Source organism: Haematobacter genomosp. 1 (assembly GCF_002196855.1).
GTDB lineage: Bacteria > Pseudomonadota > Alphaproteobacteria > Rhodobacterales > Rhodobacteraceae > Haematobacter.
In genome coordinates, this window is record NZ_NIPW01000010.1 from 223,429 (window position 1) to 337,013 (window position 113,585).

102 protein-coding genes, 2 tRNA genes and 2 pseudogenes (2 of these 106 only partly in view) are annotated in these 113,585 nt (G+C 67.1%); 61 read left to right on the top strand and 45 right to left on the bottom strand.

From position 1 onward, the window contains the following. Together CDV49_RS07390 and CDV49_RS07395 are read right to left on the bottom strand one after the other, a co-directional pair. Positions 1 to 623 carry the 5' portion of an enoyl-CoA hydratase/isomerase family protein gene (locus tag CDV49_RS07390; protein WP_088214903.1) on the bottom strand. It extends 421 nt beyond the left edge of the window, so only the first 623 of its 1,044 coding nucleotides appear in the window; it begins with the start codon at positions 621 to 623; its stop codon lies off the left edge, out of view. Further along, positions 623 to 1,768 carry an acyl-CoA dehydrogenase family protein gene (locus tag CDV49_RS07395; protein WP_088214904.1) on the bottom strand — a complete coding sequence of 382 codons (1,146 nt, stop codon included), beginning with the start codon at positions 1,766 to 1,768 and terminating at the stop codon, positions 623 to 625. The genes CDV49_RS07390 and CDV49_RS07395 overlap by 1 nt, the downstream gene beginning before the upstream one ends. Before the next feature lie 335 nt (positions 1,769 to 2,103). On the opposite strand from CDV49_RS07395, the gene CDV49_RS07400 reads away from it, so the two are divergent. Beyond that, complete coding sequence (locus CDV49_RS07400; RefSeq protein ID WP_088214905.1) at positions 2,104 to 2,694, top strand: VPLPA-CTERM sorting domain-containing protein; 591 nt, start codon at positions 2,104 to 2,106, stop codon at positions 2,692 to 2,694. 39 nt (positions 2,695 to 2,733) lie between these two features. On the opposite strand, the gene CDV49_RS07405 is transcribed toward CDV49_RS07400, so the two are convergent. Further along, positions 2,734 to 4,230 (bottom strand): CoA-acylating methylmalonate-semialdehyde dehydrogenase, encoded by a 1,497-nt coding sequence (locus tag CDV49_RS07405; protein WP_088215038.1) that lies wholly within the window; start codon positions 4,228 to 4,230, stop codon positions 2,734 to 2,736. A 98-nt stretch (positions 4,231 to 4,328) separates the two neighbouring features. On the opposite strand from CDV49_RS07405, the gene CDV49_RS07410 reads away from it, so the two are divergent. From CDV49_RS07410 to coaD, 3 genes are all read left to right on the top strand, one after another. Continuing rightward, positions 4,329 to 5,228 carry a LysR family transcriptional regulator gene (locus CDV49_RS07410; RefSeq protein WP_088214906.1) on the top strand — a complete coding sequence of 300 codons (900 nt, stop codon included), beginning with the start codon at positions 4,329 to 4,331 and terminating at the stop codon, positions 5,226 to 5,228. 59 nt (positions 5,229 to 5,287) lie between these two features. Beyond that, positions 5,288 to 5,722 carry a CBS domain-containing protein gene (locus CDV49_RS07415; RefSeq protein WP_088214907.1) on the top strand — a complete coding sequence of 145 codons (435 nt, stop codon included), beginning with the start codon at positions 5,288 to 5,290 and terminating at the stop codon, positions 5,720 to 5,722. Positions 5,723 to 5,821: 99 nt separating this feature from the next. Further along, entirely contained in the window at positions 5,822 to 6,313 is a 492-nt protein-coding gene (coaD, locus tag CDV49_RS07420; RefSeq protein WP_088214908.1) for a pantetheine-phosphate adenylyltransferase, read from the top strand. 571 nt (positions 6,314 to 6,884) lie between these two features. On the opposite strand, the gene CDV49_RS07425 is transcribed toward coaD, so the two are convergent. The 5 genes from CDV49_RS07425 to infA form a co-directional block, all read right to left on the bottom strand. Next, positions 6,885 to 6,960: transfer RNA gene (locus tag CDV49_RS07425), tRNA-Phe, on the bottom strand. A gap of 76 nt (positions 6,961 to 7,036) precedes the next feature. After that, entirely contained in the window at positions 7,037 to 7,228 is a 192-nt protein-coding gene (locus CDV49_RS07430) for a DNA gyrase inhibitor YacG (RefSeq protein WP_088214909.1), read from the bottom strand. A 10-nt stretch (positions 7,229 to 7,238) separates the two neighbouring features. Beyond that, positions 7,239 to 8,285: a ribonuclease E/G gene (locus tag CDV49_RS07435; protein ID WP_088214910.1), complete on the bottom strand. Its 1,047-nt coding sequence runs from the start codon at positions 8,283 to 8,285 to the stop codon at positions 7,239 to 7,241. Beyond that, positions 8,282 to 8,857 (bottom strand): Maf family protein, encoded by a 576-nt coding sequence (locus CDV49_RS07440; protein ID WP_088214911.1) that lies wholly within the window; start codon positions 8,855 to 8,857, stop codon positions 8,282 to 8,284. The genes CDV49_RS07435 and CDV49_RS07440 overlap by 4 nt, the downstream gene beginning before the upstream one ends. Further along, positions 8,857 to 9,075, bottom strand: coding sequence for a translation initiation factor IF-1 (gene infA, locus CDV49_RS07445; protein WP_035712727.1), 219 nt, complete (start codon positions 9,073 to 9,075; stop codon positions 8,857 to 8,859). Before infA ends, CDV49_RS07440 begins: the two co-directional genes overlap by 1 nt. 277 nt (positions 9,076 to 9,352) lie before the next feature. Between infA and CDV49_RS07450 the strand changes: the two genes are divergently transcribed. Together CDV49_RS07450 and CDV49_RS07455 are read left to right on the top strand one after the other, a co-directional pair. Then, entirely contained in the window at positions 9,353 to 11,842 is a 2,490-nt protein-coding gene (locus CDV49_RS07450) for a GcvT family protein (protein WP_088214912.1), read from the top strand. 288 nt (positions 11,843 to 12,130) lie between these two features. Then, a complete protein-coding gene (locus CDV49_RS07455; protein WP_088214913.1) occupies positions 12,131 to 13,372 on the top strand; it encodes a TCR/Tet family MFS transporter in 1,242 nt (413 codons plus the stop codon). A 179-nt stretch (positions 13,373 to 13,551) separates the two neighbouring features. Here CDV49_RS07455 and typA read toward each other — a convergent pair whose 3' ends face one another. From typA to CDV49_RS07510, 11 genes and pseudogenes are all read right to left on the bottom strand, one after another. Beyond that, a complete protein-coding gene (typA, locus tag CDV49_RS07460; RefSeq protein ID WP_088215039.1) occupies positions 13,552 to 15,369 on the bottom strand; it encodes a translational GTPase TypA in 1,818 nt (605 codons plus the stop codon). Positions 15,370 to 15,483: 114 nt separating this feature from the next. After that, positions 15,484 to 15,579, bottom strand: a tRNA-Sec gene (locus CDV49_RS07465). Positions 15,580 to 15,735: 156 nt separating this feature from the next. Then, positions 15,736 to 17,532, bottom strand: a pseudogene (gene selB, locus CDV49_RS07470) (selenocysteine-specific translation elongation factor); the annotation flags it as partial. Then, the gene (gene selA, locus CDV49_RS07475) at positions 17,529 to 18,902 is read right to left on the bottom strand and encodes an L-seryl-tRNA(Sec) selenium transferase (RefSeq protein ID WP_088215040.1); all 1,374 of its coding nucleotides are present in this window, start codon (positions 18,900 to 18,902) and stop codon (positions 17,529 to 17,531) included. The gene selA and the pseudogene selB, both read right to left, overlap by 4 nt. A gap of 9 nt (positions 18,903 to 18,911) precedes the next feature. Continuing rightward, a complete protein-coding gene (gene fdhE, locus CDV49_RS07480) occupies positions 18,912 to 19,838 on the bottom strand; it encodes a formate dehydrogenase accessory protein FdhE (RefSeq protein ID WP_088214914.1) in 927 nt (308 codons plus the stop codon). Between the two features lie 41 nt (positions 19,839 to 19,879). Continuing rightward, a complete protein-coding gene (locus CDV49_RS07485; RefSeq protein ID WP_088214915.1) occupies positions 19,880 to 20,575 on the bottom strand; it encodes a formate dehydrogenase subunit gamma in 696 nt (231 codons plus the stop codon). Between the two features lie 70 nt (positions 20,576 to 20,645). Further along, complete coding sequence (fdxH, locus tag CDV49_RS07490) at positions 20,646 to 21,632, bottom strand: formate dehydrogenase subunit beta (RefSeq protein ID WP_088214916.1); 987 nt, start codon at positions 21,630 to 21,632, stop codon at positions 20,646 to 20,648. Further along, positions 21,629 to 24,724: a formate dehydrogenase-N subunit alpha gene (gene fdnG / locus CDV49_RS07495; protein WP_088214917.1), complete on the bottom strand. Its 3,096-nt coding sequence runs from the start codon at positions 24,722 to 24,724 to the stop codon at positions 21,629 to 21,631. The genes fdxH and fdnG overlap by 4 nt, the downstream gene beginning before the upstream one ends. Before the next feature lie 976 nt (positions 24,725 to 25,700). After that, positions 25,701 to 26,684: an aldo/keto reductase gene (locus tag CDV49_RS07500; protein ID WP_088214918.1), complete on the bottom strand. Its 984-nt coding sequence runs from the start codon at positions 26,682 to 26,684 to the stop codon at positions 25,701 to 25,703. Continuing rightward, positions 26,681 to 27,400, bottom strand: coding sequence for a purine-nucleoside phosphorylase (gene deoD, locus CDV49_RS07505; RefSeq protein ID WP_088214919.1), 720 nt, complete (start codon positions 27,398 to 27,400; stop codon positions 26,681 to 26,683). Before deoD ends, CDV49_RS07500 begins: the two co-directional genes overlap by 4 nt. 272 nt (positions 27,401 to 27,672) lie before the next feature. After that, entirely contained in the window at positions 27,673 to 28,482 is an 810-nt protein-coding gene (locus tag CDV49_RS07510; protein WP_088215041.1) for an adenosylcobinamide amidohydrolase, read from the bottom strand. A gap of 200 nt (positions 28,483 to 28,682) precedes the next feature. On the opposite strand from CDV49_RS07510, the gene CDV49_RS07515 reads away from it, so the two are divergent. Beyond that, on the top strand, positions 28,683 to 30,140 hold the full coding sequence (locus tag CDV49_RS07515) for an amidase (protein WP_088214920.1): 1,458 nt from the start codon (positions 28,683 to 28,685) through the stop codon (positions 30,138 to 30,140). A gap of 2,076 nt (positions 30,141 to 32,216) precedes the next feature. Here the strand turns inward: CDV49_RS07515 and CDV49_RS07520 are convergent. The 4 genes and pseudogenes from CDV49_RS07520 to CDV49_RS07535 form a co-directional block, all read right to left on the bottom strand. Beyond that, a pseudogene (locus CDV49_RS07520) lies at positions 32,217 to 32,996 on the bottom strand (heme ABC transporter ATP-binding protein). Positions 32,997 to 32,998: 2 nt separating this feature from the next. After that, positions 32,999 to 34,045, bottom strand: coding sequence for a FecCD family ABC transporter permease (locus CDV49_RS07525; RefSeq protein ID WP_088215042.1), 1,047 nt, complete (start codon positions 34,043 to 34,045; stop codon positions 32,999 to 33,001). Between the two features lie 28 nt (positions 34,046 to 34,073). Continuing rightward, positions 34,074 to 35,165 carry a heme/hemin ABC transporter substrate-binding protein gene (locus tag CDV49_RS07530; protein ID WP_306424932.1) on the bottom strand — a complete coding sequence of 364 codons (1,092 nt, stop codon included), beginning with the start codon at positions 35,163 to 35,165 and terminating at the stop codon, positions 34,074 to 34,076. Positions 35,166 to 35,611: 446 nt separating this feature from the next. Continuing rightward, positions 35,612 to 36,649 carry a hemin-degrading factor gene (locus tag CDV49_RS07535; protein ID WP_088214921.1) on the bottom strand — a complete coding sequence of 346 codons (1,038 nt, stop codon included), beginning with the start codon at positions 36,647 to 36,649 and terminating at the stop codon, positions 35,612 to 35,614. A gap of 172 nt (positions 36,650 to 36,821) precedes the next feature. Between CDV49_RS07535 and CDV49_RS07540 the strand changes: the two genes are divergently transcribed. The 3 genes from CDV49_RS07540 (at position 36,822) to clpX (ending at position 41,159) form a co-directional block, all read left to right on the top strand. Continuing rightward, a complete protein-coding gene (locus CDV49_RS07540) occupies positions 36,822 to 38,933 on the top strand; it encodes a TonB-dependent receptor domain-containing protein (RefSeq protein WP_256947267.1) in 2,112 nt (703 codons plus the stop codon). Positions 38,934 to 39,125: 192 nt separating this feature from the next. Next, positions 39,126 to 39,755 carry an ATP-dependent Clp protease proteolytic subunit gene (locus CDV49_RS07545; RefSeq protein ID WP_088214922.1) on the top strand — a complete coding sequence of 210 codons (630 nt, stop codon included), beginning with the start codon at positions 39,126 to 39,128 and terminating at the stop codon, positions 39,753 to 39,755. 138 nt (positions 39,756 to 39,893) lie between these two features. Continuing rightward, on the top strand, positions 39,894 to 41,159 hold the full coding sequence (gene clpX / locus CDV49_RS07550) for an ATP-dependent Clp protease ATP-binding subunit ClpX (RefSeq protein WP_088214923.1): 1,266 nt from the start codon (positions 39,894 to 39,896) through the stop codon (positions 41,157 to 41,159). A gap of 818 nt (positions 41,160 to 41,977) precedes the next feature. Here the strand turns inward: clpX and CDV49_RS07555 are convergent. After that, on the bottom strand, positions 41,978 to 42,274 hold the full coding sequence (locus tag CDV49_RS07555) for an ArsR/SmtB family transcription factor (RefSeq protein WP_088214924.1): 297 nt from the start codon (positions 42,272 to 42,274) through the stop codon (positions 41,978 to 41,980). Positions 42,275 to 42,375: 101 nt separating this feature from the next. Between CDV49_RS07555 and CDV49_RS07560 the strand changes: the two genes are divergently transcribed. Then, positions 42,376 to 43,623: a glycerate kinase type-2 family protein gene (locus CDV49_RS07560; RefSeq protein ID WP_088214925.1), complete on the top strand. Its 1,248-nt coding sequence runs from the start codon at positions 42,376 to 42,378 to the stop codon at positions 43,621 to 43,623. A 6-nt stretch (positions 43,624 to 43,629) separates the two neighbouring features. On the opposite strand, the gene CDV49_RS07565 is transcribed toward CDV49_RS07560, so the two are convergent. The 5 genes from CDV49_RS07565 to CDV49_RS07585 all read right to left on the bottom strand — a co-directional run bounded on the left by CDV49_RS07565 (position 43,630) and on the right by CDV49_RS07585 (position 48,080). Continuing rightward, complete coding sequence (locus CDV49_RS07565) at positions 43,630 to 44,115, bottom strand: flavin reductase family protein (protein ID WP_088214926.1); 486 nt, start codon at positions 44,113 to 44,115, stop codon at positions 43,630 to 43,632. Positions 44,116 to 44,179: 64 nt separating this feature from the next. Beyond that, a complete protein-coding gene (locus CDV49_RS07570; protein ID WP_179209140.1) occupies positions 44,180 to 44,881 on the bottom strand; it encodes a DUF1045 domain-containing protein in 702 nt (233 codons plus the stop codon). Positions 44,882 to 45,067: 186 nt separating this feature from the next. Continuing rightward, on the bottom strand, positions 45,068 to 46,147 hold the full coding sequence (locus CDV49_RS07575; protein WP_088214928.1) for a zinc-binding metallopeptidase family protein: 1,080 nt from the start codon (positions 46,145 to 46,147) through the stop codon (positions 45,068 to 45,070). Positions 46,148 to 46,471: 324 nt separating this feature from the next. After that, a complete protein-coding gene (locus CDV49_RS07580; protein WP_088214929.1) occupies positions 46,472 to 47,815 on the bottom strand; it encodes a DNA-packaging protein in 1,344 nt (447 codons plus the stop codon). Then, positions 47,766 to 48,080, bottom strand: a complete 315-nt coding sequence (locus tag CDV49_RS07585; protein ID WP_143413135.1) for a hypothetical protein — start codon at positions 48,078 to 48,080, stop codon at positions 47,766 to 47,768. The genes CDV49_RS07580 and CDV49_RS07585 overlap by 50 nt, the downstream gene beginning before the upstream one ends. A 335-nt stretch (positions 48,081 to 48,415) precedes the next feature. Between CDV49_RS07585 and CDV49_RS07590 the strand changes: the two genes are divergently transcribed. From CDV49_RS07590 to cysE, 21 genes are all read left to right on the top strand, one after another. Continuing rightward, positions 48,416 to 49,516 (top strand): TRAP transporter substrate-binding protein, encoded by a 1,101-nt coding sequence (locus CDV49_RS07590; protein ID WP_088214931.1) that lies wholly within the window; start codon positions 48,416 to 48,418, stop codon positions 49,514 to 49,516. Between the two features lie 78 nt (positions 49,517 to 49,594). Next, complete coding sequence (locus CDV49_RS07595; protein ID WP_088214932.1) at positions 49,595 to 50,134, top strand: TRAP transporter small permease subunit; 540 nt, start codon at positions 49,595 to 49,597, stop codon at positions 50,132 to 50,134. Between the two features lie 18 nt (positions 50,135 to 50,152). Then, a complete protein-coding gene (locus CDV49_RS07600; protein ID WP_088214933.1) occupies positions 50,153 to 51,643 on the top strand; it encodes a TRAP transporter large permease in 1,491 nt (496 codons plus the stop codon). 162 nt (positions 51,644 to 51,805) lie between these two features. Further along, complete coding sequence (locus CDV49_RS07605) at positions 51,806 to 52,150, top strand: DMT family protein (RefSeq protein WP_088215045.1); 345 nt, start codon at positions 51,806 to 51,808, stop codon at positions 52,148 to 52,150. 299 nt (positions 52,151 to 52,449) lie between these two features. Further along, entirely contained in the window at positions 52,450 to 53,634 is a 1,185-nt protein-coding gene (locus CDV49_RS07610; protein ID WP_088215046.1) for a phage portal protein, read from the top strand. A gap of 4 nt (positions 53,635 to 53,638) precedes the next feature. Then, positions 53,639 to 53,878 carry a GTA head formation protein, RCAP_rcc01685 family gene (locus tag CDV49_RS07615; RefSeq protein ID WP_035705421.1) on the top strand — a complete coding sequence of 80 codons (240 nt, stop codon included), beginning with the start codon at positions 53,639 to 53,641 and terminating at the stop codon, positions 53,876 to 53,878. Positions 53,879 to 53,889: 11 nt separating this feature from the next. Then, positions 53,890 to 54,471: an HK97 family phage prohead protease gene (locus tag CDV49_RS07620; protein WP_088214934.1), complete on the top strand. Its 582-nt coding sequence runs from the start codon at positions 53,890 to 53,892 to the stop codon at positions 54,469 to 54,471. Then, positions 54,468 to 55,625, top strand: coding sequence for a phage major capsid protein (locus tag CDV49_RS07625; RefSeq protein ID WP_088214935.1), 1,158 nt, complete (start codon positions 54,468 to 54,470; stop codon positions 55,623 to 55,625). Before CDV49_RS07620 ends, CDV49_RS07625 begins: the two co-directional genes overlap by 4 nt. A gap of 228 nt (positions 55,626 to 55,853) precedes the next feature. Next, positions 55,854 to 56,444 (top strand): head-tail connector protein, encoded by a 591-nt coding sequence (locus tag CDV49_RS07630; RefSeq protein WP_088214936.1) that lies wholly within the window; start codon positions 55,854 to 55,856, stop codon positions 56,442 to 56,444. After that, a complete protein-coding gene (locus CDV49_RS07635) occupies positions 56,441 to 56,773 on the top strand; it encodes a head-tail adaptor protein (protein ID WP_088214937.1) in 333 nt (110 codons plus the stop codon). Before CDV49_RS07630 ends, CDV49_RS07635 begins: the two co-directional genes overlap by 4 nt. After that, a complete protein-coding gene (locus tag CDV49_RS07640; RefSeq protein WP_088214938.1) occupies positions 56,770 to 57,183 on the top strand; it encodes a DUF3168 domain-containing protein in 414 nt (137 codons plus the stop codon). The genes CDV49_RS07635 and CDV49_RS07640 overlap by 4 nt, the downstream gene beginning before the upstream one ends. A 553-nt stretch (positions 57,184 to 57,736) precedes the next feature. Then, complete coding sequence (locus CDV49_RS07645) at positions 57,737 to 58,144, top strand: phage major tail protein, TP901-1 family (protein WP_035743178.1); 408 nt, start codon at positions 57,737 to 57,739, stop codon at positions 58,142 to 58,144. Continuing rightward, a complete protein-coding gene (locus tag CDV49_RS07650; protein ID WP_088214939.1) occupies positions 58,144 to 58,458 on the top strand; it encodes a gene transfer agent family protein in 315 nt (104 codons plus the stop codon). The genes CDV49_RS07645 and CDV49_RS07650 overlap by 1 nt, the downstream gene beginning before the upstream one ends. Further along, positions 58,451 to 58,765 carry a rcc01693 family protein gene (locus tag CDV49_RS20980; RefSeq protein ID WP_088214940.1) on the top strand — a complete coding sequence of 105 codons (315 nt, stop codon included), beginning with the start codon at positions 58,451 to 58,453 and terminating at the stop codon, positions 58,763 to 58,765. The genes CDV49_RS07650 and CDV49_RS20980 overlap by 8 nt, the downstream gene beginning before the upstream one ends. Then, complete coding sequence (locus CDV49_RS07660) at positions 58,752 to 59,405, top strand: phage tail tape measure protein (RefSeq protein WP_088214941.1); 654 nt, start codon at positions 58,752 to 58,754, stop codon at positions 59,403 to 59,405. The genes CDV49_RS20980 and CDV49_RS07660 overlap by 14 nt, the downstream gene beginning before the upstream one ends. A 9-nt stretch (positions 59,406 to 59,414) precedes the next feature. Continuing rightward, positions 59,415 to 60,038: a DUF2460 domain-containing protein gene (locus CDV49_RS07665; RefSeq protein ID WP_088214942.1), complete on the top strand. Its 624-nt coding sequence runs from the start codon at positions 59,415 to 59,417 to the stop codon at positions 60,036 to 60,038. A gap of 271 nt (positions 60,039 to 60,309) precedes the next feature. After that, the gene (locus CDV49_RS07670) at positions 60,310 to 61,164 is read left to right on the top strand and encodes a DUF2163 domain-containing protein (RefSeq protein ID WP_088214943.1); all 855 of its coding nucleotides are present in this window, start codon (positions 60,310 to 60,312) and stop codon (positions 61,162 to 61,164) included. Further along, entirely contained in the window at positions 61,161 to 61,688 is a 528-nt protein-coding gene (locus tag CDV49_RS07675; RefSeq protein WP_088214944.1) for a peptidase, read from the top strand. Before CDV49_RS07670 ends, CDV49_RS07675 begins: the two co-directional genes overlap by 4 nt. Beyond that, positions 61,688 to 65,545 carry a baseplate multidomain protein megatron gene (locus CDV49_RS07680; RefSeq protein ID WP_088214945.1) on the top strand — a complete coding sequence of 1,286 codons (3,858 nt, stop codon included), beginning with the start codon at positions 61,688 to 61,690 and terminating at the stop codon, positions 65,543 to 65,545. The genes CDV49_RS07675 and CDV49_RS07680 overlap by 1 nt, the downstream gene beginning before the upstream one ends. A gap of 50 nt (positions 65,546 to 65,595) precedes the next feature. Next, positions 65,596 to 66,300, top strand: coding sequence for a DUF2793 domain-containing protein (locus tag CDV49_RS07685; RefSeq protein WP_179209141.1), 705 nt, complete (start codon positions 65,596 to 65,598; stop codon positions 66,298 to 66,300). A gap of 63 nt (positions 66,301 to 66,363) precedes the next feature. Then, a complete protein-coding gene (cysE, locus tag CDV49_RS07690) occupies positions 66,364 to 67,170 on the top strand; it encodes a serine O-acetyltransferase (RefSeq protein WP_035743167.1) in 807 nt (268 codons plus the stop codon). A gap of 595 nt (positions 67,171 to 67,765) precedes the next feature. Here cysE and CDV49_RS07695 read toward each other — a convergent pair. The 4 genes from CDV49_RS07695 to gap form a co-directional block, all read right to left on the bottom strand. After that, the gene (locus CDV49_RS07695; RefSeq protein ID WP_088214947.1) at positions 67,766 to 68,737 is read right to left on the bottom strand and encodes a DUF2927 domain-containing protein; all 972 of its coding nucleotides are present in this window, start codon (positions 68,735 to 68,737) and stop codon (positions 67,766 to 67,768) included. 1 nt (position 68,738) lies between these two features. Continuing rightward, a complete protein-coding gene (locus CDV49_RS07700; RefSeq protein WP_088214948.1) occupies positions 68,739 to 69,932 on the bottom strand; it encodes a toxic anion resistance protein in 1,194 nt (397 codons plus the stop codon). Between the two features lie 33 nt (positions 69,933 to 69,965). Then, the gene (locus CDV49_RS07705; RefSeq protein ID WP_088214949.1) at positions 69,966 to 70,868 is read right to left on the bottom strand and encodes a 5-bromo-4-chloroindolyl phosphate hydrolysis family protein; all 903 of its coding nucleotides are present in this window, start codon (positions 70,866 to 70,868) and stop codon (positions 69,966 to 69,968) included. Between the two features lie 285 nt (positions 70,869 to 71,153). Next, positions 71,154 to 72,155, bottom strand: coding sequence for a type I glyceraldehyde-3-phosphate dehydrogenase (gap, locus tag CDV49_RS07710; RefSeq protein WP_088214950.1), 1,002 nt, complete (start codon positions 72,153 to 72,155; stop codon positions 71,154 to 71,156). 219 nt (positions 72,156 to 72,374) lie between these two features. On the opposite strand from gap, the gene CDV49_RS07715 reads away from it, so the two are divergent. Then, positions 72,375 to 73,382 (top strand): DUF808 domain-containing protein, encoded by a 1,008-nt coding sequence (locus CDV49_RS07715; RefSeq protein WP_088214951.1) that lies wholly within the window; start codon positions 72,375 to 72,377, stop codon positions 73,380 to 73,382. A 202-nt stretch (positions 73,383 to 73,584) separates the two neighbouring features. Here the strand turns inward: CDV49_RS07715 and tkt are convergent, their stop codons facing one another. Continuing rightward, positions 73,585 to 75,615, bottom strand: coding sequence for a transketolase (gene tkt, locus CDV49_RS07720; RefSeq protein WP_088214952.1), 2,031 nt, complete (start codon positions 75,613 to 75,615; stop codon positions 73,585 to 73,587). 227 nt (positions 75,616 to 75,842) lie between these two features. Here tkt and CDV49_RS07725 point away from each other — a divergent pair, with 227 nt between their 5' ends. Next, positions 75,843 to 76,304: a hypothetical protein gene (locus CDV49_RS07725; RefSeq protein ID WP_088214953.1), complete on the top strand. Its 462-nt coding sequence runs from the start codon at positions 75,843 to 75,845 to the stop codon at positions 76,302 to 76,304. Then, positions 76,297 to 76,698 carry a cell division protein ZapA gene (locus tag CDV49_RS07730; RefSeq protein ID WP_088214954.1) on the top strand — a complete coding sequence of 134 codons (402 nt, stop codon included), beginning with the start codon at positions 76,297 to 76,299 and terminating at the stop codon, positions 76,696 to 76,698. The genes CDV49_RS07725 and CDV49_RS07730 overlap by 8 nt, the downstream gene beginning before the upstream one ends. Before the next feature lie 29 nt (positions 76,699 to 76,727). On the opposite strand, the gene CDV49_RS07735 is transcribed toward CDV49_RS07730, so the two are convergent. Both CDV49_RS07735 and dksA read right to left on the bottom strand, forming a co-directional pair. Further along, positions 76,728 to 77,906, bottom strand: coding sequence for an FAD-dependent oxidoreductase (locus CDV49_RS07735; RefSeq protein WP_088214955.1), 1,179 nt, complete (start codon positions 77,904 to 77,906; stop codon positions 76,728 to 76,730). Between the two features lie 105 nt (positions 77,907 to 78,011). Further along, entirely contained in the window at positions 78,012 to 78,434 is a 423-nt protein-coding gene (gene dksA / locus CDV49_RS07740) for an RNA polymerase-binding protein DksA (protein ID WP_035706764.1), read from the bottom strand. A 177-nt stretch (positions 78,435 to 78,611) separates the two neighbouring features. Here dksA and CDV49_RS07745 point away from each other — a divergent pair, with 177 nt between their 5' ends. From CDV49_RS07745 to CDV49_RS07810, 14 genes are all read left to right on the top strand, one after another. Then, positions 78,612 to 79,451, top strand: coding sequence for an AAA family ATPase (locus CDV49_RS07745; protein ID WP_088214956.1), 840 nt, complete (start codon positions 78,612 to 78,614; stop codon positions 79,449 to 79,451). Between the two features lie 9 nt (positions 79,452 to 79,460). After that, positions 79,461 to 79,931, top strand: a complete 471-nt coding sequence (locus tag CDV49_RS07750) for a GNAT family N-acetyltransferase (protein WP_256947268.1) — start codon at positions 79,461 to 79,463, stop codon at positions 79,929 to 79,931. A gap of 84 nt (positions 79,932 to 80,015) precedes the next feature. Further along, a complete protein-coding gene (locus CDV49_RS07755; RefSeq protein WP_088214957.1) occupies positions 80,016 to 81,401 on the top strand; it encodes a DUF2927 domain-containing protein in 1,386 nt (461 codons plus the stop codon). 2 nt (positions 81,402 to 81,403) lie between these two features. Next, positions 81,404 to 81,577, top strand: coding sequence for a hypothetical protein (locus CDV49_RS20435; RefSeq protein WP_088214958.1), 174 nt, complete (start codon positions 81,404 to 81,406; stop codon positions 81,575 to 81,577). Then, positions 81,577 to 82,761 (top strand): vWA domain-containing protein, encoded by a 1,185-nt coding sequence (locus tag CDV49_RS07765; RefSeq protein ID WP_088214959.1) that lies wholly within the window; start codon positions 81,577 to 81,579, stop codon positions 82,759 to 82,761. The genes CDV49_RS20435 and CDV49_RS07765 overlap by 1 nt, the downstream gene beginning before the upstream one ends. Positions 82,762 to 82,914: 153 nt before the next feature. After that, positions 82,915 to 83,094 carry a hypothetical protein gene (locus CDV49_RS07770; RefSeq protein ID WP_088214960.1) on the top strand — a complete coding sequence of 60 codons (180 nt, stop codon included), beginning with the start codon at positions 82,915 to 82,917 and terminating at the stop codon, positions 83,092 to 83,094. A 107-nt stretch (positions 83,095 to 83,201) separates the two neighbouring features. Further along, a complete protein-coding gene (locus CDV49_RS07775) occupies positions 83,202 to 83,834 on the top strand; it encodes a paraquat-inducible protein A (protein ID WP_088214961.1) in 633 nt (210 codons plus the stop codon). Continuing rightward, a complete protein-coding gene (locus CDV49_RS07780) occupies positions 83,801 to 84,496 on the top strand; it encodes a paraquat-inducible protein A (protein ID WP_088214962.1) in 696 nt (231 codons plus the stop codon). The genes CDV49_RS07775 and CDV49_RS07780 overlap by 34 nt, the downstream gene beginning before the upstream one ends. After that, positions 84,489 to 86,606, top strand: a complete 2,118-nt coding sequence (locus CDV49_RS07785) for an MlaD family protein (protein ID WP_088214963.1) — start codon at positions 84,489 to 84,491, stop codon at positions 86,604 to 86,606. The genes CDV49_RS07780 and CDV49_RS07785 overlap by 8 nt, the downstream gene beginning before the upstream one ends. A 9-nt stretch (positions 86,607 to 86,615) precedes the next feature. Then, positions 86,616 to 87,176 (top strand): PqiC family protein, encoded by a 561-nt coding sequence (locus CDV49_RS07790; RefSeq protein WP_088214964.1) that lies wholly within the window; start codon positions 86,616 to 86,618, stop codon positions 87,174 to 87,176. 133 nt (positions 87,177 to 87,309) lie between these two features. Next, on the top strand, positions 87,310 to 88,500 hold the full coding sequence (locus CDV49_RS07795; RefSeq protein WP_179209142.1) for an efflux RND transporter periplasmic adaptor subunit: 1,191 nt from the start codon (positions 87,310 to 87,312) through the stop codon (positions 88,498 to 88,500). Next, positions 88,481 to 91,594, top strand: a complete 3,114-nt coding sequence (locus tag CDV49_RS07800) for an efflux RND transporter permease subunit (RefSeq protein WP_088214966.1) — start codon at positions 88,481 to 88,483, stop codon at positions 91,592 to 91,594. Before CDV49_RS07795 ends, CDV49_RS07800 begins: the two co-directional genes overlap by 20 nt. Before the next feature lie 148 nt (positions 91,595 to 91,742). Further along, the gene (gene ctaA / locus CDV49_RS07805; RefSeq protein WP_088214967.1) at positions 91,743 to 92,903 is read left to right on the top strand and encodes a heme A synthase; all 1,161 of its coding nucleotides are present in this window, start codon (positions 91,743 to 91,745) and stop codon (positions 92,901 to 92,903) included. Beyond that, a complete protein-coding gene (locus tag CDV49_RS07810) occupies positions 92,900 to 94,378 on the top strand; it encodes a carboxypeptidase M32 (RefSeq protein WP_088214968.1) in 1,479 nt (492 codons plus the stop codon). The genes ctaA and CDV49_RS07810 overlap by 4 nt, the downstream gene beginning before the upstream one ends. On the opposite strand, the gene CDV49_RS07815 is transcribed toward CDV49_RS07810, so the two are convergent. Then, on the bottom strand, positions 94,366 to 95,073 hold the full coding sequence (locus tag CDV49_RS07815) for a GntR family transcriptional regulator (RefSeq protein ID WP_088214969.1): 708 nt from the start codon (positions 95,071 to 95,073) through the stop codon (positions 94,366 to 94,368). The two genes, CDV49_RS07810 and CDV49_RS07815, sit on opposite strands and share 13 nt — an antisense overlap. 212 nt (positions 95,074 to 95,285) lie before the next feature. Between CDV49_RS07815 and CDV49_RS07820 the strand changes: the two genes are divergently transcribed. From CDV49_RS07820 to CDV49_RS07840, 5 genes are read left to right on the top strand one after another with little or no spacing between them, the layout of a single operon-like run. Continuing rightward, entirely contained in the window at positions 95,286 to 96,260 is a 975-nt protein-coding gene (locus CDV49_RS07820) for an ABC transporter ATP-binding protein (RefSeq protein ID WP_088214970.1), read from the top strand. A 22-nt stretch (positions 96,261 to 96,282) separates the two neighbouring features. Continuing rightward, positions 96,283 to 97,548, top strand: coding sequence for an ABC transporter substrate-binding protein (locus CDV49_RS07825; RefSeq protein WP_088214971.1), 1,266 nt, complete (start codon positions 96,283 to 96,285; stop codon positions 97,546 to 97,548). Beyond that, positions 97,529 to 98,497, top strand: coding sequence for an ABC transporter permease (locus tag CDV49_RS07830; protein ID WP_256947269.1), 969 nt, complete (start codon positions 97,529 to 97,531; stop codon positions 98,495 to 98,497). The genes CDV49_RS07825 and CDV49_RS07830 overlap by 20 nt, the downstream gene beginning before the upstream one ends. Then, positions 98,497 to 99,333, top strand: a complete 837-nt coding sequence (locus tag CDV49_RS07835) for an ABC transporter permease (protein WP_088214973.1) — start codon at positions 98,497 to 98,499, stop codon at positions 99,331 to 99,333. The genes CDV49_RS07830 and CDV49_RS07835 overlap by 1 nt, the downstream gene beginning before the upstream one ends. Before the next feature lie 3 nt (positions 99,334 to 99,336). Next, positions 99,337 to 99,984 (top strand): aspartate/glutamate racemase family protein, encoded by a 648-nt coding sequence (locus CDV49_RS07840; RefSeq protein WP_088214974.1) that lies wholly within the window; start codon positions 99,337 to 99,339, stop codon positions 99,982 to 99,984. Positions 99,985 to 100,122: 138 nt separating this feature from the next. On the opposite strand, the gene CDV49_RS07845 is transcribed toward CDV49_RS07840, so the two are convergent. Then, complete coding sequence (locus tag CDV49_RS07845) at positions 100,123 to 100,911, bottom strand: enoyl-CoA hydratase (protein ID WP_088214975.1); 789 nt, start codon at positions 100,909 to 100,911, stop codon at positions 100,123 to 100,125. Positions 100,912 to 100,978: 67 nt separating this feature from the next. Between CDV49_RS07845 and CDV49_RS07850 the strand changes: the two genes are divergently transcribed. The 3 genes from CDV49_RS07850 to rpsI all read left to right on the top strand — a co-directional run bounded on the left by CDV49_RS07850 (position 100,979) and on the right by rpsI (position 102,527). After that, positions 100,979 to 101,386: a PaaI family thioesterase gene (locus CDV49_RS07850; protein WP_179209144.1), complete on the top strand. Its 408-nt coding sequence runs from the start codon at positions 100,979 to 100,981 to the stop codon at positions 101,384 to 101,386. A gap of 168 nt (positions 101,387 to 101,554) precedes the next feature. Beyond that, positions 101,555 to 102,019 carry a 50S ribosomal protein L13 gene (gene rplM, locus CDV49_RS07855; protein ID WP_035705529.1) on the top strand — a complete coding sequence of 155 codons (465 nt, stop codon included), beginning with the start codon at positions 101,555 to 101,557 and terminating at the stop codon, positions 102,017 to 102,019. A 4-nt stretch (positions 102,020 to 102,023) separates the two neighbouring features. After that, positions 102,024 to 102,527 carry a 30S ribosomal protein S9 gene (gene rpsI, locus CDV49_RS07860; RefSeq protein WP_088214977.1) on the top strand — a complete coding sequence of 168 codons (504 nt, stop codon included), beginning with the start codon at positions 102,024 to 102,026 and terminating at the stop codon, positions 102,525 to 102,527. 84 nt (positions 102,528 to 102,611) lie between these two features. On the opposite strand, the gene CDV49_RS07865 is transcribed toward rpsI, so the two are convergent. Further along, positions 102,612 to 104,615 carry an acyltransferase family protein gene (locus CDV49_RS07865; protein ID WP_088214978.1) on the bottom strand — a complete coding sequence of 668 codons (2,004 nt, stop codon included), beginning with the start codon at positions 104,613 to 104,615 and terminating at the stop codon, positions 102,612 to 102,614. Positions 104,616 to 104,747: 132 nt separating this feature from the next. Between CDV49_RS07865 and CDV49_RS07870 the strand changes: the two genes are divergently transcribed. From CDV49_RS07870 to CDV49_RS07885, 4 genes are all read left to right on the top strand, one after another. Further along, positions 104,748 to 106,202, top strand: coding sequence for an aldehyde dehydrogenase family protein (locus CDV49_RS07870; RefSeq protein WP_256947270.1), 1,455 nt, complete (start codon positions 104,748 to 104,750; stop codon positions 106,200 to 106,202). 502 nt (positions 106,203 to 106,704) lie between these two features. After that, on the top strand, positions 106,705 to 107,586 hold the full coding sequence (locus tag CDV49_RS07875; RefSeq protein WP_088214979.1) for an ABC transporter permease: 882 nt from the start codon (positions 106,705 to 106,707) through the stop codon (positions 107,584 to 107,586). After that, entirely contained in the window at positions 107,583 to 108,389 is an 807-nt protein-coding gene (locus tag CDV49_RS07880) for an ABC transporter permease (RefSeq protein WP_088214980.1), read from the top strand. The genes CDV49_RS07875 and CDV49_RS07880 overlap by 4 nt, the downstream gene beginning before the upstream one ends. Positions 108,390 to 108,457: 68 nt before the next feature. Further along, positions 108,458 to 109,540 carry an ABC transporter ATP-binding protein gene (locus CDV49_RS07885; protein WP_373447790.1) on the top strand — a complete coding sequence of 361 codons (1,083 nt, stop codon included), beginning with the start codon at positions 108,458 to 108,460 and terminating at the stop codon, positions 109,538 to 109,540. Positions 109,541 to 109,542: 2 nt separating this feature from the next. On the opposite strand, the gene CDV49_RS07890 is transcribed toward CDV49_RS07885, so the two are convergent. The 6 genes in view from CDV49_RS07890 to CDV49_RS07915 are tightly spaced (at most 47 nt apart) and all read right to left on the bottom strand, a layout consistent with a single transcriptional unit that may run on beyond the window. After that, complete coding sequence (locus tag CDV49_RS07890) at positions 109,543 to 109,953, bottom strand: GNAT family N-acetyltransferase (protein ID WP_088214981.1); 411 nt, start codon at positions 109,951 to 109,953, stop codon at positions 109,543 to 109,545. A 9-nt stretch (positions 109,954 to 109,962) separates the two neighbouring features. Next, a complete protein-coding gene (locus tag CDV49_RS07895; RefSeq protein ID WP_088214982.1) occupies positions 109,963 to 110,577 on the bottom strand; it encodes a TetR/AcrR family transcriptional regulator in 615 nt (204 codons plus the stop codon). Continuing rightward, complete coding sequence (ppk2, locus tag CDV49_RS07900) at positions 110,570 to 111,451, bottom strand: polyphosphate kinase 2 (protein WP_088214983.1); 882 nt, start codon at positions 111,449 to 111,451, stop codon at positions 110,570 to 110,572. The genes CDV49_RS07895 and ppk2 overlap by 8 nt, the downstream gene beginning before the upstream one ends. 47 nt (positions 111,452 to 111,498) lie before the next feature. Next, positions 111,499 to 112,470, bottom strand: coding sequence for an alpha/beta fold hydrolase (locus CDV49_RS07905; RefSeq protein ID WP_088214984.1), 972 nt, complete (start codon positions 112,468 to 112,470; stop codon positions 111,499 to 111,501). Further along, a complete protein-coding gene (metA, locus tag CDV49_RS07910; RefSeq protein WP_088214985.1) occupies positions 112,457 to 113,383 on the bottom strand; it encodes a homoserine O-acetyltransferase MetA in 927 nt (308 codons plus the stop codon). Before metA ends, CDV49_RS07905 begins: the two co-directional genes overlap by 14 nt. A 26-nt stretch (positions 113,384 to 113,409) precedes the next feature. Continuing rightward, a protein-coding gene (locus CDV49_RS07915) for an ATPase (protein WP_088214986.1) crosses the window boundary here: on the bottom strand, positions 113,410 to 113,585 show its 3' end. 697 nt of this gene lie beyond the right edge of the window; only the last 176 of its 873 coding nucleotides appear in the window; its start codon lies off the right edge, out of view; it ends in the stop codon at positions 113,410 to 113,412.

A 113,585-nucleotide genomic window follows, 5' to 3' on the forward strand; every position in this document is an offset into this window, starting at 1 on the left:
TGGCGGGCGATGAGGTCCACGCCGCCCCCGGCCGCAAGCTCCGCCTTCAGCAGATCCCAATGGGACTGCGGCACGTAGTGATCGGCGAAATTCGCATAGATCGCGTCCCCCGGTCCCATCCGGTGCCCCGTGAGGCCGAGATACTCGCCCATCCGCCCCGCCGCATGGGCAAGGCGGTAGGTGCCGCCCACGTCGGGTATCAGCCCGATACCGCATTCCGGCATGGCCATCTGTGTCGTCTCGCAGACGATCCTGTCGGAGCCGAGACAGCCGATACCCACACCGCCACCCATGACGAAACCGTGCAGGAAGCTGATGATCGGCTTGCGGTATTCGGCGATCTTGGCGTTCAGCCGGTATTCCTCCCGCCAGAACTCCCGGCCAAGCGCATAATCACCCTGTCGGCCCGCATGGTAGATCTCGGCGATGTCGCCACCGGCGCAGAAGGCGCGGTCGCCCTCCGCATCCAGCAGGACGAGCTTGACCTCCGGGTCATGCGCCCAGTCGTCCAGCGCCTTCTCCATCGCCAGCGCCATCGGGTGGGTGAGGGCGTTCAGCGCCTTGGGCCGGGTCAGGGTGATGTGGCCCGCCTGGCCAATCTTGCGGGTAAGAATGTCGGACATCAGGCACGCTCCGTTAGCAGGCTGCGCGAGGTTATCAGGCGCATGATCTCGTTGGTTCCCTCGAGAATCTCGTGCACACGCAGGTCGCGCACGATCTTCTCGATGCCGTAGTCGGCCAGATAACCGTAGCCCCCGTGAAGCTGGAGGCAATCGTTCGCGGTCCGGGACGCGGCCTCCGTCACGAAAGCCTTTGCCATCGCACAGAATTTCGTGGCGTCGGATGCGCCGGTATCCAGCTTCCATGCCGCTTGCCGCAGGAATGTCCGGGCGGCCTGAAGAGCGATCTCGCAATCCGCGAGCCGGAATTGCAGCGCCTGGAAGCTGTCCAGCGTTTTGCCGAAGGCCTTGCGCTCCCCCATGTAGGTCAGCGTGCGGTCCAGCGCGGCCTGTGCCCCGCCGAGCGCGCAGGCGGAGATGTTGAGACGCCCGCCGTCCAGCCCGACCATGGCGTAGGTGAAGCCGCGGCCTTCTTCCCCCATGATGTTGTCGAGCGGGGTGAGGCAATCGTCGAACTGCACCTGCCGCGTCGGCTGTGCGCGCCAGCCCATCTTGTCCTCCAGCTTGCCGAAGGAGAGACCCGGCGCATCGCTTTCCACGACGACGGTGGAGATGCCCTTCGGCCCCTCTCCGCCCGTGCGGACCATGACGACGTAGGCATCCGAATAGCCGCCCCCGGAGATGAACGCCTTGGTGCCGTTGAGCTTCCAGCCCTCGTTCGTGCGTTCCGCGCGGGTGCGGAGCGCCGCCGCGTCGGAGCCGGAACCGGGTTCGGTCAGACAGTAGGAGAGCACCTTCTCCATCGTCACCGCCGGCCGCAGGATGCGCTCCTTGACGTCGTCCGAGGCGAACTTCGCCAGCATTCCGCAGCACATGTTGTGGATGGAGAGAAACGCGGCGACGGAGGGGCAGGCGGTGGAGAGCGCCTCGAACACCAGCGTCGCATCCAGCCGCGATAGGCCGGAGCCGCCCCAGTCTTCCCCGACATACAGCCCGCCGAAGCCCAGTTCCGCAAGTTTCGTCCACAGATCTCGCGGGATCGTGCCCTGCTGCTCCCACTCATGGGCAAAGGGCGCAATATGCTCGGCGGCGAATTCGCGGGCGATGTCGTAGATCGCCTGCTGCTCTTCCGTCAATGCGAAGTCCATGGTTCCTCCTCCGGTCTTCGGGTTCACAGAACCCCGCGCCGCGGGGGACTGCAAGTGGCTTCACAAGGGGGTGATTCGCTTTCAACGCGAAAAGGCACCCGGGTATTCCTCTTGAAATTTATTTAACCGTTGCGGAAGGGGACACAAAACCTCCGGTTGTTCAGGCATCATTCACCAGATACATATTAATATTAGTATTAATAAATAGTTTCTGAGGAGCAGATCAAAAAGTTTTTGATTTTAAACAATTTACGTCCTACCCGTTCTTCAGGGCCAAGGCGAACGGCCCGCTGCCATACAACCTTTAGAAGTTTGTTCTTGTAACAGGTGTGAACATGACCGCATTTTTCAAAGCCGCTACCGTCGCAGCCTCTCTGCTGATCCCGTTTGCCGGGGCCGAGGCCGCGACCTTCGATTTTTCCGGGCCGACCGGCTCCGCCTCTTCCTACAGCTACAATGTGGACGGGATCGGCCTCACCATCACCGCGCAATCCTACCTTGTGGAGGCGCCGCTTACCGTCACCCGCGCAAGCGGTGGGCATGGCGTGAATTCCGGCCGTTTCGACAACAACGAACTGGACGGGTTCGGCGTCAATGAAGTGCTCATCTTCACTTTCGATCAGGAAGTGACGCTGGGCAATGTCGCCTTCTCGAACGTCGGCTGGCTCGACACCTTCTCCTTCTTCTCCGGCCCAAATACGCCTTGGGATTTCTCGGGCGCGGCCCTCGCCTCCAACTTCGACCTGTCGGGTTACACCGGGACCGTGTTCGGCATCGGGACGATCAACCCGCTGTCGTCCTTCCGCATCGCCTCGCTGGAGGCAACGGCGACCGACGCTCCGGCTCCGGTTCCGCTGCCGGCGGCAGGCTTTGTGCTGCTGGGCGGCGTCGCGGCGCTGGCCGCCGTGCGCCGCCGCAAGTCCTGATCTCGCGGAAGGGGGAGGTCTGCCTCCCCCTTTTTGCGTTCAGGTGGTCGGGAAGTTCAGCACGGCGCCTTCCTTGATACCGCTCGGCCAGCGTGCCGTCACGGTCTTGGTCCGCGTGTAGAAGCGGAACGCATCCGGCCCGTGCTGGTTCAGGTCGCCGAAACCGGATTTCTTCCAGCCGCCGAAGGTGAAATAGCCCAGCGGCACCGGGATCGGCACGTTGACACCCACCATACCCACGTTCACACGGCTGGCAAAGTCGCGTGCGGTATCGCCATCGCGGGTGAAGATTGCGGTGCCGTTGCCGTATTCGTTGTCCATGGTGAGCTTCAGCGCCTCCTCATAGGTCTCGCTGCGCACGGTGGACAGGACAGGCCCGAAGATCTCCTGCTTGTAGATCTCCATGTCGGGCGTCACGCGGTCGAACAGGGTCGGACCGACGTAGAAGCCGTTCTCATAGCCTTGCAGATTGAAGCCGCGCCCGTCCACGACCAGTTCCGCGCCCTGCTTCACGCCCGAGTCGATGAGGCCGAAGATCCGCTCCTGCGCAGCCTTCGTCACCACCGGGCCGTAGTCGATGTCGTTGCCCGCCGTATAGGGGCCGACCTTCAGCTTCTCGATACGCGGAACCAGCTTTTCCACCAGCCGGTCGGCGGTTTCCTCGCCTACGGGGATGGCGACGGAAATCGCCATGCAGCGTTCGCCCGCCGCGCCGAAACCGGCGCCGACCAGCGCATCCGCCGCCTGATCCAGATCGGCATCCGGCATGATGATCATGTGGTTCTTCGCGCCGCCGAAGCACTGCACGCGTTTGCCGTTCGCGCAGCCGCGGGAATAGATGTATTCCGCAATCGGGGTCGATCCGACAAAGCCGATCGCCTGGATCGTCGGATTGTCGAGGATGCCGTCAACCGCATCCTTGTCGCCGTTGACGACCTGCAACACGCCCGGGGGAAGCCCCGCTTCGGTCAGGAGTTCGGCCAGCATCAGCGGCACGGAGGGGTCGCGCTCGGACGGTTTCAGGATCATCGCGTTGCCGCAGGCGAGGGCAGGCGCGATCTTCCACAGCGGGATCATCGCGGGGAAGTTGAACGGCGTGATTCCGGCCACGACACCCAGCGGCTGGCGCATGGAGTAGAGGTCGATCCCCGTGCCCGCGCTGTCCATATACTCGCCCTTCAGCAGGTGCGGGGCGCCGATGGAGAATTCCACCACGTCCACGCCGCGCTGAATGTCGCCGCGCGCATCCGGCAGCGTCTTGCCATGTTCGGACGACAGGGCGGTGGCGAGCTTGTCCATGTCGCGGTTGATGAGACGCACGAATTCCATCAGCACGCGGGCGCGGCGCTGCGGGTTGGTCGCGGCCCAGCCCGGCTGGGCCTTGGCGGCGGCTGCGATGGCTTCGTCAAGCTCGGCCTTGGAGGCAAGCGCGACCTTCGCCTGCACCTCACCCGTTGCGGGGTTGTAAACGTCGGCGGTGCGGCCCGAAGTGCCGGGCACATACTTGCCGTTGATCCAGTGACCGAGTTCCTTCACGGTATTCTCCCTCTCCTCAGAGACCGCCGCCACCTTAGTCTTGCAATTTTATCGGCGGAAGGGGCAGTTTCCCAAAAGCGTTTTGCAGGGATGCCGGTATGGAAGTCGCTGATTGGGACGATCTTCGCATCTTCCTCGCCGTTGCGCGGGGGGAGAGCCTTTCGGCCGCCGGGCGCATCCTGCGGCTTGATCCCGCGACGGTGGGGCGGCGCGTCGCGCGGCTGGAGGAGGGGCTGGGTGCCACGCTCTTCGCCAAGTCACCCCAGGGTTACGCGCTGACGGAGGCGGGGCAGGGCCTCCTTGCCCATGCCATCCGCGCCGAGCAGGCGGTGAGCGGCGCGATGGAGGAGGCGCGCGGAACGCCGGGCAAGCTGGTGGGGGCCATCCGCATCGGTGCGCCCGATGGCTGTGCGAACTACCTTCTGCCGCAGGTGACCGCCGCGATCTGTGCCGAGCACCCGGATCTGGAGGTGCAGATCGTCGCCCTGCCGCGGGTGTTCAACCTCTCCAAGCGCGAGGCCGACCTTGCCGTGGGCGTCAGCCGGCCGGAGGCGGGCCGGCTCTCGGTGCAGCGGATCGCGGATTACCAGCTCCACCTCGCCGCGTCGCGCGATTATCTGGACAATGCGCCCCCGATCCACACCCTTGCCGATCTGAAGGGCCATCGGATCATCGGTTATATCCCGGACATGATCTTCGACAAGGAGATCGACTATCTTGCGGAGATCGGGGCGGAGACCGTCTCCTTCGGCTCCAACTCCGTGGCGGTGCAGTTCAACTGGGTCCGGCAGGGGGCGGGGATCGGCGTGGTGCATGACTTCGCCATTCCTTCCGCGCCGAATGTGGTGCGGGTTCTGCCGGAGGCTTTCGGCCTCACCCGCAGCTTCTGGCTCATCCGTCATGCCGATGACCGGCGGGTGGAGCGTCTCAATCGTTTTGCCGACTTGCTTGCGACAGGACTTCGGAGGGAACTTTCAAGATTGGAGGCGATCGCTTGACAGACGGTCGGGACATGTCAGGCTGTTGAGGGGAGCGCCGTGACAGAGGAGGAATGTCCATGCTTGTGCGACAGGTTCTTTCAGCAAAGGGTTCGGGCAACGTCGCGACGATTGACCCGGGCATGACGGTGGCGGAGGCCGCGCGGCAGTTGTCGTCGCGCAAGATCGGCTGCCTCGTGGTATCGGCGGATGGCAGGACGCTGGACGGCATCCTGTCGGAACGCGACATCGTGCGGGAGATCGGCCGTCAGGGCCCCGGTTGCCTTGAGGCGCCCGTCCGCTCGATGATGACGACGAAGGTCGTCATCTGTGCGCCGGGCGATGAGGGTGTCGTCATCCTCTCCCGCATGACGGAGGGCCGCTTCCGCCACATGCCGGTGCTGGAGGATGGCGCGATGGTCGGCCTCATCTCCATCGGCGACATGGTGAAGGCGCGGCTTTCGGAGCTGTCGATGGAGAAAGAGGCGCTCGAAGGCATGATCATGGGCTACTAGGCTGCGGTCTGGGCAGAAAACTTCGGCAAACTTTCGGCGTCCCTCTTGCGTCCGGGCCTGTGATATTGTTGCTTCTGCCCCGAAAGCGGAGGGGACAGCATGCGCATCGGCCTGTATCCGGGGACGTTCGACCCCGTCACCCATGGACATCTGGATATCATAAAGCGCGCGACCGCCCTTGTGGACAGGCTGGTGATCGGCGTTGCGATCAACCGAAACAAGGGGCCGCTCTTCACGTTGGAGGAGCGGGTGGAGATGATCGAATCCCAATGCGCCGACCTGTCGGAGCTGCATGGGGCCGAAATCGTCGTGCATCCTTTCGAAAACCTGCTGATCGACTGCGCGAGGGATGTGGGCGCTTCCATCATCGTGCGGGGTCTCCGTGCCGTTTCCGACTTCGAGTATGAATTCCAGATGGTCGGGATGAACCGGGTGCTCGATCCGTCGGTCGAAACGGTTTTCCTGATGGCGGAGGCGCGTCACCAGTCGATCGCCTCCAAACTGGTGAAAGAGATCGCAAAGCTCGGCGGCGACGTTTCCCGCTTCGTCCCGCCCGCTGTGTCGGACGCGCTGAAGCAACGTTTCGTCTGACAGGACTACATCTGGCGGGGAAGCCGTGTTGCAGCCTCAGGTGTTGCGCTGACTGCGCAGTTCTGACGCATGGCTTCCCGCAAATGCCGCAGGATCACCTTCGGCCGTCATGGTGACCGCGAAGCGCCGCGAGAGTGGTGCGAGGCACAGCCCTCTATCCGACGGGAACATGCCCGCCACGAACAAGCCCGAACAAGATAGCCATGGCTCAATGCCACAGGGCCAGCGCCGGTGGCAGGCTATGCACTTTGCCCTCGCGGCCGCCGCGTCGGGAACAGCTTCCGGGGCGCGGGCCTGACATCCGTTCCCCACGGAATTTCTCTCGCCCATGTGCATTGAACCGGGTCACGGACGGGGCGGAGGCTGTCCGTCTGGAAAGATGACGGAAGGGACATTCCTGCCTAAGGTAAGCTAACGTTCTGCCAAAGCCGGCGCGCCGCCACAGTCAGCCGGACCCGAGGCTCGCAGGGAGCATGTGAGGGGGAATTAGAACAGAACGAGCTCAAAACGGGAATATTGAAACGCGAGTTCCAACCTCGGTAGCATATCGAAGATTTACTAGGAAAATCAATGGTGCCCAGAGCCGGAATCGAACCAGCGACACGCGGATTTTCAATCCGCTGCTCTACCAACTGAGCTATCTGGGCACCGTCCGGTGGGCTCGCCCGCCGGTGGAGCGGTGTTTAAGTGAGCCCGGGGAGACTGTCCAGAGGCAAATGCCGGTCAATGACGGATTTCTTTTGGTTCCGCCATCGACCGTGTTTCGAGATCGTCCTCATCCGGCTCGTCCTCTTCCGCCGCCGGAATCGCATAGGCGCCGGTCAGCCATTTTCCGAGGTCGATGTCGGCGCAGCGGCGCGAACAGAAGGGGCGGTACTTCTCCACCGCCGGTTTTCCGCAGATCGGGCAGGGCATGGCAGCCTCCTCAGGCGAGGCCGGAAACCAGGGGCAGGCGCTCGCGTTTGCGTTGCAGTTCGAAATTGCCCAGCGGCGTCCATCCGGCAAGGCTGGTCTCTCCGCCCTCCGCCCGGAAGGCGGCGCGCAGAACCTGTTCGAGGGCGCTCCGGTCCTTCTTCGGCATGGGCGCGAAATCGACGATAATCTGCCCGCCAAGCCCCTTGAGCCGGAGCAGGCGCGGCAATTCCCGGGCGGCGGCGATATTGGCCTTCAGGCCCGCGGCGGGGCTGGTGTCGCCCCCGGTGTTCACGTCCACGGCGACAAGGGCGCGCGTCGGCTCCACATGCAGGCTGCCGCTTCCCAAAAGAACGGCGGTCGGCAAAAGAACGTCTTCGATCTGCTCCTCCACCCCGAAGCGGACAAAGGCACCGACCGCATCGTCCACCTCATCGGCGGGCGGGTCGGACCAGTCGCGCCACGCGATGTCCCACGCGCCTGCGCCTTCCACCAGAAGCTCGGGGCCGCCGGTGGTATCGGCGATCACAGCTTCGGCGAGGCCACGCATCGCGGCGATATCCTCGACGATCTCCGTCTCCTCCGCGCGGGCGGCGGCGGTGCGGAGCACGAGACCGAAATCCTCCGGAGCTCCGCTCATCGCCGTTTCCGCCATGGCAGTCAGCGCCTCGCGCACATCGGCATCATGGATGGCACGGGAGACGTTGAGGCCCGGCGCGCCGGGGGTGACGATGGCAAGGCGGCTCTTGAACAGCAGGCGGGTGCCGACCGGCACGGCCTTGCCCGGCTCTGCCCAGCCGGTGACCTGAACGATCAGGCTCTGACCGGGGGAGAGACCGCCCGCCTGACGGAGAAAGCCCTTCTGCCCATCGGGCAGGCGCAGGAAGACACCGCCCTGACCCTTCATCTGGCGATCGACGATACCGCGGCAGATCGCGCCCGGCTGCAGGCCTGCATCTTCCGGCGGATCGACGAGGAAATCCTCAAGCCGTCCGTCGACGAGCAGGGCGGCGGCGGGCCGGCCCTGCCAGTGGTCGAGCAGGATCACGCGTCCCTTCATGCCGCCTCCCGTAGCGAACAGCCCGCGGCGGTCAGAAGCTGCGCCGTTTCCGCCACGGGAAGGCCGACGACGCCGGTAAAGGAACCCTGAATCCAGGGGATGAACGCGCCTGCACGGCCCTGGATCGCATAGGCTCCCGCCTTGCCCTCCCACTCGCCGCTAGCGAGGTAGCCGTTCAGTTCGATGTCCGAGAGCCGCTTCATCTGCACGGTCGTTTCCACGACCCGCTCCCACAGCCGTTCGCCACGACGGACGGCGACAGCGGTGATGACCTTGTGCCTGCGTCCGGCGAGGGCGACCAGAAAGGCCGCGGCCTCCGCAGCATCGGCCGGCTTGCCGAGAATCCGCCGCCCCAGCGCCACGGTGGTATCGGCGCAGAGCACGACATCCTCCGGCGCGGCGGTCACGGCAGCGGCCTTTTCCCGCGCCATCCGGGCGCAGTAGGGCCGCGGCAGTTCGCGGGCACGGGGGGTTTCGTCGATGTCGGGGGGCAGGATCGCATCGGGGCAAAGCCCGAGTTGCGCCAGAAGTTCCTTCCGGCGCGGGCTGGCCGATCCGAGGATCAGGCGCATTACTTGAAGCGGTAGTTGATCCGGCCCTTGGACAGATCGTAGGGCGTCATCTCAACCTGAACGCGGTCGCCGGCAAGGACGCGGATCCGGTTCTTGCGCATCTTACCTGCCGTATGAGCGATGATTTCATGGCCGTTTTCCAGCTCGACCCGAAACGTCGCATTCGGCAGGAGTTCCTTCACGACGCCGGGAAATTCGAGCAGTTCTTCCTTGGCCATGTTCACTCCAATGGGGATCGCCCGCACAAATCGCGGGCAGGGGATAGATGCGCCCATTCGCGACGGATTTCAAGCCGGGAGTTGCGGCAAGGCGAAAAGAAACCGGCTTCCCACGGAAGCGGTGCATTTCGGGGCAGGATGCCGGGAGGATGCCTGCCGGTCAACAGCCCCGTGGCGGCGCAGTGTCGCTTTCCCGCCGAGAAGCGTCGGGCCGACGGCATCGGCCCGCGCGGCGGCATCGCATGGTGCCAGCATCTTCCCGCACAGGACGCGCATCATGAAGACCCATGTCAGAGCCCTTGTCGTCGGTGGCGGCGCCGTCGGCACAGCCATTGCCTATCACCTCGCCCGTGCGGGATGGGACACCATGTTGCTGGAGCGGGATGAGCTGACCTCCGGCTCCACCTGGCACGCGGCGGGGCTTCTGCCGCTTTTCAACATGGGCTACGCGACCAGCCATATCCACGATTACTCCGTCCGCTTCTACAAGACGCTGGAGGCGGAGACGGGCCTGAACCCCGGCTTCGCCATCGTCGGCAACCTCCGCATGGCGCAGACGGAGGCGCGGATGGATGAGTACCGGCTCTATTCCGCCACGGCGGAGGCGGTCGGCATCGAACACGTGTTCCTGACCCCGCAGCAGATCGCGGAGCGCTGGCCGCTGGTCCGCGCGGAGGATCTGAAGGGCGCGCTCTTTCATCCGACGGACGGTTACATCAACCCTGCCGATGTCACGCAGGCCATGGCGCGGGGCGCGCGGCTGCACGGCGCGACGATCGAGCGGCGCTGGCAGGTGGACGGCTACCGCTGGACGGGGCGCGAATGGGTGGTCACCGCCACGAAGATGGTGGAGCGTGGCGGGAACCTCGTCCCCTCGGAGGAGCGGGTGGAGATCACCGCCGAACATGTGGTGACGGCGACCGGCAACCATGCGCAGCGGACGGCGCGGCTCCTCGGCATCAAGATCCCCGCGATTCCGGTTGAGCATCAGTATATCGTGACGGAGCCTGACCGTGCGCTGGTGGAGTGGCGGAAGGCGGGCAACCCGGAGCATCCCGTCCTGCGCGACGCGGATGCGAAATGGTATGTGCGGGAGGAACGCGGCGGCTGGATCCTCGGCCCCTATGAGCGGGGTGCGCCCGCGCGGTTCGCCTACGGTGTGCCGGAGAGCTTCCGGGCCGACCTGTTCCCGCTCGCCCTCGACCGGATCGAGGAGGAATACGCCGCCATGCTCCACCGCATTCCCTCGTCCGAGGCGGCGGGGCTGAAGGACGACTTCAACGGGCCCATCTGCTACACGCCCGACGGCAACCCGCTGGTCGGTCCCGCGCCGGGCCTGCGCAACTTGTGGCTGGCGGAGGGCTTCTCCTTCGGGATCACGGCGGCGGGCGGCACGGGCAATTGCCTCGCCCAGATGATGACGGCGGGGGAGGCGGAGATCGACATGGCGAGCCTTGATCCCCGGCGCTACGGCGACTGGATGACCACCGAATATGCCGTCCGCAAGAACGAGGAATGCTATGAGCATGTCTTCGTCCTCCATCATCCCGATGAGGAGCGGGAGGCCGCCCGTCCGCTGCGCACCGCCCCGGCCTATGACCGGCAGAAGGCAGCGGGCGCGCAGTTCGGCCAGATCAACGGCTGGGAGCGGCCGAACTACTACGCCCCCCCCGGTTTCGACGATCACGCCGCGCGCAGTTTCCGCCGCGGCGGCTGGTGGCGCTATGCAAGGGCGGAGGCGGAGGCGATCCGCTCCGCCGCCGGGCTGATCGACGCCAGCGCCTTCGCCAAGCATCTGGTGCGCGGTCCCGGGGCGACGGCGTTTCTCGACTGGTTCACCACCAACCGACTGCCGAAGGTGGGGCGGATCGGGCTGACCTACGCGCTCACCTCCACGGGCACCGTCCGGTCGGAATACACCATCGTGCGGCTGGCGGAGGATGCCTATTATCTCGTCTCGGCCGGGGCATGGGCGGCGTATGACGGCGACTGGCTGCGCAAATGCGCCGAGGACAGGCGGGCGGAGTTCGGCTGGATCGACATTCACGACGTCACGACGCAATGGGGTGTCTTCGCGCTGGCGGGGCCCGCGTCGCGCGACATTCTCAAGACCCTGATCCGTGATGCGGAGCCGGAAACCGCGCTGTCCAACAAAAGGTTCCCGTGGCTTTCCATGCGGGAGGTGGAGCTTGGCATGTGCCCCGTCCGCGCGATCCGGGTGGCCTATACCGGAGAGCTTGGCTGGGAGCTTCACCACCCGATCGAGATGCAGACCTACCTCTGGGACAGGCTGATCGAGGCGGGCGAGCCGCACGGGATGAAGCTGGTCGGCGCGCGGGCCCAGAACTGGCTCCGGCAGGAGAAGTCCTACCGTGCCTTCGGGACGGAACTCGGGCGCGACGCGACACCGCTGGAGGCGGGGGTGGAGCGTTTCGTCGATCTTTCCAAGCAGTTTCAGGGCAGGGAGGCGATGGAGGCAGCGCCTCTCGGCGCCACTTGTGTCACCCTCCTGATCGACGGACCGGAGGATGCGGACCCTTGGGGGCGCGAGGCGCTTTCGCTGGACGGCAGGGTCGTCGGGCGGCTCACCTCCGGCGGGTGGTCGGCGGCGTTCGGGAAATCCATCGGCATGGGCTATGTGGAGCCGGGTCTCGCCACGCCCGGCACGCGGCTGGAGGTACGGATGGGCGGCAGGCTCTGGCCCGCCGAAGTGACGCAGGACAGCCCCTACGACCCGACGAACGCCCGCATCCGGGCTGACGGCTGACGGTATGAGGCATCCCCGCTGGAGGTGACGGTTGCCGCCGGGAAGCGGGTGCACGACACCCGCTGGAGAGGGCGTGAAACCTGAAGGGCGGGCGGATCATGCCCGTCGCCGTGGTCCCCGCCATCCCCGGGGGCCGATGGCCTTTCCCCTTGGAAACGGCACCGGGTGGTCACATTCCGCGCAAACGCGCCGCAATCGCCATGCTGGCATTTGCTTGTCCCTCCGCCCGCGCATAGAAGCCTGAGGAATCGGCCTTGGCCGAATGGGTGGGGCAATTCGGGGACAGGCATGCCGTCGCGCCTTCCGGTCATGGTAATCTGCGTGACCATCCTGATCGACGCGATCGGGATCGGCCTGATCCTTCCCGTCACCCCTGCGCTTTTGCGCGAGGTGACGCATGAGGGGCTTGCCAATGCCGCGATCTGGGGGGGTGTGCTTGCCGCGCTCTTTGCGGTGATGCAGTTCCTGTTCGGCCCGGTGCTCGGCTCCCTGTCGGATCGCTACGGGCGGCGGCCGGTGCTGCTCGTCTCGCTGCTGGTGGTGTCGCTCGATTACATGCTGATGGCGCTGGCCCATACGCTGACGCTGCTCATCATCGGGCGGGCGATCGGCGGGCTGGCTTCCGCCACCCATGCGACGGCGGCGGCCTATATGGCCGATGTCTCCGCGCCGGAGAACAAGGCCCGGAACTTCGGCCTCATCAACGCGGCCTTCGGTCTGGGTTTCGTGCTCGGCCCGCTGGCAGGAGCAGGGCTGGCGGAGTTCGGCACACGCGCGCCCTTCTGGGCCGCGGCGGCGCTTGCGGCACTCAATGCGGTGATCGGGTATTTCGTGCTGCCGGAGACGGTGACGGACCGCATCCGCCGCCCCTTCGACATCCGCCGCGCCAACCCGTTCGGGGCGTTCCGGGCCATCGGGAAGCTGCCGGGCCTGCCGCGATTCCTGATCGTCTATCTGCTCTACTGCATCGCGCTCTTTTCCTATCCCGCCGTCTGGCCCTTCTTCGGCGAGGCGCAGTTCGGCTGGAACAGCCGGATGGTCGGCATCTCGCTCGCGGTCTTCGGTATCGGCATGGCGGTGGTGCAGGGCTTTCTGATCGCGCCGATGATCCGCCGTTTCGGGGACGGGCGGACCGTCGTCATCGGCATGTGCATCGACGTGATCTCCTTCGTGGCGCTCGGTTTCATCACCAGCGGCACGCTGGCGCTGGCGCTGACGCCGCTGACCGCGCTCGGCGGGGTGGTGGGACCGGCGCTGACCGCGGTGATGTCCCGCCGGGCGCGCGACGATCAGCAGGGGGAGCTTCAGGGCGTTCTGGCCAGTCTCAACGCGCTCAACATGGTGATTTCACCGCTGGTGATGACGCAGGTCTTTGCGCATTTCACCTCCGGGCGGACATCCATCCACCTGCCGGGCGCGCCCTTCCTGCTGGCGGCGGCATTGATGGTGGTATGCATCCTGTTGTTCGTCACGCGGACGCGCCTGTTGCCGTCCGGGGATCGGGCCCGGCACGGCGGGAGCGCTTCCTAGCCCCGCGCCGGACAGCGACGATCGCGCCGCAAACGGGTGTCGGTCTTCCGTCAGCCTTGCCTCAGCCGGCATCGGGACATGTCCCACCCTCCCGCGCCGATCCCTCGGTCACTTGGAAGCCCGCCGGTTCGCGCGAGGGCCCCGGCAGCAAAAAGCCCCGCCGAGGCGGGGCTTTCCTGTCACTCGCTCCGCGACTGGCGCTTGCGCTCATGCGGGTCGAGATAGCGTTTCCGCAGGCGGATGATCTTCGGTGTGACCTCCACCAGCTCGTCATCGTCGATATAGGCGATGGACTGCTCAAGGCTCATGGTGACCGGCGTGGTCAGACGCACCGCTTCATCCGTGCCGGAGGCGCGGACGTTGGTGAGCTTCTTGCCCTTCAGCGGGTTGACTTCAAGGTCATTGTCCCGGCTGTGCTCGCCGATGATCATGCCCTCGTAAACCGCTTCCTGCGCGCCGATGAACAGCTTGCCGCGCTCCTCCAGGTTCCAGAGCGCATAGGCGACGGAGGTGCCGTTCTCCATGGAGATCAGCACGCCCTGACGGCGGCCCTGGATCGCGCCCTTGTAGGGGGCCCAGCTGTGGAAGATGCGGTTGAGCACGCCCGTGCCGCGCGTGTCGGTCAGGAATTCGCCCTGATAGCCGATCAGCCCGCGCGACGGCACATGGGCCACAATCCGCGTCTTGCCGGCCCCTGCGGGACGCATCTCCACCAGATCGCCCTTGCGGGTGCCGGTCAGCTTGTCGATCACCGCGCCGGTGTAGTCGTCATCCACGTCGATGATGACTTCCTCGATCGGCTCCAGCCGCTCGCCGCCTTCATCGCGCAGGATGACGCGGGGGCGGGAGATGGAAAGCTCGAAACCCTCGCGGCGCATGTTCTCGATGAGCACGCCCATCTGAAGCTCGCCCCGGCCGGACACCACGAAGCTCTCGCCGCCCGGTGTGTCCTCGACCTTGATCGCGACGTTCTGCTCCGCTTCCTTCATCAGCCGCTCGCGGATGACGCGGGACTGCACCTTGCTGCCGTCGCGGCCCGCGAGCGGGCTGTCGTTGATGCCGAAGGTGACGGAGATCGTCGGCGGGTCGATGGGCTGGGCGGGGAGGGCGGTGTCCACCTCCGGCGCGCAGAGCGTGTCGGCCACCGTGGCCTTGGACATGCCCGCGATGGTGACGATGTCACCCGCTTCCGCAAGGTCGATCGGCTGTTGCGACAGGCCCCGGAAGGCGAGGATCTTGGAAACGCGGAACTGCTCGATCCGCTCGTTCGTGCGGGAGAGCGCCTTGATCGTGTCGCCCGCCTTCAGCGTGCCGGACTCGACCCGGCCCGTCAGGATGCGCCCGATGAACGGGTCGGAGCCCAGCGTGGTGGCGAGCATGGAGAAGGGCTCCTCTCGCCGCGCGACCTGTGCGGGCGCGGGCACATGTGCCACGATCAGGTCGAACAGCGCGGACAGATCCTTGCGCGGCCCGTTCAGCCCCATGTCCGCCCAGCCCGCGCGGCCGGAGGCATACATGGTGGGGAAGTCGAGCTGTTCATCGGTCGCGTCCAGCGCGGCGAAAAGGTCGAACACCTCGTTATGCGCCCGGTCGGGTTCGGCGTCGGGCTTGTCCACCTTGTTCAGCACGACGATGGGTTTCAACCCCAGCGCCAGCGCCTTGGAGGTGACGAATTTCGTCTGCGGCATCGGCCCTTCGGCCGCGTCCACCAGCAGAACGACACCGTCCACCATGTTCAGGATCCGCTCCACCTCGCCGCCGAAGTCGGCGTGGCCGGGCGTGTCCACGATGTTGATGCGGATGCCTTTCCATTCGACGCTCGTCGCCTTGGCGAGAATGGTGATCCCCCGCTCGCGTTCGATGTCGTTCGAGTCCATCGCCCGTTCTGCGACGGCCTGGTTCTCTCGGAAGGCCCCGGATTGTTTGAGAAGCTCGTCCACCAGCGTCGTCTTGCCGTGGTCAACGTGCGCGATGATCGCGATGTTGCGAAGGTCCATGTACATTTCCCGGAAATATCGCGGCGGCATTACCGCTTCCCTGCGGAAAACGCCAGCGCAAAGGACAGCCGCGCGAAATAACGTTGCGCGGCGTGACGCTCAGGTCCGGGCGGATGGCGGAGGAGAATGGGAGTCGAACCCACCCGGGACAGGCTCGCTGCCCCAACCGGAGTTGAAGTCCGGCCGCCCCACCGGGGACGATGCTCCTCCGCGTTCCGGCGCCTGCGGCGGCGTGTCCGTCAGTCCGTCCGTAACCCTGTCGGGTACTCTGTCGAGCAGGGGCCCGAAAAGATCGAGCCTGTGCGGATTGATACGTCGCAGATCTCCGCGCCGCAAGGTGACGCCGTGCCGGTCGAGGAAATCGAGGATCTGGATTGCGACCTTTCGGCCATTGTCCATCCGGTCGCGAAAAGCGGCGGCGGTGAAGCCATCGGGCGACGCGGCGCCCACATCCCGCGCGATGGCGACCATTTCGGCCACCGTCTCCCGCGTGAAGAAATGATCATGCGCCACCTGATCGACACGGCCGGTCTTCTGGCCGAGCTTCAGGACGCGCCGCACCTCCCGCTCATCCAGTCCGAACTGCGCGGCGAGGTCGCGGACGCGGGGCGGGCGGAAGCGGGCAGGCCCGGACAGTTCCGGCAGACACCGCTCCAGCAGGTCCGCATCCGCGGGGTCAAGCCGGATCTCATGGCCGGGAAGCCGCAGGAAAGCGCCGTCCTGCACGATGCGCCCTGCCTCCGCCTCCGCCCGCAGGAAGGCAAGGAACGGCTCCTTCGGCAGACGGACGGGCAGGGCGAGGCGCAGCCGTTCGCGCCCCATACCCTGCGCCTCCGGGTTCTCGGCGTGCCATGTGTCGAGCGTCGCGATCAGCCCGGCAGCAAGCGCCTCCCGCCGCTCGGGGCGCATGAGCAAGCGCGTCTCGCCGCTGCCGATGGTCACGCCCTCCGTCTCCGCCGGCAGCAGGGCGCGGTCCCGAAAGAACGCCTCCGCCGCGACGAACCCCGGCTCGGTCAGCAGCATGGCCGCCAGCGGATCCGCCGCTTCCGCCGCCCGGATCAGCGCCAGCCGCTCCGCCGTGCTCCGCCGCCGTTGCGGTGCGCGCAGGTCGAGAAGCCTGCCGCCGCCGATCGTCCGCCGCGCGGACACGTCGCGCAGGATGAAACTGTCGCCCACCGTCGCCGCCACCGGCCGGTCGAGCACGATCTGGCACAGGCCGGACTCTCCGGGCCGCAGCGGGCCATCGAGCGGGACGATACGCGCATCCGCCTCCGCCGCGCCGGAATGGAAGCGGGCGGGGAACCATGTGCCGAGCGGTTTCGGCTCCTCCCCCACCACGTGGAGCCGGGCGTCGATCCGCTGGGTCGGCGCGTGCAGGGCGGGGGCGAGCAGCATGTCCCCCCGGTGGATCGCCTCGCGGGAGATGCCGTCGCCCGCGATGTTCACTGCGCACCGCTGGCCCGCGCGCCCCTCCGCCGCCGCGCGGTTCTGGGCATGGACACTCCGCACCCGCCCGGACAGGCCGGAGGGGCTGATCGTGACGGTATCGCCCGGCGCCACGCGGCCCGACAGGACGGTTCCCGTCACCACCGTTCCCGCGCCGGTCAGGGTGAAACTCCGGTCCACCGTCATGCGGAACCGCCCCTCCGCCGCGCGCATCTGCGTTTCCGCTTCGGCAAGGATGAGCGCGTGGCGCAACTCCTCCAGCCCGCTGCCGGTCAGGGCGGAAACGGCGATTGTTTGCGCGCCCGCCAGCCCGGTGGGCGCGAGCAAGGCGGTGATCTCCTCCCGCCGCGCGGCAAGCAGCGGCTCCTCCGCCATATCGCATTTGCTGAGCGCCACGATGCCGCGCCGGATGCCCAGCAGGTCGAGGATCGCCAAATGCTCCCGCGTCTGCGGCATGATCCCGTCATCCGCCGCAATGACGAGCAGGGCCATGTCGATGCCCCCGGCGCCCGCCACCATCGTATGAACGAACCGCTCATGTCCTGGCACATCGACGAACCCCGTGACGCCCGCGCCCAGATCGGCATAGGCGAAACCGAGGTCGATGGTGATGCCTCGGGCCTTTTCCTCCTTCAGCCGGTCGGTATCGACGCCGGTCAGGGCGCGGACGAGCGCGGTTTTGCCATGGTCGATATGACCCGCGGTGCCGACGATCATCGCAGACCCGCCATGGCGCCGGTCAGCGCACCGTCCTCCTCCAGACAGCGCAGATCGAGGATCAGCGCCCCGTCCGCGATCCGCCCCAGCACGGGCCGGTCCAGCGCGCGGAGCGCCGTGGCCAACCGTTCCGGCGCCTTGCCGTCCGGCCCGGTGAGCCGCAACCCGGCAGAGGCCAGCGTCTCGACGGGCAGGGCGCCGGAGCCGATCTGGCTCTCGCATCCCGTCACCGCCGCCTGAAACCCCTCGGGCAGAAGGGCGGCGACCTGCGGGCACAGCCGCTCCGCCTGCGCCCGGATCTCCGCCTCGCCCCGCCGCAGAAGGCGCAGGGTCGGCAACCGCTCCACCGCGCGCGCGCCGTCGCCATAAAGCCGGAGCGTCGCCGCCAGCGCAGCAATGCGTATCTTGTCGAGCCGGAGCGCGCGTTTCAGCGGGTTGCGATTGATCCGCGCGATCAGGTCTGCCCGCCCGACGATGAACCCCGCCTGCGGCCCGCCCAGCAACTTGTCGCCCGAGAAGGTGACGATATCCGCGCCCTCGGCCACCGCCTCCCGCACCGTCGGTTCCGGCGGCAGGCCGAGCCGCGCCATGTCGATCAACGTGCCCGAGCCAAGGTCATTGACCAGCGGCACACCCGACCGCAGGGCCAGCGGCGCAAGCTCTGCCGCAGTGACGGAGGCCGTGAACCCCTCGATCCGGTAGTTCGACGGATGCACCTTCAGCACCATGCCCGTCGCCTCGGTGAGAGCGCGCTCGTAATCCCGCAGATGCGTGCGGTTTGTCGTGCCCACCTCGCGCAGCCGGACGCCCGCGCTTTCCATGATGTCCGGCATGCGGAAGGCGCCGCCGATCTCGATCAGCTCCCCGCGGGACACGATCGCCTCCCGCCCCGCGCCCAGCGTGTTGAGCGTGATGAGCACGGCGGCTGCATTGTTGTTGACGACGGTCGCATCCTCCGCCCCGGTCAGGTCGCAGAGCATCTGCCGCAGATGGGCGTCCCGCTCCCCCCGCCTGCCGGTGGACAGGTCGAGTTCCAGCGCGGCGGGCGCGCGCATCGCCTCTGCCGCCGCCTGAACCGCCTCCTCCGCCAGCAGGGCGCGGCCGAGATTGGTGTGCAGCACCGTCCCCGTCAGGTTCAGCACCGGGCGGAGCGCGCTCCGCCCCGCCGCATGGAGCCGGTCGGCAAGCGTGTCCAATAGCGCCTCCGCCGCAGGCACCTCTGCCCCGCGCAGGGCGGCTTCCCGCGCCTCGCCCAGCAGGGCGCGCAGCGCATCCGTCACCGGCTGCCGCCCGTGCGCCTCCTGCAACGCGCGGCCGGTGTCGGTGGCCAGCAGACGATCGACGGAGGGCAGGGCCCGCAGCCCGCGCATCTCCATGGCTCAGAACCCGGACAGCAGCGGGTTGAACGCACCCCGCCGCCATTCGCTGTCCTGAAGGGCGATGTCGAGGCCAAGGCTCGCCACATCATCCGCCACCGGGTCGAGCGTCGGGTTCAGCGTCTGATAGAGGATCTTCACCCAACGGTGGCATTCGTCGCAGACCTCTGCCCGGACGGATGCCTTCTCCGCCTTGCCGCCCTCATCCAGCGTGCGGTAGCCGATGCCCTTGGTGGACCCGCAGCACAGGCACTTCACCCGCACCTCGTTCCACGCCGTCGCACAGCTTGCGCAATGGGCATAGCGCGTGTTCTCTGCCCCCGGCGTGCCGACCACAGTGGAGATGTTGGGCCGTCCGCCGCAGGCAGGGCACACGCCGGTGCGGATGGGCACCAGCGCCGCACTGTCCAGCGTCGCGGCAAGCCTCGCCAGATGCACCTGCACCCCTATGGCCACCAGCAGAAGGGGCGCCGTCGCTTCCTCCGGTATCGTCTCCGCCATCACATTCGCGATGAGCCAGCGCCGCGCATCCGCATCGGCCTCGATCACTGCCTCCAGCGCCACGCGGGCCTGCTCGGGCATCTCCACCTCGCGGAGCGCGGTGAGCGTCGCCTCCAGCGTCTCCTCCAGATCCGGGCTGTCGATGAGGGCGAGCCGGTCGATCGGCGGCATCGCCGCCTGACGGGCGCGGGCGACATCTTCGGCGGGCAGCGGTTCCGGCGCGGGCAGACGCCCGGCCACCTCCGCCTGAACACCCGTCAGACCGGCAAGGAAATCGAGAAACGGCCCCAGATCGCTGGTCTGCGCAAGGAAGGCAAAACGCTCCGCCCGCTTGCGGAACTCCGCCACCGGATCCAGCGGGCGGACGAACGGGGCGACGCTGATCCCGCCGATGACGGAGGGGTCGGGCTTCAGGCTGGGGTCGGACATTCTACCTCCCGGGCCGGACCGGCCACGGCTTCAAGATGGGGTTACTCTGCCGGATCACTCTGCCTGCGTCGAGCCAGTTCCTTCAGCCATTTGCGGTGGTGCTTCCAGCTCCACCCGCCCGTCACCGTGCCCCGCGTCATGGCGGAGAGCGTGCCGCGCGTCCAGAAGGCCGCATAGACGTGCAGGATGAAGACGCAGATGATGAGAACGGCCGCCAGTGCATGAACCAGCGTCGCGATCCGCCGCACGGGGATGGAGACGAGATGCGCGGTATATTGCTCCCACATCATCAGGCCGGTGACGATCAGCACCACGATCAGGCCCGACATCGCCCAGAAGATGAATTTCTGCCCGGCATTGTATTTGCCAAGCTCCGGCAGCTTCTCCTCCTTGTCCTTCAGCAGGTCGTTGATATGGCTGACCCAGACCACGTCCTCCCGCCGGGGCAGGTTCAGCCGGACGAGCCGGAAGAACAGGATGAAGAAGCTCACGAACAGGATGATGCCGATGATCGGATGGATCCAGCGCGTCGTCTGCCCGCCGCCGAACAGCCCGGTCAGGAAGAACAGCGACGGGTGGAACAGCGCCAGCCCCGAAAGCAGCAGCAGGATCAGCGACAGCGCGGTGACCCAGTGGTTCGCGCGGGTGACGGGGCCATAACGGCGGACCTCCACCGGGGGGCCGACCTCCTCGATCCGGTCGCCGGATTGCGAATAGACGCGCCTTGACCTCCTCATCGCCGACCCTCCCCGGCCAACTGTTCCGAACCGTCCGCGATCCTGCCCGGGATGGGGTGGCGCGGCGCGGTCATCCCCGCTCCTCCGGTGCGGCGGGCGGGCTGCCGGTTCTCACCAGCCGTTCTGCCTCCGCCTCATCCTCGGGGTGGACCTTGTTCGCCTTGCCGAACAGGCCATGCAGCGCCGCACCCGCCGCCGCCAGCCCCATGACGGCCAGGCCCGCCGTCTTGGCCGGGCCCTTCCAGCCGCTCACCACCGGAGAGATCTGCGGATCCGCGGGCAGGTTGGAGTAGATGGAGGGCTGATCGGCATGGTGGAGCACATACATCACATGCGTTCCGCCCACGCCCTGCGGATCGTAGAGACCCGCATTGTCGTAGCCGCGGGATTTCAGATCCTCGATCCGCTCCTCCGCATGGGCGACCATGTCCTCCTTGGTGCCGAAGACGATGGCCTGCGTCGGGCAGGCCTTGGCGCAGGCCGGACCCTGTCCCACCGCCACCCGGTCCGAACACAGCGTGCATTTGTAGGAGCGGTGGTCGGTCTTGGAGATCCGGGGGATGTTGAACGGGCACCCGGTGACGCAGTAGCCGCAGCCGATGCAGTTGTCGTGGATGAAGTCCACGATACCGTTGGAATACTGCACGATCGCGCCGGGGGCCGGGCAGGCCTTCAGGCAGCCGGGGTCGGCGCAATGCATGCAGCCATCCTTGCGGATCAGCCATTCCAGCTCGTTCGTCGCGGGGTTCTCCCACTCCGTGAAGCGCATGAGCGTGAACATCTCGGGCGTCAGGTCATGCGGGTTTTCGTAGTGGCCGGTGTTCTCCTCGATCTCCGGTTGTGTATCGTTCCACTCCGCGCAGGCGGACTGGCAGGCCTTGCAGCCGATGCATTTCGACACGTCGATGAGCTTGGCCACCGGCGTAAGCTGGCGCGTCGGCGGTGGCAGGTCGGAGGCGCGCGTGGCCGAGCGGCGGATCACGTCGCCCGGGCCGAGGTTCGCTTCCATCGGTTGCACCGGCGGGTTGGAGACGGCGGTTCTCGGACTGTCGGTCATGCCACGGGTCTCCCATCCACCGGAGCGGTCGAGGGTTCGATATTGACGAGGAACGCCTTGAACTCCGGCGTCTCGACATTCGCATCCCCCACGAAGGGCGTCAGCGAGTTCGGGCCGAAGCCCTTGCGCGCCGCGCCGGTAAAGCCCCAGTGCAGTGGTATGCCGACCACATGCACCGTCTTGCCATCACAGATCAGGGGCTTGATCCGCTTGGTCACCAGCGCCTTGGCTTTCACCTCACCCCGCTTGGACCAGACCCGCACCCAGCCGCCCGCGCGGATCCCGCGTTCGTCGGCAAGCTGCTGGGAAATCTCCACGAAGAACTCGGGCTGCAACGCGGCGTTGATCCGGTTGTGCTTCGTCCAGTAGTGGAAATGCTCCGTCAGCCGGTAGGAGGTTGCGACGAAGGGGAACTCGTCCGACGTGCCGAAGCTCGCCACGTCGTTCTGGAACACCCGCGCCACCGGATTGCCCCGCATCCGCGCGTTGAACACGTTGGGGATCGGGGATTCGAACGGCTCCATATGCGTAGGGAAGGGTCCGTCCCGCATCATCCCGCGGGTGAACAGCCGCGCCGATCCCTCCGGGTTCATGATGAACGGCCCCACAACGGACGGATCGGCGGTGAGGCCGATATCCGGCACGTCATATCCCGACCATTTCGCCCCGTCCCATTCGATGATCTTGCGAGTGGGATCCCAGGGCTTGCCCTGCATGTCGGCTGAGGCGCGGTTGTAGAGCGTCCGGCGGTTCAGCGGCCAGGCAAAGGACCAGTTCAGATAGGTGCCCGTCGCATCCGGGTCGGAGTTGTCGCGCCGGGCCATGTTGTTGCCCTGCTCGTTCCAGCAGCCGGAATAGATCCAGCAGGCCGATGAGGTGGACCCGTCATCGCGAAGCTGGCTGAAGTTCAGCACCTGTTGCCCCGCCCGGACGAGAACCTTGCTCGGATCCGCCGGATCGGCGAGATCCGACAGCGCCCGCCCGTTCAGCTCCCGCGCCAGTTCCTCCGCCGTGGGTTCCCCCGGATCGGCATAGCGCCAGTCGAGGTTCAGGATCGGCTCCGGCAGGACGCCACCCTCCGCCCGGTACAGCTCACGGATGCGGGTGTAGAGCTGCGCCAGAATCCACGTATCGTGCTTGGCCTGTCCGGGCGGTTGCTGCGCCGGCCAGTGCCATTGCAGCCAGCGCCCGGAATTGGTGAGCGAGCCTTCATCCTCCGCAAAGCAGGAGGTCGGAAGCTGGATCACCTCCGTCTGGATCGCCGCGGTATCCACATCGTTGAAATCGCCGTGGTTTTCCCAGAACCGCGCGGTCTCCGTCTCCAGCGGATCCATGGTCACGAGCAGCTTGAGCTTCGAGAGCGCCGATGTCGTCTTGCCCCGGTTGGGGAAGGCGAGGATCGGGTTGAACCCCTGGCAGAAGTAGAGGTTCACCCGCCCGTCGTTCATCAGCTCGAACATCCGCAGGATGTCGTAGGAGGGCACGTCGAGCTTCGGCAGCCACTGATAACCCCATTCGTTCTCCGCCGTCGCCGCATCGCCATACATGGCTTTCATGAGGCTGACGAAGAACTTCCGGTAGTTCTGCCAATAGCTGGTCTGTCCGGGGCGGAGCGGTTTGAAGCCCCGCGTGGACATGTAGGTGGTAAGGTCGGTCTCCTTCTCCGTCGGCATGTTGAGATAGCCCGGCAGCAGGTGGGACATCAGCCCCACATCCGTCAGGCCCTGGATGTTGGAATGTCCGCGCAACGCGTTCATCCCGCCACCGCGCACCCCGATATTGCCGAGCACCAGCTGCAGCATGGCCATGCCGCGGATGTTCTGCGACCCCTTGGCATGTTGCGTCCAGCCAAGCGCATACATCGACGTCATCGTCCGGGTGGGAGAGGAGCACTCGCCGATCATTTCTGCGATGTGAAGGAACCGCTCCTTCGGCGTGCCGCAGATCCGCTCCACCATTTCCGGGGTGTAGGGCTCCACATGCGCCTTGAGCAGTTGCCAGACGGAGCGCGGATGCTGAAGCGTCGGATCGGTCAGCGCGAAGCCGTCCTCCCCGATCTGGTAATCCCAGCTCGCCCGGTCGTAATCCCGCTTCTCCTCGTCATAGCCGGTGAACAGGCCGTCGGACCAGCCGAACTCCTCCTTCACCAGATAGGCGGAGTTGGTGAAGTTGCGGACATATTCCCACTGCACCTTGTCGTTCGCGATGCACCAGCGGATCAGCCCCATCAGGAAGGCAATGTCGCTGCCCGGCCGGATAGGCGCGTAATAGTCCGACACGGAGGCCGTGCGGGTATAGCGCGGATCGACGACGATCAGCTTGGCGCCGCGATGCGCCTTGGCTTCGGTGACCCATTTGAAGCCGCAGGGATGCGCTTCGGCGGCGTTGCCGCCCATGACGATCACGAGGTCGGTATTGCGGATGTCCGTCCAGGAGTTAGTCATCGCGCCACGGCCGAATGTTGGGCCCAAACTGGACACCGTGGGGCCGTGTCAGACGCGTGCCTGGTTGTCGAATCCTGCAATGCCCAAGCCCTTGACGACCTTCAGCGTCGCCCAGGCGGTTTCGTTCGTGGTGGCGGAGGCGGCGAGGAAGCCGGTCGTCGTCCAGCGGTTGACCGGGGTGCCCACGTCGTTGGTCAGGACCATGTTTGCGTCCCGGTCGTCCTTCATCGCGCGGGCGATGCGGTCGAGCGCCTCGTTCCAGCTGATCGGTTCGAACCGGTCGGAGCCGGGGCGGCGGATCTTCGGCTCGGTCAGGCGGGTCGGCGCCTTCACGATGTCCTTGAGCGCCGCGCCCTTCGGGCAGAGCGTGCCGCGATTGGTGGGATGGTCGGCGTCGCCCTCGATATGGATGACTTCCGATGCCTCGCCCTTGCGGACGTCGCCCTTCGCATAGATCAGGATGCCGCAGGCCACCGAGCAATAGGTGCAGGTATTTCGCACCTCCGTCAGCGTGGCGAGCTTGAAGGGCCGCACATGCGCCCTTACCGCCGCCTCCGCTTCTCCGAAGCCCAATGCTCCGAGAGAGGTCGCCGCCACACCCGCGCCTGCCAGCTTGAGAAAGCCCCGGCGCGAGAGGTCGAGGTTCATGAGGTCCTCCTCCTCTGCCTGTCCGTAAAGATGGGTGAGGGAAGGATGGAGCGGCCCATGGGGGCTGTCAAGGAAAAGCCCGAAAGAGCGAGGGTTTGTGATGCGACACTGCGGCGCAGCCGCGAAGGCGCCGTTCGCGCGGATCGCGTGCACAACGCGCCGGAGCGCGGCTGCAACGTGCCTTGGCGGGAGGCTGAAGGCCCCGATCGAAAGGCAATGATCGCTGGCATCCGCTGTCGGAACCCGGGAAATCAGCCTCGAAACGCCGGAAGTTCTCCGAGCCGGGAACGGACGCGCGCCCTGTGAGGAACATGCTGCGCCGCGACGGCTGCCGAAACCTCTTCGCTGCCTTTCAGCCAAAGGCAAACGCCTGCCCCGGCGTGGCCATCCCGGTCGTGAGCTCCACAGCCCGCGTCGCTCGCATGGCATCCCTGTGTGAGACTGCCTCTCGTGGCCCGTGCCCAAGCAGCCTGACAGTGCCGAAAGTGCATTGTCCCGCTTGAGGCGGCTCTTCGCTGGCGGGCAAGTTCTGGTCGAGCGGAAGAGTTCCGTCCGGCCCGCCACAGGGCCCCCAGCAGGCTGGCGTAGTTCGCGTGACGCCGACGATGTGGTGCAGGAAAGCGCCAGTTTCCCCGCAGGCGAAGGTAGTCCTGTCTTAAGGTAGTCCTGTCTTAAGGATATTGGCGTGACTGACGGACCGGCAGGGGGAAGGCAAGCTGCGGGACCGGGTAACAGGGAAGGGGTGAACCCGGACCGCCCGGCAGGGAGCATGCCCCCACGGCGCGGGCGACCCCGCGTGGAGGCGAGGAAACCATAACCAGCGTGCTGCCATGCAGGGCGTCGCCAGCGGTTCCGCGCGCAGGCGGGAAGCCCGATCTATGCCAAGCGGGCAGACGCAGCATGGGGAGGTCCGCACAAGGGGAAAGCCACGTGGAGCTTGGCTTGCCGGCCCGCTTCCGGCAGCAACTCCTTCTCCTCAGCCGTAGACCGGTACGCCCCTGTGCTGCGCTTCGGAATAGCGCGGGCCATGCGCGAAACCGGGCGGCATCAGCCGGGCGATCTCGCGCCGGTCCTCTTCGGTGAACGCGATTGCGGCGGCCCCGGCAAGCTCCCTAAGATGCGTGGCCGAGCGTGTTCCGGGGATGGAAAGCACATGCGGCGCGCGGTCCAGCGTCCAGGCCACTGCCGCCGCGGGAACCGACCAGCCGCGCGCGTGGCAAAAGCTGCGGAAGCCCTCCACCCAGCCGAGGTTCGCGCTCCAGTTCGGCTCCTGAAAGCGGGGGTTGCCGCGCCGGAAATCCGTTTCCGCAAAGCGGGCGGGGTCGGGGGGTGTTTCGGCGAATATGCCCCGCCCGAGCGGGGAGAAGGCGACGAAGGCCACGCCCAGTTCCTCCGTCGCCTGCACCATCCCGAGCTCCGGTTGCCGCGTCCAGAGTGAGTATTCGTTCTGGATCGCCGTCACCGGATGGGCGGCGTGGGCGCGGCGGAGCGTGGCGGGCGCGATCTCGGAAAAGCCGATCCCGCCGATCTTGCCCTCTTCCACGAAGCGGGAGAGGGTTCCCGCGACCTCCTCCACCGGCACCTCCGCATCATGGCGATGCGCGTAGTAAAGAGCGACCCGCTCCACCCCGAGCCGTTTCAGCGATTTCTCAAGAGCATCGCGGAAGTAGCTGGGAGAGTTGTTGAAATGCCGCGTAGGCTTCGGAATGATCCCGCCCTTGGTGGCGATCTGGAAGGTGGCCTTGCGGTCCGCCATATAGGCGCCGATCACCTCCTCCGACAGGCCCATCCCGTAAAGCTCTGCCGTGTCGAGAAAGTCGATCCCCAGATCGCGCGCCGCGTCCAGACAGCGGAAGCTCTCCTCCCGGTTGGTGGCGCCATAGAAGCCCGCGAAGCTCATGCAGCCAAGCCCGATGGCGGAAACCTCTGGCCCGTTCCGGCCCAGTCTGCGGCGGATCATCGTGCGTCCTCCCCGGCGAAAGCGGCTGTGAGGGCGACCTCCACCATCTCGCCGAAGCTCTTCTCCCGGTCGGCGGCGGGCAGCGCCTCTTTGCGGAGGAGGTGGTCGGATATGGTCAGGATGGCCAGCGCCCGCACACCGTAGCGCGCGGCGAGAGTGTAGAGCTCCGCCGCCTCCATCTCCACGCAGAGGATGCCGTGACGGGTCATCTGCTCGTTGAGGTCGGGGCGTTCGTCATAGAACACATCCGCCGAATAGATGCCGCCCGCATGGGTGGGCAGCCCGCGCGCGCTTGCCGCCTGCCATGCCGCATGGAGAAGGCCCCAGTCCGGCGTTGGCGCGTAGTTCAGCTCCCGGAAGATGCCGCGCGACGGAGTGGACAGGCTGGAGGCTGACAGGGCCAGCACCAGATCCCGCAGATTGACGCGCTCCTGCATCGCACCTGCAGAGCCGATGCGGATCAGCGTCCGCGCGCCATAGTCCCGGATGAGCTCGTTGGCATAGATGGAGAGTGAGGGCATCCCCATGCCCGATCCCTGAATGGTCACCGGATGCCCCCGCCATGTGCCGGTGTAGCCCAGCATGCCGCGAACGTCGTTGACGAGCCGGGGGCTGTCCAGGAAGGTTTCGGCGGCCCAACGGGCCCGGTAGGGGTCGCCGGGAAGCAGCACGGTTTCGGCGATGTCTCCGGGTGCGGCACCGATGTGGATGGTCATGTGGATTTCCGTTCGGGGGAGGCTGTCGTCCCTGTCTAGCATGGCAAAGGGGCCTCTCCGCAACCCGGTTGCTGCAACCGGCGGATGCGGCTCTGCGGAAGCCGGGTCTTGGGGGTACTGGTTTGCAGGCACTGGTTTGGGGGCACCGGTCTTGAGTGCGCAGGTTTGCCGGTGCCGGGCCTTGTAGGTGCCGGGTCTGTAGACGTGTCGGGTCTGCTGAGACGGTGCCGTCGGGGGTCGCGGGGGGCGTCCCCCGCGCTGCCGGAGGCAGCCTAGGACAGTGCCATCCAGTCCGCGATGGCCGCTGCCGTGGCCTCCATCACCACGCGGCCCAGAACCTCGCCCACAGGCGTGTGCAACCCCGCATGCCGTACCTCGCCGGAATCGGCGGCGAGCGCGATGCAATCCGTCCCGGTCCCGGTGGCCGTTCCGGTGACGAGGGTCAGGCCCGCCTCAAGCACCGCGGCGGTCCTGGCTTCCGCCACGATGGAGAGCGCCTCCACCATCGCCCCGTCGCTCAGCCCCTCCGACACCGCGACGGCGATGTTGATCGTGCCATAACCGCCCGCCGCGACGCCGGATGCCGCGATGCCGCCCGCCGCGACGCCGGATGCCGCGACGCCAGATGTCGTGACACCCGCTGCCAAGATGCGCGCTGCCGCGATGCCGCCCGCCACCCCGCCCTCCGTGGCACCGGATGGCGCGACACCGCCCGCCACCCCGCCTGCCGCGATACCGCCTGCCGCGACCGGTCGCCTGCGGCCCACGCGTTCCGCGTTGGAGAGGCCGGCGGTCACCACCGCCTGTGCGCGGACCCCCTCTACCTCCGCCGCCGCCCCACGCCAGGTGCCGACATCGCGGGAGGTGAGCAGGCCCACCGCCTCCGCGTCTCCGCACCGGGCGAGTTCACCGGCGAACCAGCGCCCGGTATCCAGATCTGCTGTCAGGTCCGCGTCCCGCACTTCCCGCCACAGGATATGCCGCGCGCTGACGAAGCCCGGCCGGTTGAGCGACCAGCTCAGCACCCGGCGCGTCCGGCCAAGGTCGCAGCGCAGCCACGGCCGGTCGAGGGTCACGGTCATCAGCCGCGGGCCCCCGTCGGGGCCGGGAAGGGGGCCGGGAAGGGGGCCGGGAAGGGGGAGGGACATGGGAAACCCGCGAGGGAGGATGCTGGAGCCGGGGATAGCGGGGCCGCCGCCGCTGTCAAGCAGGAGCACAGGATGCTTGCGCCGCCGCGGCATCGACGCCACCTTCGGGCGGAACCGGCAGCGCAGGGGGCGGGATGTTCGCGGAATATGAGGATCACGACGCGGTTGGGCTGGCGGGCCTTGTCGCGCAGAAAGCCGTTTCGGCGGAGGAACTGCTGGACGCGGCGCTCGCGCGGGTGGGGGCGCTGAACCCGCTCCTGAACGCGGTGACGCTCGTGCAGGAGGAAACGGCGCGGCGGTCGATCCGTGCGGGCCTGCCTTCCGGGCCTTTCGCCGGTGTGCCGTTCCTGCTGAAGGATCTCGGGGCGGAGGCCGTGGATTTCCCGACCCATCTCGGCTCCCGGCTGCATCGCGACACACGCTACGACTACGATTCGGAGATTTATCTGCGTCTGAGGGACAGCGGCCTCGTCACCTTCGGGCGGACGACCGTGCCGGAGGGGGCGATCGGGGCCGCGACCGAGGCGGTGGTCTATGGTGGGCCGACGCGGAACCCGTGGAGCCTCGACCATACGCCGGGGGGGTCCTCGGGCGGCGCGGCGGCGGCTGTCGCGGCGGGGATCGTGCCTGCCGCGCATGGCTCTGACGGCGGCGGCTCGGTGCGTATCCCCGCCTCCTCCTGCGGGCTGTTCGGCTTCAAGGCGACGCGGGCGCGGCTGCCGGATGGCCCGGCCTCCGGCGAGGCGTGGGGCGGCATGGCCATCGACGGTTTCCTGACGCGGAGCGTGCGGGACACGGCCGTCCTGCTCGACGCCTGCGAAGGGCCGGACCTCGGCGCGCCCTATTTCCCGCCGCCGCTCGGGGCGGGGTATCGTGACGCCATCTCCCGCCCGCCCGATCGGCTCCGCATCGCGCTTTGTGATACCACGCTGACAGGCGCGCCCCTCCACCCGGAGGCCCGCGCCGCCGTACATGACGCCGCAAGGCTGCTCGCGGATCTCGGGCATCATGTCGAACCCGCGCTGCCGCGCGCCGATACGCCCGCGATGATGGAGGCCTGGACCCGCATCGTGGCCTGCGGCACCGCGCTCTCCATCCGCCAGACCGTCGCCGCGCGGGGCCATGCGCTGGAGCCGGAGGAGGTGGAGGGCGTGAGCAGGGGCGCAATGGCCTTCGCCGCCACCCTCACGGGGGAGGATTATCTGGAGGCGCTGGAAACCGTCCACGCCTATGGGCGGCAGATGGCGGGGTTCTTCCTCGACTGGGACATCCTGCTCACCCCCACGCTGGCGGAGCCGCCCGCGCGGATCGGGCGCTTCTCCCATGCGACGGAGGATTACGTGGGCTACCGTACCGGGCCGGACGGGATCTTCGCCTATTCGCCCTTCACCGTCTCCTTCAACGCCTCCGGTCAGCCCGCGGCCTCCGTCCCGCTCTACTGGACGCCGGAGGGGCTTCCGGTCGGGGTGCAGCTCGCGGCGGCCTTCGGGGAGGATGAGCGGCTCATCTCCCTCTGCGCAGAACTGGAAACCGCGCGCCCGTGGTTCAACCGCCGCCCGCCCGTCACGCTCGCCGGGATCGCAAGGAGATGACCGCCGGGGCCGGGCGCCCCGCCGGCGAAATGCGCCGGTAAAGCGGGAGAGGCCCCCCGCTCTCATGCCCTGCGCTCCCGCGCTATCCCTACGGGTGCAGAATGTCGGGCCATGAGACCCGATCTTGCCGCTGAGCACCGAAGGCGAAAGCGGCTCGGGCTACTTCGAAAGCCCTTCCGGCCCCCCATGCCGCGTCCCGTCCTGCCCGAAGCGGAGGGAGGTCGAATGCGTAATCACGCCGCTCCTCGGAAACATGTCCGGCCCGGTCGGGCGCGCGGGGAGCATGGCATCGCGCATGGCGGTTCGGAGGGACGGGACGGCCAGCCCCCTCGGGCGGGACGGAGTACACCTTGTGGTTGTTTCGGGGCATCGACCTGCGGCCAGCCCCGCGCGCGGGACGGAGGGTAGGCGGCCCATTCCAGCACGGAAAGCCCGCAGCCAGCCCCCGCGCGCGGATGGAGGCCAAAAAGCCCGGCACCGGGCCAATCCGGCGCGGATGGAGGCCCGGGCATGTTGGGTTACCCCGTGAGGCCAGCCCCCTTCGCGCGCGGACGGAGGCGCAGGGGGCGGCGTCCATCTTTTTCCATTGCCCGCCCCCTCTCGCGCGGACGGAGGTTGATCATGCCGAGCCCGCCCGCGCAGAGCGCGGCCAGCCCCCCTCGCGCGCGGATGGAGGCAAGCGGAGCTGACGCTTGTCGCCCCCGTCCGGGTTGGCAGAGCCCTTCGCGCGCGCGGAAGCAGGAGGCAGGCGGTGCCCGTGCCGGAGACAGCCGTGGCCTCCGGCCCCCCTCGTGCGGGGACGGAGGCCCGAACCAGCGCCGCGCCCTCCGCCTGGTCAGCCCAGCCCTCCTCTGGCGCGCGGACGGAGGCGGTGGTCACGGGTGGTCTCGCAGTCGGGCAGGGCCCGTTTCCCGGCGCGCCGGCGGCGGGTGATCGAGGTGATCTGCACGGGCGACGTTCCCCGAGCCAGCGCCCTGAACGCGGACTGAAGCCGGAACGCGCCGGATTTGTTTGGCCCGGTGCCGTGCGGCCAGCCCTCCTGGCGCGCGGACGGAGGCTATGGCGACGATCCCGATGTGGACGCTATCTAGCCAGTCCCCCCGCGCCGCGCGGACACAGAGCTTCCGCCCGCAAAAAATGCGGGACACTTACGCCAACTAGCCAGTCCCTGCGCGCGGGGACAGAGGTGACGGCCCAGAAAACCGCCTCCTACACCTTCGGCCAGTCCCCCGCGCCCCCGCGCGCGCGGACGGAGGTAGTCCACGCGCATGATCGTGGTGCAGCGGCAGCCCGCGCCCCCGCGCGCGCGGACGGAGGAATTCGGAACTCCATTCCTTCCCGCTGGCCTGGGCCAGTTTCCCGCGCGCGGACAGAGGCGTCGCGCGGTTGTGGATGCCGCCCTTGACAGTGCCAGTCCTCCGCCCGCGCGGACGACGGGGTTCGGGGCGCGAGCAGGGGCATCCAGAGTTAACAGTCTCCCGCGCGCGGACCGAGAGGCTGCACACCTCAATACAGCCGTGCGGCCAGCCCCCTGGAGCGAGGATGGAGGCTTTTGCTAGGTGATGGACACTCCCGAAAAGCGCGGCCAACCCCGGATGGGGTATAGTTGGAAGATGCAGCCCGGACGCGCGGGCCCCAACCCCATGCGCGAAGGAGGGTTGTGGGCTGGCTCCACCTTCCCAGACCATTGCTCAGGAGGAAGGCAGACGCTCTGCGCATCCGATGGCCGATACCTCGGGGCTACCCATCCCCCACGCGGGGAGGGAGGGCCGGGCACCTGTGCCCGTCAGCGGCTTCCAAAGGCGCCATCCCCCCACGCGCCGGGGGAGGGCCGCCCCTCGGAGCTTGGACTTGGGGGGCCTGCTTTGGGGCATTTGACGCGGGGCCGACGGTTTTTGAAGCAACCTGACTTGGGTCGCCTGACTTGGGGAGGACGAGTTTGGGGACGACGGTCTTGGGATCAACGATTTTGGACCCGGCGACTTTTGAGCCGACGGTTTTGGAGCCGGCGGGCGTCCCCGGTCCCGGTCACGAGCCGGGACTGTTCAAGCCGCTCCCTTGCCGCTGCCCTTCAAGTCATGCCGCAGTTTGGGGCAGGACGAAGGGCACGCCCGGCGCGGGCGTCTCTCCCACCCGGAGGCGGCAGCCATAGGCTGCGGAGAGCGTCTCGCTGGTCAGCACGTCGCGCGGTGTGTCCGCCGCGACGATCCGCCCCTCGTGCAGCAGGACGACCTTGTCGGCGAAAAGCGCGGTGAGGTTCAGATCGTGCATCACCGCCACCACGCCGCCGCCACGGCGCGCGTAATCGCGCGCGAGCCGCATGACGGTCAGCTGATGGCCGATGTCGAGGCTCGCCACCGGCTCATCGAGGAACAGCCAGCGGGGCCGCCCGTTCAGCACCGGTTCCCACACCTGCGCCAGAACGCGGGCAAGCTGCACCCGCTGCTGCTCCCCGCCCGACAGCTCCTGATAGAACCGCCCCTCGAACCCCGGCAGGCCGACGGAGGCAAGCGCCGTCTCCACCGAAGGCGGTCGGGTCAGGGCGGCGTCGCAGCCCAGCCGCACAACCTCGCGCACCGTGAAGGGGAAGGACAGCAGGCTCGCCTGCGGCAGCACCCCCCGCAACCCCGCCAGCACGGCAGGCGAAAGGCCCGCGATGTCCTACCCGTCAAGCGCCACCCGGCCGTCATGACGGACCTCTCCCGTCAGCGCGCGGATGAGCGTGGTCTTGCCGGAGCCGTTCGGACCGACGATGGCCGTCAGCGCGCCTGCGGGGGCGGAAAGGCTCACCCGGTCGAGTATGACGCGCCGCCCGGCGCGGAGCGTGATATCGGTCGCAGTCAGGGTTGCTGTCACGGTCACAGGTCTATCACTCCCCGCTGGCGGAGCAGGATCCACAGGAAGAACGGCGCGCCCATCGCGGCGGTAACGATGCCGATGGGCAGCTCCGCGGGCGCGATGACCGTCCGGCTCACCACGTCGGCCAGCACCAGCAGCGCTGCGCCCAGAAGGGCGGAGCAGGGCAGGAGCCAGCGGTGATCCGGCCCGATGGCCAGCCGGAGGAGATGCGGCACCACGATGCCGACGAAACCGATCCCGCCCGACACCGCCACAGATGCGCCGGTCGCCGCCGCGACAGACAGGATCGCTGCCCGCTTCACCCGCTGCACCGGTGTCCCCATGTGCAGCGCGGCCGCCTCGCCCAGCGTCAGCCGGTTCAGCCCGCGCGCCAGAAACGGCGCCGCGGCGAGCGCGAGGAGGATGATCGACCCCGCCGCCAGCACCTTGGACCATGTCGCCCCGGACAGGGAGCCGAGACCCCAGAACGTCAGGTCACGAAGCTGCTGGTCGTTCGCGCGAAACACGATCAGCCCCGAGACCGCGCCCGCCATCGCACCAAGGGCGATCCCGGCAAGCAGCATGGTGGCAACCGATGTCCGCCCTTGCCGCGTGGCGATGGCATAGAGCGCGACGGTCATCGCCCAGCCGCCGCAGAAGGCCGCGAGCGGCACGAGATAGAAGCCCAGCACCGCCGGCAGGGCAATCCCCAGCGCGCCCGGCAGCACGATGGCCGCGATCGCGCCAAGCCCCGCGCCGGAGGAGACGCCGACCAGCCCCGGATCGGCCAGCGGATTGCGGAACAGCCCCTGCATCACCGCGCCGGACACGGCGAGCGACGCCCCCACCAGCATCCCCAGCATCAGGCGCGGCAGGCGGATGTCGCGCAGGATCGTCATGTCGCGGAGCGGCGCGGCCTCTCCCCCCAGCCAGTCGCGCAGCACGGCGGGCAGCGAGGCCTCCGTCGCGCCCTGCGTCAGCCCCAGCGTTGCCGCAGCGGCGAGCGCCAGAAGGAGCAGCAGGAACACCCGCCGCGCCCGCAGGCCCCGGTCCCCCTCGGCGCGCATCGTGCGCGTCTCGCTCACCACGACCACCTCAGCCGTCCGTCGCTGCGTGAAGCGCGCGGGACAATTCCTCCACCGCCGCGCCGGTCCGTGGACCGAAGCCCAGCAGATATAGCCCGTCCATCCGCACCAGCGCCCGCGTCTTGCCGGCGGGGGTCAGCGCCATGGCAGGCAGGGCGAAGAGCGTCTCCGCCGTCGCGCCGTGGTCGCCCCCCCGGTCCATCATCACGATGACATCGGGGGCGGCGGCGATCACCGCCTCGTCGGTCAGCGGCTTGTAGCCCGGAAATTCCGTAACGGCATTCTCCGCCCCCGCCAGCGCCAGAATCCCCGCCGCCTGCGTCCCGGTGCCGGAGGCCATGATGCGCCCGCCCTGCGTGGACAGAACGAACAGCGCGCGGGGCTTCGGACCGGGGCGGGCGGCGGCGGCGGCATCAGATGCGGCGGCAATCTGTCGCGTGACATCGGCGGCCAGCGTCTCCGCCCGGCTCTCCAGACCCAGCGCCGCCCCCACGGCCCGGATCTTCGCGCCCACGGCTTCGGCCGTCCAGCCGTTCGGAACGGTGACGAAGGGCACGGCGGCGGCCTTCAGCTGGGCGACGGTCTCCGGCGGGCCGGCCCCGTCCTCGGCAAGGATCAGGTCGGGGTTCACGGCCAGCAGCCCTTCGGGCGACAGGGCGCGGACATAGCCCACATCGGGCAGGTCCGTCACCTCCGGCGGGAAGGTGGAGGTCGAATCGCGCGCGATCACCCGGTCCTGCGCACCGAGCGCGTAGATCACCTCCGTCACCGAACCGCCGACGGAAACGATACGCTGCGCCGTCTCCGCCGCGCTCGCCGGAGGCGCCGTCACCACCGTGAGCGCCAGAGGCGCCGTCACCATCATGAGAGCCAGAGCCGCGATCCGCCGCAGGGCTGCGGGCCGCGGGGTCAAGGCTCCCGACTGCTGGGCGGCGGGCGCGGCGCCCCGGTTCAACCCTCCGGGCCGCACCGGGATTGCGCCTCGGCGGAGCAGGGTGTCCCGCTCCGGGCTGCCGCGCGCGATGAGGGGGTCCAAAGACCACACCGGCGTATTGCCCGCCCCCGCGCGGTCATCTCCCCAGGCAGGATGGGGATCAGTCACCCGGGCAGTTCCCCCGCCAGTCACCGGGCCAGCCACCCCGCCAGTCACAGGGTCCGTCACGGGGTCCGCCACCCGACCAGCCACGGGGCCTGTCACTCGGACAGTCACGGGGTCCGTCACCCGGCCAGTCGTGGATCCGGTCACGGGGCCGGTCGTGGGGTCAATCACCCGGTCAATCATCCAGTCAATCGTGGATCCAGTGACCGGGCCAATCGCTGGGTTAGTTACCGGTCCAGTTACTTGACCAATCACGGCTCCAGTCACGGTTCCAATCGCGGGGCCAGACGCGCTCCGCGGTGCCGGAGGACACGTCGTGCCTTCGGAACCGCGCGCATATCTGTTTCCGTCCGAATGGAAAGGCGCGCGGGGCGGGGTCAGGGACGCAGGCTGACTGCGATCCCGGGCCTGCTTCCGATCCCGCGCCTCCGGCCCGTTTCGCCCTTTGCTCATGCTGTCACCGTTTCGGCGCGCGGCAGGGTGGCGACCAGCGTCTCCCAAGCGCGGGCGTTCTCCTCTCCCCTCCGTCCGAAGATCTGGAGGATCAGGTAGCCCTCCCTGTCGAACGCCTCGACGGAGACCGCCTTGCCGTGGCGGGTGGGCTTGTCCACCAGCCAGACCTCGGCCACGTGGTCGGTGCGCAGGTGGAGGTCGAACAGCGGGTCCAGCACGTTGATCCACGGCCCCATGGCGACGATATTGTCCACCGGCCCGGAGTGGATCTGGATGCAGCCCTCATTGCCGACGAACACCATCACGCCGGTCTTGCTGGCCGAGGCCGCCTTCAGCGTGACCGTAACCGCGTCATCGGCCAGCCGCACCGCCTGAGGCGCGCCCACGGTGCGATAGGCGCCGAGCCGGTTCATCTTGAGCTTCCGCGTCAGCGACAGGAACTGATGCGTGTCGGTCATGCGCAGCCATTCCTCCCGCAGCCGGTCCGCCTTGGAGGGGTCGGCCTTCGGCCCCTCCACCGGGGGGCGGGGCGTGACGGAGAGCGTGTCGGCCTGCTCCTCCTCCCGCAGTTCGGCAACCAGCCGGTCGAAGGCCGCGACATCGGAAGCGGGCCGCAGGTGAACCTTGTGCACCGCATCACCATGGGCATCGAACACCTGAACGGAGCGGCGGATCCCCTCCGCGGTCGGCTTTTCCACCGCGAATCCATGCACCCAGCGGGAGGGGAAGATGCGCAGGTCGATATCCGGCCCGGTGAGCATCGCCGCATGCGGCCCGTCGGTGAAGTCGGTGTAACGGCCCACGCGCTCATGCACCGCGCTTTCGTTCCGGGTCAGGGCGAGAACCTCTCCCAGTGAGTCGACCAGCGGGATCAGCCGCCCGGGCACCGGGGATATCCGGGTGACGCCATGGCCCACATGCGCGGCGACCAGCGCTGCCTCGCTGATGCCAAGGGAGGCTGCGAGATCACGCTCCCGCATCTTGGGATTGTCTGCGCGTGCCGTGCGGATGGTTTCGGCGGAGGGAAGGGTCATGGCAACCTCTTGTGCTGTCGTCATTTCTGCTGAGGCATCACGGCGTCGTGAATACTTGACAGAAATTGTTCGTCTCTCTAGAGGCAACATGCCTGACCGATCAAGTCAAGAATTGCCGAATGCGAGCCGCCAGCAGAAGCCAGCCTTTCGCCCGATCTCCGAGAGGACAAAGATGCGACTTCTGCCCCGGCGCCTGAGGCGCGACCTGATGATGAGCGTGGCCGCCGCCGCGCTTCTGGCGCTGCCCGCCGCCGCGCAGGATGCGGCGGAAGTGACCCGGAGGGGAGAGCCTGCGACCGTGCTCAACCGAATCGTTCTCGGCGCGGGTCAACCCAGGGTGGCGACAGACACGCCGCAGGCCGTCACCGTCATCGACCAGCAGGATCTGGACAGCGAGCAGGCCAGCTCCATCGACCAGATTTTTGCCAATGTGCCGGGCGTTCAGGGCGCGGGGGCGGACAACCCGCTGGGCTTCGCCTTCAACATCCGCGGGATCGGCGGGACCGAAACGACGGCCAGCGAATCGCGAATCATCGTCAATGTGGACGGTGTGCCGAAGTTCTACGAACAGTACCGCATGGGATCGTTCTTCTCGGACGTGGAGCTTTACAAGCAGGTGGAAGTCCTGCGCGGCCCGGCAAGCTCCACGCTCTACGGCTCCGGCGCGATCGGCGGGGTGGTGAACTTCACCACCAAGGACGCGTCCGACTTCCTGACGGACGGCAACACCCATGCGCTGCGGTTCAAGGGATCCTACGATTCGAACGGTTCGGGCTGGCTCGGCTCGGTCATCTACGCGCAGAAATACGATGAGCGGTTCGAGGTGATCGGCAACCTCAACTACCGCACGATGGATGAATACAAGGACGGCAACGGCGACAGGGTGAAGGGCTCGGACGCCGAGGCATGGTCGGGGCTGGTGAAGGGCACCTATCACTTCGGCCAGGATCTGGACCAATCCGTCCGCCTCTCCTACCAGCGGACGCAGAGCGACATGAACGAATCGCCCCTGGTGCGCACCGGCGGCGGGGCGCCGATCATCGACACCTTCGGCTATATCAACCGCGACGTGACCGACGACACGATCGTGGCCGAATATGCCAACCCCTTCGTGGACAATGCCTGGCTCGACCTCAGGGTGCAGCTCTCCTATTCCAAGACGCAGGTGAAGCAGTCCGACCACGTCGATACGTCCGGCGGCTTCGTGATGTGCATGCCCGGCACGCTGGCCGTCGTCTGCGACAGCGAATACGCCTATGAAACGACGCTGGCGAAGGTGGAGAACGTCAGCGAATTCGCCTTTGGCGACTGGCAGAACTACCTGACGACCGGGCTTCAGTTCACCCATCAGAACCGCGTGGCGACCAGCGCGGTCGGGGCGCTGAACTTCCACCCGGAGGGCACGGACGACAAGATCGGCGTCTATGCGCAGGCGGAGTTCAACTGGCGGGAGCGTCTGTCCATCATTCCGGGGATCCGCGTCGATTTCGGCGAGCGTTCGCCCGGTTCCGGCATTCCGGGGGCGGAAGATGTCTCCGACACCGCCGTCTCGCCGAAGATCGCCGCGCTCTACAAGCTGACGGACGCCTGGGGGATCTTCGCCTCCTACGCGCGCACGGAGCGGATGCCGACGCTGGACGAGCTTTACGCCCATGACGCGCGCCGGGTGCCGAGCCTCGACCTTGCGAAGGAAAAGGCCGACACGGTGGAGGTGGGCGTGAGCTATTCTGCCCACGGCCTGCTGGATGCGGATGACAGCCTCGCGCTCAAGGGCACGCTCTTCCACAACGATATCGAGAACCTCATCGCTTCAAATACCGGTTACCAGCCCGTGAACGGCGCGGTTCCCCGGTATCTCAACATCGACAACGCGGAAATCTGGGGCGGGGAGCTGGAAGGCGCCTATTCCGCGGACCGGTGGTTCGGAAGACTGGCCTATTCGCAGGTCAAGGGCGTGAACAAGGACACGCGGGAGACGCTCTCCACCGTTCCGGCGGAGCAGGTGTCGCTCACGCTCGGCGGGCGGCTGCCGGAGCGCAATCTTGAATACGGCTGGCGCGCGACCTACGTCGATTCCATCACGACGACGCTGGGGCATTTCTCCGCCTACGATGTCCACCGCCTGTTCGTGAGCTGGAAGCCGGATACCGGCGCGCTCGCCGGATTCACCGTCGATTTCGCCGTGGATAACGTCTTTGACGAGGATTATCGAAACAATCTCTACCAGGACAACGGGCGCGGGAGGACATTCAAGTTGTCCATGACCAAGCAGTTCGACTGGTAGGCACGAACCCGGCCGCCGGTGAGGTGCCTGGCGGACAGGCGGAAGGCCCCGGGGTTCCCTCGCCGGGGCCTTTCGAATTAACCGCAGCCGCGTCATTCGCAGTGCGGCCCTTGCGGGGGTCCGAACGCATGACTAAGACTCTAGAAAGAGATCCGTGATCTATTACTCCTCCAGACCAAGGCAGGGCGGAAAATGAGAGACCCCATCGACACGTGGACCAACTTCATCATCCCGACCGTGGAGGAAACCAACTCCCGCGGGTCCATCCGCTACGACATCTTCTCCCGTCTGCTGAAGGAGCGGATCATCTTCGTCGCCGGTCCCGTGCAGGATGACATGGCGACGGTGATCGTGGCGCAGCTTCTGTTCCTTGAGGCGGACAACCCGAACAAGGAAATCTCGATGTATATCAACAGCCCCGGCGGTGTCGTGACCTCCGGCCTGTCGATCTACGACACGATGCAGTACATCAAGCCGAAAGTATCCACCGTCTGCATCGGGCAGGCGGCCTCCATGGGGTCGCTCCTGCTCGCGGCCGGGGAGCACGGGATGCGTTTCAGCCTGCCGAACAGCCGCATCATGGTTCACCAGCCCTCCGGCGGGTTCCAGGGTCAGGCGACGGACATCATGATCCACGCCCAGGAAACCCAGAAGTTGAAGGAGCGGCTGAACGGCATCTACGTCAGGCATACCGGGCGCAGCCTCAAGGAAGTGGAGGATGCGCTGGAGCGTGACCGCTTCATGTCGGCCGAAGACGCGAAGGAATGGGGCCTGATCGACGAGATCGTGGCGGATCGCGGCAAGATGGAAAGCGCCAAGTGAGGCGAAGCGGCGCGCATTGCTGCACCGCAGCCATTTAGGCGTTGTGAAGAAAACAGGGCTGTCCTAGACTTTTGGGGCAACCCTCGTCCAGCCGGGACGTTACTCCGGGTCTTGGCATAGGAGCCGCAGAGGTATCACATGGCGAACAACTCCTCCAGCGACAGCAAGAACACGCTCTACTGCTCCTTCTGCGGAAAGAGCCAGCATGAGGTGCGCAAGCTGATCGCCGGCCCGACCGTGTTCATCTGCGATGAATGCGTCGAGTTGTGCATGGACATCATCCGGGAGGAGACGAAAACCTCCGGCCTGAAATCCGCCGACGGCGTGCCGACCCCGCGCGAGATCTGCAAGGTTCTTGACGATTACGTCATCGGCCAGATCCACGCGAAGCGCGTTTTGTCTGTGGCCGTGCACAACCACTACAAACGGCTTAACCACGGCGCCAAGTCGTCCGAGATCGAGCTGTCGAAGTCGAACATCCTGCTGATCGGCCCCACAGGGACGGGCAAGACCCTGCTTGCGCAGACGCTGGCCCGCATTCTCGACGTGCCGTTCACCATGGCGGACGCGACCACGCTGACCGAAGCGGGCTATGTCGGGGAGGATGTGGAAAACATCATCCTCAAGCTCCTTCAGGCGTCGGAATACAACGTGGAACGGGCGCAGCGCGGCATCGTCTATATCGACGAGGTCGACAAGATCACCCGGAAATCCGACAACCCCTCCATCACCCGCGACGTGAGCGGGGAGGGGGTGCAGCAGGCGCTGCTGAAGATCATGGAGGGCACCGTCGCCTCCGTGCCGCCGCAGGGCGGGCGCAAGCATCCGCAGCAGGAATTCCTGCAGGTGGACACGACGAACATCCTGTTCATCTGCGGCGGCGCCTTCGCCGGGCTGGACCGGATCATCGCCCACCGGAACAAGGGGTCCGGCATCGGCTTCGGTGCCGAGGTCAAGGCGAGGGACGAACGGGGCGTGGGAGAGCTGTTCCGCGAGCTGGAGCCGGAAGACCTGCTGAAATTCGGTCTGATCCCGGAATTCGTCGGACGTCTTCCGGTGATCGCCACGTTGTCCGACCTTGATGAGGAAGCGCTGGTCACCATCCTGACGGAGCCGAAGAACGCGCTCGTCAAGCAGTACCAACGTCTTTTCGACATCGAAGGGGTGAAACTCACCTTCACCGAAGACGCTCTGAAAGCCATCGCCTCGCGCGCGATCAAGCGCAAGACAGGCGCGCGCGGTCTCCGCTCGATCATGGAGGATATCCTGCTCGACACCATGTTCGAACTTCCGGGCATGAATGGCGTGGAGGAGGTCGTGGTGAATGAAGAGGCCGTGACCGCGGGCGCGAAACCGCTGCTCATCTATACCGAGGCGAAGAAGGAACCGGCCACCGCCGGGTGATTTTCGCAAGGAATGAAAAAAAGGGCGGGTCCAATGATCCGCCCTTTTTGATTCCCGGAGTGGATATCGTAGTGCAAGATCTCCGCGAACCGGGCCTTGCTCGCGATACGCCGCCGATCCCGCGCCCGAATATCGACTGCCCCATTCCGTTTGCGCGTCCAACTCCCTTGGGACCGCATGACTTTTGCATCCAACTCCCATTGAGACTGCACGACCGATCCCGGCGGATTCTTGCAGCCTTCGAAGGCTATGCTTCCATGACGCAGGCCGACCTCACTTCCTTCACGAATTATAGGCGGTCGAGCCAATCTCGCTGCTTCACAAAAACAGGCAGAGTACACGGCCCCTCATGATCCCGTGGCGTGGAAAAGCGTGCCGCTCTGAAAGGCGGAAACCTGCTGCAAAACGCGCAAGTAATTCCCGGCGAAAGACGCCAACCTGCCGAATTCTCCGCACAGGGCTGACTCTGAACCCCTTGGCGCGCGGTGGCGGTAACGGGCCGCTCTCTCCAACCTCTCAGGCGACCCATCCGCGATAAGATATCGGCGGGCTGCTGCAATGTTCTTGGATATTGCGCCAAATATCGGAGAGTCTACCCCAGAACGAGACAATATGGGCAGACTTCCGGCTGGCTTTCACCGGGTTGCCAACGATTGCCGCTCCACTTGGATGTGAAAGCCTTATCCAGTAGCCCGTTAAAGCGTTGCCACGCGGCGCGAACCCGTCCAGATTGGCGCGCGACCGTTGGATTTCTCGCAGGATGGAATGTTCAGACGATGCTCCGCCGATCTGCTGAACCATCACGGCATGATGCGCTGTCACTCCATCGCGAACAACTTGCAGATCGCGTGGACATAGTGCTCCATTTCGCCCGGAACCAGCGAGTAGTAGATCGCCTTACCCTCGCGCCGCGGCTCCACCAGCCCCTCCATGCGCAGACGCGCGAGCTGCTGGCTCACCGCGGCCTGACGGGTGTCCAGCAGTTGCTCCAGCTCGGTTACGGATTTCTCGCCCGTCGCCAGATGGCACAGGATCATCAGCCGCCCCTCATGCCCGAAGGCCTTCAGCAGCGCGGCCGCGAATTGCGCGCGCGGCGCAAGTTTCGACGGGTCCATTCCCTGCGGCGCGTCGGTCCTGCTCGTCACGATACCCAACTTTTGCCTGAAATCCCGCGGCTTTCGCATCGCGCCGCGTCTATCTTGTGGAAGTAGTGCCCATGCCGTCAGGGACAAGCTGTTCGCCCACCGTATCCGCCATGCGAGACGAGGCGTTTCGCCTCTTTGAAGCGGGCGTCATCGCCGCGGACCCGGAATCCGCTGTTCTGAAAGCGCTTCCTGATCGCAGGCCTGATCTGATCGTGGCCTTGGGCAAGGCGGCGCCGGGCATGATCCGTGCTGCCGTCGCGCGTTTCGGACCGGTTCCGGCGATTGTGATCACACATCGCGAGAATGCGGAGGCCAGCCTGCCGCCGGGCGTTCGCCTGTTCCTCGCCGGGCATCCCGTGCCCGATGAGGCCGGCCTTGCGGCGGGGAAGGCGGTGCTGGAGGCGGTGTCCGCGCTTGCTGCCGGGCAGAACCTGCTCGTGCTGGTGTCGGGGGGCGGATCGGCTCTGCTGCCCGCGCCGCCTGAAGGTGTGACGCTGGCCGACAAGCGCAAGCTGAACAGCCTGTTGCTGGCCTCTGGTGCGGATATCGGCGAGATGAACCTCATCCGTCAGCAGGTCAGCCTGCTGAAGGGCGGCGGTCTGGCGCGGGCCGCAGCCCCTGCCGATGTCGTGGCGCTGATTCTGTCCGACGTGGTTGGCGATGATCTTTCCGTGATCGCCTCCGGGCCGACCGCAGCGCCTGTCGGCACACGGTCGGAGGCGCGGCAGCGGCTCCGGGCGCGCGGTCTCTGGCCGGACCTTCCGGTCGCGATCCGGGCCTGTCTGGAAAGGGAGGATCAGCCGATTGCGGTGCCTTCCAACCATGTGGACAACCGTCTGGTCGGCTCGAACACCCTCTCGCGGGAGGCCATGGCCCGCGCCGCCCCCAAGGCGGTCTTGTCACGGGAGCCGCTGACCGGCGATGTCTCGGAGGCAGCCGCCCGCATTATGGCCGAGGCGGACGGGTCCGGCGTCTGGCTCTGGGGGGGCGAGACGACGGTGCGGATCCGGGGTGCGGGCAAGGGCGGGCGCAATCAGGAGCTGGCACTTCGTGTCGCGCTTCTGGCGGAGCAGGCGGGCTGGACGGACGACTGGGTATTCCTCTCCGCCGGCACCGACGGCCGCGATGGGCCGACGGAGGCAGCGGGCGGGCTGGTCGATCGTGAGAGCCTCGCCCGGATGCGTGCCGCCGGGATCGACCCGGAGGAGGCGCTGGCCCGGAATGACAGCAATCCTGCCCTCGCCGCATCCGGCGATCTTGTGATCACAGGTGCGACCGGGACGAATGTCGCCGATCTTCAGGTGATGATCCGCGCCTGACCTGCCTCAGACCAGATTGCCGAAATGGCCCGCATGAAAGACCAGCGGCGCGCCGTCGTCATAGGCTGCGCGCTCCACCTCTCCGACGATGATGATGTGATCGCCGCCTTCGTGCATCGCGTGCTGCCGGCATTCGAAACGCGCGAGACAGCCCTCGATCAGCGGTATGCCGGTTTCGGAGTTCGTCACCGGCACCCCCGTGAAATCGGTGCCCTGCTTGGTGAAATGGCGTGCAATGTCGTTCTGCCCGGCCGCGAGGATATGGATCGCGAACCGCTCGGCGCCGACGAAAGCCTCGAACCGGCTGGACATGCGGGCGGGCGACCAGAGCACCAGCGGCGGGTTGAGCGAAACCGCGGCGAAGCTGTTGGCGGTGATGGCAACCGGGCCCGCCGCCGTATTCGTGGTCACCACCGTCACGCCGGTCGCAAATCTGCCGAGGGCATCCCGGAAGTCGCGTTCGTGATCACGGTCGGGGGTGAAGATCGGCATGGCAGGTTCCTCTGGTCATCCTAACCCCCGTCACAAAGCACGTCCCCCGCGACGATGCCACCCCTCAGACGGGCCCCGAAAGAGGAAACTGCCGGATGAGGCGAAAGCGTCCATCCTCCCCCTCGCCGCAGAGCGACAGGCGGTCGAAGCAGAACGGTTTCGGCAGCAGCGGCATGACGAGCGGCTCCAGCACCGCCTGCACCTGATCGCAGAGATCCTCCGGCAGGCTGCCGGTCAGGTGCAGACGGAAGCCGTCGTCTTCGCCCGGCGAGGCGAAAGGGTAGCCCCACTGGCCCAGCAGCGACCGTTGCGAACCCGAAAGCCGGAGCGCATGGCGGCGAATCATGTCGTCAACCGACAGCGGCGCGCGGAAGTGGTCCACCTCCCGCGCGATCCGGGCGGCGAGCAGATCGAGCGCGATCTCCTCCCGCGCAGGGGCGAGGGCGAACATGCCGTTCATACGCACCAGACCGAGGTTGGACACCTCCACCGCAGCGAGCCTTGCGGCCAGCGCATCCAGCGCGGCGATCAGCGTGGAGATCTGCACCCCGTCGATGAGCCGGAATGGCGCCTTGATACGGCCGTGCAGCCCGTAATTGCCCAGCGCCTCTCCCGGCTCCGAAAGCGAGGGCGGCAATCCCGGCACGGCCAAAGGCGGCAGCGCCATGGCCTCGACCGGATCCCAACCCGACCAGGCCGTTCCGAAATCCGCCAGCGCACCCCTGCCTGGCAGGTAAAAGATGGCAAGCTTTCTGTAATCACTCATCGTTCCAACCTCCTGCGGCACCCCTGTCGGGGGCCGCGCCTCCCCTGTCTGAAAGTATAGGTTGCCTTGGAATCGCTTCCCGTCGATCAAGGGCGGTTGGAGTGGTTTTCGATCCGGCTTTCGGACGAATGCGACATTTTGCGTCGCCTTCGCCCGATGTTTCCGCATTCGTTGAAGCTGGACAACCTAAGGTTGTTTCCGAAGCTGTCCGATCCGGTTCGCCTGTACGAGCCCGTGGATGTAGCAAAGCTTTTCGATCACCTTGGGGCTGAGCACGAAAGGATAGAGATCGGGCTGCCCCATTGCGCGGTTAAGGCTGTTGACAGCGAATGTCAGGGGCAGCCACGCATCGATCAACGGTGCGAACCGCCAGGCTCGGTGGGGATCCACATCGACCGAGACCTCCGCATCAGGATCTCCGGTCACAGCCGCGTTTACCGTGATGCCGAAGGCGCGCGCCATCTCCAGCGTGTCGATGATATGGAGGTAATGCGCCCAGGTCTCCGCCCAATCCTCCCACGGATGCATCGTGGCATAGGCGGAGATGTAGTTCTCCTGCCAGTCGGGCGGCGCGCCGTTCTGGTAGTGACGGTCCAGCGCTTCCTGATAGCTCTCCCGCTCATCTCCGAAGAGTGCGCGGAAATCCTCCAGATGCCCGCCATCGCGCACAAGGATGTCCCAGTAGTAATGGCCCACCTCATGGCGGAAATGGCCAAGAAGCGTGCGGTAGGGCTCGTGCAGTTCCTCCTGCATCTTCGCGCGGAACGCGTCGTCGGCTTCGTTCAGCGAGAGGGTGATGACGCCATTGTCGTGGCCCGTGACCACCTTTTCCCCGCTTTCGGGATCATCGGCGAGGAAATCGAAGACGAGCGGCTCCGCCGCGCCGCTGGAGGCCGTGGGCGCGGGAAGGCCGAGCTTGATGATCGTGTAGAACAGCCGCCGCTTCGCCTGCTCCATCTTCTGCCAGAGCGCATGGTTTTCCGGTGAGGAGATATCCGGGATCGTCCGGTTGTGCTGGCAGGCGAAGCACAGCGTATCCTGACTGTCGGTGGTGACCATCCAGTTGCAGGCGCTCTGCTCCCAGTTGGCGCAGAAGCGATAGAGCGTGCCGGGATTGGCCATCGCGGTCCAGTTCGGACCGTCGGGCGCGACGGACGACATCTCCCCCTGATCGGGAAGGTAGCCGAGTGTCATGCCGCATTTCACGCAGGCGGTGTTCTCGAAATAGACGACCTGCTGACAGTTCTGGCAGTGGAAGAGCTTCATGGGGGCCTCCGGGGCGCGTTCCAGCCTCGCGCAACGCGACAGGCCGAAGGCGGTTCCATTTGTCGCACCCGTGTTCGTCGGGCGTATTCGCCGGACGTGTTCATTGGCGGGGCGCGTCATCTGCCGGTGTCCGGGCGCCTGTCGGGCCTCTGGGAGCGCCGCGGCGAAAAGACGGCATCGGCAGAACGGAGAGGGCGCGCGGCCTCCGGCGGCGCGGGGGACGCCCCCCGCGGCCCCCGGCCTTGCCCGTGCGCCCATGCTACCGCGCCGTGTTCCTCAGGGCCGTTCCTCAGGGCCGTGCCGCGGGCGGGGCGACCCCCGGGGTCACAGAAGCCGGATCCCCGGCTTCCGCCAGCCCTGTGCCGGAACGATCATCAGCTCCGTCAGGGCCCAGACGAGCGCATCAAGCCGGTCGGGGCTGCCGCGCCCCTCATATCCTTGCGCGGTCATGCGGCACATCTGATCCTCCAGCCGGTCGAGACCGGGCATGTGGCGCACGCGGCCCTGCTCGTAGAGCGCGGCCACCGGCTCGGCCCGGGCGGCCTTGCCGCGGGAGGCGCGGACGGCGCGGAACGGCACCAGCGGGTCGATGGAGCGCAGCAGGCTCTCCACCAGATCGCCGCCCTGGTTGACCTCCGCCACCACCCGTTCCGCGCCGTGCCGCTCCGCCGCGGCGAGCGCCGCCCGCGCCCACCGGTCGGGGGAGGCGGCGGAGACGGAGGCGTCCTCTATCACTACCGCCCGCCAGTCCTGCGGCGGACCTTCGGCGACCACCCCGGCCACCACGATGCCGCAGTCGTCCGAGCCGCCGTGGCCCGTCACCGGCGGATCGACGGCCACCACGACGCGGGTGAGGGCGGGAAGCTCCCGCAGCCGCGCCCGGTCCAGCGTGATCGCCGTCCAGAGCGCGCCGTCCGCCTCATCGACAAGGAGGCCGTCCAGCTCCTGCCGCCCGAGGCGCGTGCCGGCGTATCGCGCGCGGACCTCGCTGAGGAAGGAGGCCGCCAGATGCGCGCGATTGGCCTCCGTCGGCGCATGGGTGACGGTGGTGGAGCCGTTGCGCAGGATGTCGCGCAGCACGCCCACGTTGCGGGGTGTGGTGGTGACGACCTGCCGCGGCTGATCGCCGAGCCGGAGGCCGAACTGGAGCATGTCCCAGGTGTCGGAGGCCTTCTTCCACTTCGCCAGCTCATCGACCCAGGCGCAGTCGAACTGCGGGCCGCGCAGGCTTTCCGGGTCATGGGCGGAGAAGATCTGCGCCACGGCCCCGTTGGGCCAGACGAGCCGCCGCCGCGTCGCCTCCCAGACCGGCATCCGGTCGGGGGGAGAGCAGGCGAGGATGCCGCTCTCGCCGAACACCATCACCTCGCGCACCTGTTCAAGCGTCTCTCCCACCAGCGCCACCCGCCGCGACCGGCCGGGATGGAGGGGGCGCGCCCCCTCCACCTCCGACCTGACCCATTCGGCGCCGGCACGCGTCTTGCCCGCGCCGCGGCCCCCCATGATGACCCAGGTCTTCCAGTCGCCCTCGGGCGGAAGCTGATGCGGCAGCGCCCAGATCTCGAAAAGCCAGGGCAGCGCCGCCAGTGCATTGGGCGAAAGCCCCTCCATGAAGGCCTCAACCGTCTCCGGCGTCGCGGAGGCGAGCCAGCCTGCGGCCGATCTCATCCCGTGCCGCATCGAGGTCGAGTGCGCCTCCTCCGGTCCCGCCGGTTTCCTGCCTGCGAAGTTTGTCAATCTTTTCCCTTTCCGTGATGACCGCGAGAACGATCTTGCCGAGTTCGCGGACGTAGGAGTTCGCCTCCTTCACGCGCCCGTCCTCCCGCGCCTCGCGCATGGTTTCGGTGAAGACCTCGATTGCCGTGTCGTAGAGTTCCATCACCTCCGAGAGCACATCCCTCGGCGGCGTTTCGTCTGTCGTCAGGTCTGCCATATGCTGCGCCCCGTGCCCCTCAAGCCCCCGCCCGAGCGAATTGGAAAAAGCGGCTCGGGTCGCCCCGGCCGCCTGCACAATTCTCCAGCATGTCTGCGACCATGCCTTGCAGCGGCCGCAAAGTCAAGATTAATGCATTGTTAATAAACAATATTCCATTAAACCGTCGTACGCTGCGGCGATGCGCCCACGGTATTGACGCCACGTCAACCGTTGCAGGGGTGCATATTCTGGCAGGGCCATAATGCGAAACGCTTGCGAGACAACCGTGTCACGTGCTTTTGTTCGCTACCCGGACCGGGGAGAAGAGGGCCGGGATCAAGGGAGGATAAAACTTGGATCGTCGTTCGTTCATCCGCCGGGCTGGCGTAGCCGGGACGGGTGCTGCACTTCTTGCCGCGCCCGCCATTGCCCAGACCGCACCCCGTATCAACTGGCGCCTGACGTCGGCTTTCCCCAAAAGCCTCGACACGATCTTTGGTGCCGCCACCAACATCGCCCAGCATGTCTCGGATGCCACGGACGGGCAGTTCACCATTCAGGTCTTTGCCGCGGGTGAAATCGTGCCGGGCCTTCAGGCCGCCGATGCGGTGGGCGCGGGCACGGTCGAGATGGCGCATACCTGCTCCTACTACTCGGTCGGCAAGGATCCGACCTTCGCGCTCGGCACGGCGATGCCTTTCGGGCTGAACGCCCGGATGACCAATGCCTGGCTCTATGAGGCGGGCGGCACCGATCTGCTGAACGAGTTCTACGCCCTCCACAACATCTACGCGCTGCCCGCGGGCAACACCGGCACCCAGATGGGCGGCTGGTTCCGCAAGGAGATCAAGACGCTTGCCGATCTCGACGGGCTGAAGATGCGCATCGCGGGCATCGCCGGGCAGATCATGTCGCGCCTCGGCGTGGTGCCGCAGCAGATCGCGGGGGGCGACATCTATCCGTCGCTGGAAAAGGGCACCATCGACGCGGCGGAATGGGTCGGCCCCTATGACGACCAGAAGCTCGGCTTCCAGAAGGTCGCGAAATACTATTACTATCCCGGTTTCTGGGAAGGCGGGCCGGTGGTTCATGCCTTCATGAACAAGCAGAAATGGGAAGAACTGCCCGAGCCCTATCAGGGCGTGCTCACCGATGCCTGCGCTTTCGCCAACACGCAGATGCTCGCCCGCTACGACATGCTGAACCCCACGGCGATCAAGCAGCTTGTTGCCGACGGCGCCGTGCTGCGGCCCTTCAGCCAGGAAATCATGGCCGCTGCCTTCGACGCGGCCAATGCGCTCTATGACGAGATCGGCGCGAAGAACGAGCACTTCAAGAAGGTGCACGATTCCCAGGCCGCCTTCCGCAAGGAGTCGTATCTGTGGATGCAGGTGGCTGAATACACCTACGACACGTTCATGATGACGCTGCAACGGGCGGGCAAGCTCGGCTGACAGGCAACATGGAATGGCCGGGCACAGTCCCGGCCGTTTGCTTTGCGACCCGGCCAGCGCGCGGGTCAGGAGGTTCCAGTGAAAGCTCTGCTCGCCCTGAGCGGTCTCATTGACCGCATCAACGAGTTCTTTGGCAGGATCGGCGAATATCTCGTCCTTCTCTGCGCCCTTGTCAGCGCGTTCAATGCGCTCATCCGCTACACATTCCACATCAGCTCGAACGGCTGGCTGGAGATCCAGTGGTACATGTTCGCCTTCATCGTGCTTCTGGGCGCGTCCTATACGCTGAAGAAGAACGAGCATGTCCGGGTGGACCTGATCTATGGCGCGATTTCCGACAGGGCGCGGCTCTGGGTCGATCTGTTCGGGATCATCGTGTTCCTGCTGCCGTTCTCCATCTACTGCGCCTGGCTCAACTGGCCAGTCTTCGTGCTGTCGTGGCAGCAGGGAGAGGTGTCGCAGAACGCGGGAGGGCTGATCCGCTGGCCGGTGAAGCTCATGCTGACGGCCGGGTTCGCGTTGCTGGCGCTTCAGGGCATCTCCGAACTCATCAAGCGCATCGCGGCGCTCCGGGGGATGATCACCCTGGAGACCAAATACGAAAAGCCTCTCCAGTAGGACCGACAGGACAGACGCATGTTTCACTATGGCCCCATGCCGCCGCTGATGTTCCTGTGCATGATCATCTTCATGCTCTACGGGTTTCCGGTGGCTTTCTCGCTCGGCGCAGCCGGGCTGTTCTTCGGCGCGCTCGGCATTCTGACGGGTCACTTCGACCCGGCCTTCCTGTCGGCGCTGCCCTATCGTTTCTTCGGCATCGTCTCCAATGACCTCCTGCTGGCGATCCCTTTCTTCACCCTGATGGGCGCGATCCTCGAACGCTGTGGTCTGGCCGAGGATCTGCTGGAGGGGACGGGCAAGCTCTTCGGCGGCGTGCCGGGCGGCCTTGCCGTGGCCGTGGTGCTGGTGGGGGCGGTGCTCGCCGCCATCACCGGCACGGTGGCGGCCTCGGTCATCACCATGGGCCTGATCTCGCTCCCCGTGATGCTGCGCTACGGCTACAACCCGCGGCTCGCCACGGGGGTGATCGCGGCGTCAGGGACACTGGCGCAGCTCATCCCGCCCTCGCTGGTGCTGGTCGTGCTGGCCGACCAGCTCGGCAAGTCGGTGGGCGATCTCTACATCGGGGCGATGGGTCCGGCGGCGGTGCAGGTGTTCATCTTCCTGTGCTTCATCGGCCTTGTCGCCATCTTCCGCCCGCACTGGGTGCCGCCCCTGCCGAAGGAGGTGCGCGGCGACCTGGATCTCGCGCTCGTCTGGAAGGTGGTCAAGGGCATCGTTCCCTCCATCGTGCTGATCTTCCTCGTGCTCGGCACCATCTTCCTCGGCCTTGCCACGCCGACGGAGGCCGGGGCGCTCGGCGTTGTCGGCGGGCTGATCCTTGCCGCCGCCCATCGGCGGCTGACATGGAACCTGCTGCGGCAGGCCATCGGCGCCACGGCGCAGCTGACCTCCATGGTGGTGTTCATCCTCATCGGCGCGACGGTGTTCACGCTGGTCTTCCAGGGGATGGACGGTGCGCTGTGGATCGAGCATCTGCTGACCTCGCTGCCGGGCGGGCCGATCGGCTTCCTGCTGTTCGTCAACGTGTTCATCTTCTTCCTGGCCTTCTTTCTCGACTTCTTCGAGATCGCCTTCATCGTGGTGCCGATGCTCGCCCCGGTGGCCCATTCGCTGGGAATCGACCTTGTGTGGTTCGGCGTGCTGCTCTGCATCAACCTGCAGACCTCCTTCATGCACCCGCCCTTCGGATTTGCGCTGTTCTACCTGCGCTCCGTGGCGCCCCGGACCGTCAAGACGACGGATATCTACATGGGTGCGATCCCGTGGCTCATCATGCAGCTTCTGCTGGTGGCCATCGTGATCTTCTGGCCCGAGCTGGTCACGGGTCTGCTGCCCGGCCAGAACAATGTCGATCTGGATACGATCCGCATCGAACTTCCCACCGGCGAAGGTCTCGGCGGCGGCGGCATCCCCGGCCTTGGTGGAGACAGCGGTATTCCGGGCCTTGGCGGCTCCACGGAACCGCCGGGCATTCCCGGACTGACGGGGCCGGGCGGCAACTGATCTTCCCGGCAGACGGAAAGCCCGCGCCCCTTGCGCGGGCTTTTTCCACTCGCGGGGCGTCTGCGCCTTGGGGCCGCGGGCAGGATGCTCTTAAAAAAGGGGGATAGCCCGGAAATGTCCCGCCTTTCTCCCGCGGTTTGACTTCTTCAAGGGATGCTGCCGATGCCCACTCTTCCCTACGTCCTGCCGATCCTGCTTCTGATCGTCTCGAACGCCTTCATGACCTTCGCGTGGTATGGGCATCTCAAAAGCCCCGCCACCCCGCTCTGGATCGCGGTGCTCTCCTCGTGGGGCATCGCCTTCTTTGAATACTGGTTCGCCGTGCCCGCCAACCGGATCGGCCATCAGGTCTATTCCGCCGCCCAGCTCAAGACGATTCAGGAAGTCATCACCCTCATCGTCTTCAGCGGCTTTTCCGTGCTCTACCTTAAGGAATCGCTGAACTGGAACCATGCGATCGGCTTTGCGCTGATCGTGACGGGTGCGGCCTTCGTCTTTCGCGGCTAGTCGGCCACCCTCGGTCAACGCAGAAGCCGGAGGGGCGCCCGTCATTCCTCCTCCCCCGGTGACGCCGGGGGTCGCGGGGGGCGTCCCCCGCGCCTGCGACCCCGTCGCAGGCCCCGTCACGGGCGCTGTCACAGGCCCCCTTGCAGACCCCCGCGCACGCGCTGTCGCAGGCGATTCCGCCTGAGACAGCGCGTGTTGCATCCGGCGGCGGACGCAACGCGCGGTCGGTTAGCGGGATCGCAGAACTTCCCGGTCATCTTGCCTTCAACAAGACGCGGTTCGTGAAGGGAGTGGCCGGCATGATGTTCGATTTCCTGCGGCGCGGGGCAGAAGCCCCGCAGGAACAGAAGGCCTCGGCCGCCGGCCGGTTGATGGCGCGCAGCCCGATGGGCAGTATCGCGGGCGGGCAGGTCGCCTGGACCCCGCGGGATACCGGCTCGCTGACCCGCGCGGGGTTCCTCGGCAATCCCGTCTGCTTCCGCGCGGTCAAGCTCATCGCGGAATCCGCCGCAGCGCTGCCGCTCGTCCTTCAGGATGCGGAGCGGCGCTACGATTGCCATCCGGTGCTCGACCTCATCCGCCGGCCGAACGGCGGGCAGGGCCGGGCGGAGCTGTTCGAGGCGCTCTTCGGTCAGATCCTGCTGACCGGCGACGGCTATGTGGAGGCTGTCTCCGGCTCCGCGCGCATCCCGGTGGAGCTTCATGTGCTCCGCTCCGACCGGATGGTGCTGGTGCCGGGGCGGGACGGCTGGCCCGTCGCCTATGACTACACCGCGGGCGGCGCCAAGCTGCGCTTCGATATGACCGGCGAGACGCAGCCCATCTGCCATATCCGCGCGTTTCACCCGCAGGACGACCATTACGGCTTTTCGCCGCTGCAGGCCGCCGCGACCGCGCTCGATGTGCATTCGAGCGCCTCCCGCTGGTCCAAGGCGCTGCTCGACAACGCCGCGCGCCCCTCCGGCGCCATCGTTTACAAGGGCGCAGACGGGCAGGCGGCGCTGACGCCCGATCAGTATGACCGGCTCGTCACCGAGATGGAGATGCACCATCAGGGCGCGCGCAATGCCGGGCGGCCCATGCTGCTGGAGGGGGGGCTGGACTGGAAGCCGATGGGCTTCAGCCCGTCCGACATGGAGTTCCACCAGACCAAGGAGGCCGCCGCGCGGGAGATCGCCACCGCCTTTGGCGTGCCGCCCATGCTGCTCGGCATCCGGGGGGACGCGACCTACGCGAATTATCAGGAGGCCAACCGCGCCTTCTTCCGCCTGACGGTGCTGCCGCTGGTGACGAAGGTGACCGCCGCCGTCTCCTTCTGGCTGTCCGATTTCACCGGCGAGGCGGTGGAGCTGCGCCCCGATCTGGATCAGGTGCCCGCCCTGGCCGACGAACGCGACCAGCAATGGAAGCGCGTCGGCGAGGCGGCTTTCCTGACGGATGTGGAAAAGCGCGCGCTCCTCGGCCTGCCGCGTCTGGCGGACTGAGGCCGTGACGCGGCCGAAAGGCGGATCGCGCTTCCTCTACGACAGTTTCGACGCTGCCGCCCTCAGGATCGAGGCGAACGAGCGCGTCGCGGAGGAGCGGTGGAGCGCGCTCGAATACCGGCTGGGCCAGATCGAAACGGCGCTGGAGCGGCTGGAGAAGCGCATGTGGGTCGGGGTCTACGGGATCGCGGCCTTCATGCTGGCGAAAGGGGCGGAGGCGCTGGTCGCCGCCGCCATGCGATGAGGGGATCAGGAATGCAGGCGGAAGGGGAACTCGAACGCAAGTTCGCGGTGCCGGGCGCGCTGACGGTGACCGACGGCACGAGGATCGAGGGTTACGCCTCCGTCTTCGGTGTCCGCGACCGGGGCGGAGACGTGGTGATGCCGGGGGCCTATGGCGCGTCGCTCGCCCGGATGGCAGCGGCGGGGCGGCGGGTGAAGCTCTTGTGGCAGCACGACGCCGCCCAGCCCATCGGCGTCTGGGACGAGATCGTCGAGGACGCCCACGGTCTCCGCGTCAAGGGCCGGTTGCTGACCGAGGTCGGCCGGGGCCGCGAGGCGGCGGCGCTGCTGGAGGCGGGGGCCATCGACGGCCTCTCCATCGGCTACCGCACGCTCCGCAGCGATCGCGGGCCGGAGGGGGAGCGCCGGCTCCACGCGCTCGATCTGTGGGAGGTGTCGCTCGTCACCTTCCCGATGCTGCCGGAGGCGCGGGTCGCCCAGAAGGCGGCGGAGACGGACATGGCATCGCTTTTCACGCGCATGACCGGAGAGATGCGCGCCGCCCGCACGCGGCTCGCCAGCAGCGGAACGACCATCACCAGGAGGAACGAATGACACAGATCACGCCGGGGCCGCTCGATACGGCCATCACCGGCTTCATGAGTGAATTCAAGGACTTTCAGGGCGACATCGCCAAGGCTTTGCAACAACAGGAAGAGCGTCTGAACATGCTGGATCGCAAATCTCTCACCGCCCGTCGTCCCGCCCTTTCCGGCGCGGAGGAGGCAGGCGCCCCCCATCTGAAGGCGTTCGACGCCTATCTGCGCACCGGTGATGATGCGGGCCTGCGCGGGCTGGTGCTGGAGGGCAAGGGCCTCAACACGCAGGTCAACGGCGAGGGCGGCTTCCTGGTGGACGGCCAGACCGCGGACCGGATTCGCGCCACGCTGGGCGGCACCGCCTCCCTTCGTGCGGTCGCGACGGTGGTGAATGTCGAGGCGGGCTCCTTCGATGTGCTCGTCGATCAGTCCGACATCGGCTCCGGCTGGATGGCGGAGACGGAGATGATGGAGGACGCCCATACCCCGCAGATCGAGCGCATCTCCATCCGCCTGCATGAGCTTTCGGCCATGCCCAAGGCCTCGCAGCGGCTGCTGGACGACAGCGCTTTCGATATCGAGGGCTGGCTGGCCGAACGCATCGCCGACCGTTTCGCGCGGGCGGAGGCGCAGGCCTTCATCTCCGGCGATGGGGAGCAGAAGCCGAAGGGGATCCTCGCCCATCCGACGGTTCCCGCCGATGCGTGGGACTGGGGCCGGATCGGCTATGTGCCGACCGGGGCCGCGGGTGACTTCGCCGATGTGAACCCGGCGGATGCGATCGTGGACCTCGTCTATGCGCTTTCCGCCCGCTACCGCGCGAACGCGACCTTCGTGATGAACTCCAAGACCGCCGGTGCCGTGCGCAAGATGAAGGATACGGATGGCCGCTTCCTGTGGTCGGACGGGCTGGCGGCGGCGGAGCCTGCGCGGCTCATGGGCTATCCTGTGCTGATCGCGGAGGACATGCCCGACATCGGCCCCGGCGCCACGGCCATCGCCTTCGGGGATTTCCACGCGGGCTACACCATTGCGGAACGGCCCGACCTGCGGGTGCTGCGCGATCCGTTCTCGGCCAAGCCGCATGTGCTGTTCTACGCCTCCAAGCGCGTCGGCGGTGACGTGAGCGACTTCGACGCGATTAAGCTGCTGAAGTTCGCGACCCAGTAACGGAAACAGCCATCGCGGGCGGCTTTTGGGCGGCCCGTGACTCCCGCGCCTTCGGGCGCGGGCGAACGGACGCGCGCCGGGGATCCCGTCGTCCAGTCTCCTCCTCCGCCCGGGCGGACGGGAGGCGCGCGTCCGGCACGCCGGAGGAGGGCGGCGGCGGCAAGCTGCAACCGGCGGCGGACCAGCGCGGAGAAGGAACACGGACATGCGGAAATCGGGGGACAAGCGATGATGTTGACGGAACGCGCGGCGGTGCCAGCCTCCGCCCTGCCGGTAGGCGCGCTGATCGACCACCTGCGCCTTGGCACCGGCTTCGAGGAGGAAGCGCGGAGCGATGCGTTGGCGGAGGGGTATCTGCGCCGCGCCATCGCGGCGGTGGAGCGGCGGACGGGCAAGGCGCTGCTGACGCGGGAATTCGCGCTCACGCTCTCCCGCTGGCGCGACGCGGCGGCGGAGCCGTTGCCGCTCGCCCCCGTGGGCCGGGTGATCTCCGTCACGATGACGGACCGGACGGGGCGGGAGAGCGCGGTGGCGGAGAGCCGCTGGCGGCTGATCCGCGATCTCCAGCGTCCGCGCCTTGCGGCAACCGGGGCGGCCTTGCCTGCCGTGCCCCCGGGCGGCGGCGTGGAGGTGGTGTTCGAGGCCGGCTTCGGCGGCTGGGCGCAGGTGCCCGGCGATCTGGCGCAGGCGGTGCTGCTGCTCGCCGCCCAGTATCATGAACTGCGGGAGGAGCGGGAGACCGGCCGCCCGATGCCCTTCGGGGTGGAGGCGCTGCTCCAGCCCTGGCGCACCGTGCGTCTGCTGGGGGGGGCGCGATGAGGCGGCTTACCCGGTGTCTGGACCTTGAGGGGGAGGAGCGCCTGGCCGACGGCGCGGGCGGATATGCGAGCCGCTGGCACAGGCTGGGCCGCGTCTGGGCGGAGGTGAAACCCGGCGCGGGCCGCGAGGCGGGGGCGGAGTTCCTGACCATCGCCACGGTGCCCTATCGCGTCACCGTCCGCGCCGCGCCTCCCGGCGATCCGCGCCGCCCGCTTGCGGGGCAGCGCTTCCGGGCGGGAAGCCGCGCGCTCCGCATCCTCGCCGTGGCCGAGGCGGATCGGGCGGGGCTCTACCTCACCTGTCACTGCCATGAGGAGGTGCCGTCATGAGCTATGGAACCGCAGGCGCGTTGCAGGCGGCGATCTGGGAGCGGCTGGCGGGCGATGCGGCCCTCTCGGCGCTGATCGGCGGGGCCGTGCATGATGCGCTGCCCCCCGGCCCGCTGCCGGAGACCTACGTGGCCCTCGGCCCGGAAGAGGTGCGCGACCGCTCCGATCAGACCCACCGGGGCGCCGAGCATGACGTGACGTTGAGCGTGGTGACGGCGCGGGCCGGTCTGGGCCGCGCGAAGGAGATCGCCGCGTGCGTGTCGGACGCGCTGCTGGCGACACCGCTCACCCTCGCACGCGGGCAGGTCGTTGGGCTGTGGTTCCTCCGCGCCCGCGCCCGCCGGATCGACAATGGCGCGGGGCGGCGGGTGGACCTGACCTTTCGCGCGCTGGTGGAGGACACCGGCTGAGGCACGGGCGGGGGGAATGCGGGGTTGGATGGGTGGGCGCGGTCGGCGCGCGGGTCGGAAGGACTGCTCCCGACGGCGGGTGGTCTGCCGGTTGAGGCACGGGCGGGGTCGAAATGCTGGGCAGGGTTGGAGTGCGGGGCGATTTGAAGCGTGGGGCGCGGGCCGCGTGCAGGGCGGGAGGTCTGATCCTGATGGCGGGTCGTCCGCCAGCTGGCGCTTCCCGCATTCGCACCGACAACCACGCGGGGCGCGGGTGGAGATCTGATGTTCCGCACGCTCTTGGAGGACACCGGCACCCGAGGCGCAGGCCGGGGCCGGGGGCCGGAGTCGGGGGCTGGCGGGAGGTCTGCTCCTGATGGCGGGTCGTCCGTCAACGGCACGCGGAGGCCCTGCACAGGTGAGCGGCCCGCTTTCCGCATACGCCCGCGGGTTCCGCGCTGATCGCGCCCCCCGGATGGGTGTTTCGAACAGCCTGAAACAATTCGCGCCGCCGGGCGGACCGGCGGAGTGACGAGACGCGCCCTCTGGCGGCGCAGGACAAGGGAGATGACCGATGGCGGCACAGAACGGCAGGGATCTGCTCATCAAGATCAACGTGGCGGGGGCGTATCAGACCCTTGCGGGGCTTCGGGCGACCCGCATCGCCTTCAATGCGGAGACGGTGGATGTCACCAGCCTCGAAAGTTCGGGCGGCTGGCGGGAGCTGCTGGCGGGGGCGGGGGTGCGCTCGGCCAGTGTCTCCGGCTCCGGGGTGTTCCGGGACACGGCGGCGGATGAACGCGCCCGCGCGCTGTTCTTCTCGGGCGAGATCCCCCGCATCCAGGTGGTGATCCCCAGTTTCGGCGTGGTGGAGGGGGCGTTCCAGATAACCGCGCTGGAATATTCCGGCAGCCACAACGGCGAGGCGACCTATGAACTCTCGCTCGCCTCGGCGGGTCAGATCGGCTTCACGGCGCTCTGATGGCGAATGCATGGGCGGGAGAGGTCGCGCTGGTCATCGACGGGCGGCGGCATGTGCTGAAACTGACGCTGGGCTCGCTGGCGGAGATGGAGGCCGCGCTGCCGGAGGAGAGCCTCCCCGCCCTTGTCCGCCGGTTCGAGGAGGGGCGCTTCACCACGCGCGACGTGCTCGCGCTGATCGTGGCGGGGCTGCGCGGCGGCGGCTGGCAGGGCACGGCCGCGGAGCTGCGCGGGGCGGAGATCGCGGGCGGTCCCGCGGGGGCGGCGAAGGTCGCGGCGCGGCTGCTGGTCGCAGCCTTTGCTCCCGATGCGTGAGGGGGGCTTCGACTGGGCGGGGTTGCTTCGCGCCGGATTGCGCGCGGGGCTGCTGCCGGCGCAGGTCTGGACGCTCACCCCCTGGGAGCTGGCGCTCGTCACCGGGCGCGGCGGCACTCAGGCGACACTGGGCCGGACGGGGCTGGAGGCGCTGATGCGCGCTTTCCCCGATGACCCCGTGCCCCATGACCGCATGCCTGACGACCATGGGCCTGACGACCGCATGCCCCATGACCACAGGCCCCCTGACCGCATGGATCACGGGCCCACGGATGAACGGATGGAGGGACAGGATGACGGCGATTGATGCGCTGGCCGATGAGATCGCGGCGCTGGAAGTGAGCCTGGGCGGCGCCCGGACGATGGCCGCGGCCTTTGACAGCGAGTTGCAGGGGATGCGGACAAGCCTCGCCGGGACTGCCCGTGAAAGCGCGCGGCTGTCGGACGGCATGGGCCGGGGGCTGCGTCGCGCCTTCGACGGCATCGCGCTGAACGGCGAGAAGCTGTCGGATGCGCTGGAGGGGCTGGGGCGCTCCATGGTGGGCACGGTCTACAACATGGCCATGCAGCCGGTGCAGCGCGCGGCGGGAGACATGCTTTCCGGCGGGATGGAGGCCGCGCTGGCAGCCTTCCTGCCCTTTGCCACGGGCGGCGGTTTCGCGGGCGGCAGGGTCATGCCCTTTGCCCGGGGGGGTGTGGTTTCCGCACCGACGACCTTCCCGATGCGGGGCGGCGCCACCGGCCTGATGGGAGAGGCGGGGCCGGAGGCGATCCTGCCGCTCGCCCGCGGGGCGGATGGCAGTCTCGGCGTGCGTGCGGGCGGCGGGCAGGCGGTCAACGTCACCGTCAATGTCACCACGCCCGATGTGGACGGCTTCCGCCGCAGCCGGAGCCAGATCGCCGCGGAGATGGGGCGCGCCCTCTCCCGCGGGCAACGCAACCGGTAAGGAGGGATCATGGCCTTTCACGAAGTGCTCTACCCCGCGCGGCTGAGCTACGGCTCCACCGGCGGACCGGAGCGGCGGACGGAGATCGTCACGCTCGCCAACGGGTTCGAGGAACGCAACAGCCCCTGGGCGCATTCCCGGAGGCGGTATGATGCAGGCGGCGGCCTGCGGTCGCTTGACGATGTGGCGGTGCTCGTCGCCTTCTTCGAGGCGCGGATGGGGCGTCTGCATGGCTTCCGCTGGAAGGACTGGGCCGATTACAAATCCTGCCCGCCCAGCGCCGCGATCAGCGCCACGGACCAGCAGGTCGGCGTGGGCGACGGTGTGGAACGCTCGTTCCGCCTGACGAAGCGCTATGCCTCCGCCGGGTCGGCCTATCTCCGCCCGATCGCCAAACCCGTCGCGGGCAGCCTCCGCATCGCGCTGGAGGGCGGAGAGGTCACTGCCTGGGAGGCGGACCCGGAAAGCGGTGTCGTGACCTTTGCTACGCCGCCCGCACGCGGGGTGAGTATCACCGCAGGCTACGAGTTCGACGTGCCGGTGCGGTTCGACACCGATCAGATCCGCACCTCCGTCGCGACCTTTCAGGCGGGCGAGGTGCCCGATGTGCCGGTCGTGGAGCTGCGGCTGTGAGGAACGGGAGACCGTTTCACACGCCAGAAGCGGCCGGCGGGCCTCCGCATGGCATCGCCCATGCGGCGGGAGAGCACACCGGCAGCAGGCCCTTGGGCAATGGGCCTTGGTGCGATGGACGCCGATGCAAGGGGAGACCCGATGCAGAGGGCCAGTCACACTCTGGCGCGGGCCGGGCCAGCGGCAGGCCCTTGGGCAATGGACCGCGGTGCGACGGGCGGTCCGATGCGGAGGGTCCGCCGCGCACTGGCGGAGGGAGAGGGGAGAGGACATGAGCAGCACCACACTTCAGGCCCATCTGGAAACCGGGGCGACCACCGTCTGCCGCTGCTGGGCGGTGGAACGGCGGGACGGGGTCCGCATGGGATTCACCGACCACGATACCGACCTGAGCTTCGACGGCATCCTGTTCCACGCCGCGACCGGCATGACCGCCGCGCAGCTTGAGCAGGTGACGGGGTTGGCCGTGGACAACAGCGCCGCCTCCGGCGCACTCACCGCGCAAGGGATCACGGAGGAGGACATTGCCGCAGGCCGCTATGACGGGGCGGAGGTCTGGTCATGGCTGGTCAACTGGGCGGATGTGGGCCAGCGCGCCCTGCGTTTCCGGGGGGAGATCGGGGAGATCCGGCGCGGCGCCGGTGCGTTCGAGGCGGAGTTGCGCGGCCTTGCCGACCGGCTGAACCAGCGGGGCGGGCGGGCAATCCAGCGAGGCTGTACCGCGCGGCTGGGGGATGCGGCCTGTGGCATCGACCTTGCCGATCCGCGCTATGGCTGCGAGGGGGTTGTCCTCTCGGTGACGGGCGGGCGCGTCGTCCAGCTTGGCGATGCGCTGGGCGGCCATCCCGCCCGCTGGTTCGAGCGGGGGAGCCTCACCGTCCTTTCGGGCGCGGCCTCGGGGCTGGTCGGGCTGGTGAAGCTCCAGACGGGCGGGCAGGTCGAGCTCTGGCAGGAGCTGCGCGCGCCGCTTCATCCGGGTGACAGGGTGCGGCTCACGGCGGGCTGTGACAAGCGGCTTCACACCTGCGGCGGAAAATTCGCAAATACGCTGAATTTCCGCGGCTTTCCGCATGTGCCGGGAGAGGACTGGCTCGTCGCCTCTCCCGCGCGGAGGATGGGGCGATGAGGGAGGATGTCGTCGCTGCCGCGCGGCTGTGGCTGGGCACGCCCTATCGCCATCAGGCATCCTGTCGCGGGGCGGGCGCGGATTGCCTCGGCCTGATCCGGGGGGTCTGGCGCGATCTGTGCGGGCCGGAGCCTGAAGCGCCCCCCGCCTATACCCCCGACTGGGGAGAGACGGGGCGGCAGGAGGTGCTCTGGTCCGCCGCCACCCGCCACCTTATTCCGCTTGCCGCCAGCCCGCTTGATGCCAGCCCGCTTGGCAGCGGCCTACTTGCGACGGGCTTACTTGCCACGGGCCTGCCGGAACCGGGCCTGCCGGAACCGGGCCTGCCGGAACCGGGCGACGTGCTGCTTTTCCGTCTGCGTACGGGCGGCATTGCCAAGCATCTGGGCATCGCCGCCGAAACCGGCGCGGCACCCACATTCATCCATGCCTACAGCGGCCATGCCGTCGTCGAAAGCCCGCTCTCCGAGCCCTGGGCGCGGCGCATCGTGGCCCGGTTCGGCTATCCGAAGGGAGCGATCTGATGGCAACCATAATGCTGGGCGCGGTGGGCGCATCGCTGGGCGGCGCGATGGGCGGCACCGTCATGGGGCTGACCGGGGCGGTCGCGGGCCGGGCGCTGGGCGCGACGGTGGGCCGCGTCATCGACCAGCGGCTGCTGGGCGCGGGGTCCGAGACGGTGGAGCACGGCCGCATCGAGCGGTTCCGCGTCACCGGGGCGAGCGAGGGAGCGCCCCTGCCGCTGGTCTTCGGCCGGATGCGGATCGGCGGGCAGGTGATCTGGGCCTCTCCCTTCACCGAACACGCCAGTTCGGCGCGGGGCGGCAAGGGCGGCGCCGGGCCGGAGGTGCGGCAGTATTCCTATACCGTGAGCCTTGCCATCGCGCTCTGCGAAGGGGTCATCACCGACATCGGCCGGATCTGGGCCGACGGGGTGGAGGTCGCGCGGAACAGCGTCACGCTCCGCCTTTACCGCGGCGATGACGCGCAGCTTCCCGACGCGCGCATCGTGGCGGAGGAGGGGGCGGAGAACGCGCCCGCCTATCGCGGCACGGCCTATGTGGTGATCGAGGATCTTGCGCTCGACCGGTTCGGCAACCGGGTGCCGCAATTCAGCTTCGAGGTGATGCGCCCCGCGCAGGGCGTGCCGGAGGCGGAGGGTGGCATCGGCGCGGTCACCCAGGCGGTGGCGCTGATCCCGGGCACCGGGGAATATGCGCTGGCCACCACGCCCGCGGTCTTTTCCGACAGGCTGGGGCGGAACCGGGTCGCGAACGTGAACTCGCCCGCGGGCGTCACGGATTTCAGGGCCTCCCTCGACCAGATGGGGCGGGAGCTGCCGAAGGTCGGCTCCGTGTCGCTGGTCGTCTCCTGGTTCGGGACCGACCTGCGCTGCGGCGATTGCACGATCAGCCCGAAGGTGGAGCAGGTCACGGCGGAGGCGGCGCAGCCCTGGCGGGTGAGCGGCCTTGCCCGCCGCAATGCGGAGGTGGTCGCGATGCGCGAGGGCCGCCCCGTCTATGGCGGCACGCCTTCCGACGGCTCGGTGATCGAGGCGCTGACCGCGCTCGCGCAGGCGGGGAAGCGGGCGGTGTTCTACCCCTTCATCCTCATGGAGCAGCTTCAAGGCAATGCCCGGCCCGACCCATGGGGCGGCGGCGAGCAAGCCGCTCTGCCGTGGCGGGGGCGGATCACGCTGTCGCGCGCGCCGGGAGAGGCCGGCTCGCCCTTCGGCACCCCTGCCGCCACGGCGGAGGTGGCGCGGTTCTTCGGCACCGCGCGGGTGGAGGATTTCACCGCGACCGGCACGACCATCGCCTATACCGGCCCGCCGGAATGGTCCTATCGCCGGTTCATCCTGCATTACGCCCATCTTTGCGCGCTGGCGGGTGGGGTGGATGCGTTCTGCATCGGCTCCGAGATGGTGGGGCTGACAGCCATCCGCGACGCGGCGGGTTTTCCCGCCGTGGCGGAGCTTTGCCGTCTGGCCGCGGATGTCCGCGCGATCCTGCCGGGGGCGAAGATCGGCTATGCGGCGGATTGGAGCGAGTATTTCGGCACGACCGACCCGGAGGGCAACCGCTGGTTCCACCTCGACCCGCTGTGGGCCCACCCGGCGATCGACTTCATCGGGATCGACAACTACATGCCGCTCTCCGACTGGCGCGACGGCAGCGGTCATGCGGATGCGGCGGCGGGAACCATCCATGACCTTGACTACCTGACCGCGAATGTCGCGGGCGGCGAGGGCTACGACTGGTATTACGCGACGCCGGAGGATCGCGCGGCCCAGCGGCGCACCCCCATCACCGACGGTGCGGGGGAGCCGTGGATCTGGCGCTACAAGGACATCCTGAACTGGTGGCGCAATCCGCATCATGACCGGGTGGGCGGTGTCCGGCAGGCAGCGGCAAGCCCGTGGGTGCCGATGTCGAAGCCCATATGGTTCACGGAGATCGGCTGCGCCGCCGTGGACAAGGGCACGAACGAGCCCAACAAGTTCGTCGATCCGAAATCCTCCGAATCCGCGCTGCCGCATTTCTCGACCGGGGCGCGGGACGACCTGATCCAGATGCAGTATCTGCGTGCGCTGGCCCGGTATTGGAGCGATCCGGCAGCCAACCCCGTCTCGCCGCATTACGGCGGGCCGATGGTGGATATGGCGCGGGCGCATGTCTGGGCGTGGGATGCGCGGCCCTGGCCCGCTTTTCCGCAGGCCAGCGATGTCTGGAGCGATGGTGAAAACCACGCCCGCGGCCACTGGATCATCGGGCGGACGGCGGCGCAGCCGCTTGGCGCCGTGGTGGCGGAGATCTGCGCGCGGGCCGGGGTGGGCGATGTGGATGTCGCGCGTCTGCACGGGCTGGTGCGCGGTCTCTCCCTGACGGAGCAGACCGCCCGGGGGGCGTTGCAGGCGCTGATGCTGGCCTATGGCGTGGATGCGGCGGAGCGGGACGGGCGTCTTGTCTTCAGCCGCCGGGGCGCGGAGGCGGTGCGGGTGATCGACGCCGACGCGATCCTTGCGCGCGACGGGGGCGATGTGCAGCAGGAGCGCGCGGGCGCGGGCGAGATCCCGCCCCGCCTCCGCATCGGCCATATCGACGCCGAGGCCGATTACGAGGCGCGGAGCGTGGAGGTCACCCATCCCGGCGAGGAAGGCGATGCCGTTTCGGAAACGGAACTGCCCCTCGCGCTGACGGCGGGAGAGGCGGTGGCGATCGCCGAACGCTGGCTGGCGGAGACGCGGGTGGCGCGGGATACCGCGCGCTTTGCCCTGCCGCCCTCCGCCGGGATCGGTGCGGGGGAGGTGGTGCAGGTGGAGGCAGGCGGCGCGCGGGGTCTTTACCGCATCGACCGGCTGGCAGAGGGACATGGCGCTGAGGTGGAGGCCGTGCGGGTGGAGCCCGCGCTCTATGCCGCCCCGCCGGTGGAGGAGCCGCCCGCGAAGCCCCGGCCCTTCGTGCCGCCCGCGCCCGTGGCCGCGCTGTTTCTGGACCTGCCGCTGCTTTCCGGCGCGGAGGTTCCGCACGCGCCGCATCTTGCCGTCACCGCCAGCCCCTGGCCGGGCGACATTGCGGTGCTGGATGCGCCCATGGACAGCGGCTACCGGCTGAACGGCCATGTGGAGCGCGCGGCGGTAATTGGCGAGACTCTGGAACCGCTCGGCGCGCGCCGTCCGGGGTTGTGGGACAGGGGGCGGCTCCGCGTCCGCATGTCGGGGGCGCTGTCATCGGCGGAGCGGCTCTCCGTGCTGAACGGCGCGAATGCGGCTGCGGTGGGGGATGGCTCGCCCGATGGATGGGAGGTGATCCAGTTCGCCACCGCGAAGCTGACCGCGCCCGACACTTACGAGCTGACCCATCTGCTGCGCGGGCAGGCCGGGACGGAGCGGGAGGGCCATGTCTGGCCTGCGGGAAGCCGGTTCGTGCTGCTTGACCACCGCGTGGGGCAGATCGCGCTCGACCCCGCCCGCCGCGGGATGGAGCGGCATTACCGGATCGGCCCTGCGGGGTTGGCCTATGACGATCCGGCCTTTGTCCATCTCACGGCGGCTTTCCGGGGGGTGGGTCTGCGCCCCTACCGGCCCGTGCATCTGCGGATGCGGCGGGAGGGGGACGACATGGCCTTCCGCTGGATCCGCCGCAGCCGGCTGGACGGCGACGATTGGGAGAGCCGCGACATCCCGCTCGGCGAGACGCGGGAGGCCTATCTCCTCCGGGTCATCGGCCCCTCCGGCGTCCTGCGGGAGGCAGAGACCACCACGCCGGACTGGCGCTACAGCGCCCAGATGCGCGCGGCCGACGGCCCCGCGCTCCGGCTCGAGGTCGCGCAACTGTCCGACCGCTTCGGCCCCGGCCCCTTTGCCAGCCTGACATTCTGACCACCCCTCCTGACCATCCCGCCCTGACATTCTGAACCATGGAGACGATGATGACCGAGACACCGACCCTTCGCCTGCCGCTGATCGCGCCCGGTCAGGCCCAGAAGCATGTCACCGTGAACGAGGCACTGGCCCGGATCGACGCGCTCTGCCAGCTCACACTCCGCTCCATCACGGGGGGTGAGCCGCAGACGCCTGAGGAGGGCGCGGCCTATGGTGTGCCCGCGGGCGCCACCGGCGGCTGGGCGGGCGCGGCGGGGAAGGTCGCGCTCCGGCTGAACGGCGGGTGGGAATTCCTCGCGCCGCGCGCGGGCTGGCGGGCCTTCGTGGCGGATGAGGGGGCGGAGCGGCTGCATGACGGGCAGAGCTGGCGCGCGGGGTTGCTGGCAAGCTCTCCCAACGGCGCGGGGCCCGTGTGGCGGGTCGCGGAGATCGACCATGTCGTCACGCCGGGGGCGAGCAACCTGACGGCCCCGCTGATCCCGAGCCACGCCACCGTCTTCGGCGTGACTGCGCGGGTGGTGGAGCCGCTCACCGGCACGCTTGCCTCCTGGAAACTGGGTGAGTCGGACGGGGCGGATCGTTATGGCTCCGGGCTTGGCACCGGCGCGGGATCCTGGGCGATGGGGCCGACGGAGCCGAAACCCCGCTGGGCGGCAACGCGGCTGCTGCTGAGCGCGACGGGGGGTAATTTTTCCGGCGGAAAGGTGCGTATCGCGGCACATTTTCTGGAATTGACCCTTCCGGCGGCCTGATCCTTCTTTCCGATCTGCCAATCGCGCCCTATGTCGGCTAGACTGAGAAAAACGGAGGGCGTCATGGCGCAGGTGAAAGCAACGGTGGCCGAGGTCGATCCCGTCTGGTCGCGTATTTGCACCGAGGCGCATGAAGCCGTCGAGCGGGAACCCTTGCTCGGCGGTCTGATCCATTCGAGCGTGCTGCACCATGCGTCGCTGGAGCGGGCGCTGGCCTACCGGTTTTCGCTCAAGCTTGCCTCGGGCGAGATGTCGGAGCAGATCCTGCGCGAGATCGCGGATGAGGCCCATGTCGCAGACCCCTCCCTTGCGCAGGCTGCGCGGATCGACGTGGTGGCGGTGTTCGAGCGTGATCCCGCCTGCCACAGTTTTCTTCAGCCGCTGCTGTTCTTCAAGGGCTATCAGGCGTTGCAGGCCTATCGGATCGGCCACTGGCTCTGGCAGCAGGGGCGGCGCGACATGGCCTATTTCGTGCAGACCCGCGTGTCGGAGGTCTTCGGCGTGGACATTCATCCCGCCGCGCGGATCGGGCGGGGCGTGATGATCGACCACGCGCATTCCATCGTGATCGGGGAAACCGCGGTGGTGGGGGACAACGTCTCCATGCTGCATTCGGTCACGCTGGGCGGAACCGGCAAGGCGGACGGCGACCGTCACCCGAAGATCGGCGACGGCGTGCTGATCGGTGCGGGAGCCAAGGTTCTGGGCAATATCCGGGTTGGCAACTGCTCCCGCATCGCCGCGGGCTCGGTGGTTCTGGCCGATGTGCCGCGAAACTCCACCGTGGCGGGCGTGCCGGCGCGGGTGGTCGGGGAGGCAGGGTGTTTGCACCCCTCCATCCTGATGGACCAGATGATCGAGGGCGACTGACAACAGGGGAGCAGGCGAGGGCAGGCAGAGGCAGGCGCGGGCGTGAAGGTCACGTCCTTGTCCTTCCGTGAGGCGCCGAGCATTGATGGGCGCGTGATCGGGCTTGGCAAGGCTCCCGAGCGCCGCTTGGAACTGCATACAGGCTACCTTGGCCCCCCGGGCGCCCCGTGATCGGCGGCGAAGCTTATCGCCTCCGGCAGATCCGCGAGATTGTGAGCCGCTGCCCGTGAGGGAGCGCGGGCTTGCTTCACCCGCTCGCCATAATCTGCGTCTGGTCGGAGTGCGAATGATTTCTGCTACCGCAGGCCCGAAAGCGTTTTCCCGCAGCCAATGCGCCCGTCTTAGCGGGTTTGCCTTTAGCCGCCTGTTTGCCATTGCGCCGGGCGGCTGAGGCGCTGCAATCTCCTCGCAGACCTCGCAGACCTCGCAGACCTCGCAGACCTCGCAGACCTCGCAGACCTCGCAGACCTCGCAGACCTCGCAGACCTCGCAGACCTCGCAGACCTTGCAGACCTCGCACTCTTGTCTGAGGCGCTGGTCCGGGAGCGCCAGCCGGCAAGGTTTAACGGGACGCTGGAGCTTCAGACTTGGGGCTTCAGACCGAGGTTTCTCCCATCAGCTCCCGCGCGATCTCCTCTACTATGGGGCGGGCTTCCTCCGGGGTCATTCCGGGTTGCAGCCGTGGGTCGTAGAGGATGCGCAGCATCAATTCATCCTGCCGGGTCAGCAGGGCAAATTCCTCGTCATCGTTGAAGATCGACGGCCGCGCCTGCGGGCTGTCGTTCACAAGCCCCATGGCCTGCGCCAGCTCCTCATGCACGCAGGAGCGGCGGAGGAGGTCGGGATGCTCCGCGCGGATCAGTGCAATGGCCTGACGATAGGTGGACTGACCGCGTTCGGAAAACGCATAGGCGAAGCAGAAGGTCGCGCGGTCCAGATCGGTAACGGAGCGGATATCGGCGGCACCGATCCCCGGAACCAGACGGGCAAGGCGGTCGCCCATGGCGCGGCGCTCATCCTCGTTCACGATGAACACGTGGAAATTCGCATGTTCCGGCCGAGTCATCGTCAGCGGCACGCCGGTGAGCAGCGACAGGCGCATGGCATAGCCCGCGACCATCGTGCCATCCCGATCCCGCTGCGGTTGCGGAACGGAGGCGCCGAACTCGACGCTCATGCGGATGGGCTTGTCCCAGCGGCGGAGCACGCTCGGCGTGACGCGGGCCACGCGGGTGCCGCCCGGCAACGTGGTGTATTCATCGTAAAGGGCGATGCGGATGAAGTTCTCCGCCAGAATCCGCGCGTCAAACGGGGTGTCCACACCGCCGCCATCCATCCGCATCAGGCCCTGCGAGAGTAGGTCATTCTGGACGCGGGCGTAATATTGCACCAGCGCCTCGCTTTCCGCGCTTCGCGATGGAACGGCTGCGGGAGCCTCCGCGGGGCGCGGCTTCGGACGTTCATGCGCCTGCGGGGCGGTCACGACATCCGAAGGCGGCTTTGCACAGGCGGCGAGCAGGAGGAGGAGCGCCGGGAGAAGCCCGCGGCGCAGCAGGGAAGCCAGCATTTCAACCCTTCGGAACCGCGCCGCCCGCCGTGGCGCCGAGACCGTCGCCTCGCGCCTTGGCGGAGGAGAGCGTCTCGCGCAGTTCGATTTCCATCTTCTCCAGATCGGCCTCTGCCGCGGCGCGCTTGGCCTTGCCGTCATCGGCGATCTGAAGGCTTTCGTTGATGGTGGCGATCAGTTCCGCATTGGCCTTCTTCACCGCCTCGATGTCAAAGACGCCGCGCTCCATCTCTGTGCGGACGACCTTGTTGGCCTCGCGCAGGTTCTCCGCATTCTTGGTCAGCAGTTCGTTGGTGAGGTCGTTGGCTTCCTTCACCGCTGTCGCCGCCTCGCGCGAGCGCTGGATGGTCACCGCCTGCGCAAGCTGGGTTTCCCAAAGCGGCACGGTGTTGACGAGGGTGGAGTTGATCTTGGTTACCAGCGACTTGTCATTCTCCTGCACCAGCCGGATGGAGGGGAGGGACTGCATCGTCACCTGACGGGTCAGTTTCAGGTCATGCACCCGGCGTTCCAGATCGTCCCGCGCGGCGCGCAGATCGCGCAGATCCTGCGCGCGGAGCACCTTCTGATCCTCCGCCGCCTCCTCCACCCGCCGTTCGGCGGCGGGAACGTCGGTCGCGTCGATCTCCGCCAGCTTGGCTTCCCCCGCCGCGATATAGAGCGCCAGTTCGTCGTAGAATGTCAGCGTGCGTTCATAGAGGATGTCGAGCGACTTGATGTCCTTCAGCAGCTTGTGCTCATGCGTCAGCAACTGGTCCGTCACGCGGTCGATCTGGCCCTGCACGTCCTCATATCGGGCGACGAACTTGGCGAAGGGGGTGGCGCGGCCCATCAGCTTCTCCCACCAGCTCCGCTCCCGACGCATGTCGAGTTCGGAGACGGAGAAGCCGCGGATCGTGGTCACGATCTCCCGCAGGCTGTCACCCGCGGGGCCGACATCCTTGTTGCGGACATCGGCCAGCATGGACTGGCTGATCTCCTGCAACCCGGCCTGCGCGCGGGAGCCGAAGCCGATGATCGACTGGGTGTTCGACATGTCGAGTTCGGCCATGCGCTTGCGGATCTGCTCCTGCAGCTCCGGCCGGGCCTGTTCGAGCGCGGGAACCTCCGGCGCGGGCGGGGGGAGCGTCACCTCCACCACGTCGTTCAGTTCCTTCTGCGTGTCGGTCGCCTGACGGCGGACGCTTTCGGCCATGTGCTTCTCCCTCGTCAGTCTGTTGATATCGCTTCAGTCGGTCTTGACGCCTTCACGCTGAAGCCGCTCCCGCAGCACGTCGATCTCCACGTCGAGATCGGTCCTGTCGTTGAGGAGCAGATCCTGCGTCCGGCTGGAAAAATTGGTTTCCAGATCGTCCAGCAATGCCTCATAGGCCGCGCGGGCGGAGGGGTCGCGGTTCTGGGCATAGAGATCGGCGAACTTGACGGTCGCGTCCCGCGCGCCCAGCAGATAGACGCCGAGGTAACGGCGCGAGCCCGTCAGGTCGCGGGGGTCGGCCTCCACCCGGCGGAACATGGCGCGGGCGGTATCGGCGAAACGGTCCACCCGCGCTTCCAGCCGCCGGTCGCCCGCGCGCTTGATCGCGTCCTTCATGTCGCGGAGATGACTCTCCGCCTCGTCCACGGCGCGGGCGACGCGGTCGCCCTCGAACCGGTCGATGCCGGTCATGCCCTTGTCGCGCATGGGATCGGGGCCGAAGGCGAAGAAGTGCAGCGCAAAGCCCAGCACCGCGTAGATCACCGGGTTGACGAGGCTCCCCCCCGGCACGTAGCCGCCGAGGAACAGCCCCGCCGCCGTCAGCACGCTGCCGAAGAGCTTGCGCGGGATGGCGGGACGGCGGGCGATGTTGCGGGCCTCATACGCCTCCTCCGCCACCAGACCCTGATGGGTGAGCCAGGCGGCAAGCTCCAGCACCCCGAAGGCGGCAAGGCCAAGGGCCATGCCCACCGGCTCCTTGCTGAACGCGGTGAGCAGGAACAGGACGGGGGCGAGGAAGAGGAAATTCGCCCGCCCGCCCGCCCGCCGTCTGCGGCGGCGCGGGGGGATGGTGCGGGATGGGGCGGAACCTTCGGAACGGGGCGTGTCAGAGCCGTCGCCACCGGGGCTGTAAGGGCCGCGATACCGTTCCGCCATCAAGCAGGCCCCGCGCCTGCCGTGGCCACATAGAACATGAGCGCCACCAGCAGGAAGAAGGCGATTCTGCGCAGCCCGTCCTTGCCCATTGCGGTCCTTGCCGTAGCCCCGAAAAACGCTCGTCTGGAGAGGATAGGCCAGCGGCTGCCACATTTCCAGTGTTCTGGCAGAGTTTCCGGGACTGAGGTCAGAAAGTCCGCACCTCCCGGGCGGGATCATGCGTCCGCAACGGCAAAGGCCCGCCGCGATGCGCGACGGGCCTCTTTTCAGTCGGTTAGCGAAAGGTCAGATCAGCCGGCCCATGGCCGCCGCGACATCGGCCATCCGGCAGGAGAAGCCCCATTCGTTGTCATACCACGCCAGCACCCGCACGGTGCGCTTGCCCACCACCTTGGTCTGATCCGGCGCGAAGATGGAGGAATATTCGGTGTGGTTGAAGTCGATGGAGACCTTCATCTCCGGGTCATAGGCGAGCACGCGGCCGATGGGGCCCTGAACGGCCTCGCGGACGATCTCGTTCACATCTTCGACCGTCACATCCTTCTTCGCCTCGAAGGTCAGGTCAACGCAGGAGACGTTGGGCGTCGGGACGCGGAGGGCGGTGCCGTCGAGCCGGCCGGCGAGATCGGGCAGAACCTCTCCGATGGCTTTCGCCGCGCCGGTGGAGGTCGGGATGATCGCCATGGCGGCGGCCCGCGCGCGGTAGAGATCCTTGTGGCGGCGGTCCAGCGTCGGCTGATCGCCGGTATAGGAATGGATGGTGGTCATGATGCCGCGCTCGATGCCGATGGCATCGTTCAGCACTTTCGCCACCGGGGCGAGGCAGTTCGTCGTGCAGGAGCCGTTGGAGACGACGAGATCCTTCGTCGTCAGCACGCCGTCGTTCACGCCGAAGACGATGGTCCGGTCGGCCTTTTTCGCCGGGGCGGAGACGAGCACCCGCTTCGCCCCCCGCTCCAGATGCACGGCGGCCTTGTCACGGTCGTTGAACTTGCCGGAGCATTCGAGCACCACGTCCACGCCCGTCCAGTCCAGCTCCTCCGGGTTGTAGGTGGACATCACCTCGATCGGGCCCTGGCCCAGATCCAGCGTATCACCCTCCACCTTCACCAGACCGGGGAAGCGGCCGTGGACGCTGTCATAACGGATCAGATGCGCGGCGGTGTCGATCGGTCCGGTCGCGTTCATCCTCACGACCTTCACATCGTTGCGCGCGCTCTGCGCGAGGTGAGACAATGTGCAGCGGCCGATGCGACCGAAACCGTTGATGCCGAGGGTGATCGTCATGGAGTGCTCCGTCGCGGGGAATGGGGATCGTCCGAAAGTATCGGAATTGCGCACCAATATAGGCTTGATCGGCTCAACCGAAAAGTCGAAACCCGCGATACTCCAATATGTTAGCGCAATCTTTGAAAGTTAGCGCAAACGCTTGCGCCAACAGCCGGACACCCTTGCGACATTCCGTCGCGACGCTAGTTTTGCCCCGACACGAGGAGCGGATTCAAGATGAGTGGATTGCTGGCACTGCTGGATGACGTGGCGGCCATCGCCAAGGTGGCCGCGGCTTCGCTGGACGATGTGACCGGGCAGGCGGCAAAGGCGGGCGCCAAGGCCGCAGGCGCGGTGATCGACGACGCCGCGGTCACGCCGAAATACGTGCAGGGCTTTGCGCCCCGGCGGGAACTGCCCATCGTGGGCAAGATCGCCATGGGGTCGCTCGTCAACAAGCTGGTGATCCTGCTGCCGCTGGCGCTCCTGCTGTCCACATTCGCGCCCTGGGCGATCACGCCGCTGCTCATGCTGGGCGGGGCCTATCTGTGTTTCGAGGGGGCAGAGAAGGTCCACCACTGGCTGTTCCCCTCCGAGGATCACGGCACGGAGGCCGCGGTTTCTGTCGCGGCGGGCGAGGAAGGCGCGCGCCTGCTGGAGGAGGCGCGGGTGAAAGGCGCAATCAAGACCGACTTCATCCTGTCGGCGGAGATCATGACCATCGCGCTTGCCGCCATTCCGCCGGAGAGCCTGTGGATGGAGGCGCTGATTCTCGCCATCGTCGGCATCATGATCACCGCCGTGGTCTATGGCGGCGTGGCGATCATCGTGAAGATGGATGACATCGGCCTGTCGCTGAGCCGCTACAAGGGGTTCACGGGCGCCTCGGGCATCGTCCGGGCGCTGGGGCGCGGGCTGGTCAGGGGGATGCCGGTCTTCATGAAGCTTTTGACCATCGTCGGCACTGCGGCGATGATCTGGGTGGGCGGCTCCATCGTCATTCACGGGCTGGAGAGCTTCGGGCTCGGCGTGATCGGGCATGAGATCGAGGATATGGCCGATGCCGCCGCCGATGCGGTGGAGGAGACGGGAACGCTTCACAGCGCGACGCACTGGATCGTCACGGCGTTCTTCGACGGGATCTTCGGGCTGGCGCTGGGGTTCGTGCTGATCCCGCTGGCGAAATATGTGATCACACCGGTGGCGGGACTGTTCCGCAAGACCGCGCCGGGGGCGGGTCATTGATCTGTGAACACGGTGATCTGGGCAGGATGGCGGCCTGAGGAGGATGGGGCCTGAGGATCACTGACCTGAGGAGGACGGTGACCTAGGGAGGGCGGTGGCCTCAGGAGGACGCCACCTGAGGAGGACGGCGATCCGAGGAAGGCGCGCCGTCGATTCGGCTGTGGTGAAGGGCCGATCCGCGGCGGGACCGGCCCCCGGGGCCTTAGCTGTTGCGGCCAAGCAGGGCGCGCGTCTGCGCCGCCACGTTTTCGGCGGTGATGCCGAACTCCTGATACAGCCGTTCCGCCGGTGCGGAGGCGCCGAAGCCGGTCATGCCGACGAAGGCGGCCTTGCCGTCGCGCCCGCGTTCGCCGATCAGCCAGCGATCCCAGCCGAAGCCGGTCGCCGCTTCCACCGCCACGCGGACGGGGCCTGCGGGCAGCACCTTGCGGCGATAGGCCTCGGGCTGCTGGGCGAACAGTTCCGCACAGGGCATGGAGACGACGCGGGTGCCGATGCCTTCGGCCTCCAGCGCCTCCCGCGCGGCGAGCGCGATCTCCACCTCCGAGCCGGTGGCGATCAGGATGGCCTGACGCTTGCCCGTGGCTTCCCGCAGGATATAGGCGCCCTGCTGGGTCAGGTTCTTCGCGGTGAAGTCGGTCCGCACCGTCGGCAGGTTCTGGCGGGACAGAACGAGCACCGTCGGCGTCGCCTTCTGGTTCAGCGCGATCTCCCACGCCTCCGCCGTCTCCACCGTATCGGCGGGACGGATGGTCAGCGTGTTGGGCGTCGCGCGGCAGATCGCCAGATGCTCGACCGGCTGGTGCGTCGGGCCGTCCTCGCCCAGACCGATGGAATCGTGGGTCATCACATAGACGACCGGGAGACCCATCAGCGCCGAAAGCCGCATGGCCCCCCGCGCATAGTCGGTGAAGGCGAAGAAGGTGCCGCCATAGGGACGGAACCCGCCGTGAAGCTGGATGCCGTTCATCGCCGCCGCCATGCCGTGCTCACGGATGCCGTAGTGGATGTAGCGGCCCTTGCGGTTCTCCGGCGAGAAGATGCCCAGATCGGCCGTCTTGGTGTTGTTAGAGCCGGTGAGGTCGGCGGAACCGCCGAGCATCTCCGGCACGGCGGGGTTCAGCACTTCCAGCACCATCTCCGACGATTTCCGCGTCGCAACCTTGGGCTTCGACTCCGCCGCCTGCCGTTTCAGACCCCGGATGAGGCCTGCGACCTTTGCCGGCAGCTCCGCGGAGAGCGCCCGCTCGAAGCTGGTCCTGCGGCCGGAGGGCAGGGCGGCGATGCGGCTCTCCCACTCCTGCCGGTCGGCGGAGCCGCGCAGGCCCGCTTCGCGCCAGCTTGCACGGATATCGTCCGGGATCTCGAAAGCCGCGTGGTTCCAGCCGTAGATCTCCCGCACGGCGGCGATTTCATCCGGGCCGAGCGGCGAGCCATGCGCGCCGGCCGTGTCCTGTTTCTTCGGGCTGCCGAAGCCGATATGCGTCTTGCAATCGATGAAGACCGGCTGCTCGGAGCGCTTGGCCTCCGTCAGCGCGGCATCTATCGCCGCCGGGTCGTGCCCGTCGCAATGCAGCACCGTCCAGCCAGAGGCCGCGAAGCGCGCCCGCTGATCGGTGATGTCGGAGAGGGAGACCTTGCCGTCGATGGAGATGCCGTTGTTGTCCCACAGCACGATGAGCTTCGAGAGCTTCTGCATCCCCGCGAGGCCGATGGCCTCCTGGCTGATGCCCTCCATCAGGCAGCCGTCGCCCGCGATGACATAGGTGTGGTGATCCACCGCCTTCGCGCCGAAACGGGCGCGGAGCGCCTCCTCCGCGATGGCGAAGCCCACGGCGTTGCCCAGCCCCTGACCCAGCGGGCCGGTGGTCGTCTCGACCCCCTTCACATGGCCGTATTCCGGGTGTCCGGCCGTCTTGGCCCCCCATTGGCGGAAGTTGCGGATCTCCTCGATCGTCACTTCCTCGTAGCCCAGCAGGTGGAGGAGCGCGTAGATCAGCATCGAGCCGTGGCCCGCCGAGAGGATGAACCGGTCGCGGTCCGCCCAGTCAGGGTGCGAGGCGTCGAACTTCATGTGCCGGGTGAACAGCACCGTGGCCACGTCGGCCATGCCCATCGGCATGCCGGGGTGGCCGGAATTTGCCGCTTGAACCGCGTCCATTGCCAGAGCGCGGACCGCGGCCGCCTGCTGCCAGTGTTCGGGATAGCGGTCGCGGAGCGTTGCGATATCCATGCGCTTTCCTTTCGCAGGGCCGCCGGAAATCGGTCCTTCCCGCGGCGGTTTCCGGGGCGTGATAGCAGCCTGTCGCCCAAGTTCAAGGCTGCGAAGGCCCGCCGATGATCGTCAGGGCGCAGATGCGGCCTTGAACCGGCTGCCGCTTTGGTCGAAGTTTGTCGGCGAAGGTACCGCGGCGCCATGGAAACGCATCGGAGCGACAGTCGCAGCCTAACGGGGGGGCCATGAACGAGATCGCCGATCTGGAAAGACGGATCACGACCGCGCTGGAACGTCTGCGGCGGGGAATGGACGGCATTCCCGCCCCCGGCATGGATGGCGATGGCGCACTCCGCGCCGCCCTTGTGGCGGAGGAGGAGCGCAACCGTACGCTGGAAGCGCGGGCTGGCGCGATTCGTTCGGAGCAGGAGGCTCTGGTCGCCGAGCTGGAGCGGCGGGTTGCCGATCTGGCGGGGGCGCTCGACCTCGCGACGGAGGAAATGGGGCGGCTTCGCAGTGTGAACGCGGCCCTGTCCGAGGCGATGCGCGAGCTGCGCGAGGCCCGTGACCCGGAGGCGGGCGTGCTGAACCGCGCGCTGCTGGCCGAGGCGGAGGAACTCCGCAGCCGTCGTGCGGCGGATCTTGCGCAAGTGGAGGAAATCCTGGAAGAACTGCGTCCTCTGATCGGAGAGCCAACTGATGCCTGAAGTGACCGTTTCGATCGGCGGCCGTGAATTCGCCGTCGCATGTCAGGAGGGGCAGGAGTCCTTCGTGCAAACCGCGGCGGCGCTTCTGGACGATCAAGCGCAGGTGCTGGTCCAGCAGAGCGCGCGCATCCCGGAGCCTCGGCTTCTGCTGATGGCGGGGCTCATGCTGGCCGACCGCACGGCGGGGCTGGAGGAGCGGCTGCGTCTCGCCGAAATGCGCGCGGCGGAGGCGGAGGCGGCGCTGGAGGAGGCGCTCTCTCGGCCGGCGCCGGAGCCTGCGCGGATCGAGGTGCCGGTGATACCGGAGATCGTGATCGACACGCTTTCGGAAATCGCGGCGCGGGCGGAGGCGCTGGCCGGCGAGCTGGAAGACCGGATCAAGCGGGCCTCCTGACCCCCCCGCCGGGGCCTGCTCACGTCCCGTCAGGTCCGGCAGGCCGCGACGGGATCGTAGCGGTAGATCCAGTCGAATCGGCCGATGGCGGCCGAGGGTGCCAGCGTGCCACCCACCCGCAGGACCATATGCGCGGCCTGCCGGGACGCGCCCGTCAGGTGGTAGTTGCGCGCATTCGCATTCGCCGCCGCGACGAGACGGGCGACCCGCGCGCGGCGGAGACGCACGAAATCGGCGAATCCCTGTTCCGCATCCGGTGCGGCGGCAAGTGCTGCTGCGATCTGCCACGCATCCTCCAGCGCCATGTTCGCCCCCTGGGCAAGAAACGGCAGGGTGGGATGGGCGGCGTCCCCGATGACGATGGCCGCGCCCCGGTGCCAGTGCTGAACGAGGCCGTGGCGGAACAGCCCCCAGAGGTGCACCTCGTCAACCTCCGCGAGCAGGCTGCGCACAGGCGCTGCGAACCCGGCAAAGGCGGCGCGGAGGTTGGCGGGATCGTCCACCGCCCGCCAGTCCTCCGCCGCCCATGCGGCACGCTCCTCCACCGCGACGATGTTCAGCAGGCCGCGGGGCAGAGGATAGGTCACCAGATGCCGCCCCGGCCCGGTATGGACCCGTGCGACCGGCTCCGCCTCTCCCTGCACGACGGCGCGCCAGGCGACCTGACCGGTGAAGAAGGGCTGGGTGCCGTCCTCCCCCTCCACCGCTGTCCGCACGGGTGAATGGATGCCGTCGGCGCCGATGAGGAGATGGGCCTCATGGGTTTCACCGCCGGCAAGGCTCAGGCGCACGGTCTGGCCCGTCACATCGGCGGCCAGAACGCGTGTCTTCAGGCGGAGGGTGACGCCCGCCTCCCGGATCGCGTCGAAAAGGAGGGCGATGAGATCGGGCCTGCGGACGAAGCGGTGCGGCTCCTCCGGTCTGAGACGGGCGAGGTCGAGCCGGATCACGCGCCGCCCCGTCGGGCCGTCCACGATCTCCACCCCACGGGAGCGGAGCGACAGGGCGGAGAGCTGCTCTCCGAGGCCAAGGGCTTCCAGCACGCGGGCGCCGTTGGGGGTGATCTGGAAACCGGCTCCGAACTCCCGCACCGCTTCGGCCTGTTCGAGCACGGTTACCCGGGCACCCTGGCGCGAAAGCGCCAGCGCCGCCGCCAGCCCCGCAACGCCCGCGCCGACCACCGTGATCTCCCGGCCGTTCAGCTCCATCCTCTCGCCTCCAAAACGAAACACCGGAGGCCGCCGCCGCCGGTGTTTCCAGTCGTGTCTCCGGGAGGCGCCCATACGGCAATCGGCCGGGCGGGCGCCAGAGGCTCAGTCGTCGCGGTGAACCCGCTCGCGGCGTTCGTGGCGTTCCTGCGCTTCGAGGCTGAGCGTCGCGATGGGGCGGGCATCGAGCCGCTTGAGGGAGATGGGCTCTCCGGTTTCCTCGCAATAGCCGTATTCGCCGTTGTCGATACGCCGCAGCGCAGCATCGATCTTGGACACGAGTTTGCGCTGCCGGTCACGGGTGCGAAGCTCCAGCGCGCGGTCTGTCTCCTCGCTGGCACGGTCTGCGATGTCGGGGATATTTCGGGTGCTGTCCTGAAGACCTTCGATCGTTTCCCGGCTTTCCGAGAGCAGGTCATTCTTCCACGCAATCAATTTTCTGCGAAAATATTCGAGCTGTCGCTCATTCATGAATGGTTCGTCTTCGGCGGGTCGATAGTCTTCGGGTAGAAAGACTTCTGCCTTCATGTCAGCCCCCTTGGTCAGACCGGGCCGTGCACTGGGTTCGCTTATCGGCATACAGGCACTCCTTGGGAGGGTGCATTACCGCAAGATGTAGCACCTGTCACTAGCTTTGATCCTGCACTTGCAGCGAAGATGGCACGTGTTACCCTCATGCCAGCATCAGGAAGATCGGCGGGCAGGATGAAGTTTCTCGGCACTCAGGATTACGTGGCGACGGAGGATCTGACGATCGCCGTGAACGCGGCGGTGGCACTCGAAAGGCCGTTGCTGGTGAAGGGGGAGCCGGGGACGGGCAAGACCGAACTGGCCCGTCAGGTGGCGACGGGCCTTGGCCTGCCGATGATCGAATGGAACGTGAAATCCACCACTCGCGCGCAGCAGGGCCTATACGAATATGATGCGGTGAGCCGGCTGCGGGACAGCCAGCTTGGCGACGAGCGGGTGCGGGACGTGGGCAACTACATCCGCAAGGGGAAGCTGTGGCAGGCGTTCGGCGCCCCCGGAAAGGTCGTCCTGCTGATCGACGAGATCGACAAGGCCGACATCGAATTTCCGAACGATCTGCTTCAGGAACTCGACCGGATGGAGTTCCATGTCTACGAAACGGGGGAGACGGTGCGGGCCATCCATCGCCCGATTGTGATCATCACCTCCAACAACGAGAAGGAATTGCCGGACGCTTTCCTGCGCCGGTGCTTCTTCCACTACATCCGTTTCCCGGATGCGGAGACGATGCGGCGAATCGTGGCCGTGCATTTTCCCGATCTGAAGGAAGATCTGCTCGCGGCCGCGCTGACCCGATTCTACGAAATCCGCGAACAGCCCGGCCTGAAGAAGAAGCCCTCCACCTCCGAGGTGCTGGATTGGCTGAAGCTGTTGCTGGCGGAGGACATGACCGCGGAGGATCTGCGCAAGGATTCGCGCAGCCTGTTGCCAAAGCTTCACGGCGCGCTTCTGAAGAACGAGCAGGATGTTCACCTGTTCGAGAGGCTGGCCTTCATGGCCCGCGGACAACGCTGAGGGATGGGAATGACGACGATCATGGCTGAGCAGGATCAGACGGTGGAGCTTCGGCCGCTTCGGGCTTCGGATGAGGCGGAGTGGCGCAGGCTGTGGACGCTGTACCTGGAATTCTACGAAAGTTCAGTATCTGAGGAGGTTTACGAGACGACCTTCAAGCGTCTTCTGAGCGATGATAGCACCACGTTCCGCGCCCTTGTCGCGGACAAGGGGGATGGGCTGCTGGGGCTGGTTCACTATGTCTTTCACCCGCATTGCTGGCGGGTGGAGCAGGTGTGCTACCTTCAGGACCTGTTCGTGGACAAGGCTGCGCGGGGAACCGGGCTGGGCCGCGCGCTCATCGAGGCGGTCTATGCCGCGGCAGACCGGGAAGGGGCGCCGCATGTCTATTGGCTGACCCAGGAGTTCAACACGACTGCGCGACAGCTATATGACCGAATTGGCAAGGTGACGCCGTTCATCAAATACAATAGATTTTGAACTAAGCGACACGGAGAACCCACAAAACCCGGGCAAAGTGTCGCGGGGCCGCAAGCGGCCCTCGACCAACAGCCCGGAGGCCGCATGTTCAAACACTTTCCCTTCCGTCCCGGTTCCATCGCGCTCGCGATGGGGCTGGCGCTTTCCGCCTGCGGGCAGGTCAGGGATCAGCCCACCCGCCTCGCCGCGCCTGTGACAGCGCTTCCCGCCATGAAAGCGTTCGGGGTGGAACGGATCGACCCGCCGCGCCGCGCCAATGCGGACATGGTGGACGATTTTCTGGAACTGTCGTTCGAGATGGAAAGCGGGCGGGCGCTGCCGGTGCTGACCCGGTTCGAAGGCCCGGTGACGCTGGCGCTGACCGGTCCGATCCCGCCGAGCGCGTCGGGCGAGGTGGACAAGCTCCTGACCCGGTTCCGGCGCGAGGCGCATATCGACATCACCCGCGTCTCGGATCCCGCCGCCGCAAGGATCGTGGTCGAGTTCGTCCCGCAAAACAGGCTCCGCAACGCCGCCCCCGACGCGGCCTGCTTCGTGGCCCCCAACGTGACAGGCTGGAGCGATTATCTGAGCGCGCGCCGCACCGACCGGGCGGACTGGACGAAACTTACCACGCGCACGCGGGCGGGCGTGTTCATCCCCGCCGACGCCAGCCCGCAGGAGATCCGCGACTGTCTGCATGAGGAAACCGCGCAGGCCATGGGGCCGCTGAACGACCTCTACCGCCTGCCGGACAGCGTGTTCAACGACGACAACTTCCACGGTGCGCTGACCGGGTTCGACATGCTGATGCTGCGCACCTACTACGCGCCCGAGCTGTCCAGCGGCATGACGCGGGCGGAGGTGGCGGAGCGGCTGCCGAAGATCATCGACCGGCTGAACCCGCCGGGACGGAACGTCGTCCGCAAGCCGGCCGGCCCCACCACCGCCGACTGGCGCGACGCGATCAACACGGCGCTGAGCAGCGGTTCGGCGGAAACGCGGGCCAATGCCGCGCGCCGGGCCGTCACCATCGCGCAGCGGAACGGCTGGGTGGATGCGCGGCTGGCCTTCAGCCATTTCACCTATGCGCGCACCGCGATGGCGGTCGACCCGGAGGCGGCGGTGACCAGCCTGATGTCTGCCCGCAGGCTTTATGAGGGGCTGCCGTCCTGTGCCACGCACAAGGCGCATGTGGACATGCAGCTCGCCGCCTTTGCCCTGACCTCCGGCGATGCGCAGGAGACGCTGCGGCTGGTGGAGCCGGAGTTGCAGGAGGCGAAGAGGTGGCAGAATGCCGCGCTGCTCTCCACCCTGCTGATGATGAAGGCGGAGGCGCTGGACAGGCTCGGGCGCGCAGAGGAGGCGGGCGCGGTGCGGCTCGACAGCCTCGCCTGGGCGCGTTACGGCTTCGGGGCCGATGAGGCGGTCAGGGCACGCCTGTCCGAGATCTCGGCGCTCGGCCCGGTGAACGGGCGCAAGAAGGGGTGAGGATGCTCTACGTTCTGCTCGGGACGGTGGTTGGCGCCGTCGTCGGCGGTTTCCGCGCACGGGCGCGGGGAGGCAACGGCTTCGACATCGCGCAATATGCCGCAGTTCACGCGCTGATCGGCGGGGTGCTGATGGTGTTCGTCACCATCTGGCTGCTGCGGCAGGGGGCGGGCTGATGTTCCTGCCCTTCTTCGAGAAGCTGCGCGGCGCGGGCATTCCGGTAAGTCTCCGGGAATATCTGGCTTTTCTGGAAGGGCTTCACGCCGATCTGGTGATCTATGACGTGGAGGGGTTCTATTACCTCGCCCGCACGGTGATGGTGAAGGACGAGCGGCATCTGGACCGTTTTGACCGTGCCTTTGCCCAGACCTTCGCCGGGCTGGAGCAGATTTCCGTGGGTCAGGTGCTGGAGGCGCTATCGCTGCCGCCCGACTGGCTGGAGAAACGCGCGGAGAAGCTGCTGACCCCCGAGGAACGGGCCCAGATCGAGGCGATGGGCGGGTTCGAGAAACTGATGGAGACGCTCCGCCAGCGGTTGAAGGAGCAGGAGGGCCGCCATCAGGGGGGCTCCAAATGGGTGGGAACGGCGGGCACCTCGCCCTTCGGCGCCTATGGCTACAACCCCGAGGGCGTCCGCATCGGGCAGGAGGAGAGCCGCCATCAACGCGCCGTGAAGGTCTGGGACAAGCGGGAATTCCGCAATCTCGACGACACGGTGGAGATCGGCACCCGCAACATCAAGGTCGCGTTGAAGCGGCTCCGCCGCTGGGCGCGGGACGGGGCGGAGGAGGAACTGGACCTCGACGGGACCATCAGGGCCACGGCGGAGCACGGCTATCTCGATGTGCAGACCCGGCCGGAGCGCCGCAATGCCGTGAAGCTTTTGCTGTTCTTCGACGTTGGCGGCTCCATGGATCCGCATGTGAAGCTGGTGGAGGAGCTGTTCTCCGCCGCGCGGGCGGAATTCAAGCATCTCGAATATTATTATTTCCACAACTGCCTTTACGAAGGCGTCTGGCGGGAAAACCGCCGCCGGTGGGACGAGCAGCTTCCGACCGAGGAGGTCCTGCGGACCTACGGGGCCGACTACAAGTGCATCTTCGTAGGCGACGCCGCGATGTCGCCCTATGAGGTCACCCATCCGGGCGGCGCCAATGAGCACTGGAACCCGGAGCCGGGAGAGGTCTGGCTGCATCGTGCGCGCCTGCAATGGCCGTCCAACATCTGGCTGAACCCGGTGCCGGAAGCGCACTGGCGGCACGCGCATTCGACCACCCTGATCCGTAAAATTTTCGATGATCAGATGTTCCCGCTGACCCTTGAAGGATTGTCGCGTGGAATCAAGGAATTGGCACGGTGACGGCGGCAGCCTGAACAAAACGTGTAAATTTCTCCGCTTTAGGTTGATTGAGCGGACGCCCCTCGTACATTAAATAGAATTAGGCAGAATATCGCCGATGCGGGTAAAGGCCCGTGACTTCTTGATGGGGATGTCGAAGCAAGGAATAGGCCAATGCCGATCTTCGTGATTCTGGGCTGTTCGATGGGTGTTCTCTCTGCGGGAGCTTCGCTTGTCGGAGGATATGGATTGCTGGTTGCGGCACTGTCCTATTTTGGTTTCGGCTTTCTCGGAATGCTCGCGGGCATGGTGTTCGGCGCGCTCCGCACGCGGACCGGCACGCGGACCGGCTGACATGGGGAAGTGATATCAGGGGCTGACTGTGCCGCATTCACTCCACCTAGGGTGAAGAGCCGCGTTACGCCATTGAAAGACGGCGCACTCCGCTACATGCTCGCCGCATGACCTCCGCCCCGCTGACCCCGGCTTCCAGTCTCATCGTTTGCCCCTATTGCGACGCGCTGCATGAGCTGGCGCCCGTTGCGCCGGGCGCGCGTGCGCTGTGCCGGCGTTGCGGTTCCACGCTGATCCGCAACCGGCCGGGCGCGCCGCTTCTGGTTTCCGTGCTGTCCATCACGTCGCTCATTCTCATGAGCGGCGGCGTGTTCTTTCCGTTTCTGGGCGTATCCAGCTACGGGATGAGCAATGAAAGCTCGGTCTTCGGGGCGGCGCTGGCCTTTCACGGAGATCTTCGGCCGCTGTCCTTTGCCGTGCTTCTGATGATCGTCCTGCTGCCTGTCACCCGCTGCATCGCGCTTGTCTATACGCTGCTTCCGCTCGCGCTCGGTCGCGCGCCGCTCCGCCACGCCGTTCGGGTGTTCCGAGTGGCGGAGCGGCTGCGCCCCTGGTCCATGGTGGAGGTTTTCGTGATCGGCACCGCCGTGGCGCTGGTCAAGGTCGCGGGGCTGGCCAATATCACACTGGGGCCGGCTTTCTGGGCCTTTGCCGCGATGATCTTCACCGTGGCCATCGCCGATGGCTATATCAACAGATGGTCCATATGGTCGGCGCTGGAAACACGGAACGGATCCTGACTGCCGATGAGGCAGGGCTGGTCGGCTGCAGGATGTGCTGCCGCGCCTGGCCCAAGGGACAGGAGCGCTGCGGCCTGTGCGGCAGCCGTCTGCACAGCCCCGATACGGCGAGCCTGCAATGGGTCTGGGCCTGGTTGATTGCCGGGCTGGTCTTCTACATCCCCGCAAACCTGTTTCCGATGCTTTACACGGACACGCTGATCTACAGTTCCGGCGCGACGATCCTGGGCGGTGTGATAGAATTTTTCCAGTATGGCGATTATTTCGTCGCCTCGGTGATCTTCATCGCAAGCATCCTTATCCCGATCTGCAAATTCGCGGTCATCGCCTTTCTTGCCGTCAGCGTGCAACGCGGGCAGGCGGGGGGCGTGCGATACCAGCATGTCTATGAGGTGGTGGATTTCATCGGGCGCTGGTCTATGATCGATGTCTTCGTGGTGGCGATCCTGTCGGCGCTGGTGCAACTGGGTTTCGTCGCCTCCATCCATCCGGGAACGGCAGCGGCGGCCTTTGCCTTGAGCGTCGCCTTTACCATGGTGTCCGCGCATAGTTTTGACAGCCGGCTTGTCTGGCGCAAGGCGCGGAAATCTGGCAGGAATTCCATGACCGGCCCCAAGGGCCAGCCCCCCGGAACGACCGAACAGGTGTTTCTCCATGACTGATCAAGGCACCGGCCGGGGCGAGGGCTCCGACGGCCCCGCGTCTCTTGACCAACGCCCCACGCGGGAGCCGTTCTGGCGGCGCATCGCCTGGATCTGGATCGTGCCGCTCGTGGCGCTGCTGGTGACGCTGGGGATCGCATGGCGCGCCTACAGCGAGCGGGGCGTGCTGATCGAGGTGTCCTTTGCCAATGCCACCGGGGTGATACCGGGGCAGACGGCGCTCCGCTTCCGCGACGTGGATGTGGGGGTGGTGGAATCCACCGGCTTCAGCGACGATCTTTCGCATGTCGTGCTCCGTATCCGGGTGCATCGCGACATCGCGCCCTTCGTTGACAAGGATGCGCGGTTCTGGATCGTGCGGCCCGAGGTTTCGGCTCAGGGCATTTCGCGGCTGGATACGGTGATTTCCGGGGTATTCGTCGAAGGATTCTGGGACTCGCATGCCGATGGGCCACCCATCTATGAATTCACCGGGCTGGAGCAGATGCCGCCCGGCATCCTCAACGGGCCGGGGACGACCGTCACCCTCCGCGTCGCGGACCCGCGCGGACTGGCCGAAGGGGCTCCGGTGCTCTACCGCGGCATCACGGTCGGCCATCTGCAGAACATCCGCCTCGCGCCGACGGGGGATACGGTGCTGGTGGATGCCTTCGTTTCCGAGCCGCATGACAGGCTCCTTACGACGGCGAGCGTCTTCTGGGACACCTCCGGCTTTTCCGTCTCCGTCGGGCCGAGCGGGGTGAACCTGAATGTCTCCAGCCTTGCCGCACTGGTGCAGGGAGGCGTGGAGTTCACCACACCGATCTCCGGCGGGGGGGTAAGCCGTTCGGGGCAGGAATACCGGCTGTTCCCCAGCGAAAGCACGGCGCGCGACAGCCTGTTCACCAAATCCGAAGGGACGCGGATCGAGGTCTCCGTCCTGCTCGACAGTTCCGTCCGGGGGCTGACGCAGGGGGCGGCGGTGCATTACGAGGCGCTTCCCGTCGGCGAAGTCACCAACCTTGCCGTGCAGATCGACCGCGCGCCGGACGGGTCGGAGGAGGTGCGCCAGCGCGTCATCCTCTCCCTGGTGCCGGAGCGCATGGGCCTGCCGCCCGATACCACGCCGGAGGGAATGTACGAGTTTCTGGATGAGCAGATCGCGCAGGGACTGCGCGCGCGGGCCGTCGGCACGGGTTTCCTCGGCAACACGATGATCATGGAACTGGCGCGGGTTGAGGGTGCGGAGGGCGGCGCGCTGGACCGTGCCGCGCAGCCGTTCCCGGCGATCCCCAGCGCGCCCGCCGATCTGAGCGACGTGACCACCACTGCGGAGGGGCTGCTGACCCGGCTCGGCAACCTGCCGATCGAGCAGCTGATCGAGGCCGCCACCGGCCTGATGAACTCCGCCACCGCCTTCATGATGAGCGACGATCTCCGCCAGACGCCGGCCGCTGCGCGCGACCTGCTGGATCAGGCGCGGGCGCTGCTCGGCTCGGAGGAAATGCGCAGCGCCCCCGCCGCGGTGCGGGAGCTGGTCGGCGAAGTGCAGGGGCTGGTGGCCGACCTGCGCACCCAGGGGATTGGCGACAAGGTGGGCATCGCGCTCGACGAAACCGCGCGCGCCGCCGCCATGGTGACGGAGGTGGGAGAGGGGGTGCCGGACCTGGTGAACCGGCTCCAGACGCTGACCGATCAGGTGGCCGCGCTCAACTATCAGGAACTGGGTGACCGTATGAGCGGCTTGCTCGCCCGGTTGGAGGAGGTCGCGGGGCAGGAGGGCACGCAGGCGTTGCCCGCGCAGCTTGGCGCGACGCTGAATGAGCTTGCCGGACTTCTGCAGACGCTGCGGGACGGCGGCGCTGTGGAGACGCTGAACCGCACGCTGCAAAGCGCGCAGGCCGCCGCCGACGGTGTGGCGCGCGCCTCCGATCAGCTGCCCGCGATCAGCCAGCGGCTCGACGCGGTGGTGCGAAATCTCGACGGGCTGATCCAGACGTATGGCGCCCGCTCCAGCTTCAGCACCGAGACGCTGAGCGCGCTGCGCGAACTTCGCCGCGCGGCCTCCGCCATAGGCTCGCTGGCGCAGACCATCGAACGCAATCCCAGCTCCATCCTCACCGGCCGCTAAGGAGGTATCATGCGCCTGAAACCCGTTCTGCTGGTGGGGCTTGCTGCGCTCGCCGCCTGTTCCAAACCCGAGGATACGGCGCGATTCACGCTGGAGCCGCCACCGATGACGGCCACGGTTCCGAACCGCATCGGACGGGTGGAGGTGCGGGACGTGCAGCTTCCCGACTATGCCTCCGGGCAGGAGATCGGCTGGCAGACGGCGGATGGCGCGGTGCGCAGCAATCCGCAGAACATCTGGGCCGATACGCCGCAACGCGCCGTGACGCGGACGCTCGCCCGGCAGATAGAGGCTGCCAGCGGCGCCACCGCCATCGCCGAGCCGTGGCCCTTCGCCGAACCGCCCGCCCGGCGGCTGGAGGTCCGGGTGTCGCGGATGCTGGCGGGGGCGGACGGGCTGTTCCGCCTGTCGGGGCAGTATTTCGTCTCGCCCGCCGGGTTCTCCGGCAGCGATCAGCAGCGCAGTTTCGACATCACCGTTCCGCTCGCCGGTGAGGGGCCGGCCGCGATTGCCGCGGCGCAGGCGCGCGCCATCCAGATCCTCGCGACCCGGATCGCGCAGCTTTCCTGAGGCCGGGTGCCTCATCCTGAGGCAAATGTCCCGGCACACCATTAGTTTATGTCGCACGAGATTGCACTCTGTGCGAAGAATCGGGGAGACAGGGAAGGGTCAGACCCTTCTTCCCGCCAGCAGGAAAGCGCGCATGAAACCGAGCCGTCAGATCGCCACCGCGCTTGTGCTTGCCATTGCGGGCGCCGCGGCCTGGGCGCGGCTGGATCCGGGGGCGCAGGCGCGGCTGGAGCCGCTGGGGCTGGGGTGGCTTGCGGGCGCGCCCGCCGCGGAACATCAGGCCGACCTGCCCATGGGCATCCCGTCGGTCGTGGCGGAGCCGGTGCGGCTGGCCGCCGTCGCCGACCAGATGACCGCCATCGGCGATGGTCGCGCCTTCCGCTCCGTCACGCTCCGCCCGGAAGTGTCGGGCCGTGTGGTCGCGGTGCCCGTCGCCTCCGGCGTGCGCGTCGCGGCGGGAGAGGTCATCCTGTCGCTGGATGATGAGGTGCAGCGCATCGCGCTGGAACGGGCGCGGCTGGTGCGGGAGGATGCGCAGACCGCGCTGGAACGGATCGAGCGGCTGCATGCCAGCGGCACGACCAATGAAATACAGCTCATCGCCGCCCGGCTGACGGTGGAGACGGCGGAACTCGAACTGCGGGACGCGGCACATGCGCTGGAGCAGCGCACGATCCGCGCGCCGATCGCCGGTCATGTGGGGCTGCTGGATCTCGACATCGGCGATCAGGTCAGCTCTGCGACGGACATCACGGTGATCGACGACCGGAGCCGGATTCTGGTGGAATTCCGCATGCCCGAGCGGTTTGCGGGCCGTGTGCGGGCGGGCGATGTGCTGACCGCGACCACGCTCTCCGTCATGGGGGCGGAGGCGGCGGAGGGCACGGTTCATGCCATCGACAACCGGGTTGATCCCGCCTCCCGCAGCTTCCGCGTGCAGGGAGAGATCGGCAATGAGGACGACCGTTTCCGCTCCGGCATGGCCTTCCGCATAGACATGCGGTTTCCGGGAGAGGACCTGCCTGCGGTGCCGCCGCTCGCGGTGCAATGGAACGCGGCGGGCTCCTATGTCTGGGTGGTGCGCGGCAACGTGGTGGAGCGCGTGGCCATCCGCATCCTGCAGCGCGATGCGGACAGGGTGCTGGTGCAGGCCGCGCTCGTCCCCGGCGATCTGGTGGTGAGCGAGGGCTCGCAGACGCTGCGCCCCGGGCAGCAGGTGCATATTGCGCCGCCCGATGCGCCGACCACGGCGGCCTCCCGCGTTCCGGCGGGCACGGCGCCCGCAACCGAGACGAGGAGGGCCGATGGCGGACGCGACATCTGAGGCCCATTCCGGCGTCGCACTGTTCATCCGGCGCCCGGTTCTTGCCTTCGTCCTGAATGCGCTGATCGTGCTGGCGGGGCTGGCCGCGCTTTTCGCCGTGGAGGTGCGGGAGCTTCCCTCCGTGGACCGTCCCGTGCTGACCGTCACCACGCGCTTTCCCTCCGCCTCCGCCCAGACCATCGACCGGGAGGTGACGGCGGAGATCGAGGGCGCGGCGGGCCGGGTGCCCGGTGTTTCCTCCATCTCCTCCACCTCCCGTTTCGGGCAGAGCCGCGTGACGGTGGAGTTCAATCAGGACGTCAACATCGACGTTGCGGCCTCCGATACGCGGGACGCGATCTCCCGCATCCGCAACAACCTGCCCGATGATGTGGAGGAGCCGCAGATCGTCAAGGCGGATGCGGATTCCGACCCGGTGATGCGGCTGGCCGTGCTCTCCGACACCCGCCAGATCGACGACCTGACGCGGCTTGTCGATGACGCGGTGGAGGATCAGCTCATCTCCGCGCCCGGCGTCGCCGACCTGCAGATCAGCGGCGACCGGGATCAGGTGTTCCGCATCGACATCGACCAGATGCAGCTTTCCGCCCGGGGCCTGACGCTGGCCGACATACGCAGCGCGGTCGGCAATGCCTCGCTCGATGCGCCCGCGGGCACGCTGCGGGCTGCGGCGCAGACGCTGGTCGTGCGCACCACTGCCCCGGTGACCACGCCGGAGGAGTTCGAGGCGCTGGAGCTGAAGGGGAACGTGCGGCTGGGCGATGTGGCGCGAGTGACGCTTGGCCCCGACATCGCCAATTCGGAGCTTCGCGTCGATGGCCAGCGCGGCATCGGCATCGGCATCATCCGGCAGGCACAGAGCAACACGCTCATCATTTCTGAGGAGATCACCCGCATCGTCGCCGGGCTGAACCGGACCCTGCCGCCCGATGTGCGTATCGTCATCACGCAGGACAGCGCCTCCTTCATAGAGGGCGCGATCCATGAGGTGCAGATCGCCCTGATCCTGACGGTGCTGATCGTGGTCGGGATCATCTACCTGTTCCTTAGGGACTGGCGCGCGACGATGATCCCCGCCATCGCGATGCCCGTGGCGCTGATCGGCACGGTTGCGGCGATCTGGATCATGGGGTTTTCCATCAACATCCTGACATTGCTCGCCATCGTGCTGGCGACGGGGCTGGTGGTGGATGATGCCATCGTGGTGCTGGAGAACATCGTCCGCCGCAGGCAGGAGGGGCTCGGCCCCCGGGCGGCGGCAGTGCTCGGCACGCGGCAGGTGTTCTTCGCCGTGATCGCGACGACGCTGACACTGGCCGCCGTGTTCGTGCCGATCTCCTTCCTGCCGGGCCAGACCGGCGGGTTGTTCCGGGAGTTCGGCTTCACGCTTGCCGTTTCCATCCTGCTTTCTTCCATCGTGGCTCTGACATTGTGTCCCGTCATGGCGAGCCGCCTTCCACAGACTGACATGAAAGAGGCGGAAGGCGGGAGAATATGGCATATGTTTCAAGGTGCTTATGACCGGACGTTGAAGTCTTGTCTGAACGCACCGGTTGTGGTGTTGACGGTGGCGGCGCTGTTCGGCTTTCTGGCCTTCCTCCTCTGGGGCCAGTTGCGGCAGGAGCTTACGCCGGAGGAGGATCGCGCAACGGTGATCCTCTCCGTCTGGGCGCCGCAGGGGGTCTCGCTCGACTTCACCGCCGCGAAGGTGGGGGAGATCGAGGATGCGCTGGCCCCGCTTCGCGCCGCGGGCGAGGTGCTTCACAGCTACGGCATCATCGGCGCGGCCAGTTCCCAGAACCGCGCCTTCATGGTGCTGACGCTTGCGCCCTGGGGGGAGCGGCAGCGGAGCCAGTCGGAGATCCTCGCCGATCTGACGGAGCGGATGCGCGCCATCATCGGCGTGCGCATTTTCACCAACCAGCCGAACTCGCTCGGCATCCGGGGGGCGGGTCAGGGGCTGCGCTTCGCCCTGCTCGGGCCGACGTATGAGGAACTGGCCAAGGTCGCCGCACAGCTCGCGGAACGGATGGAGCAGGATCCCGGCTTCGGTCAGGTGCGGCTGGGCTACGAGACAACCGATCCGCAGCTGTTCATCGAGGTGGACCGCGACAGGGCGAGCGATCTTGGCGTGCCGATCGACGGGCTGGGCGAGGCGTTGCAGGCGATGCTGGACGGTCGGACAGTGGGCACCGTCTTCGTCGCCGACCGGAGCTTCGACATCAAGCTCGTGTCCACCGCCGATCCTGTCGATGACCCCTCCGATCTGGAGCGGATCTTCGTGCGGACCTCCAGCGGCGACATGGTTCCGGTATCGACCTTCGTCACCATGACGGAGCGGGCCGTGGCCCCCAATCTCGGGCGGGAGGACCGGCTCCGCTCGGTGGAGATCGCCGCGAACCTGACCCCGGAGAAGAGCCTCGGGGCGGCGTGGGAAGAAGTCCGCGCCCTCTCCGCCGAGACGCTGCCCGAGACGATGCGGGTCATCCCGCTGGCGGAGGCTGCGACGCTGGGGGAGACCTCGGCCGGGCTCATCACCACGTTCGGCTTCGCCCTGCTGATCGTGCTCCTGGTGCTCGCCGCGCAGTTCGAGAGCTTCGTCTCGGCGGTGATCGTGATGGCGACCGTGCCGCTCGGGCTGGCCTGCGCCGTGTTCGCCATGCTGCTCACCGGCACGTCGCTCAACGTCTATAGCCAGATCGGCCTTGTCCTGCTGGTGGGGATCATGGCGAAGAACGGGATTCTCATCGTCGAATTCGCCAACAGTCTTCGCGATAAGGGCCGGGACGTGCGCTCCGCCGTGGAGGAGGCCTGTTCCATCCGCCTCCGGCCGGTGGTGATGACCATGGCTGCCACCGTGCTGGGCGGCGTGCCGCTGGTGCTTGCCTCCGGCGCGGGGGCGGAGGCGCGGGCGGCGCTCGGCTGGATCATCGTGGGCGGGCTGGGGCTTGCCATGGTGACGACGCTTTATCTCACGCCGGTGGTCTATCTGCTGCTCGCCGGGTTCTCGCCAGCGAAGGCGGAGGAGGAGGCGCGGCTCGTGCGCGAACTCGCCGCAGCGGCTGAGACTGCAGCGGCTAAGACTGCGGGCTAGGGCCTGCGGGCTAGCGCGGGCCGTTTCACGCCGGGGGTCGCGGGGGGCGTCCCCCGCGCCGCCGGAGGCGCTGCGCCGTCCTTCGGGGCTTGCGGCGGAGAAGTGTCGAAACTAGGTTCCCCGCCGCAAGTCAGGGTCCGGAGACATCATGGCCGATAAGCGCAAGACCCCAACCCGCGCCATCTTCGAAGAGGTCGCGACCGAAACCCGGATCGAGGCCGCGCGCCCCGGCCGCATCGGAGAGGGCCGCAGCGGTGCGCGCGGCGCCATCCGCATCTGGCTGCTGATCCTCTTTGCACTCGTCGCGGCGATGATCATCGTGGGCGGGCTGACACGCCTGTCCGACGCGGGGCTGTCCATTACCGAATGGCGCCCCGTCACCGGCGCGCTGCCGCCGATGAACGATGCGGCCTGGCTGGCGGAGTTCGAGAAATACCGCGCAAGTCCGCAGTATCAATACATGAACGCGGGCATGAGCCTTGAGGCGTTCAAGCAGATCTACTGGTGGGAATGGGGGCACCGCCTGCTGGGCCGCCTGGTGGGGCTGGTCTGGGCGCTCGGATTCTTCGGTTTCCTGATCGCGCGCAAGATCCCCGCGGGCTGGACGGGCAGGCTGCTGCTTCCCGGCGTGCTGGGCGGGGTTCAGGGCGCGATCGGCTGGTGGATGGTCGCCTCCGGCCTGACGGGAGAGATGACCTCCGTCGCCTCCTACCGGCTGGCGATCCATCTTGGCCTTGCCTTCGTGATTCTCGGCTTCCTGTGGTGGTATGCGCTGCTTCTGGGCCGCTCGGAGGCCGATCTGCTTCAGGCCCGCCGCGCGCGGGAGCCGAAGTTGTTCTCCATGTCCACCGGCCTGATGCATTTCGCCTTTCTCCAGATTCTCATCGGCGCGCTGGTCGCGGGGATCGACGCGGGCCGCAGCTTCACCGACTGGCCCCTGATGGATGGGGCGTTCTTCCCGCCCGGCGGGTTCTACATCGAGCCGTTCTGGCGGAATTTCTTCGAGAATCCAGGCGTGGTGCAGTTCATGCACCGCATGGTGGCCTATCTGCTGTTCGTCTTCGGCATCGTGGTCTGGGCCCGCGGGCGGCGGAGCAGCCATGCAGCGACGCGTGCCGCGTTCAACATGGTGCTGGCGGCGCTGCTCCTGCAGGTGGTGCTGGGCATCGCCGCGGTGCTGACGGGCGCGCAGCTTCACGCGGCGATCACCCACCAGCTCGGCGCGATCCTGCTCTGGGTCACGATCATCCGGGCGCGGTATCTGTCGCAATATCCGATACAGACCTCCATCCGGGGGACGCGGGCATGAGCGCGCTGGCCGACCTGCTCGCCTTCCAGCGGGAGACGGAGGCGCTGGCCCAAGTGGCGGAGCGGCTGGGCTGGGATCAGGAGACCGTCATGCCACGCGGCGCCTATGCCCAGCGGGGGGAAGAGACGGCGGCGCTGGAGGGGGTGCTGCACGCGCGCCGCACCGATCCCCGCATCGGCGAATGGCTGGCGGCGCTCGATACCGTCCGGCTCGCTCCGGCGGAGGCGGCGCAGGTTCAGCGGATCCGGCGCGCGCATGAGCGGCAGATGCGTGTGCCGCTGCGGCTGGCCACGGCGCTGGCGCGCACCACGAGCATGGCGCAGGGGCTCTGGGCCGATGCACGGGCGCGGGAGGACGTGGCGGGCTTCCTGCCCACGCTCTCCGAAGTCGTCGCGCTGAAGCGTGAGGAAGGGCAGGCGCTGGCAGGGGGCGGCGACCCTTACGACGCGCTGATGGAGGATTACGAGCCCGGCGCAACGGGGGAGGAGACCGCCGCCCTGTTCGGGCGGATGCGGCCGCGCCTCGTCGCGCTGCGGGAGGCGATCCTTGCATCGGACCGCGGCGCCTCCGCCCTGTCGGGGCGGTTCGATGAGGCGGCCCAGATGGCGCTCGCCACAGAACTGGCGGGCGTTTTCGGCTATGACTGGGGGCGCGGGCGGCTGGACAAGGCCGTGCATCCCTTCTCCTCCGGCTCCGGTCAGGATGTGCGGATCACCACCCGCACCGATCCCGCCGATCCGCTGAACTGCATCTATTCGACCATCCACGAGACGGGCCATGCGGTCTATGAACAGGCGGTCGATCCGGCCTACCTGCTCACCGCCATCGGCCACGGCGCGTCGATGGGCGTGCATGAGAGCCAGAGCCGCATCTTCGAGAACCAGCTTGGCCGCAGCAGCGCCTTTACCCGCTGGCTGTCCGGCCGCATGGTGGAGTTGTTCGGAGAGAACGCGCCTTCCGATCCGGCGGAGTTCGACCGCGCCGTCAACCGCGTCCACCCCGGCTTCATCCGCACGGAGGCGGACGAGGTGCATTACAACCTGCATATCATGCTGCGCTTCGATCTGGAACGCGCGCTGATCCGGGGGGAGATGGAGGCGGCCGATCTGGAGGAGGCGTGGAACGCCCGCTTCGCCCGCGACTTCGGCCAGCAGGTCACCCGTCCGAGCCAGGGGGTGCTTCAGGATGTGCACTGGCCGGTGGGGCTGTTCGGCTATTTCCCGACCTACGCGCTTGGCAATGTCTATGCGGGCTGCCTTCATTCGGCGATGCGCCGGGATCTGCCGCAACTGGACGGCGATCTCGCGCGCGGGGATCTCGCGGCGCCGCTGCACTGGCTGAAGGAGGCGGTTCAGCGGCATGGCGGCCTTTACGAGCCGCGCGACCTCATCGCCCGCGCCACCGGAGAGCCGCCGTCGGAGGGGCCGCTGCTCGACTATCTGGAAGCCAAGTTCGGGCGGCTTTACGACCTCTGACCGGTCAGCGCCTCGCGCAGCGATCCCGCGGGCAGGGCGGGATGGCCGAGATCGAGGGAGGAGAGCAGGTCCGACAGGTGATGCGCCATCGCGATCTCCGCCCGCGGGCCATCGCCTGCCGCAATGGCGTGCAGGATGTCACCATGCGCGTGGCTGTCGCAGATGGCCTGCCGCCGCTGCCAGTAGAGCGCGATGATGAGCGATGAGCGCGACACGAGCGAGGCTACGAACTCGCAGATGATCGACTGTCCGGCGAGCCGCGCGACCTCCACGTGGAACCCGCCGGAGAGATACAGCGCCCGCCCCGTATCGCCCGCCGCGAGAGCTGCCTGTTCCGCGGCGATATGGCCCGCCAGCCGGTCTATGTCCCCGGGCGTGGCCCGTCCGGCGGCCAGGCGGGCGGTGCGGGGTTCGAGGATCTGCCGGGCCTCGAACACCTCCTGGGCCTCGCGGGCGGAGGGCCGGGCCACAAAGGCGCCCCGGTTGCGTTTCAGGACGATCAGATGGTCATGCGCCAGCCGCTGAAAGGCCGCGCGCACCACCGTCCGGCTCACCCCATAGACCTCTCCCACCTCGTCCTCCGACAGTTTTGTCCCGGGCAGGACGCGGTGTTGATGGATGGCCTCCGCCAACCGGGCCGCGATGGCGTCGCTGCTCGCCGTGGAGGGGGAGGAGGGGGGTGCTGTCTGTTCCACCCTTCCGACTCCACAGGTTCTGCAGGGTCTCGGCAAGAGGCGAAGATCGGCAACAGGATTGTATACGATTTCCGACGCGGCTTTGCGCGCTGCCGCCGGCTGCCTGCCCAAATTTGGCGCAAATCCTGTCTCGGCCTGCTGCAGGAGCGAAATCCGTTCGCGGGGCCGGAGGAGTCCCGCATGATCGCTGGGTCGCCACCGGGAGCAGGGCCATGCGCAGCGGACAGGATCTGGAACTCGTCAGCCTCACCAAGCGATACGGCCAGACCACGGCGGTCAACCGGGTGAGCCACCTGTTTCCTGCGGGAACCTATGTCTGCCTGCTGGGCCCCTCCGGCTGCGGCAAATCCACCACGCTCCGCATGATCGCGGGCCATGAGAGCGTGTCGGACGGGGCGATCGTCCTTGCGGGCGCCGACATCTCCCATCTGCCGCCCGCGCGGCGCGGCACGGCGATGATGTTCCAGAGCTATGCGCTGTTCCCGCATCTGAGCGTGACCGACAATGTGGCGTTCAGCCTGAAGATGAAGGGTGTCGATCAGGCGGCGCGGCGCAAGCGCGCGGGCGAGATGCTGGAGCTTGTGGACATGTCGCGCTTTGCCGAGCGCAGGCCGGCGCAGCTTTCGGGCGGGCAGCAGCAGCGCGTGGCCCTGGCCCGCGCGCTCATCACCGATCCGCAGGTTCTTCTGCTGGACGAGCCGCTTTCGGCGCTGGACCCGTTCCTGCGGCTGAAGGTGAGGGCGGAGCTGAAGCGGCTTCAGCGGGAGCTGGGCATCACCTTCATCCATGTCACCCATGGCCAGGACGAGGCGATGGCGCTGGCCGACGAGATGGTGCTGATGAACAACGCCGTCATCGAACAGTCCGGCGCCCCGCAGGAGATGTTCAACGCCCCGCGCACGGAATTCGTCGCGCGCTTCATGGGCGGGCACAACGTGGTGTCGTTGCCGCAGGGGCGGTTCGCCGTCCGTGCGGACGAGGTGCGGATCGCGCCATCGGGGACGGATGCCGTCGTGCGCAGCGTCGAATATCAGGGCGCGCATGTCGCCGTCACCAGCATGGCGGCAGGTGAGCAGGAGATCCTCGCGCTGATCCCCGAGGGCGTCTTTTACAGAGATCCGAAGCAACCGGGCGACGCCGTGCGTCTTGCCTGGGACGAAGGGCGGCAGCACCGCCTTCTGGCCTGATCCAACGGAGAGGACAAGGAACATGAGCAAGATCGGTTACAGCCGGCGCGGTGTGTTGAAGGCGGGGGCGGCTGCGGCCGCGGCCTCCGCCTTTCCCGCGCCGATGATCTGGGCGCAGGAGATCAGGAACATCACGCTGCGCCAGTTCGGCACGGGGGTGTCCAACATCAACGAAGTGGCGCAGAAGGTGAAGGAGGACCTCGGGTTCACGCTGGAGATGACCGCGCTCGACAGCGACGCGGTGACGCAGCGCGCCGCGACCCAGCCCAACAGCTTCGACATCGCCGATATCGAATACTGGATCTGCAAGAAGGTCTGGCCGACCGGCAACCTTCAGGCGATGGATACGGCCAGGATCAAGCTCTACGACAAGATCGTGCCGCTGTTCACCACCGGCAAGCTCACGCCGGAGTCGGTGATCGCGCAGGGTACCGCGCCGCATACGGTCGGCTTCGTGGAGGCGCAGGGCTCCAAGACCTTCGCCAAGGAACCGACGCAGTGGATGACCCTCATCCCCACGATCTACAACGCCGATACGCTGGGCATCCGCCCGGACATCATCAACCGCCCCATCACCCAGTGGAAAGAGCTGCTGAACCCGGAGTTCAAGGGCAAGGCCTCCATTCTCGACATCTCCGCCATCGGGATCATGGACGCGGCGATGGTCTGCGAGTCGATGGGGGCCATCAAATACGGCGACAAGGGCAACATGACCCGCGAGGAGATCGACAAGACCCTTGCGATCTTCACGGAGGCCAAGCGCGCTGGACAGTTCCGCTCCTTCTGGAAGACCTTCGATGAAAGCGTGAACCTGATGGCCTCGGGAGAGGTGGTCATCCAGTCCATGTGGTCGCCGGCGATCACGGCGGTCAAGACGCGCGGCATCCCCTGCGTGTATCAGCCGCTGGAGGAAGGCTACCGCAGCTGGGGCGGCGGGATCGGCCTGTCCAAGGCGTTGGACGGGGCCAAGCTGGACGCGGCCTATGAGTATATCAACTGGTATCTCTCCGGCTGGGTCGGCGGCTTCCTGATGCGGCAGGGCTACTATTCCGCCGTGCCGGAAACCTCGAAGGAGCATATGGACGCCAACGAATGGGGCTACTGGTTCGAGGGCAAGCCCGCGACGGCCGATATCGCCAATCCCTATGGTCAGGTCATGGCCAAGGCGGGCGAAAGCCGCGATGGCGGTTCGTTCTACGAACGCATGGGCCATGTCGCCTGCTGGAACTCCGTCATGGATGAAAACCAGTACATGGTAAGGAAATGGAATGAGTTCATCGCGGCCTGAGGTCTCTCCCCTTCAGGCGATGGCGGCGGAGGCGGCCCGGCAGGCCGTCTCCCCTTCCGGGCCGGACAGGGGCAGTCTGACGGCCCCCGTGCGGAGGGCGCGGTCGGCCAATTTCACCGGCTGGCTGCTGGCCTCGCCGCTGGCGGTGGTGCTGCTGGTCTTTCTGATCCTGCCCATCGCGATGATCGTGGCGGTGAGCTTCTGGAGCGCCACCGAATTTACCATCGTTCCCGATTTTTCCTTTGAGAATTATGAATTCCTGTTCGGTTCGCCGGTGACCTACCGGGTCTTTCTCAACACGTTCAAATATGCGCTCATCACCTGGGCGGCGACGCTGCTCATCGGGTTCACCGTTGCCTATTTCCTGGCTTTCCACGTGCGCAGCCAGGGATGGCAGACCGTGCTGTTCCTGCTTTGCACGATACCGTTCTGGACATCGAACATCATCCGCATGATCTCCTGGATCCCGTTTCTGGGGCGCAACGGGCTGGCCAATTCGGCGCTGATCTCCTGGGGGGTGATCGACGAGCCGCTGGAGTGGCTGCTGTTCTCCGACTTTTCGGTGATCCTCGCCTTCGTGCATCTGTACACGCTGTTCATGGTCGTGCCGATCTTCAACACGATGATGCGGATCGACCGTAGCCTGATCGAGGCGGCGAATGATGCGGGCGCCTCCGGCTGGCAGATCCTGTGGAACGTCATCATCCCGCTCTGCAAGCCCGGCATCATGATCGGCACGATCTTTGTCGTGACGCTGGTGATGGGTGATTTCATCACCGTCCGGTTCATGTCCGGCTCACAATCGGCCAATGTGGGACGGCTCATCTCCAACGACATCGCCCTGCTGCAATATCCGTCGGCCGCGGCGACGGCGGTGGTGCTGCTCTGCACGGTGCTGATCGTGATCGGCATCATGCTGCGCTTCGTCGATATCAGGAAGGAGCTGTGATGGAACGGCGTCCGTGGTCCTTCTATGCGCTGGCGGCGTTCTTTGCGCTGTTCCTGCTGTTTCTCTACGGGCCGACCATCACCATCGCCATCCTGTCCTTTCAGGGGCCGGAGGGCGGGTTGACCTTTCCGATGCGCGGCGTCTCGCTCCACTGGTTCCGCGACCTGTTCGAGCAGCAGGCGGTCGGCGACATCTGGGGCGCCTTCCGGCGGAGCCTGGCGCTCGGCCTCATGGTGATGGTGGCGACGGTGGTGATCTCCGTCATGGGCGGTCTGGCGTTCCGCAAGCGGTTCACCGGGTCGGGGCTGGTGTTCTATCTCATCATCACCAGCCTCGTCATTCCCTCCATCCTCGTCTCGCTCGGGGTCGGGCTGATCTTCTCCCAATCGGGGCTGACGGTGCATTGGGCGACATCGGGCTTCGGCGCGCAGTTGACATGGACGCTACCCTTCGGGCTGCTGATCATGTTCGCCATCTTCAACCGCTTCAACCCGGCCTATGAGGAAGCGGCGCGCGATCAGGGGGCGACGGCATGGCAGACGCTCTGGCATGTGGTCATCCCGATCATCGCGCCGTCGCTGATCGGGGTGGCGCTGTTCGGCTTCACGCTCTCCTATGACGAATTCGCGCGGACGCTGCTGACGGCGGGCAGCTACAACACGCTGCCGCTGGAGATCTACGGGATGACCACCAATGTCACCACGCCGGTGATCTTTGCGCTGGGGACGCTGACGACACTGTTTTCCTTCCTTGTGATCGGGGTTTTCGTTCTGGCTCTTGCCATTGCCGCGAAACGGCGGGCAAAGCTCCTCTCCGATGCGGGGAGAGGGGTCTAGGGTTTGCGACTGCTGTTCATCAATCCGAATGCCACGGTCAGCATGACGGAGGCGGTGGTGGCGACCGCCCGCGCGCTGACGACGGCAGAGGTCGCCGGCTGGACCAACCACGACGGACCTCCGGCCATCGAGGGGGCGGAGGACGGGGAACGCGCGGTTCCGGGCGTCCTCTCCCGGCTGGAGGCGGCGCGGGACTGGGGGGCGGATGCGATCGTCATCGCCTGTTTCGACGATACCGGGCTTGAGCGGATCCGGGCCAGTGCCCATTGCCCGGTGATCGGCATCGGCGAGGCCGCGTTTCACATGGCGGCCCTGATGGCGCCTCGCTTCCGGGTGATGACCTCGGTGGAGGCGGCACTGCCGGTGATCGGGCAGAACATCTCCGCCTATGGGTTCGCGCCGCGGTGCGCGGGTCTGCATGCCAGCGGGATCCCGGTGCTGGACCTCGACAGCGGCACGGAGGAGGTGGTGGACCGCCTCGCCGCCGCGATCCGGGGCGCCGGTGGAGACGATCCCGTGGTGCTGGGCTGCGCGGGGATGAGCGCGCTGCGCCCGCGGCTCGCCGCGCGGCTTTCCATGCCGCTGGTGGACGGGGTGGCCGCGGCGGCGCTGCTGGCGGAAAGCCTCGCCCGGCTCCGCAGCGCCGCCTAGCAGGGTGCTGAAAAGGGCCTCCAGGTCTGCGCGGGAGCGGAAATCCTCCGCAATCCGGGGAAATCCAGCCCGAAATCCACGCATTGCCGGTAGTTCCGGGGCTGATTTCCGGATTTTTAAAGCTTATTCAGCAGCCTGCTAGACCGCCCAGTCTGGTTTGCGCTTGTCCAGAAAGGCGCAGATACCCTCGTTCGTGTCGGCGTGGAGCATGTTCTCCACCATGACGCCACCGGCGAGGGCGTAGGCATCCTCCAGCGGCAGACCGATCTGGTCGTAGAAGGTCCGCTTGCCGATCCGCACCGCAGTGCCGAGCTTGCCTGCAACCGTGGCGGCAAGCCGCGCCGTCTCCTCCGACAGCCGTTCGGCCGCGACGACCCGGTTGACGAGGCCCAGCTCCCGCGCGCGGGCGGCGTCGATGAACTCCCCCGTGGTCAGCATCTCGAACGCCTGCTTCCGCGCGATGTTGCGGGTCAGCGCGACCATGGGCGTGGAGCAGAACAGCCCGATGTTAACCCCGTTCACGCCAAAGCGCGTGCCCTCCGCCGCCACCGCCATGTCGCAGGAGGCGACGAGCTGACAGCCCGCCGCCGTGGCGATGCCATGCACCTCGGCGATCACGGGCTGGGGCAGGCGGGGGATGGCGGTCATCACCCTTGCGCAACGGTCGAACAGGTCGGCAAAGGCCGCAGCCCCGCCATCGGGCGCTGCGCGCTTCGCCTGCATTTCCTTCAGGTCATGCCCTGCGCAGAACGCCTTGCCTGCTCCCCGCAGCACGACGGCACGGATGCTCTCGTCCTGCGAAAGCGCGCGGAATGCGTCGGAAAGGGCGGCCAGCATCGCATCCGACAGGGCATTGAGATTGGCCGGACTGTTCAGCGTGAGCGTGGCGACCCCGACGTCATCCGACCGCAAGAGTATATCATCCATTGTCATTCCTCCCCGTTGCCGGAAGTGTAGCGCGCGAAAAACGGGGGAGGAAGCCGTGGCGCTGACAATGACGATGACCGGGCTTGATGCCTTTATGCACGCACAGTTCCCGCAGGTGGCGGCGGATTTCGCCATCGATGCCCTGGGGGAGGAGGAACTGGTCACCCGCCTGCTGGTGGGGGACAGGCATTTGCGGCCGGGCGGCACCGTCTCCGGCCCTGCGATGTTCGCGCTGGCGGATGTGTCGGTCTATCTCGCCATCCTTGCCCGGATCGGGCCGAAGGCGCTCACGGTGACGACGAACTGCTCCATCGACTTCCTGCGCAAGCCCGTCTCCGGTGCGGACCTGATCGCGCGGACGCGGATACTGAAGCTCGGCCGGGTTCTGGCGGTGGGGGACGTGCTCGTCTTCTCCGACGGGCAGGAAGAGCCGGTGGCGCGGGCGACACTGACCTATTCGATCCCGCCGAAATGACGTAAAATGTGGGGTATTATAATACCTATTTTTCAAGTAATTGAAATCTATAAGGAATTACTTGCATCCCGTGCTTGACTGTGCGGCGAACTTCTATAGAACACCGCAATCCGAATTCTCGGAGTCCGGTCCCGGCCGGGCTCTCTGCAAACGAACGGGATCTGGACCATGAAGACCTTCACCGCGACGCCTGCGGACATCGAGAAGAAGTGGATCCTGATCGACGCCGAAGGCGTCGTTCTGGGCCGCCTCGCCACGATCGTCGCCAACCGCCTCCGCGGCAAGCACAAGCCGACCTTCACGCCGCACATGGACATGGGCGACAACGTGATCATCATCAACGCTGACAAGGTGCAACTCACCGGCACCAAGCGGGATGACAAGAAATACTACTGGCACACCGGCTATCCGGGTGGGATCAAGGACCGCACCGCGCGCCAGATCCTCGAGGGCAAGTTCCCGACCCGCGTGGTCGAGAAAGCCGTGCAGCGCATGCTGCCGGGCGGCAAGCTCTCGCGCCAGCAGATGACCAACCTGCGTATCTATGCGGGCGCCGAACATCCGCATGAAGCCCAGCAACCCGAAGTGCTGGACGTCAAGACGCTGAACCCGAAGAACACCCGGAGCGCGTAAGTAAATGGCCGAAGACATCAAAACCCTCGATGACCTGAAATCGGTTGTCTCCGGGTCCGCCGCCGCCGTGGCCGACGAAGCCCCGCGTGAGCCCGTGCGTGACGAACTTGGCCGGTCCTACGCCACCGGCAAGCGGAAGGATGCGGTCGCCCGCGTCTGGATCAAGCCGGGTTCCGGCAAGTTCCTCATCCGCAACAACAAGGGTGAGTTCATCGACTACACCGCGTATTTCGCGCGCCCGGTGCTTCAGATGATCCTGCGTCAGCCGTTCCAGGTCGCCAATGTCGAAGGTCAGTTCGACGTGATGGCCACGGTTGCGGGCGGCGGTCTTTCTGGTCAGGCCGGTGCGGTGAAGCACGGCATTTCCAAGGCGCTGCAACTCTACGATCCCACGCTGCGTTCGGCGCTGAAAGCTGCAGGTTTCCTGACCCGCGACAGCCGCGTCGTCGAACGGAAGAAATACGGCAAGGCGAAAGCCCGCCGGAGCTTCCAGTTCTCCAAACGCTGATCTCACGTCGATATTCGGAAAGGCCCGCCCCCTGTGGCGGGCCTTTTTGTTTGCGCGCGTCGTGGGAACCTGCCTTGCCAACCGTCAGCGGCTGGCCTGCTCCCGATCAAGGGCGCGGATGGCGGCCACGATCTCCGGTGCGACCAGAGCCGCACCTTCCGGCGAGGGGTGATTGTCGTCGAAGTAGAACATCTTTCCGCCGAAGGCATTTGCGCAGCGGTTTGGAATGAATGTGTCGCAGAGCAGCCTGTCCGGGCGCACGCGGGCAATACGCGGGCTGTGGATCGCGTCAAAGGCGGTGATGACGGCATCGGAACGGCGATGGAAAAATGTCCTGCTGGTGGAGATTGCCGGCTGCGCCTCCGGGTCGAACATCAACTCCCGCGCAACGCGGAGCGGCACTTTCCATCCCGCCTCCGGATAGGGATAGACCAGAACGACGTTGAACCGCTCCGCCAGCGCGGCGACCTGCGCGGCATAGGCGGAAATGACCCGGGCCTCCCGCTCGCCGTCGAAGGGATTGCCGGGAGGGAGCGCGGCCACGTCCATCGGTATGGGCGGTCCCGGTTCATTGCCGCCCTCGCCATTTCGCGCCCTGAGCCCGCTCGCATAGACCGGCCATCGCGCGGCAAGGACCAACGTTCTGACGCCGGACTGTTCCAGCCAGTCCAGATAGGCGCGATTATATGCGTCGCAACTGCGCGAGGGCAGCTTGTCGAGCCGGACGAGACCGGGCACGGGCGGACAACCGGCATATCCCGAAACGTAGCTGCCGATGCCCATCCCGGTCAGCATCGCCTGCAACGGCGGGGCGAGACTGGTGGCGTGGCTGTCGCCCATGATCGCGACCTGCGGGCCGGATTCACCGGCGGCACAGTTGCGGACCGGGTGGACGGGCGGGGGATCGTTGTCGGCGGTCAGACAATGGCCGCGATACCGCTCCCGCCCCGCCAGAAGCTCCGTGGCCCATGGCATACGCTCAGGGAACCCTTCCGCCTTGCGGATCCCGATGCCGGCGGCGGAGAAAAGCACGATCCCCACGACCGCCGTGGCAAGCGGCAGGCGACGCCCGGCGAGCAGGGGGGCGGCGCCGCGGAACGGCTGCTCCACCCAGCGCCAGCTCAGCCAGCCAAGCAGGACGGAGGCGATGACCAGCAGCGTCATCACGCCCGCACGGGGTTCCTCCGCCAGCCGAAGCCGCGTGAAGGCCATCAGCGGCTGGTGCCACAGATAAGTGCTGTAGCTGATGAGGCCGAGCCACACGACCGGCCGGAGCGAGAGGATCTGCCCCACCCGCGTGCCCTGACCGCCCCATACCAGCACCAGCACCGCCCCGAGAACCGGCAGCAGCGTCGCGAGCGACGGCGAGGGCATCCCCGGCAGCAAGAGGAGCGATACGAGGATCATCGCCAGCCCCAGCGCCGCGGGACCGCCACGCGGCGCCTGCGGGCGAAGGCGGATGCCGAGGGCTGCAAGCGACCCGGCCAGAAGCTCCCATATCCGCGACGGGGTGAAGAAGAAGTTCTCCTCCGGCCGGATGCGCCAGCCCACCTCCGCCAGCGCGAGGGAGGCAAGCGCGATCACGCCCAGCACGATGAGCGCGATCCTCCGTCCGCCGCGTGTGACCAGAAGGAAAAGGAGCGGCGGGAAGACCAGGTAGAACTGCTCTTCGATGGCCAGGCTCCATGTGTGAAGCAGGGGCTGCAACTCTGCCGCGGTGCTGAAATAATCCGCGTGTCGGGAGAAATGAACATTGGAAAGGAACACCGCTGCTGCCGCGATGCTCCGCCCGAAATCGGCGAAGTCCGCCGGAAGCATCCATACCCAGGCGACGGGAATGCAGGCCGCGAGCATCACGAAAAGCGCGGGAAGGATACGCCGCGCCCGGCGCACGTAGAACTCCGTCAGGCTGTAGCGACGCGCTTCGATGTCCTGAATGAGGATACCGGTAATGAGAAAGCCGGAGATGACGAAGAAGATATCGACGCCGATATAGCCACCGCCGAAGAAGGGCGCACGCGCGTGGAACAGAACGACCGTCGCAACGGCAATGGCGCGCAGGCCGTCGATCTCTGGGCGATATTTCATGTGGGGGCGGCTCTCCTGACCGCGAAGAGACTGGTGGAGCTTCGGCTGTAGTCAAGGGGAGACGCCGCCTGTGTCTGGCAAAGCTTGACGCAACTCATCCCTGCAAGCGATGGTATCTGGCGGAGGTGCCCCATGCGCGACATGATCGATTCCGAGAAACTCGTTACCCATTACGTCGATGGCCACTGGATCGCGCCGCTCTCCACGGAGGCGTTTCCCTTCGAGACGCCGCATGACGCGGCGGTGCGGGGAAGTATCATCCTTGCCGGTGCGCAGGATGTGGCGCGCGCGCTCGATGCGGCGCGGCGGGCTTTCGCCGGTTTCTCCCGCACCTCCAAGGCGGAGCGGCTGGCATTGCTGCGGCGGATTCACGATCTGACGCAGGAGCGTATCGGCGACCTCGCCCAGGCGATTTCCCTGGAAATGGGCGCGCCGATCGACATGGCCCGCAGAGCGCAGGCGGGGGCGGGCGTCGGTCATGCCGCGGGCTTCATCGAGGCGCTGGAGGGGATGGAGGAGGAGGAACGGCTCACCAACGGCGACCTGCTGATCCGCGCCCCGGTGGGGATTTCGGGGCTCATCACGCCGTGGAACTGGCCGATCAACCAGATCTCGCTGAAGGTGCTGCCGGTGATCGCGACGGGCGGCACCTGCGTGCTGAAGCCGTCTGAATACACGCCGCTTTCCGCCATCGTCTATATGGAGATCCTCGACGCGGCAGGGGTGCCTGCGGGCGTGGTCAACATGGTGCAGGGGAACGGGCCGGGAGCGGGCGTCGCGCTTTCCACGGACCCGTTGGTGAGCCATGTCTCCTTCACCGGCTCCACGCGGGCGGGGCGGGCCGTCGCCCATGCCGCGGCGGAGGACATCCGGCGCATCACGCTGGAACTCGGGGGCAAGTCGGCGAACCTCGTCTTTGCCGATTGCGGATCGGACCTCGAGCAGCGCGTGCGCGACAGCGTGGCGGAATGCTTCCTGAACTCCGGCCAGTCCTGCGATGCTCCGACACGGATGCTGGTGGAGCGGGGCGTCTATGACCGGGTGGTGGAGATCGCGGCCGATGCGGCGGCGAACACCGCGCTCGGCCTGCCCTCGGAACCGGGCGATCACATCGGCCCGCTGGTCAACGCCACGCAGTTCGAGCGGGTGCAGGACCTGATAGCCGCCGGTGTGTCGGAGGGCGCGCGGGTCGTGGCGGGCGGGCCAGGCCTCGCGCCCGGTTTCAATGCGGGCTACTGGGTCCGGCCCACGGTTTTTGCCGACGTGAGCCCTGACATGCGGATCGCGCGGGAGGAGATTTTCGGCCCCGTCCTTTCCATCCTCCCGGTGGACGGGGAGGCGGAGGCCATCCGCATCGCCAACGATTCGCCCTATGGCCTCGCCGCCTATGTGCAGACCGGCGATATGGAGCGGGCCGGACGGGTCGGCCGCGCGCTCGACGCGGGGGCGATCCATGTGAACGGCACGGGCATGGGCTGGGGCTCTCCCTTCGGCGGCTGGAAGCAATCGGGCCTCGGGCGGGAGGGCGGCAGGCTCGGCATCGAAGCGTTCCAGGAGGTCAAGACCCTGCATCTGCCGCAGGGCTGACAGCACCGCGCCCGGGTTGCACCCGCGGCTGGGGCCGTTTCGCGCGCTCGGACCGGTGGGAGCCTCTGCCGCCCGTTTCCGCCGAATGGCGGGGCGGCCACGCCCCCGGGACGCGTGTCTGGGGCTATGCGCAAGCTCGGGATCATGAGCAGGCACAGCAGGCCGGGAGATGCGCCCGGCGCATGTGATGCCTCCATCACCACGGCCATCGCGCGCGAAACCTGCGATATGTCAGCAAGAGGCATATCCACGGTTGCCGCCCACCCGGAGACGCGTCATGCAGTGGCGCCGCATCACATCTGGCTCGCCCCGCGACACGGATATCCCGCCGCATATCCGCCGCTCCCGCCCGACCGGGGGCGCGCCTGCATGTGCCTTCGGATTGAGCAGCGGATGAAGAAAACGCCACCGGGGCGCAATGCCGCGCGGGAGCAGGCTTTTCTCCGGCGGTGGTTTCTGCCTAAATCGCCGGAAGGACCGGAAACGGCGCAGGGACAATGGGATGGCCAACAGGGTGAACCGCTTCAGCGAACCCGAAGTGAAGAGCGGCTATGCGCTGATTGCGCCGCCGTTCATCTACTCGGTGCTGCTTCTGGCGGTGCCGGTCGGGCTGATCGTGCTCTACAGTTTCTGGACGGACGGCTATCTGGAGATCATCAAGACCTTCACGATGGAGAACTATATCGCCGCCTGGACGGATCCGCTCTATCGGCAGGTCATGCTCCGCTCCCTCGGTGTCGCGGCGATGGTGACGCTGGTGACGGTGGTGCTGGCCTATCCGGTGGCATATTACGTGTCCTTCCACGTCAGCGGCTCCAGGAAAGCGCTGTGGCTTTTCCTCATCACCATCCCCTTCTGGACGAGCTACCTGATCCGGGTTTTCCTCTGGAAGGTGATCCTTGGCTACAATGGCGTGCTGAACACCGGGCTGATGAAGCTCCGCCTGATTGATGAGCCGCTCACCTTCCTGCTCTACAATGTGAATTCGGTGGTCATCACGCTGGCCCATGCCTATGCGCCCTTCGCGATCCTGCCGATCTTCGTGGCGCTGGAGAAGATCGACCGCTCGCTGCTGGAGGCATCCCAGGATCTGGGGGAGGGCAAGGTGATGTCCTTCTTCCGGGTGACGCTGCCGCTTTCCATGACGGGGGTGATCGCTGCGGTGATGATCGTGTTCATCCCCACCATCGGGGATTACGTGACGCCGAACCTCGTCGGGGGGCCGCAGGGGCAGATGATCGCCAACGTCATCCAGCTTCAATACATGCGGCTCGACAACTATCCGCTGGGATCGGCGCTGGCCGTCTCCGCCATGCTGATCGTCGCGGCGGTGTCGCTGGTGTTCCTGTTCCTCAACCGCCGCTTCCTGAAGGGGTCGAAATGAAAGCGGGCGGCCTGCGTATCTACGCCTATCTCTACCTGCTGTTTCTGTACGCGCCGATCATTCTGCTGCCGCTGTTCGCCTTCAACGACGGCACGATCATCGCCTTTCCGCTGAACGGCTTCACGACGAAATGGTTTGATGAGCTGTGGACCATTCCCGCGCTGCATCAGGCCGTCAAGAACAGCCTCATCATCGCGATTTCCTCGGCGGTGTTCTCCACCATGCTCGGCATCTTCGCAGCGCGCGCCATCACGCGCTACGACTTCCCCGGCAAGGCGGCGATGAGCGGGCTGATCATGCTGCCGCTGGTGCTGCCGGAGGTGATCGTGGCGGTGTCGCTGCTGGTCGTGCTGCTGGCCATGGGCATCCCGCTGGCCTTCTGGACGGTGATCTTCGGACATGTGCTGATCTGCACGCCCTATGCGGTGGCGATCCTGTCCTCGGCCTTCTCCTCGCTCGACCGTTCGCTGGAGGAGGCGTCCATTGATCTGGGCGAGACGCGGATGTCCACCTTCCGCCTCGTCACGCTCCCGCTGGTGGCGCCGGGGATCGTCTCGTCGCTGCTGATCGGCTTCACCATCTCGCTCGACGAATTCATCATCGCCTACTTTCTCACCGGATCGCAGCCGACGCTGCCGGTCTATATCTTCTCCCAGTTCCGCTTCCCGGCGAAGGTGCCGGTGGTCATGGCGCTGGGGACAATTCTCGTCATCCTGTCCGTCGTGCTCCTGACCCTCGCCGAGATGTTCCGCCGGCGCGGTGTCCGGCGGCGCGGCGGGGTCGATACCGGAGGCTTCCTGTGACGCTCTCGCCCGCTCCCACCTCCCGCACCCCCCGTCCGGGGCAGCGTGTGCAGCCTTCCGGCCGCCCGATCATCGAGTTGAGGGACGTCCAGAAATACTACGGCGATTACCACGCCCTCCGCGGCATCACCGCCGATATCCGGCAGGGGGAGTTCTTCTCGCTGCTCGGCCCGTCCGGTTGCGGCAAGACGACCCTGCTCCGCACCATTGCGGGGTTCGAGGACTTGTCCTCCGGCACCGTTCTGATCGACGGCAAGGACATGGCGGCCGTCCCCGCCAACCGGCGGCCCACCAACATGGTGTTCCAGTCCTATGCGATCTTTCCCCATCTTTCTGTGGAGGAGAACGTGGGCTTCGGCCTCCGTCGCGATCCTGGCACGAAGGAGGAGAAATTGCGTCGGGTGGGCGAGGCGCTGGAGATGGTCGGGCTTTCCGGCTACGGCAAACGGGCGGCGCATGCGCTCTCGGGCGGGCAGCGGCAGCGGGTGGCGCTGGCGCGCGCGCTCATCCTGAAGCCCAAGGTTTTGCTCTTGGACGAGCCGCTCTCCGCGCTCGACAAGAAGATGCGGGAGCAGATGCAGGTCGAACTCATCAAACTCCAGCGGCAAGTGGGGATCACCTTCATCCTCGTCACCCACGATCAGGAGGAGGCGCTGGTCATGTCCGACCGCATCGCCGTGATGTTCGAGGGGCAGATCGCGCAGATGGACGACCCCGAAGTGCTCTACCGGCGACCGAAGACCCGCGCCGTGGCGGATTTCATCGGCATGATGAACTTCCTGCCCGCGGAGGTGCTGTCCGATAGCGGGGGCCGGGCGGAGGTACAGTCACCGGGGCTTGGCCGGTTCACGCTGGAGGATGCACAGGCGCCGGGTGGCGTGCGGGTCGGCGCGGCCAGCATCGGCATCCGGCCGGAATCCATGTCGCTGATCTATGGCGACGAGGCGATCAATCCGGCCCAGCAGGTTTCCGAAGGCGTGGTGGACGAGGTCGTCTATTACGGTGATATGACCTATTACGACGTGCGTCTGGACGGGTTGGAGGAGCCGGTTCGCCTGTCGATGAAGAACCTGATCTCCCGTCCCGTGCTGGACCGCGGCGTGCGGACGCGGGTCGCCTGGGATCCGCGGTCCGCCGTGCTCTTCGTCTGAGATCAGGGCAGCAGGATCGCCATGCCGATGGACGCGGGCGCCACCGGCGCAAAGCCGTATTGCGCGTAGAGGTGGCGCGCCTCGCCATCGGCGATGAGGCTGACATAGGCACCGGGGGCCAGTTCCTTCAGGCGTGTCATGATCCGCGCCATGATCGCCTTGCCGAGCCCCTGGCCCTGATGACCCGGCTCCACCGCTATATCGACGATCTGGAACACGGTTCCCCCGTCACCGATCACCCGGCCCATGCCGACGGTGCGCCCGGCCTCCATCACGCAGACCCCGAGGACGGAATTCGGCAGGCCGATCCGTGCGGCGGCAAGCGACTTCGGTGAGAGGCCGGAAACCTCGCGCAGACGGCAGAAGTCCTCCGCCGTGGGCAGGCTGTCGAGCAGGGTGTAGCGGTCGTTCATGGTCTCACCTCAGTTATCGGGCGGCAGCAGGCCAAGCCCGCGAAGATAGATGCCGATCCCCGCTTCCAGGAGTTCCTCCGGCGGGAAGGGGGATCGGGCACCCGGCGCACCCCGGCCGTAAAGCTCCACCACGCCATGGCTCATCGCCCAGATATGCGCGCTGAACATGGAGGCGGGCGGGCGTTTCTCGGGGGGGATGTTTTCCGAAAGCCGCACTGCGGCCCGCTCCAGCACGCCCCGCGCGCGCGCCGCCGCGTCGGCAAGGCCGGGCGAGATGTTGGGGGAAATCCCGCTTTCGAACATGGCGATGTAGTGGCCGGGAAACTTGCGGGCAAAGGCGATGTAGGCGCGCCCCGTCGCCTCGAAGGCCGCGAGCGCCGTCGGCCCGCTGTCAAAGGCGAATTCCATCAGGTCGGCGAAGATTTCGTACCCATGCCGCGCGCATTCAGCGATCAGGTCGTCGCGCCCCGCAAAATGCCGATAGACCGCCGCAGGCGTCACACCGGCAGCCTTCGCGGCTTCCGACAGGGTGAAGCCCTGCGGTCCCTTCTCCTCTATCAGCTTCAGCGCCGCATCGACCAGCGCCTGACGGAGGTTGCCGTGATGATAGCCGCGCTTAAGCATCCAGCATGTCAAGCCCGCCGCAAATCTTCGGGTCGGGCTGGCCGATGGCCTTCTTGTCGCGCCCCTCGTAGTCGAGGCTGAGCAGGATGGACTGAACCACCGCGATCCGCTCCCGCCGCTTGTCGTCGGAGCGCACGATGGTCCAGGGCGCGAAGTCGGTATGGCTGGTGATCAGCGTCTCGCGGATGGCGGCGCTGTAATCATCCCAGCGTTTCAGCCCCTCGACGTCGATATTGGAGAGCTTCCACTGCTTGAGCGGATCCTGTTCGCGCTGGAGAAACCGGCGGAGCTGCTCGGCTCGTCCCACGCTCAGCCAGACCTTCACGAAGGTGATCCCCTCGCTGACGATCATCTGCTCGAACGGCGGGAGCTGGCGGAAGAACTGGGCGCGCTCCATGTCGGTGCAGAAACCGAAGACCTTCTCCACCACGCCCCGGTTGTACCAGCTCCGGTCAAAGAGCATGATCTCTCCGGCGGCGGGCAGGTGCTGCACATAGCGCTGGAAATACCACTGCGTCGCCTCGCGGTCGGAGGGTTTGGACAGCGCGACGGTATGGGCCACGCGCGGGTTCATGTTCTCCGTCACCGCCGCGATGGTGCCGCCCTTGCCGGCGGCATCCCGCCCCTCGAACAGGATCATGAGCCGTGACCCCTTGCGCCGCACATGCGAGACGAGCTTCGCCAGCTCTATCTGAAGCGGCTCCATCAGCGCGTCGTATTCGTCCCGGGAAAGCTCGGTGGGATAGGGATAGTCCTTGGCAAGGACATCCTTCTTGCCCGCTTTCTTGATCGCCTCGCGGACCTCCTTTGGAGCATCCTTTTCGTAGTAGGCAGAAATAGCACCATCGAATGGCAGCTTGTTTTTGTCAGTCATGGCATTCCCCCGCTATGTCGCTGGCCCGGACATGCCCACTATCCAGATCATCGCTCCGACGGCAATGGGCGTGCAGCGCCCGCGGAGCGAAGCCGCGCCCGTTGTATCGCGGCGATCACCGCGTCGGGGTGGGTGTGATGGAGCATGTGCCCGGCATGCGGGATCACGCTCAGCACCGCCGACGGCACATCGATCGCCAGCGCCTCGCCGTTGCGGCGAACGGGCACGATGGCATCCGCATCGCCGTGGAGCACCTCCACCGGCAGGATCAGTCCGGGATACCCCTGCCGCAACCGGCGGAGCGCCCGGCTGAGGCCCGCCACCTGCCGGGCATTGGCGGTGAAGCTCGCAGGGCGGAGCGTGAGCGCCAGCCCCGCTGTCTGCGCATAATCGCCGGGCGCGAGCTGGGGGGCAAACGCGGGGCCGAAGGCGGCGCGCATCATGCGCGGCGTGGACCATGCGGTGAAGAACGGCGCGGAAAGCCGACCGGCAAAGGCCGTGGCCAGCAGCCGCGTGGTGAGCGCGACGGGCCGGGGATACGGGTGAGTCGCCGCGCTGATCGCCACCACAGCCCTGACCCTGCCGGGACGCTGCATCGCCCAGGCAAGCGCCACGGCGCCCCCGTAGGAATGACCGACCAGGATCGGATTGCGGAGCCCCAGCTTGTCCGCGGCCGCGCTCAGGAACTCAGCCTGTGCCGCGGGATCGGTTTCCCGGTCGATCCCGCCTGTCCAGCCGAGAGAGGGTCGGTCGAAAACGGTGACGCGGAACGCATCCACAAGGCGGGGCAACAACGCGGAGAAGTCGCGGTGATTGCCGCTCGCCCCGTGGATGAGCACCAGGTCCGGCCCATGCCCGCGGGTGACCGCCTCCACCCGTATGCCGTCTATGGTGAGCGGGGGACCGACGGCAGGATACTCCGCCTCCGCCCGCAGGGTGTTCCGCTTCGCCCGATGGCGGGTGAGGAGCGCGAAGCCCCCGCCTGCCACGAGGGCGATGAGGAGGCTACTGCTCGCCAATCTCTCTCATGTCATAAGAAGTGGACTGGTAGATTTCGTTGATCCAGTTGCCGTAGAGCAGATGGGCGTGGCTCCGCCAGCGGTTGACAGGCGGGCGGGCGGGATCGTCGTCGGGGTAATAGTTGAGCGGCACGTTGATGGATTTTCCCTGCACCACATCCCGGTCGTATTCTTCCTTCAGAGTATGAGTATCATACTCGAAGTGATTGAAGATATAGAGCGCGCGGTGGGCCGGATCCTCCACCAGACAGGGGCCGACCTCATGGGAGCCGAGGAGCGTGACCAGCCCTTCATGCGCGTCGATCTCTGCCTGCCGCATCTCTGTCCAGCGGCTGACAGGAATGACGAAGTCGTCGGAAAAGCCGCGGAGATAGGGGGAGGAAGGCGACATGTTGGTGTGACGGAAGCATCCGAAGGACTTGGCTGGCAGGAGGTGCTTCTGAACGCCGTGAAAGTGGTTGATCATCGCCATTCCGCCCCAGCATACGCCAAAGGTGGAGTGGACATTGCGCTGCGTCCAGTCGAAAACCTCGCGCAGTTCATCCCAGTAGGTCACATCTTCGAAGGCCAGATGCTCGATGGGCGCGCCGGTGACGAGCAGGCCGTCGAACTTCTCGCCCGATGCCTTCACATCCTGAAAGGGGCGGTAGAACTCCTCCATATGCTCGGCGGCGGTGTTCTTCGTCTGATGCTCTGACATGCGGATGAGGTGCAGGTCGATCTGCAGCGGGGTGGCGCCGATCAGGCGGGCGAACTGGTTCTCCGTCTGGATCTTCTTCGGCATCAGGTTCAGCAGCCCGATACGCAAGGGGCGGATGTCCTGCCGCGCGGCCCGATCGTCCGACATCACCATGACGCCCTCTCGCGACAGGACATCGTAGGCGGGCAGGTTCTCGGGCAGTTTGATCGGCATGATGCGGCTCCTTCCAGAGCGGCGAGTTATGCTCTCGCGCGTTTGTCCTCAAGTCCTCTCGCGACAAGGGCCGCGAAATCATCGGACGATCTCACCCGCGCCACATCCTCCGCATCGAGGCTGATCCCCCAGTTCCGCGCCATGGCGGCATAGCGCGGCTGGCGGTGGGCGAGGGCGCGGGCATAGGTCCAGCGGACGAAAG

Bases quoted from the DNA above. Each gene is read 5' to 3' on its own strand.
- CDV49_RS07735 (WP_088214955.1), bottom strand. From the start codon at position 77,906: ATGGAGCTGAACGGCCGGGAGATCACGGTGGTCGGCGCGGGCGTTGCG.
- CDV49_RS07545 (WP_088214922.1), top strand. From the start codon at position 39,126: ATGAGAGACCCCATCGACACGTGGACCAACTTCATCATCCCGACCGTG.
- CDV49_RS07610 (WP_088215046.1), top strand. From the start codon at position 52,450: ATGATGTTCGATTTCCTGCGGCGCGGGGCAGAAGCCCCGCAGGAACAG.
- CDV49_RS07730 (WP_088214954.1), top strand. From the start codon at position 76,297: ATGCCTGAAGTGACCGTTTCGATCGGCGGCCGTGAATTCGCCGTCGCA.
- CDV49_RS07695 (WP_088214947.1), bottom strand. From the start codon at position 68,737: ATGCTGGCTTCCCTGCTGCGCCGCGGGCTTCTCCCGGCGCTCCTCCTC.
- cysE (WP_035743167.1), top strand. From the start codon at position 66,364: ATGGCGCAGGTGAAAGCAACGGTGGCCGAGGTCGATCCCGTCTGGTCG.
- CDV49_RS07770 (WP_088214960.1), top strand. From the start codon at position 82,915: ATGCCGATCTTCGTGATTCTGGGCTGTTCGATGGGTGTTCTCTCTGCG.
- CDV49_RS07810 (WP_088214968.1), top strand. From the start codon at position 92,900: ATGAGCGCGCTGGCCGACCTGCTCGCCTTCCAGCGGGAGACGGAGGCG.
- CDV49_RS07525 (WP_088215042.1), bottom strand. From the start codon at position 34,045: ATGCGCGCCGAGGGGGACCGGGGCCTGCGGGCGCGGCGGGTGTTCCTG.
- typA (WP_088215039.1), bottom strand. From the start codon at position 15,369: ATGGACCTTCGCAACATCGCGATCATCGCGCACGTTGACCACGGCAAG.
- CDV49_RS07500 (WP_088214918.1), bottom strand. From the start codon at position 26,684: ATGATCCGCCGCAGACTGGGCCGGAACGGGCCAGAGGTTTCCGCCATC.
- CDV49_RS07715 (WP_088214951.1), top strand. From the start codon at position 72,375: ATGAGTGGATTGCTGGCACTGCTGGATGACGTGGCGGCCATCGCCAAG.
- infA (WP_035712727.1), bottom strand. From the start codon at position 9,075: ATGGCCAAGGAAGAACTGCTCGAATTTCCCGGCGTCGTGAAGGAACTC.
- CDV49_RS07395 (WP_088214904.1), bottom strand. From the start codon at position 1,768: ATGGACTTCGCATTGACGGAAGAGCAGCAGGCGATCTACGACATCGCC.
- CDV49_RS07825 (WP_088214971.1), top strand. From the start codon at position 96,283: ATGAGCAAGATCGGTTACAGCCGGCGCGGTGTGTTGAAGGCGGGGGCG.
- rplM (WP_035705529.1), top strand. From the start codon at position 101,555: ATGAAGACCTTCACCGCGACGCCTGCGGACATCGAGAAGAAGTGGATC.
- rpsI (WP_088214977.1), top strand. From the start codon at position 102,024: ATGGCCGAAGACATCAAAACCCTCGATGACCTGAAATCGGTTGTCTCC.
- CDV49_RS07630 (WP_088214936.1), top strand. From the start codon at position 55,854: ATGATGTTGACGGAACGCGCGGCGGTGCCAGCCTCCGCCCTGCCGGTA.
- CDV49_RS07435 (WP_088214910.1), bottom strand. From the start codon at position 8,285: ATGAAGGGACGCGTGATCCTGCTCGACCACTGGCAGGGCCGGCCCGCC.
- CDV49_RS07780 (WP_088214962.1), top strand. From the start codon at position 83,801: ATGGTCGGCGCTGGAAACACGGAACGGATCCTGACTGCCGATGAGGCA.
- CDV49_RS07400 (WP_088214905.1), top strand. From the start codon at position 2,104: ATGACCGCATTTTTCAAAGCCGCTACCGTCGCAGCCTCTCTGCTGATC.
- metA (WP_088214985.1), bottom strand. From the start codon at position 113,383: ATGCCGATCAAACTGCCCGAGAACCTGCCCGCCTACGATGTCCTGTCG.
- CDV49_RS07535 (WP_088214921.1), bottom strand. From the start codon at position 36,649: ATGACCCTTCCCTCCGCCGAAACCATCCGCACGGCACGCGCAGACAAT.
- CDV49_RS07835 (WP_088214973.1), top strand. From the start codon at position 98,497: ATGGAACGGCGTCCGTGGTCCTTCTATGCGCTGGCGGCGTTCTTTGCG.
- CDV49_RS07440 (WP_088214911.1), bottom strand. From the start codon at position 8,857: ATGCGCCTGATCCTCGGATCGGCCAGCCCGCGCCGGAAGGAACTTCTG.
- ctaA (WP_088214967.1), top strand. From the start codon at position 91,743: ATGGCCGATAAGCGCAAGACCCCAACCCGCGCCATCTTCGAAGAGGTC.
- CDV49_RS07890 (WP_088214981.1), bottom strand. From the start codon at position 109,953: ATGAACGACCGCTACACCCTGCTCGACAGCCTGCCCACGGCGGAGGAC.
- CDV49_RS07675 (WP_088214944.1), top strand. From the start codon at position 61,161: ATGAGGGAGGATGTCGTCGCTGCCGCGCGGCTGTGGCTGGGCACGCCC.
- CDV49_RS07540 (WP_256947267.1), top strand. From the start codon at position 36,822: ATGCGACTTCTGCCCCGGCGCCTGAGGCGCGACCTGATGATGAGCGTG.
- CDV49_RS07870 (WP_256947270.1), top strand. From the start codon at position 104,748: ATGCGCGACATGATCGATTCCGAGAAACTCGTTACCCATTACGTCGAT.
- CDV49_RS07485 (WP_088214915.1), bottom strand. From the start codon at position 20,575: ATGAGGAGGTCAAGGCGCGTCTATTCGCAATCCGGCGACCGGATCGAG.
- CDV49_RS07725 (WP_088214953.1), top strand. From the start codon at position 75,843: ATGAACGAGATCGCCGATCTGGAAAGACGGATCACGACCGCGCTGGAA.
- CDV49_RS07680 (WP_088214945.1), top strand. From the start codon at position 61,688: ATGGCAACCATAATGCTGGGCGCGGTGGGCGCATCGCTGGGCGGCGCG.
- CDV49_RS07820 (WP_088214970.1), top strand. From the start codon at position 95,286: ATGCGCAGCGGACAGGATCTGGAACTCGTCAGCCTCACCAAGCGATAC.
- CDV49_RS07865 (WP_088214978.1), bottom strand. From the start codon at position 104,615: ATGAAATATCGCCCAGAGATCGACGGCCTGCGCGCCATTGCCGTTGCG.
- CDV49_RS07785 (WP_088214963.1), top strand. From the start codon at position 84,489: ATGACTGATCAAGGCACCGGCCGGGGCGAGGGCTCCGACGGCCCCGCG.
- gap (WP_088214950.1), bottom strand. From the start codon at position 72,155: ATGACGATCACCCTCGGCATCAACGGTTTCGGTCGCATCGGCCGCTGC.
- CDV49_RS07850 (WP_179209144.1), top strand. From the start codon at position 100,979: ATGACGATGACCGGGCTTGATGCCTTTATGCACGCACAGTTCCCGCAG.
- CDV49_RS07880 (WP_088214980.1), top strand. From the start codon at position 107,583: ATGAAAGCGGGCGGCCTGCGTATCTACGCCTATCTCTACCTGCTGTTT.
- CDV49_RS07510 (WP_088215041.1), bottom strand. From the start codon at position 28,482: ATGACCGTGACCCTCGACCGGCCGTGGCTGCGCTGCGACCTTGGCCGG.
- CDV49_RS07585 (WP_143413135.1), bottom strand. From the start codon at position 48,080: ATGGCAGACCTGACGACAGACGAAACGCCGCCGAGGGATGTGCTCTCG.
- CDV49_RS07790 (WP_088214964.1), top strand. From the start codon at position 86,616: ATGCGCCTGAAACCCGTTCTGCTGGTGGGGCTTGCTGCGCTCGCCGCC.
- CDV49_RS07580 (WP_088214929.1), bottom strand. From the start codon at position 47,815: ATGAGATCGGCCGCAGGCTGGCTCGCCTCCGCGACGCCGGAGACGGTT.
- CDV49_RS20980 (WP_088214940.1), top strand. From the start codon at position 58,451: ATGCGTGAGGGGGGCTTCGACTGGGCGGGGTTGCTTCGCGCCGGATTG.
- CDV49_RS07700 (WP_088214948.1), bottom strand. From the start codon at position 69,932: ATGGCCGAAAGCGTCCGCCGTCAGGCGACCGACACGCAGAAGGAACTG.
- clpX (WP_088214923.1), top strand. From the start codon at position 39,894: ATGGCGAACAACTCCTCCAGCGACAGCAAGAACACGCTCTACTGCTCC.
- CDV49_RS07515 (WP_088214920.1), top strand. From the start codon at position 28,683: ATGTTCGCGGAATATGAGGATCACGACGCGGTTGGGCTGGCGGGCCTT.
- selA (WP_088215040.1), bottom strand. From the start codon at position 18,902: ATGCGCGGGCTGCGGGCCCTGCCCTCCGTCGATCGTCTGCTGGCCACC.
- CDV49_RS20435 (WP_088214958.1), top strand. From the start codon at position 81,404: ATGCTCTACGTTCTGCTCGGGACGGTGGTTGGCGCCGTCGTCGGCGGT.
- CDV49_RS07685 (WP_179209141.1), top strand. From the start codon at position 65,596: ATGACCGAGACACCGACCCTTCGCCTGCCGCTGATCGCGCCCGGTCAG.
- tkt (WP_088214952.1), bottom strand. From the start codon at position 75,615: ATGGATATCGCAACGCTCCGCGACCGCTATCCCGAACACTGGCAGCAG.
- coaD (WP_088214908.1), top strand. From the start codon at position 5,822: ATGCGCATCGGCCTGTATCCGGGGACGTTCGACCCCGTCACCCATGGA.
- CDV49_RS07705 (WP_088214949.1), bottom strand. From the start codon at position 70,868: ATGGCGGAACGGTATCGCGGCCCTTACAGCCCCGGTGGCGACGGCTCT.
- CDV49_RS07795 (WP_179209142.1), top strand. From the start codon at position 87,310: ATGAAACCGAGCCGTCAGATCGCCACCGCGCTTGTGCTTGCCATTGCG.
- CDV49_RS07670 (WP_088214943.1), top strand. From the start codon at position 60,310: ATGAGCAGCACCACACTTCAGGCCCATCTGGAAACCGGGGCGACCACC.
- CDV49_RS07645 (WP_035743178.1), top strand. From the start codon at position 57,737: ATGGCGGCACAGAACGGCAGGGATCTGCTCATCAAGATCAACGTGGCG.
- CDV49_RS07895 (WP_088214982.1), bottom strand. From the start codon at position 110,577: ATGCTTAAGCGCGGCTATCATCACGGCAACCTCCGTCAGGCGCTGGTC.
- CDV49_RS07765 (WP_088214959.1), top strand. From the start codon at position 81,577: ATGTTCCTGCCCTTCTTCGAGAAGCTGCGCGGCGCGGGCATTCCGGTA.
- CDV49_RS07555 (WP_088214924.1), bottom strand. From the start codon at position 42,274: ATGGACCCGTCGAAACTTGCGCCGCGCGCGCAATTCGCGGCCGCGCTG.
- CDV49_RS07875 (WP_088214979.1), top strand. From the start codon at position 106,705: ATGGCCAACAGGGTGAACCGCTTCAGCGAACCCGAAGTGAAGAGCGGC.
- CDV49_RS07455 (WP_088214913.1), top strand. From the start codon at position 12,131: ATGCCGTCGCGCCTTCCGGTCATGGTAATCTGCGTGACCATCCTGATC.
- dksA (WP_035706764.1), bottom strand. From the start codon at position 78,434: ATGAAGGCAGAAGTCTTTCTACCCGAAGACTATCGACCCGCCGAAGAC.
- CDV49_RS07570 (WP_179209140.1), bottom strand. From the start codon at position 44,881: ATGAGTGATTACAGAAAGCTTGCCATCTTTTACCTGCCAGGCAGGGGT.
- CDV49_RS07575 (WP_088214928.1), bottom strand. From the start codon at position 46,147: ATGAAGCTCTTCCACTGCCAGAACTGTCAGCAGGTCGTCTATTTCGAG.
- CDV49_RS07650 (WP_088214939.1), top strand. From the start codon at position 58,144: ATGGCGAATGCATGGGCGGGAGAGGTCGCGCTGGTCATCGACGGGCGG.
- CDV49_RS07410 (WP_088214906.1), top strand. From the start codon at position 4,329: ATGGAAGTCGCTGATTGGGACGATCTTCGCATCTTCCTCGCCGTTGCG.
- CDV49_RS07845 (WP_088214975.1), bottom strand. From the start codon at position 100,911: ATGGATGATATACTCTTGCGGTCGGATGACGTCGGGGTCGCCACGCTC.
- CDV49_RS07665 (WP_088214942.1), top strand. From the start codon at position 59,415: ATGGCCTTTCACGAAGTGCTCTACCCCGCGCGGCTGAGCTACGGCTCC.
- CDV49_RS07450 (WP_088214912.1), top strand. From the start codon at position 9,353: ATGAAGACCCATGTCAGAGCCCTTGTCGTCGGTGGCGGCGCCGTCGGC.
- ppk2 (WP_088214983.1), bottom strand. From the start codon at position 111,451: ATGACTGACAAAAACAAGCTGCCATTCGATGGTGCTATTTCTGCCTAC.
- fdhE (WP_088214914.1), bottom strand. From the start codon at position 19,838: ATGTCCGACCCCAGCCTGAAGCCCGACCCCTCCGTCATCGGCGGGATC.
- CDV49_RS07605 (WP_088215045.1), top strand. From the start codon at position 51,806: ATGCCCACTCTTCCCTACGTCCTGCCGATCCTGCTTCTGATCGTCTCG.
- fdxH (WP_088214916.1), bottom strand. From the start codon at position 21,632: ATGACCGACAGTCCGAGAACCGCCGTCTCCAACCCGCCGGTGCAACCG.
- CDV49_RS07565 (WP_088214926.1), bottom strand. From the start codon at position 44,115: ATGCCGATCTTCACCCCCGACCGTGATCACGAACGCGACTTCCGGGAT.
- CDV49_RS07755 (WP_088214957.1), top strand. From the start codon at position 80,016: ATGTTCAAACACTTTCCCTTCCGTCCCGGTTCCATCGCGCTCGCGATG.
- CDV49_RS07620 (WP_088214934.1), top strand. From the start codon at position 53,890: ATGCAGGCGGAAGGGGAACTCGAACGCAAGTTCGCGGTGCCGGGCGCG.
- CDV49_RS07775 (WP_088214961.1), top strand. From the start codon at position 83,202: ATGACCTCCGCCCCGCTGACCCCGGCTTCCAGTCTCATCGTTTGCCCC.
- CDV49_RS07830 (WP_256947269.1), top strand. From the start codon at position 97,529: ATGAGTTCATCGCGGCCTGAGGTCTCTCCCCTTCAGGCGATGGCGGCG.
- CDV49_RS07750 (WP_256947268.1), top strand. From the start codon at position 79,461: ATGACGACGATCATGGCTGAGCAGGATCAGACGGTGGAGCTTCGGCCG.
- CDV49_RS07600 (WP_088214933.1), top strand. From the start codon at position 50,153: ATGTTTCACTATGGCCCCATGCCGCCGCTGATGTTCCTGTGCATGATC.
- deoD (WP_088214919.1), bottom strand. From the start codon at position 27,400: ATGACCATCCACATCGGTGCCGCACCCGGAGACATCGCCGAAACCGTG.
- CDV49_RS07660 (WP_088214941.1), top strand. From the start codon at position 58,752: ATGACGGCGATTGATGCGCTGGCCGATGAGATCGCGGCGCTGGAAGTG.
- CDV49_RS07640 (WP_088214938.1), top strand. From the start codon at position 56,770: ATGAGCTATGGAACCGCAGGCGCGTTGCAGGCGGCGATCTGGGAGCGG.
- CDV49_RS07625 (WP_088214935.1), top strand. From the start codon at position 54,468: ATGACACAGATCACGCCGGGGCCGCTCGATACGGCCATCACCGGCTTC.
- CDV49_RS07430 (WP_088214909.1), bottom strand. From the start codon at position 7,228: ATGCCCTGCCCGATCTGCGGAAAACCGGCGGTGGAGAAGTACCGCCCC.
- CDV49_RS07415 (WP_088214907.1), top strand. From the start codon at position 5,288: ATGCTTGTGCGACAGGTTCTTTCAGCAAAGGGTTCGGGCAACGTCGCG.
- CDV49_RS07635 (WP_088214937.1), top strand. From the start codon at position 56,441: ATGAGGCGGCTTACCCGGTGTCTGGACCTTGAGGGGGAGGAGCGCCTG.
- CDV49_RS07800 (WP_088214966.1), top strand. From the start codon at position 88,481: ATGGCGGACGCGACATCTGAGGCCCATTCCGGCGTCGCACTGTTCATC.
- CDV49_RS07745 (WP_088214956.1), top strand. From the start codon at position 78,612: ATGAAGTTTCTCGGCACTCAGGATTACGTGGCGACGGAGGATCTGACG.
- CDV49_RS07560 (WP_088214925.1), top strand. From the start codon at position 42,376: ATGCCGTCAGGGACAAGCTGTTCGCCCACCGTATCCGCCATGCGAGAC.